This window comes from Actinomadura chibensis NBRC 106107, assembly GCF_001552135.1.
Lineage (GTDB): Bacteria > Actinomycetota > Actinomycetes > Streptosporangiales > Streptosporangiaceae > Spirillospora > Spirillospora chibensis.
This window is the reverse complement of record NZ_BCQP01000037.1, coordinates 1-113,948: the sequence shown is the minus strand read 5'-3', so window position 1 is coordinate 113,948 and position 113,948 is coordinate 1. Positions and strand designations below refer to the sequence as shown.

At 70.5% G+C, this 113,948-nt stretch carries 101 protein-coding genes, 2 tRNA genes, 1 other RNA gene and 1 pseudogene; 57 read left to right on the top strand and 48 right to left on the bottom strand.

The annotated features are described in order from the left end of the window. Positions 1-189: 189 nt before the first annotated feature. The 3 genes from ACH01S_RS21670 to ACH01S_RS21660 all read left to right on the top strand — a co-directional run bounded on the left by ACH01S_RS21670 (position 190) and on the right by ACH01S_RS21660 (position 3,827). On the top strand, positions 190-1,641 hold the full coding sequence (locus ACH01S_RS21670; RefSeq protein WP_067894103.1) for a helix-turn-helix domain-containing protein: 1,452 nt from the start codon (positions 190-192) through the stop codon (positions 1,639-1,641). A 141-nt stretch (positions 1,642-1,782) separates the two neighbouring features. Then, positions 1,783-2,475, top strand: coding sequence for a FadR/GntR family transcriptional regulator (locus ACH01S_RS21665; protein ID WP_067894100.1), 693 nt, complete (start codon positions 1,783-1,785; stop codon positions 2,473-2,475). Positions 2,476-2,618: 143 nt separating this feature from the next. Next, entirely contained in the window at positions 2,619-3,827 is a 1,209-nt protein-coding gene (locus ACH01S_RS21660) for a CynX/NimT family MFS transporter (RefSeq protein ID WP_255220313.1), read from the top strand. Positions 3,828-3,896: 69 nt separating this feature from the next. Here the strand turns inward: ACH01S_RS21660 and ACH01S_RS21655 are convergent, their stop codons facing one another. From ACH01S_RS21655 to ACH01S_RS21640, 4 genes are all read right to left on the bottom strand, one after another. Beyond that, on the bottom strand, positions 3,897-4,205 hold the full coding sequence (locus ACH01S_RS21655) for a type II toxin-antitoxin system VapB family antitoxin (RefSeq protein WP_067894095.1): 309 nt from the start codon (positions 4,203-4,205) through the stop codon (positions 3,897-3,899). A 239-nt stretch (positions 4,206-4,444) separates the two neighbouring features. After that, positions 4,445-5,623 carry a cytochrome P450 gene (locus ACH01S_RS21650; protein ID WP_169809327.1) on the bottom strand — a complete coding sequence of 393 codons (1,179 nt, stop codon included), beginning with the start codon at positions 5,621-5,623 and terminating at the stop codon, positions 4,445-4,447. Positions 5,624-5,829: 206 nt separating this feature from the next. Then, positions 5,830-5,914: transfer RNA gene (locus tag ACH01S_RS21645), tRNA-Ser, on the bottom strand. A 10-nt stretch (positions 5,915-5,924) separates the two neighbouring features. After that, positions 5,925-6,260 carry a DUF952 domain-containing protein gene (locus ACH01S_RS21640; RefSeq protein ID WP_067894092.1) on the bottom strand — a complete coding sequence of 112 codons (336 nt, stop codon included), beginning with the start codon at positions 6,258-6,260 and terminating at the stop codon, positions 5,925-5,927. Between the two features lie 59 nt (positions 6,261-6,319). Here ACH01S_RS21640 and ffs point away from each other — a divergent pair. The 6 genes from ffs to ACH01S_RS21610 all read left to right on the top strand — a co-directional run bounded on the left by ffs (position 6,320) and on the right by ACH01S_RS21610 (position 11,816). Beyond that, an RNA gene (ffs, locus tag ACH01S_RS21635) (signal recognition particle sRNA small type) lies at positions 6,320-6,415 on the top strand. A gap of 38 nt (positions 6,416-6,453) precedes the next feature. Further along, positions 6,454-8,979 carry a DNA polymerase III subunit gamma and tau gene (locus tag ACH01S_RS21630; RefSeq protein ID WP_067894089.1) on the top strand — a complete coding sequence of 842 codons (2,526 nt, stop codon included), beginning with the start codon at positions 6,454-6,456 and terminating at the stop codon, positions 8,977-8,979. Positions 8,980-9,242: 263 nt separating this feature from the next. After that, positions 9,243-9,782 carry a GNAT family N-acetyltransferase gene (locus ACH01S_RS21625; RefSeq protein ID WP_148344162.1) on the top strand — a complete coding sequence of 180 codons (540 nt, stop codon included), beginning with the start codon at positions 9,243-9,245 and terminating at the stop codon, positions 9,780-9,782. A 391-nt stretch (positions 9,783-10,173) separates the two neighbouring features. Next, positions 10,174-10,581 (top strand): YbaB/EbfC family nucleoid-associated protein, encoded by a 408-nt coding sequence (locus tag ACH01S_RS21620; RefSeq protein WP_067894083.1) that lies wholly within the window; start codon positions 10,174-10,176, stop codon positions 10,579-10,581. A 94-nt stretch (positions 10,582-10,675) separates the two neighbouring features. After that, on the top strand, positions 10,676-11,275 hold the full coding sequence (recR, locus tag ACH01S_RS21615) for a recombination mediator RecR (protein ID WP_067894080.1): 600 nt from the start codon (positions 10,676-10,678) through the stop codon (positions 11,273-11,275). After that, entirely contained in the window at positions 11,268-11,816 is a 549-nt protein-coding gene (locus ACH01S_RS21610) for a DUF5063 domain-containing protein (RefSeq protein WP_067894077.1), read from the top strand. The genes recR and ACH01S_RS21610 overlap by 8 nt, the downstream gene beginning before the upstream one ends. A 397-nt stretch (positions 11,817-12,213) precedes the next feature. Here ACH01S_RS21610 and ACH01S_RS21605 read toward each other — a convergent pair whose 3' ends face one another. Beyond that, positions 12,214-12,507 carry a hypothetical protein gene (locus tag ACH01S_RS21605; protein ID WP_148344161.1) on the bottom strand — a complete coding sequence of 98 codons (294 nt, stop codon included), beginning with the start codon at positions 12,505-12,507 and terminating at the stop codon, positions 12,214-12,216. Positions 12,508-12,834: 327 nt separating this feature from the next. On the opposite strand from ACH01S_RS21605, the gene ACH01S_RS21600 reads away from it, so the two are divergent. From ACH01S_RS21600 to ACH01S_RS21585, 4 genes are all read left to right on the top strand, one after another. Next, positions 12,835-13,686: an LLM class flavin-dependent oxidoreductase gene (locus ACH01S_RS21600; protein ID WP_067894071.1), complete on the top strand. Its 852-nt coding sequence runs from the start codon at positions 12,835-12,837 to the stop codon at positions 13,684-13,686. Positions 13,687-13,842: 156 nt separating this feature from the next. Then, complete coding sequence (locus tag ACH01S_RS21595) at positions 13,843-15,117, top strand: aspartate kinase (protein WP_067894068.1); 1,275 nt, start codon at positions 13,843-13,845, stop codon at positions 15,115-15,117. 150 nt (positions 15,118-15,267) lie between these two features. Further along, positions 15,268-16,332, top strand: coding sequence for an aspartate-semialdehyde dehydrogenase (locus ACH01S_RS21590; RefSeq protein WP_067894065.1), 1,065 nt, complete (start codon positions 15,268-15,270; stop codon positions 16,330-16,332). A gap of 82 nt (positions 16,333-16,414) precedes the next feature. Further along, complete coding sequence (locus tag ACH01S_RS21585) at positions 16,415-17,083, top strand: TetR/AcrR family transcriptional regulator (protein WP_148344160.1); 669 nt, start codon at positions 16,415-16,417, stop codon at positions 17,081-17,083. A gap of 41 nt (positions 17,084-17,124) precedes the next feature. Here ACH01S_RS21585 and ACH01S_RS21580 read toward each other — a convergent pair whose 3' ends face one another. Further along, complete coding sequence (locus ACH01S_RS21580) at positions 17,125-17,514, bottom strand: hypothetical protein (RefSeq protein ID WP_067894059.1); 390 nt, start codon at positions 17,512-17,514, stop codon at positions 17,125-17,127. 546 nt (positions 17,515-18,060) lie between these two features. After that, on the bottom strand, positions 18,061-19,869 hold the full coding sequence (locus ACH01S_RS21575; RefSeq protein WP_067894055.1) for a S9 family peptidase: 1,809 nt from the start codon (positions 19,867-19,869) through the stop codon (positions 18,061-18,063). Positions 19,870-20,020: 151 nt separating this feature from the next. Here ACH01S_RS21575 and ACH01S_RS21570 point away from each other — a divergent pair, with 151 nt between their 5' ends. Then, positions 20,021-20,242, top strand: coding sequence for a hypothetical protein (locus ACH01S_RS21570; protein WP_067894052.1), 222 nt, complete (start codon positions 20,021-20,023; stop codon positions 20,240-20,242). Between the two features lie 24 nt (positions 20,243-20,266). On the opposite strand, the gene ACH01S_RS43705 is transcribed toward ACH01S_RS21570, so the two are convergent. Both ACH01S_RS43705 and ACH01S_RS21565 read right to left on the bottom strand, forming a co-directional pair. Beyond that, the gene (locus ACH01S_RS43705; RefSeq protein ID WP_157406299.1) at positions 20,267-20,410 is read right to left on the bottom strand and encodes a hypothetical protein; all 144 of its coding nucleotides are present in this window, start codon (positions 20,408-20,410) and stop codon (positions 20,267-20,269) included. A 69-nt stretch (positions 20,411-20,479) separates the two neighbouring features. Next, positions 20,480-20,740: a hypothetical protein gene (locus ACH01S_RS21565; RefSeq protein ID WP_067894049.1), complete on the bottom strand. Its 261-nt coding sequence runs from the start codon at positions 20,738-20,740 to the stop codon at positions 20,480-20,482. 345 nt (positions 20,741-21,085) lie between these two features. On the opposite strand from ACH01S_RS21565, the gene ACH01S_RS21560 reads away from it, so the two are divergent. Further along, positions 21,086-22,063: a GlxA family transcriptional regulator gene (locus ACH01S_RS21560; RefSeq protein WP_067894046.1), complete on the top strand. Its 978-nt coding sequence runs from the start codon at positions 21,086-21,088 to the stop codon at positions 22,061-22,063. 52 nt (positions 22,064-22,115) lie between these two features. On the opposite strand, the gene ACH01S_RS21555 is transcribed toward ACH01S_RS21560, so the two are convergent. Together ACH01S_RS21555 and ACH01S_RS21550 are read right to left on the bottom strand one after the other, a co-directional pair. Beyond that, positions 22,116-23,774, bottom strand: coding sequence for a catalase (locus ACH01S_RS21555; RefSeq protein WP_067894044.1), 1,659 nt, complete (start codon positions 23,772-23,774; stop codon positions 22,116-22,118). A 93-nt stretch (positions 23,775-23,867) separates the two neighbouring features. Beyond that, positions 23,868-25,845, bottom strand: a pseudogene (locus ACH01S_RS21550) (AfsR/SARP family transcriptional regulator). Positions 25,846-25,879: 34 nt separating this feature from the next. Here ACH01S_RS21550 and ACH01S_RS21545 point away from each other — a divergent pair. Then, a complete protein-coding gene (locus tag ACH01S_RS21545) occupies positions 25,880-26,743 on the top strand; it encodes an alpha/beta fold hydrolase (protein WP_067894040.1) in 864 nt (287 codons plus the stop codon). Here the strand turns inward: ACH01S_RS21545 and ACH01S_RS42460 are convergent. From ACH01S_RS42460 to dndB, 5 genes are all read right to left on the bottom strand, one after another. Next, positions 26,740-27,639, bottom strand: coding sequence for an N-acetylmuramoyl-L-alanine amidase (locus tag ACH01S_RS42460; protein ID WP_083980963.1), 900 nt, complete (start codon positions 27,637-27,639; stop codon positions 26,740-26,742). The two genes, ACH01S_RS21545 and ACH01S_RS42460, sit on opposite strands and share 4 nt — an antisense overlap. 799 nt (positions 27,640-28,438) lie before the next feature. Beyond that, positions 28,439-28,816 (bottom strand): DNA sulfur modification protein DndE, encoded by a 378-nt coding sequence (dndE, locus tag ACH01S_RS21530; RefSeq protein ID WP_067894033.1) that lies wholly within the window; start codon positions 28,814-28,816, stop codon positions 28,439-28,441. Then, complete coding sequence (gene dndD / locus ACH01S_RS21525) at positions 28,806-30,800, bottom strand: DNA sulfur modification protein DndD (RefSeq protein WP_067894031.1); 1,995 nt, start codon at positions 30,798-30,800, stop codon at positions 28,806-28,808. Before dndD ends, dndE begins: the two co-directional genes overlap by 11 nt. After that, positions 30,787-32,310, bottom strand: coding sequence for a DNA phosphorothioation system sulfurtransferase DndC (gene dndC / locus ACH01S_RS21520; RefSeq protein ID WP_083980962.1), 1,524 nt, complete (start codon positions 32,308-32,310; stop codon positions 30,787-30,789). The genes dndD and dndC overlap by 14 nt, the downstream gene beginning before the upstream one ends. Further along, a complete protein-coding gene (dndB, locus tag ACH01S_RS42455) occupies positions 32,307-33,380 on the bottom strand; it encodes a DNA sulfur modification protein DndB (protein ID WP_246236492.1) in 1,074 nt (357 codons plus the stop codon). The genes dndC and dndB overlap by 4 nt, the downstream gene beginning before the upstream one ends. Positions 33,381-33,505: 125 nt before the next feature. Between dndB and dndA the strand changes: the two genes are divergently transcribed. Next, positions 33,506-34,669, top strand: coding sequence for a cysteine desulfurase DndA (dndA, locus tag ACH01S_RS21515; protein ID WP_306303256.1), 1,164 nt, complete (start codon positions 33,506-33,508; stop codon positions 34,667-34,669). Here the strand turns inward: dndA and ACH01S_RS21510 are convergent. From ACH01S_RS21510 to ACH01S_RS21480, 7 genes are all read right to left on the bottom strand, one after another. Beyond that, positions 34,657-36,108 carry a DNA phosphorothioation-associated putative methyltransferase gene (locus ACH01S_RS21510; protein ID WP_067894024.1) on the bottom strand — a complete coding sequence of 484 codons (1,452 nt, stop codon included), beginning with the start codon at positions 36,106-36,108 and terminating at the stop codon, positions 34,657-34,659. The two genes, dndA and ACH01S_RS21510, sit on opposite strands and share 13 nt — an antisense overlap. A 107-nt stretch (positions 36,109-36,215) precedes the next feature. Continuing rightward, a complete protein-coding gene (locus tag ACH01S_RS21505; RefSeq protein WP_067894019.1) occupies positions 36,216-36,701 on the bottom strand; it encodes a DNA phosphorothioation-associated protein 4 in 486 nt (161 codons plus the stop codon). Further along, entirely contained in the window at positions 36,701-38,767 is a 2,067-nt protein-coding gene (locus tag ACH01S_RS42450; protein WP_083980960.1) for an AAA family ATPase, read from the bottom strand. Before ACH01S_RS42450 ends, ACH01S_RS21505 begins: the two co-directional genes overlap by 1 nt. Before the next feature lie 3 nt (positions 38,768-38,770). Further along, positions 38,771-38,956 (bottom strand): hypothetical protein, encoded by a 186-nt coding sequence (locus ACH01S_RS21490; RefSeq protein WP_067894011.1) that lies wholly within the window; start codon positions 38,954-38,956, stop codon positions 38,771-38,773. A gap of 14 nt (positions 38,957-38,970) precedes the next feature. Next, positions 38,971-41,097 carry a DEAD/DEAH box helicase family protein gene (locus ACH01S_RS21485; protein ID WP_067894008.1) on the bottom strand — a complete coding sequence of 709 codons (2,127 nt, stop codon included), beginning with the start codon at positions 41,095-41,097 and terminating at the stop codon, positions 38,971-38,973. A gap of 1 nt (position 41,098) precedes the next feature. Continuing rightward, complete coding sequence (locus tag ACH01S_RS43700; protein ID WP_148344158.1) at positions 41,099-41,845, bottom strand: hypothetical protein; 747 nt, start codon at positions 41,843-41,845, stop codon at positions 41,099-41,101. A gap of 960 nt (positions 41,846-42,805) precedes the next feature. Continuing rightward, entirely contained in the window at positions 42,806-44,044 is a 1,239-nt protein-coding gene (locus tag ACH01S_RS21480) for a helix-turn-helix domain-containing protein (protein WP_083980959.1), read from the bottom strand. Between the two features lie 184 nt (positions 44,045-44,228). Between ACH01S_RS21480 and ACH01S_RS21475 the strand changes: the two genes are divergently transcribed. Beyond that, complete coding sequence (locus tag ACH01S_RS21475) at positions 44,229-44,525, top strand: hypothetical protein (protein ID WP_067894005.1); 297 nt, start codon at positions 44,229-44,231, stop codon at positions 44,523-44,525. A gap of 1,327 nt (positions 44,526-45,852) precedes the next feature. Here the strand turns inward: ACH01S_RS21475 and ACH01S_RS21470 are convergent. Next, the gene (locus ACH01S_RS21470; RefSeq protein WP_169809326.1) at positions 45,853-46,731 is read right to left on the bottom strand and encodes a GntR family transcriptional regulator; all 879 of its coding nucleotides are present in this window, start codon (positions 46,729-46,731) and stop codon (positions 45,853-45,855) included. Between the two features lie 115 nt (positions 46,732-46,846). Between ACH01S_RS21470 and ACH01S_RS21465 the strand changes: the two genes are divergently transcribed. From ACH01S_RS21465 to ACH01S_RS21455, 3 genes are read left to right on the top strand one after another with little or no spacing between them, the layout of a single operon-like run. Next, a complete protein-coding gene (locus ACH01S_RS21465) occupies positions 46,847-48,388 on the top strand; it encodes a replication initiator (RefSeq protein WP_246236491.1) in 1,542 nt (513 codons plus the stop codon). After that, on the top strand, positions 48,385-48,573 hold the full coding sequence (locus tag ACH01S_RS21460; RefSeq protein WP_246236490.1) for an excisionase family DNA-binding protein: 189 nt from the start codon (positions 48,385-48,387) through the stop codon (positions 48,571-48,573). The genes ACH01S_RS21465 and ACH01S_RS21460 overlap by 4 nt, the downstream gene beginning before the upstream one ends. Next, positions 48,573-49,841, top strand: a complete 1,269-nt coding sequence (locus tag ACH01S_RS21455; protein WP_067894000.1) for a tyrosine-type recombinase/integrase — start codon at positions 48,573-48,575, stop codon at positions 49,839-49,841. Before ACH01S_RS21460 ends, ACH01S_RS21455 begins: the two co-directional genes overlap by 1 nt. Here the strand turns inward: ACH01S_RS21455 and ACH01S_RS43695 are convergent, their stop codons facing one another. From ACH01S_RS43695 to ACH01S_RS21435, 4 genes are all read right to left on the bottom strand, one after another. Further along, positions 49,842-50,579: a hypothetical protein gene (locus tag ACH01S_RS43695; protein ID WP_148344156.1), complete on the bottom strand. Its 738-nt coding sequence runs from the start codon at positions 50,577-50,579 to the stop codon at positions 49,842-49,844. Between the two features lie 110 nt (positions 50,580-50,689). Then, a tRNA-Pro gene (locus ACH01S_RS21445) sits at positions 50,690-50,763 on the bottom strand. A gap of 75 nt (positions 50,764-50,838) precedes the next feature. Beyond that, entirely contained in the window at positions 50,839-51,447 is a 609-nt protein-coding gene (locus ACH01S_RS21440; RefSeq protein ID WP_067893995.1) for a class I SAM-dependent methyltransferase, read from the bottom strand. Then, positions 51,447-52,343: a metallophosphoesterase gene (locus ACH01S_RS21435; protein WP_067893992.1), complete on the bottom strand. Its 897-nt coding sequence runs from the start codon at positions 52,341-52,343 to the stop codon at positions 51,447-51,449. The genes ACH01S_RS21440 and ACH01S_RS21435 overlap by 1 nt, the downstream gene beginning before the upstream one ends. Positions 52,344-52,446: 103 nt before the next feature. Here ACH01S_RS21435 and ACH01S_RS21430 point away from each other — a divergent pair, with 103 nt between their 5' ends. Beyond that, on the top strand, positions 52,447-52,899 hold the full coding sequence (locus ACH01S_RS21430; RefSeq protein ID WP_067893989.1) for a GatB/YqeY domain-containing protein: 453 nt from the start codon (positions 52,447-52,449) through the stop codon (positions 52,897-52,899). 45 nt (positions 52,900-52,944) lie between these two features. Here ACH01S_RS21430 and ACH01S_RS21425 read toward each other — a convergent pair whose 3' ends face one another. Further along, complete coding sequence (locus tag ACH01S_RS21425) at positions 52,945-55,188, bottom strand: penicillin-binding protein (protein ID WP_083980957.1); 2,244 nt, start codon at positions 55,186-55,188, stop codon at positions 52,945-52,947. Between the two features lie 408 nt (positions 55,189-55,596). Here ACH01S_RS21425 and ACH01S_RS21420 point away from each other — a divergent pair, with 408 nt between their 5' ends. Further along, positions 55,597-55,908 carry a WhiB family transcriptional regulator gene (locus tag ACH01S_RS21420; protein ID WP_067893986.1) on the top strand — a complete coding sequence of 104 codons (312 nt, stop codon included), beginning with the start codon at positions 55,597-55,599 and terminating at the stop codon, positions 55,906-55,908. 394 nt (positions 55,909-56,302) lie between these two features. Here the strand turns inward: ACH01S_RS21420 and bagB are convergent, their stop codons facing one another. Then, positions 56,303-57,466 carry an ATPase BagB gene (gene bagB / locus ACH01S_RS21415; RefSeq protein WP_067893983.1) on the bottom strand — a complete coding sequence of 388 codons (1,164 nt, stop codon included), beginning with the start codon at positions 57,464-57,466 and terminating at the stop codon, positions 56,303-56,305. Positions 57,467-57,485: 19 nt separating this feature from the next. Beyond that, complete coding sequence (bagA, locus tag ACH01S_RS21410) at positions 57,486-58,481, bottom strand: ATPase BagA (RefSeq protein ID WP_083980974.1); 996 nt, start codon at positions 58,479-58,481, stop codon at positions 57,486-57,488. A 241-nt stretch (positions 58,482-58,722) separates the two neighbouring features. Here bagA and ACH01S_RS21405 point away from each other — a divergent pair, with 241 nt between their 5' ends. Further along, complete coding sequence (locus ACH01S_RS21405; RefSeq protein WP_083980956.1) at positions 58,723-59,763, top strand: slipin family protein; 1,041 nt, start codon at positions 58,723-58,725, stop codon at positions 59,761-59,763. A gap of 18 nt (positions 59,764-59,781) precedes the next feature. On the opposite strand, the gene ACH01S_RS21400 is transcribed toward ACH01S_RS21405, so the two are convergent. Then, complete coding sequence (locus ACH01S_RS21400; RefSeq protein ID WP_067893977.1) at positions 59,782-60,729, bottom strand: NADP-dependent oxidoreductase; 948 nt, start codon at positions 60,727-60,729, stop codon at positions 59,782-59,784. 140 nt (positions 60,730-60,869) lie between these two features. Between ACH01S_RS21400 and ACH01S_RS21395 the strand changes: the two genes are divergently transcribed. Genes ACH01S_RS21395 through ACH01S_RS21380 form a run of 5 tightly spaced genes read left to right on the top strand, consistent with a single transcriptional unit; the run spans position 60,870 to position 63,856 of the window. Beyond that, complete coding sequence (locus ACH01S_RS21395; RefSeq protein ID WP_246236557.1) at positions 60,870-61,268, top strand: winged helix-turn-helix transcriptional regulator; 399 nt, start codon at positions 60,870-60,872, stop codon at positions 61,266-61,268. A 35-nt stretch (positions 61,269-61,303) separates the two neighbouring features. Next, entirely contained in the window at positions 61,304-61,462 is a 159-nt protein-coding gene (sp36, locus tag ACH01S_RS43690; RefSeq protein ID WP_131897152.1) for a Sp36 family protein, read from the top strand. Positions 61,463-61,498: 36 nt separating this feature from the next. Continuing rightward, on the top strand, positions 61,499-61,960 hold the full coding sequence (locus tag ACH01S_RS21390; protein WP_067893971.1) for a RidA family protein: 462 nt from the start codon (positions 61,499-61,501) through the stop codon (positions 61,958-61,960). Between the two features lie 28 nt (positions 61,961-61,988). Then, positions 61,989-62,918, top strand: a complete 930-nt coding sequence (locus tag ACH01S_RS21385) for an NUDIX hydrolase (RefSeq protein WP_083980955.1) — start codon at positions 61,989-61,991, stop codon at positions 62,916-62,918. A 5-nt stretch (positions 62,919-62,923) separates the two neighbouring features. Next, positions 62,924-63,856: an MBL fold metallo-hydrolase gene (locus ACH01S_RS21380; RefSeq protein ID WP_218010344.1), complete on the top strand. Its 933-nt coding sequence runs from the start codon at positions 62,924-62,926 to the stop codon at positions 63,854-63,856. 98 nt (positions 63,857-63,954) lie between these two features. Here ACH01S_RS21380 and ACH01S_RS21375 read toward each other — a convergent pair whose 3' ends face one another. After that, a complete protein-coding gene (locus ACH01S_RS21375; protein ID WP_067483689.1) occupies positions 63,955-64,641 on the bottom strand; it encodes a Crp/Fnr family transcriptional regulator in 687 nt (228 codons plus the stop codon). A gap of 231 nt (positions 64,642-64,872) precedes the next feature. Between ACH01S_RS21375 and ACH01S_RS21370 the strand changes: the two genes are divergently transcribed. Continuing rightward, positions 64,873-65,499: a TetR/AcrR family transcriptional regulator gene (locus tag ACH01S_RS21370; RefSeq protein WP_067893968.1), complete on the top strand. Its 627-nt coding sequence runs from the start codon at positions 64,873-64,875 to the stop codon at positions 65,497-65,499. Positions 65,500-65,532: 33 nt separating this feature from the next. Here the strand turns inward: ACH01S_RS21370 and ACH01S_RS21365 are convergent, their stop codons facing one another. Both ACH01S_RS21365 and ACH01S_RS45430 read right to left on the bottom strand, forming a co-directional pair. After that, positions 65,533-66,108, bottom strand: a complete 576-nt coding sequence (locus ACH01S_RS21365; RefSeq protein WP_067893965.1) for a carboxymuconolactone decarboxylase family protein — start codon at positions 66,106-66,108, stop codon at positions 65,533-65,535. Next, positions 66,105-66,989 (bottom strand): SDR family NAD(P)-dependent oxidoreductase, encoded by an 885-nt coding sequence (locus tag ACH01S_RS45430; protein WP_067893962.1) that lies wholly within the window; start codon positions 66,987-66,989, stop codon positions 66,105-66,107. The genes ACH01S_RS21365 and ACH01S_RS45430 overlap by 4 nt, the downstream gene beginning before the upstream one ends. A 121-nt stretch (positions 66,990-67,110) precedes the next feature. Here ACH01S_RS45430 and nth point away from each other — a divergent pair, with 121 nt between their 5' ends. The 3 genes from nth to ACH01S_RS21345 all read left to right on the top strand — a co-directional run bounded on the left by nth (position 67,111) and on the right by ACH01S_RS21345 (position 69,929). Continuing rightward, a complete protein-coding gene (nth, locus tag ACH01S_RS45425; RefSeq protein ID WP_067893959.1) occupies positions 67,111-67,851 on the top strand; it encodes an endonuclease III in 741 nt (246 codons plus the stop codon). Between the two features lie 131 nt (positions 67,852-67,982). After that, on the top strand, positions 67,983-68,543 hold the full coding sequence (locus ACH01S_RS21350; RefSeq protein ID WP_246236489.1) for an NUDIX hydrolase: 561 nt from the start codon (positions 67,983-67,985) through the stop codon (positions 68,541-68,543). A 189-nt stretch (positions 68,544-68,732) separates the two neighbouring features. After that, the gene (locus tag ACH01S_RS21345) at positions 68,733-69,929 is read left to right on the top strand and encodes a MarP family serine protease (protein WP_083980953.1); all 1,197 of its coding nucleotides are present in this window, start codon (positions 68,733-68,735) and stop codon (positions 69,927-69,929) included. A 12-nt stretch (positions 69,930-69,941) separates the two neighbouring features. Here the strand turns inward: ACH01S_RS21345 and ACH01S_RS21340 are convergent, their stop codons facing one another. From ACH01S_RS21340 to acs, 5 genes are all read right to left on the bottom strand, one after another. Then, positions 69,942-70,394: a DUF309 domain-containing protein gene (locus ACH01S_RS21340; protein ID WP_067893955.1), complete on the bottom strand. Its 453-nt coding sequence runs from the start codon at positions 70,392-70,394 to the stop codon at positions 69,942-69,944. 34 nt (positions 70,395-70,428) lie between these two features. Then, positions 70,429-71,352, bottom strand: coding sequence for an alpha/beta fold hydrolase (locus ACH01S_RS21335; RefSeq protein WP_067893952.1), 924 nt, complete (start codon positions 71,350-71,352; stop codon positions 70,429-70,431). A gap of 8 nt (positions 71,353-71,360) precedes the next feature. Then, positions 71,361-71,795: a phage holin family protein gene (locus tag ACH01S_RS21330; RefSeq protein WP_067893949.1), complete on the bottom strand. Its 435-nt coding sequence runs from the start codon at positions 71,793-71,795 to the stop codon at positions 71,361-71,363. A gap of 4 nt (positions 71,796-71,799) precedes the next feature. Next, positions 71,800-73,047 (bottom strand): Na+/H+ antiporter NhaA, encoded by a 1,248-nt coding sequence (gene nhaA, locus ACH01S_RS21325; RefSeq protein ID WP_218010343.1) that lies wholly within the window; start codon positions 73,045-73,047, stop codon positions 71,800-71,802. Between the two features lie 225 nt (positions 73,048-73,272). Next, entirely contained in the window at positions 73,273-75,240 is a 1,968-nt protein-coding gene (acs, locus tag ACH01S_RS21320) for an acetate--CoA ligase (RefSeq protein WP_067893943.1), read from the bottom strand. 535 nt (positions 75,241-75,775) lie between these two features. On the opposite strand from acs, the gene ACH01S_RS21315 reads away from it, so the two are divergent. The 11 genes from ACH01S_RS21315 to ACH01S_RS21265 all read left to right on the top strand — a co-directional run bounded on the left by ACH01S_RS21315 (position 75,776) and on the right by ACH01S_RS21265 (position 86,859). Continuing rightward, entirely contained in the window at positions 75,776-76,567 is a 792-nt protein-coding gene (locus ACH01S_RS21315; RefSeq protein WP_067893940.1) for a Fic family protein, read from the top strand. Positions 76,568-76,620: 53 nt separating this feature from the next. Beyond that, complete coding sequence (locus tag ACH01S_RS21310; RefSeq protein WP_067893935.1) at positions 76,621-77,241, top strand: pentapeptide repeat-containing protein; 621 nt, start codon at positions 76,621-76,623, stop codon at positions 77,239-77,241. A 1,471-nt stretch (positions 77,242-78,712) separates the two neighbouring features. Next, positions 78,713-79,795, top strand: a complete 1,083-nt coding sequence (gene ssd, locus ACH01S_RS21305; protein WP_067893933.1) for a septum site-determining protein Ssd — start codon at positions 78,713-78,715, stop codon at positions 79,793-79,795. Positions 79,796-80,111: 316 nt separating this feature from the next. Next, complete coding sequence (locus ACH01S_RS21300; protein WP_067893929.1) at positions 80,112-81,257, top strand: TadA family conjugal transfer-associated ATPase; 1,146 nt, start codon at positions 80,112-80,114, stop codon at positions 81,255-81,257. Continuing rightward, on the top strand, positions 81,254-81,949 hold the full coding sequence (locus ACH01S_RS21295; protein WP_067893926.1) for a type II secretion system F family protein: 696 nt from the start codon (positions 81,254-81,256) through the stop codon (positions 81,947-81,949). The genes ACH01S_RS21300 and ACH01S_RS21295 overlap by 4 nt, the downstream gene beginning before the upstream one ends. An 895-nt stretch (positions 81,950-82,844) precedes the next feature. After that, the gene (locus ACH01S_RS21290) at positions 82,845-83,258 is read left to right on the top strand and encodes a type II secretion system F family protein (RefSeq protein WP_246236488.1); all 414 of its coding nucleotides are present in this window, start codon (positions 82,845-82,847) and stop codon (positions 83,256-83,258) included. A 150-nt stretch (positions 83,259-83,408) separates the two neighbouring features. After that, a complete protein-coding gene (locus ACH01S_RS21285) occupies positions 83,409-83,546 on the top strand; it encodes a DUF4244 domain-containing protein (RefSeq protein WP_222869203.1) in 138 nt (45 codons plus the stop codon). 11 nt (positions 83,547-83,557) lie between these two features. Then, complete coding sequence (locus ACH01S_RS21280) at positions 83,558-83,977, top strand: TadE family type IV pilus minor pilin (protein ID WP_067893920.1); 420 nt, start codon at positions 83,558-83,560, stop codon at positions 83,975-83,977. Continuing rightward, positions 83,974-84,390 carry an Rv3654c family TadE-like protein gene (locus tag ACH01S_RS21275; RefSeq protein WP_067894243.1) on the top strand — a complete coding sequence of 139 codons (417 nt, stop codon included), beginning with the start codon at positions 83,974-83,976 and terminating at the stop codon, positions 84,388-84,390. The genes ACH01S_RS21280 and ACH01S_RS21275 overlap by 4 nt, the downstream gene beginning before the upstream one ends. A 248-nt stretch (positions 84,391-84,638) precedes the next feature. Further along, a complete protein-coding gene (locus ACH01S_RS21270) occupies positions 84,639-85,928 on the top strand; it encodes a hypothetical protein (protein WP_067893917.1) in 1,290 nt (429 codons plus the stop codon). Positions 85,929-86,484: 556 nt separating this feature from the next. Then, positions 86,485-86,859, top strand: a complete 375-nt coding sequence (locus tag ACH01S_RS21265; protein WP_067893914.1) for a hypothetical protein — start codon at positions 86,485-86,487, stop codon at positions 86,857-86,859. Between the two features lie 976 nt (positions 86,860-87,835). Here ACH01S_RS21265 and ACH01S_RS21260 read toward each other — a convergent pair. After that, positions 87,836-90,154 carry a DEAD/DEAH box helicase gene (locus ACH01S_RS21260; protein ID WP_083980951.1) on the bottom strand — a complete coding sequence of 773 codons (2,319 nt, stop codon included), beginning with the start codon at positions 90,152-90,154 and terminating at the stop codon, positions 87,836-87,838. A gap of 249 nt (positions 90,155-90,403) precedes the next feature. Between ACH01S_RS21260 and ACH01S_RS21255 the strand changes: the two genes are divergently transcribed. The 4 genes from ACH01S_RS21255 (at position 90,404) to ACH01S_RS21240 (ending at position 96,149) form a co-directional block, all read left to right on the top strand. Next, a complete protein-coding gene (locus tag ACH01S_RS21255) occupies positions 90,404-90,757 on the top strand; it encodes an STAS domain-containing protein (protein WP_021597910.1) in 354 nt (117 codons plus the stop codon). A gap of 18 nt (positions 90,758-90,775) precedes the next feature. Continuing rightward, entirely contained in the window at positions 90,776-91,219 is a 444-nt protein-coding gene (locus ACH01S_RS21250) for an ATP-binding protein (RefSeq protein WP_067893912.1), read from the top strand. A gap of 1,291 nt (positions 91,220-92,510) precedes the next feature. Continuing rightward, positions 92,511-94,943, top strand: coding sequence for a sodium-translocating pyrophosphatase (locus ACH01S_RS21245; protein ID WP_067893909.1), 2,433 nt, complete (start codon positions 92,511-92,513; stop codon positions 94,941-94,943). A gap of 738 nt (positions 94,944-95,681) precedes the next feature. Next, positions 95,682-96,149 carry a SixA phosphatase family protein gene (locus ACH01S_RS21240; RefSeq protein WP_067894239.1) on the top strand — a complete coding sequence of 156 codons (468 nt, stop codon included), beginning with the start codon at positions 95,682-95,684 and terminating at the stop codon, positions 96,147-96,149. Positions 96,150-96,181: 32 nt separating this feature from the next. Here ACH01S_RS21240 and ACH01S_RS21235 read toward each other — a convergent pair whose 3' ends face one another. The 5 genes from ACH01S_RS21235 to ACH01S_RS21215 are packed head-to-tail and all read right to left on the bottom strand — an operon-like array spanning position 96,182 to position 102,857. Continuing rightward, positions 96,182-98,470: an FUSC family protein gene (locus ACH01S_RS21235; RefSeq protein ID WP_148344155.1), complete on the bottom strand. Its 2,289-nt coding sequence runs from the start codon at positions 98,468-98,470 to the stop codon at positions 96,182-96,184. A gap of 9 nt (positions 98,471-98,479) precedes the next feature. Then, a complete protein-coding gene (gene serB, locus ACH01S_RS21230; RefSeq protein WP_067893903.1) occupies positions 98,480-99,700 on the bottom strand; it encodes a phosphoserine phosphatase SerB in 1,221 nt (406 codons plus the stop codon). 57 nt (positions 99,701-99,757) lie between these two features. Beyond that, positions 99,758-100,786, bottom strand: coding sequence for an S-adenosylmethionine:tRNA ribosyltransferase-isomerase (locus ACH01S_RS21225; RefSeq protein WP_067893900.1), 1,029 nt, complete (start codon positions 100,784-100,786; stop codon positions 99,758-99,760). Further along, positions 100,783-102,144: an MFS transporter gene (locus ACH01S_RS21220; RefSeq protein ID WP_067893897.1), complete on the bottom strand. Its 1,362-nt coding sequence runs from the start codon at positions 102,142-102,144 to the stop codon at positions 100,783-100,785. Before ACH01S_RS21220 ends, ACH01S_RS21225 begins: the two co-directional genes overlap by 4 nt. After that, positions 102,141-102,857, bottom strand: coding sequence for an SDR family NAD(P)-dependent oxidoreductase (locus ACH01S_RS21215; RefSeq protein ID WP_067893894.1), 717 nt, complete (start codon positions 102,855-102,857; stop codon positions 102,141-102,143). Before ACH01S_RS21215 ends, ACH01S_RS21220 begins: the two co-directional genes overlap by 4 nt. Before the next feature lie 226 nt (positions 102,858-103,083). On the opposite strand from ACH01S_RS21215, the gene ACH01S_RS21210 reads away from it, so the two are divergent. From ACH01S_RS21210 to ACH01S_RS21190, 5 genes are all read left to right on the top strand, one after another. Next, on the top strand, positions 103,084-104,226 hold the full coding sequence (locus ACH01S_RS21210; RefSeq protein WP_067893891.1) for a GAF domain-containing sensor histidine kinase: 1,143 nt from the start codon (positions 103,084-103,086) through the stop codon (positions 104,224-104,226). Beyond that, positions 104,223-104,966, top strand: coding sequence for a response regulator (locus ACH01S_RS21205; RefSeq protein WP_083980950.1), 744 nt, complete (start codon positions 104,223-104,225; stop codon positions 104,964-104,966). The genes ACH01S_RS21210 and ACH01S_RS21205 overlap by 4 nt, the downstream gene beginning before the upstream one ends. Positions 104,967-105,002: 36 nt before the next feature. Further along, a complete protein-coding gene (locus ACH01S_RS21200) occupies positions 105,003-105,791 on the top strand; it encodes a PP2C family protein-serine/threonine phosphatase (protein WP_083980949.1) in 789 nt (262 codons plus the stop codon). A gap of 535 nt (positions 105,792-106,326) precedes the next feature. After that, a complete protein-coding gene (locus ACH01S_RS21195; protein ID WP_083980971.1) occupies positions 106,327-106,653 on the top strand; it encodes a DUF2752 domain-containing protein in 327 nt (108 codons plus the stop codon). 89 nt (positions 106,654-106,742) lie between these two features. Beyond that, positions 106,743-107,462, top strand: coding sequence for an RDD family protein (locus tag ACH01S_RS21190; protein ID WP_067893888.1), 720 nt, complete (start codon positions 106,743-106,745; stop codon positions 107,460-107,462). An 88-nt stretch (positions 107,463-107,550) separates the two neighbouring features. Here the strand turns inward: ACH01S_RS21190 and ACH01S_RS21185 are convergent, their stop codons facing one another. Then, a complete protein-coding gene (locus ACH01S_RS21185; protein ID WP_067893885.1) occupies positions 107,551-108,321 on the bottom strand; it encodes an Rv1486c family protein in 771 nt (256 codons plus the stop codon). A 218-nt stretch (positions 108,322-108,539) separates the two neighbouring features. Here ACH01S_RS21185 and ACH01S_RS21180 point away from each other — a divergent pair, with 218 nt between their 5' ends. The 4 genes from ACH01S_RS21180 to ACH01S_RS21165 all read left to right on the top strand — a co-directional run bounded on the left by ACH01S_RS21180 (position 108,540) and on the right by ACH01S_RS21165 (position 111,432). After that, positions 108,540-109,328 carry an ABC transporter ATP-binding protein gene (locus ACH01S_RS21180; protein ID WP_067893883.1) on the top strand — a complete coding sequence of 263 codons (789 nt, stop codon included), beginning with the start codon at positions 108,540-108,542 and terminating at the stop codon, positions 109,326-109,328. Between the two features lie 5 nt (positions 109,329-109,333). Beyond that, complete coding sequence (locus ACH01S_RS21175; protein WP_067893881.1) at positions 109,334-110,104, top strand: sulfite exporter TauE/SafE family protein; 771 nt, start codon at positions 109,334-109,336, stop codon at positions 110,102-110,104. An 89-nt stretch (positions 110,105-110,193) separates the two neighbouring features. Beyond that, the gene (locus tag ACH01S_RS21170) at positions 110,194-110,433 is read left to right on the top strand and encodes a DUF8836 family protein (protein WP_067893879.1); all 240 of its coding nucleotides are present in this window, start codon (positions 110,194-110,196) and stop codon (positions 110,431-110,433) included. Between the two features lie 564 nt (positions 110,434-110,997). Continuing rightward, positions 110,998-111,432, top strand: a complete 435-nt coding sequence (locus ACH01S_RS21165; protein ID WP_148344154.1) for a hypothetical protein — start codon at positions 110,998-111,000, stop codon at positions 111,430-111,432. A 452-nt stretch (positions 111,433-111,884) separates the two neighbouring features. Here ACH01S_RS21165 and ACH01S_RS21160 read toward each other — a convergent pair whose 3' ends face one another. Next, positions 111,885-113,819 carry a terpene synthase family protein gene (locus tag ACH01S_RS21160; RefSeq protein ID WP_255220306.1) on the bottom strand — a complete coding sequence of 645 codons (1,935 nt, stop codon included), beginning with the start codon at positions 113,817-113,819 and terminating at the stop codon, positions 111,885-111,887. Positions 113,820-113,948: the final 129 nt, after the last annotated feature.

The following is a 113,948-nucleotide window of genomic DNA, read 5'->3' as shown; positions in this document are numbered from 1 at the left end:
CGCGAGCGCGGGCGGTTCGTCCCGTCCGGCCCGGCGCGCCGGGCGGAGCGGCAGGCGCGCGGGGGCTCGCAGAACCCGCCGGGGAGTGCCGTTCTCCCGCCGCTTCATTACTCTCGATGTGCGATAACCCGCAATGTGCAATCATGTCGGCACCCCAGCCGCCTGTTTACTTCCGCTAAGTGAGTCCACATGCCGGGTCCAGGCAACGTCGGCGAACGTGTCCGCAACCTGCGGCTGACCAGACGCTTGTCGCAGGCACAGCTCGCCGGTCACGACCTTTCCGACAGCTACATCTCTTTGATCGAGTCGGGCAAGCGCACTCCGACGCCGACCGTGCTGCGCATGCTGGCCGAGCGCCTCGGCTGCACCCCGGAGTACCTCGCCGAGGGCGTCGAGCCGGAGCAGCGCGCCCACCTGGAGGTACGGGAGCGGCACGCGCACCTGGCACTGCTGCGCGGCGACCCGGCCACCGCCGAGTCGGGGTTCGACGAGGTGATCGCGCGCAGCGACGACCCCGACCTGACGTCCCGCGCCCGCTGGGGCCGCGCCCGCGCGCTGGAGGCGCTCGGCCGCACCGACCAGGCCATCGCGCTCTTCGAGGAGCTGCGCGAGCAGGCCGAACGCGATCCGGGACGGGCGAGCTGGCTGCCGCCGGTGATCGCGCTGGCGCGCTGCTACCACGCGGTCGGCGACCTCGGCCAGGCGATCGCGCTCGGCGAGCGCGCCATCGAGCGGCTGGGCCTGCTCAAACTGAGCGTGGGCGAGGAGTACACCGAGGCGGGACGGATTCTGCTGCTCGCCTATGTGGACCGCTCCGAGCCCGCGCGCGCGCACGAACTCGGCCGCCGCCTCCTGCACCCGCAGGACGTGCCGGACGAGCCGACCAGCGTCCACTACCAGCAGGCCAGCAAGCGCGCCCTCGACGAGGGGACGATCGGCGACGCCCTGTACCTCGCCGACCAGGCCCTCGCCGTGCGCAACGACGCGGCCCCGGCGCAGGCCCGCGCCCGGCTGTCCCTGGCCGCGGCGAAGGCGCTGCTCAGGGGCGTCACGCCGTTCTCCGCCCCGGCCCCGGCCGGGACGGTGCCGGACGGCGGCGCGAACGGGTTCGAGCGTCCGCGTCCGGAGGGCACGCGCGAGGCGGCCCAGGAAGCCCTCGCCCTCCTGGACCAGGCGACCGGCCTGGACGAGGCCGAGACCACCGAGAGCACCATCGCCAGAGCGCGCGCGCTCGTCCTCGTCGGTGAACTGGACGAGGCCATCCGCACCCTGGTGCAGTTCCTCGACACCGGGCTCGTGCTGGCCGCGCCCGAGGGCACGACGTCGATGGCGCCGGAGCCCACCGGCGACGTCGCCGCCCGGACGCAGAAGACCGTGCTGGCGCGGCTCGTCCTCGCGCGGGCGCGCGTCGCCCAGGGCGACCCGACGGCGGCGCGGCTCGTGCTGCACGCCGCGTCCGAGCAACTCGCCACGCTGCACCCGGGACGTCCGGCGGCGCACCTGTTCAGGGAGCTCGGGGAGCTGTTCGAGCTGGTCCAGGACGCGGAGAGCGCCGCGTCCTCCTACCGGCGGGCGCTGGAGGCGGCCGGGCTGCGGGCCGCGCGCCCGCAGGCCGCCAGCCGCGACCTCGGACGCGTCTGACGCGATCTGCGTGACTGGCCCGGTCTGGACGGGCCTGACCTTTTCGTCCCGTTAGGGGCGTTGTGGTGGGGGTGGAATAAAGTCGGGCCGATCGGCGTCCTATCATCCAGACGTAGGATGATTCGCTGACCGGAGGTAAAGGTGACCTTGCGCACGGCCCGCCGCTCCTCGCTCGTCGACCAGGTGATCGAGCAGCTCAGGGGCGAGATCACGGGCGGCGGCTGGCCGGTCGGCGCGAAGATCCCGCCCGAGCCCGCGCTCGCCGAGGCCCTCGGCGTCGGGCGCAACACCGTCCGGGAGGCGGTCCGCGCCCTGACCCACGCCGGGCTCCTGGAGAGCCGGCAGGGCGACGGCACGTACGTGCGGGCGACGAGCGAGCTGTCCGGGGCCGTCCGGCGGCGGCTGGAGACGGCCGAGCTCGTCGAGATCCTCGAAGTGCGGCGCGGGTTCGAGGTGGAGGCCGCGCGGCTCGCCGCCGCGCGCCGCACCGAGGCCGACATCGCCGCGATCGCGCTCGCCCTCGCCCGCCGGGACGCGGCCTGGGCGGCGGGCGACCACGACGCGTTCGTCGAGGCCGACCTCGCCTTCCACACCTCCGTCGTCGAGGCCACGCACAACCGCGTCCTGACCGACCTGTACCGCGACTTCAGCGCCGCGCTCCGCGCCAGCATCGGCGCGGCCGGGTCGCTGCTGGAGCACGCGGACGTCCCGCACGGCCCCATCGCCGCGGCCGTCGAGGCGGGCGACGCGGACGCCGCCACCCGGGCCGCGCACGCGTGTCTGGACCAGATCCTCGCCTCCGCCACCTCCGGCCGACCGACGACCACCTCCTGACCTCCCAGCCGTTGCCCGGCATGTGCCGTCCGGCGCCCGCGCCCAATCGTTTGGGCCCAGGTCCGGCGGCCCGCGCCCCGGGCGTTCGAAGCTTCACGACGAAGGACGAGATGAACTCCCCTGTGACGATCAGAGTCTCCCGCGTGACGGCCGTCTGGTCGCTCGTCGGGCTGGTGCTGCTGACGATCAACCTGCGCGCCGCCATCACCGGGATCGCCCCGGTGCTCGGCGAGCTGCGCGAGGCGTTCGGGCTGTCCGGCGCGGCGGTCGGCGTCCTCACCACGCTGCCGGTGCTGTGCCTCGGCGTGTTCGCGTCCGTCGCGCCGCTGGTCGCGCGGGTGTTCGGCACCGAGGTCGCGATCGCCGGGTCGCTTGTGATGATCACGGCCGGGATCGTGCTGCGGGTGGTGGAGTCGCCGCTGTCGCTGTTCGTTGGAACGGTCCTGGCGGGGGCCGGGATCGCGATGGGCAACGTCCTCATGCCCGCCGTGATCAAGCGCGTGTTCCCGTCCCGGGTCGGCTCGCTGACCGGGCTCGCGATGATGCTGATGGCCGCGAGCGGGGCCGTCGCCGCCGCGCTCGCCGTCCCGCTGGACGAGGCGGGCGGCTGGCGGCTGGCGCTCGCGATCTGGGCCGTGCCGTCCGCGATCGCGCTGCTCGTGTGGGGGCCGCTCGCGCTCCGCGGCCGGTCGTCGCGCGCCGCCGAGCCCCGGGCGACCGGCGCGGACCGCTCGCTGCTCCGCTCGCCCATCGCCTGGTTCGTCGCGGCCTTCATGGGCCTCGCGTCGCTGATGTTCTACGTGCTGATGTCGTGGCTGCCGGAGATCATGCAGGACGCCGGGTACGCTCCCGCGACGGCCGGGATGATGATGTCCACGATGATGATCGTCGGCATCCCGCTGGGCTTCGCCGTGCCGGTGTTCGCGGCGCGGCTGCGCGACCAGCGTCCGGTCGTCGTCGGGGTCGCGGCCGTCATGGTCGCGGGGCTCGTCGGGATGATGGCGGCGCCGTCCGCCGGATGGGTGTGGGTCGTCGTGCTCGGCCTCGGCACCGGCAGCGCGTTCCCGCTGGCCTACACGCTGCTGAGCCTGCGCTCGCCGAGCCCGTCGATCGCGGCCGGGCTGTCCGGGATGGCGCAGACCGGCGGGTATCTGCTCGCCGGGACGGGGCCGTTCGCGGTCGGCGTCCTGCACGGCGCGACGGGCGGGTGGAACGTCCCGCTGGTGCTGCTGCTGGCGCTCGTCGTGCCGGAGGCGGTGTTCGGGCTGCTCGCCGCGCGTCCCGGCCTCATCCGGCTGCGGGACGCCGAGCCCGCGCCGCGCGCCCTGCCCGCGCCGCAACCCGTCCGCTGACCGTCCAGCCCTTCAGGAGGGGGTCTTCGGGAGGGGGTCTTCGGGAGGGGGTCTTCGGGAGGCGGGCCTTCAGGAGAGGTCGACGGCGTCGAGGTCGAGCACCCGGGCGTGCAGGACGAGCCGCTGGTGCAGCGCGGCGCGCAGCGCCCGGTGCAGGCCGTCCTCCAGGTACAGCTCGCCCTTCCACTGGACGACGTGCGGGAACAGGTCGCCGTAGAAGGTCGAGTCCTTGGCGAGGAGGGACTGGAGGTCCATCTCCCGCTTGGTGCTGACGAGCTGGTCGAGGCGGACCTGGCGAGGCGGGATCTTGGCCCAGTCCCTGGACGACAGCCCATGGTCCGGATAGGGCCTTCCGTCACCCACCGCCTTGAAGATCACCCTCCGAGTCTACGGTGTCGGCATGACCCCGAGAAGGCGACTCAACAACATGAGTCACTCCGCTTGCCTCGTCTGGTAAGCCAGTTTCTCCCAGCTCACGGGCTTCGTAAGTAATTACCGGACCCTCGATGTGCAATTTACCTACGGGCCTCTGGGGCGGCGCTGTTGGGACGTCTGTCAATGGCGGCGGCGGCAGGGAGGCGGGCCATGGCCGTCGTCCGGACCGTCCCCACCGGCCGTCAGGTGGACCATTCCAGCGGCAGCGACTCAAGCCCCAGGACCTGTCCCGCGTGCTCCGTCACGTGCGCGTCGTCCAGGACGCGGTAGTCCGGAATGCGGGCGTGCCACTCGCGGAGGGCGATCTGGAGCTCCATCCGGGCGAGGTGGGCGCCGAGGCAGTGATGCGGGCCCGCGCCGAACGCGATGTGGCGGTTCGGATGCCGATCGAGGTCGACGACGTGGGCGTCCGGGAAGGCGCGCGGGTCGCGGGTCGCGGCGGCGAGCGGGAGCAGCACCATGTCGCCCGCCTTCATCGGGCAGCCGTGGACGTCGGTGTCGTGGGTGACCTTCCGTCCGATGATGACGATCGCGTGGGCGCGCAGCAGCTCCTCGACGGCGGACGGGACGACGCCGGGGTCGGTCGCGACGCGCGTCCGGTCGGCGTCGTGGCGGGCCAGGTGCCAGAACGCGTACGACAACGTGGCCGACACGGTGTCCAGACCGGCCAGGAACAGCAGGACGAACAGCGACAGCAGCTCCTCGTCCGTGACCGGACGGCCGCCGACGCGGAACGACAACGCGGCCGTGACGATGTCGCGCGGGCCGTCTTGGAGGCTGTCGCGGGGGACGTCGGGGGCGCCGCCGTGCGGGTCGCGGCGTCGTGCGGCGATCAGCTCGGCGAAGCAGGCCGCGACGTCCGCCATGGCCGCGCGCCGCGCCGCGCCGCCCTGGTGGGAGGGCGTGTGCAGGATGGCGTTCGCCCAGGTCAGGAATTCCGGGAGCCGCTCGGTCGGCAGCCCCATCAGCTCCAGGAAGATCGACGTCGGGAAGACGCGGGCGAAGTCGGCGACGAAGTCGCACGTCCCCCGGGCGGCCAGCCCGTCGACGAGGTCGGCGCAGCGGCGGACGGCGCCGTCCCGCATGGCCCGCGCCCGCGCCGGGGTGAACAGCGGGCGCAGCAGCCGCCGCCACACGGTGTGCTCGGGCGGGTCGAGCATCTCGGGAATCCACCGGTAGGCGGGATCGGGGTCCAGCGCGCTGATCGCCCGGTTCGAGAACAGGTCGGGGGACCGGCAGGCGTCCATGATCGCGTCATGCCGGGTGAGCAGCCAGAATCCCCGCGTGGAGCGGAACGCGGGCTCCCGCTCGCGCAACTCGTCGAGCAGCGCGTACACCGACCCGGCCGGACGGTTCGCCACACCAGGATCGAAGTCGACGACCGGGCAGCCAGGACCTGAGTACTCGGGGCCCGGTTGGTCGGGGCCCGGTTGGTCGGGGTCTGGGATCTCGGGACCGCTCAAGGCAGGCACCCCCAGGACGGGCGACGTCCTGAGGACGCCCGAAGGCCGGTGCCCTCAGGACATGCGAAGGCCGGTGCCCATCATAGGCACCGGCCCGGTAGCGGCGGAGGATGCGAGATTCGAACTCGCGAGGCGTTGCCACCAACACGCTTTCCAAGCGTGCGCCCTAGGCCACTAGGCGAATCCTCCACGGGAGAGCCTACCGGTTCCCGGGCAGTGACTTGGTCCCAATTACGGCGGACGGCGGGATCGGGCCGTAGACGTGCGGGAACACCTCGTCGCCCACCGGTTCGTAGCGGACGGGGGCGTCCAGCCGGGACACGTCGATCACCAGCAGGACGAGGTCGGAGCGGGGGACGGCGGTGTAGAAGCGTCCGAGGACGCCGTCCACCTGGGCCAGGTCGGAGGAGCAGTGGATGAAGCCCTCGTCGGCGAGCGTCCGGCCCAAGGTGGACATGGTGTACGGCGTGCCCGAGTCGACGGCGTTCTGCCAGTGGGTTCGCTCGGCGATGTGCAGGAGAGTCTGGACGGACATGCGCCGGAGACTACGCGGGAAGCGTGGCAATCCAGGGTGGGGGATGCCATAGACTCTGTGAAGACCCCTCGCACGGCGTCACCCTGTGAACCTCCCCAGGGCCGGAAGGCAGCAAGGATAAGCAGGCTCTGGCGGGTGTGCGGGGGGTCCTTTCGCTTGTGACGCTCTGCTTCCCGAGGAGGGCGGGCCCCCGATGAGTCTGGCTCTGTACCGCAAGTACCGGCCAGCGACGTTCGCGGAGCTGAAGGGGCAGGAACATGTCGCCGAGCCCCTCCAGCAGGCGCTGCGCAACGGCCGGATCAACCACGCCTACCTGTTCAGCGGTCCGCGCGGGTGCGGCAAGACGTCCAGCGCGCGGATCCTCGCACGGTCGCTGAACTGCGAGAAGGGGCCGACGCCCGATCCGTGCGGGGTGTGCGACTCGTGCGTCGCGCTCGGCCCGTCCGGGACCGGGCACATCGACGTGATCGAGATCGACGCCGCCTCGCACGGTGGCGTCGATGACGCTCGTGACCTGCGTGAGCGTGCGTTCTTCGCACCGGTGTCGGCGCGCTTCAAGGTGTACATCATCGACGAGGCGCACATGGTCACCCGGGAGGGCTTCAACGCGCTGCTGAAGCTCGTCGAGGAGCCGCCGCCGCACCTCAAGTTCGTGTTCGCGACCACCGAGCCGGAGAAGGTCATCGGGACGATCCGGTCGCGTACGCACCATTACCCGTTCCGGCTGATCCCGCCGGGCGTGCTGCAGGAGCTGGTCGAGGAGATCCTGCGGGCCGAGGACGTGCCTTACGAGACGTCCGCGCTGCCGTTGGCGGTGCGGGCGGGGGCCGGGTCGGCCCGGGACACGCTGTCGATTCTCGATCAGCTGCTGGCCGGGTCTGATGAGAAGGGCATCACGTACGCGCGGGCCGTCTCGCTGCTCGGATACACCGACTCGGCGCTGCTGGACGAGGTCATCGCCGCGTTCGCGGGGCGGGACGGGGCGGCCGTCTTCGCCGCCATCGACCGGGTGGTCGAGAGCGGGCAGGATCCGCGGCGGTTCACGGCCGATCTGCTGGAGCGGATCCGGGATCTGGTCATTCTTTCGAACGTTCCGGAGGCCGGGGGGACGGGGCTGCTGAACGTCCCGCCGGACGAGTTGGAGCAGATGCGGCGGCAGGCGTCGTCCATGGGGGCGGGGGAGCTGACGCGGGCCGCTGATCTGCTGCACACCGGGCTCACGGAGATGCGCGGGGCGACGTCGCCGCGGTTGCTGCTGGAGCTGATCTGCGCTCGCATCTTGCTTCCGGCCGCTTATGAGGACGAGGCTTCTCTGCTCGCTCGTCTGGATCGGCTGGAGCGTCAGGCCGCTCAAGGCGGGCAGGGCGGTTTTGCGGGTGGGGCGGCGGGTGGTGGACCGGCTCCGGCCTTCTCGTCCGTCCCCCAGGGCGGTTTCCCCCAGGGCGGCGGGCCGCCAGCGCGAGGAGCCGACGCTCCGGAGAGCGGGCCTCAACACGGAGGCGCGGCACCAGGTGGCGCGGCGCACGGAGGTGCGGCGCACGGAGGTGCGGCGCATGGAGGCTCGCAGCGGGGCGTAGGCCAGCAGGGAGGCGGGCCGCAGCAGGGAGGCGCGCAGCCGGGAGCCGCGGGAGGAGCCGACGCTTACCAGTCGCGCGAGGCCCAGGGACGCGAGGTTCAGGCCCGCGAGGCCCAGGGACGCGAGTCTCAAGGGCGTGAGGTTCAGGCACGCGAGGCCCAGGGACGCGAGTCTCAAGGGCGTGAGGTTCAGACGCGCGGGTCTCAAGCGCGTGACTCCCAAGGGCGTGACTCTCAAGGGCCTAACTCCCAAGGGCGCGAGTCTCAAGGGCCTAACTCCCAAGGGCGTGAGGCTCAAGGGCACGAGTCTGCGGCTGCCTGGGAAAATTCGAGTCCCCGGGAAGAACAGTCCCCGCCCTCCCAGGGGGGCGACCCCAATTCCAGTGTCAACCCCGCACAAGGGCCTTCGGAAGCAGAACGCGGTCCTGTGGATAACCGCCGTTCCCCTTCAGGCGGCGGCCCCTCGGGTGGTGGTTCTTCGGAAGGCTGGGCCAGCGCTCAGGGTGGCTCGGCCGCGCCCGCTGGGGCGCCCTCGTCCGCCTCCGGTGGGGGGGACTTCTCCACGGTTCAGCAGCTTTGGCCGGACGTCGTCGAGGCCGTCAAGCAGAAGAGCCGCGCAACCTGGATGGTCATCATGTCCGGGGTCCAGCCGGTGTCGCTGGACGGCAAGGTCCTCACCCTCGGTTTCGACGCCGAAGGACGCCGCCTCGGCTTCGTCAACGGAGGTCGCGACGCCGTCCTCCGCGAGGTCTTCAAGGAGCGGATGGGCGTCGACTGGCGGATCGAGACCGTCGTCGGCGGCGGTCCACCGGCGGCTCCCCCGCCGGGCAGGCCGGGCCCTAACACCGGGTTCGGTGGGGCGGCCACACCGAACCCGGCACCGCAGCCCCGGCCGCAGCCGACCGCTCAGGCCCACTCACAGTCCCGGCCACCGGTCCCGCGCGCCGAATCCGTGCCGGAACCGCCGCCCCCGCCGGACGAGCCTCCGCCGCCCCCGGAACCCATGGACGAGAGCGACGAGGTCGACCCGGAAGGCGACGCCGACGTCGACGGCACCGAGGCCGAGATGACCGGAATGGCCCTCATCCAGCGCGAACTGGGCGGCCAGATCATCCGCGAAATCGACAACTCGTCCCCGTCCTAGCGGGAGACCCCCGCACAGCGACCGCCACGCAGGCCGCCGACCGCGACGCGACCCGACGCGACCCGACGCGGCTCGACGCCACCCGACGCGGTACCCCGCGGCGCGACGAGGCGGTCCCGATCGTCCCGCCGCGGCCCGATACCGACCAGGCGGCGGACGGTGACCACGGCCGATGGCGTCGACGGCGCCACCGGCGTACACTCCACCCCCCTCCCCGACCGTGAACAGGCGGGATCATGTCCGAAGACGTCACGTTGACCGCCTTGGACCGGACAGCGGCCCTCGACGCCCTGGACGAGCTGTCCACCCTCTACGAGGAGATCTACTCCGAGCCTCCCTACAACTCGGCCCCCAAGTTCTCCGCGGACCGCTTCCTCGCCCGCACCCGCGAACAGATCCCGACCTCCGGCTTCGCCTCGGTCGTCGCCCGCCGCGGCGAACTCCTGCGCGGATTCACGTTCGGCTTCACGATGGCGCCGGGCGCCTGGTGGGCGAACGCGTCCGCGCCGCCCGACGACGTCCTCGCGGCCGACAAGTTCGCCGTCGTCGAGCTGGTCGTCGCCGTGGCCGAGCGCGGGCAGGGCCTCGGCCGCGGCCTCCTGGACGAGTTACTCCGCGGACGATCGGAGCGTTACGCCACCCTCCCCGCCGTCATCGGCACGGACGCCTACGCCATGTACGTGCGCTGGGGCTGGGAGAAGGCCGCGGAGTTCCGCGCGGAGCCGCCGTTCTCGGACGCCCTGGTGCGCCCGCTCGTCCCGAAGAACGACCCGGGCCCGCCCCGTGACCCCGCCGCAGGCTGAACGTCCAGAACCTCCGGCCGCCCGGCCCCCGCCGGTCCGGCTGCCCGGCCCCCGCTGGTCTGGCTGCCCGGCCCCCGCTGGTCTGGCTGCCCGGCCCCCGCCGGTCCTCGCCGGTCCGGCTGCCCGGTCTCCGCTGGTACGGCCGTCTGGTCTCCGCTGGTACGGATGGTGGTCTGCGGTGGTGGGCGATGGTTTCGGCGGACATCGTCGGGGGCGGAGCACATGCCCAGATCGGGGTGAGTCGGCGCACCGGTGGTGCTCTTACCGCTTGGCCCCGTGACCCCGTAGTCTCGGGGGACGGACGTCCGGTGGCTGGCGGAGCGCCAGGGAGAAGGCCCTCTCGGGGGGCCGGAAGAGGGAGTGCACCGTGGAACCCGGTGGTCAGTTGAACATGCAGGAACTGCTCCAGCAGGCGCAGGCCATGCAGGAGCAGCTCTTCAGCGCCCAGCGCGAGCTCGCGGAGGCCGAGGTGCGGGGGACCGCGGGCGGCGGCCTCGTCACCGCGACGGTCAACGGGCAGGGCGAGGTCACGGGCCTGTCGATCGACCCGAAGGCCATCGACCCCGACGACCCGGCCGACACGGCGGAGACGATCGCCGACCTCGTCCTCGCCGCGATCCGCGACGCGGGGCGCGAGGTGCAGGAGTTGCAGCAGGAGAAGATGGGCCCGCTGGCCCAGGGCCTCGGCGGAGGCGGCGGCATCCCCGGCCTCGGTGGCGGAGGCGGCGGAGGCGGGCTGCCCGGCGGCTTCCCAGGGCTCGGCGGCGGCTCGGGCTCAGGCTCGGGCTCGGGCTCCTAAGCGCGAACACCCAGAAAGCCCAGGAACTCCCAGAAGCCCGGAAAGCTCAGCGGAGCCAGAAGAGACCAGGAAAGTCTAGGAAAGGAGGGGTCCGTTGTACGAAGGGGTGGTTCAGAACCTCATCGACGAGCTGGGCAGGCTGCCCGGCGTCGGCCCCAAGAGCGCGCAGCGGATCGCCTTCCACCTCCTCGCCGCCGATCCGGCCGACGTCGAGCGGCTCGGCAAGGCGCTCAAAGAGGTCAAGGACAAGGTCCGCTTCTGCAAGACGTGCGGGAACGTCGCTGAAGAAGAGGAATGCCGGATCTGCCGGGACGCGCGCCGCGACCCCCACATCATCTGCGTCGTGGAGGAGTCCAAGGACGTCGTCGCGATCGAGAAGACCCGCGAGTTCCGCGGCCGTTACCACGTCCTCGGCGGAGCGATCAGCCCGATCGAGGGCGTCGGCCCCGACGACCTGCGCATCCGCGAACTGATGCAGCGCCTCGCCGACGGGACGGTGACCGAGCTGATCCTCGCCACCGACCCCAACCTGGAGGGCGAGGCGACCGCGACGTACCTGGCCCGGCTCGTGAAGCCGATGGGCCTCACCGTCACCCGTCTGGCCAGCGGCCTGCCGGTGGGTGGCGACCTGGAGTACGCCGACGAGGTGACGCTCGGCCGCGCATTCGAAGGACGGAGGCTGCTCGATGTCTGACACCAACAGCCAGAAGGACTGGAACGCCCTCGCCGAACGCGTGGCGCGCCACGTCGACAACTACCTGAACGGCCTGGAGGCGGTCGCGCGCGGCGACGGCGGCGTCCATACCGTCCCCCTGCTCCTTCTTGAGGTGTCGCAGGTCATCCTGGCGGGGGCGCAGCTCGGCGCCAGCGCCGACGTCATCCTCCCGGACAACTGGGAGCCCGAGGTCGGCCCCGACCCCGACCTCGACGCCATCCGGCAGGGCCTGTCCGAGCGCCTCGACGACCTGGACGAGTACGTCGAGGTGTTCGACCCGTACAAGGACACCGAGCCCACCTCCTACCGCCTGTCGGACGACCTGGTGGACGTCGCCAGCGACCTCGTCCACGGGCTGCGCCACTACCAGCAGGAACGTCCGCTCGAAGCGCTCTGGTGGTGGCAGTACTCGTACTTCAACCACTGGGGCAACCACGCCGGCGCCGCCCTCCGCGCCCTGCACGCCTTCGTGGCCAACGCCCGCCTGAACGTAGCCCCCGAAGCCGCAACCACCGCCTAGCTCCCCCAAGCTCCCGGACCAAGCTCCTACCAGCTCCAACCCAGCTCCGCCTGTCTCGACCTGGACACCGCTCGGCTCTGGTCCAGCTTCGCTTGGCCTGACTCGGGCATCGCCTGGCTCTGGTCCAGCTTCGCTTGGCCCAACTCGGGCACCGCCCAGCCCGGCCCGGCTCCGCCTAGCTCGACTCGGTTCCGCTTGGCGCGGCCCGGTTCCGCTTGGCGCGGCTGTTCCGCTTAGCGCGACTCGGCTCCGCCTGGCGCGACTCGGGCTCCGGCTTGGCTCTCGCCCAGCCCGGCTTGGCTCTCGCCGAGCTTTGCTTGGCTCGACCTGATCTGGTTAGGGCTTGCTGCCGCTCGCGCCTGCCTGAGCTTCCGCCCAGGTCGGGCCCCGGTCGGGGTTAGCTGGGGCAGGGGTCCGGGGCGCCGGGGGCGCCTAAGCTCCACGCGACCAGTTCGGCGGCCCGCTCGGCGTCCGCGCCGAACCGCTCCAGGCCCGCCGCGTACTGCTTGAGCTCGTCGTCCCAGGTGAGCGTGGCCGTCCGGGACCGGTACGAGACGCGCAGGACGGCGTCCTCGCCGGGCCGCGCCGTGGACATCTGCGGGGCCCTCCGCCGCAGCGCCGCGTACAGGGAGTCCAGCGGACCCCTCCGGACGCGCGGCAACTCGTCGAACGCGGCCATCGGCTCTCCCATCGCGATCCCGCCTCCCTCACCGCCGGTGGACGAGATGGACCACGGCGCCCCGCCGCCGCCCGGACGCTCCGCCTCGCTCTCAGGTGATCGGCCGGGAAGATCCGCGCCGACCCCGGGCCCGCGCACGTCCGGTAACCGAGACTATTCGGACGGTTCACGAAGACCCAGGATTTCTTCGGCTTCCGGAAGGATAGATATCCGGGACTCAACGCACAGATATCCGCCCGCCACGGCACACCACACCCGCCCCAGCGGCCCGGCCAGCGAGGTCGCGACCCGCGCTGATATTCGCTTGCCGCCCCGCGGGCCCGCGCGCAGCATGGGCCTGTGCGCTATTCGATCAACGTGCCGAACTTCGGCGACTTCGCGGACGTCCGGGCGCTGGCGCGGGTCGCGGCCGCGGCGGAGCAGGCGGGCTGGGACGCGCTGTTCGTCTGGGACCACGTCGTCCACGTCAAGAGCGAGCGCAAGTCCTTCGCCGACCCGTGGATGCTGCTGACGGCGGCGGCCCTCGCGACCAGCCGGATCAAGCTCGGCACCCTCGTCACCCCGGTGGCGCGGCGGCGGCCGCAGCAGCTCGCCCGGCAGGTCGCGACGCTGGACGTCCTCAGCGGCGGACGCGTGATCTTCGGCGCCGGGCTCGGCGGCCCGGTCTCCGACGAGTACGGCGCCTTCGGCGAGACGACCGACAAGACCGTCCTGGCCGAGCGGCTGGACGAGGGGCTCGACCTCCTCGCCCGCTACTGGACCGGCGAACCCGTCACCCACCACGGACCCCACTACCGGGTCGACGACGTGGCGCTGCTGCCCGCGACCGTGCAGCGCCCGCGCCCGCCCGTCTGGATCGCCGGGTTCTGGCCAAACCGCCGTCCGATGCGGCGCGCCGCGCGGTGGGACGGCGCCGTCCCCCTCTTCGGCCCCGGGTCGCACGGGTACGCCCCCTCGGCCGACGACGTCCGGGAACTGACCGGCTACGTCCGCCGCCATCGCGAGGACGACGGCCCGTTCGAGATAGTCGTCGGCGGCCTCAGCCCCGCCGACAACGCCCGCGACCTGATCGGCCCGCTGGCCGACGCGGGCGCCACCTGGTGGGACGAACGGCAATGGCTCGACAGCGACGACATCGACAAATACGCCCCCGTCATGCGCCGCATAGAACAGGGCCCGCCGACCCTCTGACTACACCCAGGCGAAGAGCACCGCCCCGCGCGGTAGGCAGACCGGGGGCTGAGGAAGCTGAAACGGGGTACGGAGTTACCTGTTTGTAATCCATCCGGCCAGGCTCTGTAGACTCGACGTCCGGTACGCCTGACCCCGAACCGAGGAGCGCCATCCGTGGCCCTAGTCGTGCAAAAGTACGGTGGCTCCTCCGTCGCCGACGCCGACGGCGTCAAGCGGGTCGCCCAGCGCATCGTCGCGACGAAGAAGGCGGGCAACGACGTCGTCGTCGTGGTGTCCGCGATGGGCGACACGACGGATGATCTCATCGACATGGCCAAGCAGGTCAGCCCGCTGCCGCCCGGCCGCGAGCTGGACATGCTGCTCACCGCCGGCGAGCGGATCTCGATGGCCCTGCTCGCCATGGCCATCGCGAACCTGGGCCACGAGGCCCGCTCGTTCACCGGCTCCCAGGCGGGCGTGATCACCGACGGCTCGCATGGCAAAGCCAAGATCATCGACGTGACGCCGGGCCGGATCCGCACCGCGCTGGACGAGGGCTCGATCTGCATCGTCGCCGGGTTCCAGGGCGTCTCGCAGGGGACCAAGGACATCACCACCCTCGGCCGCGGCGGCTCCGACACCACCGCGGTCGCGCTCGCCGCCGCGCTGGACGCCGACGTCTGCGAGATCTACTCCGACGTCGACGGGGTCTTCACCGCCGACCCGCGCATCGTGCCCGCCGCCCGCAAGATCCCGAAGATCTCCTACGAGGAGATGCTGGAGATGGCGGCGTCCGGCGCGAAGATCCTGCATCTGCGCTGCGTGGAGTACGCGCGCCGCTACAACATCCCGATCCACGTACGGTCCTCGTTCAGCCAGAAGGTGGGCACCTGGGTCGTCGACAGCAGCGAGATCGAAGGACACGACATGGAGCAGGCGATCATCTCCGGCGTCGCGCACGACCGCAGCGAGGCCAAGATCACGGTGGTCGGGGTGCCGGACAAGGTCGGCGAGGCCGCCACGATCTTCACCGTGCTGTCCGACGCCGAGATCAACATCGACATGATCGTGCAGAACGTGTCGGCGGCGTCCACCGGCCGCACGGACATCTCGTTCACGCTGCCCGCCACCGACGGGCAGAGCGCGCTGACCGCCCTGAACAAGGTCAAGGAGCGGATCGGCTTCGAGTCGCTCCGCTACGACGACCGGATCGGCAAGGTCTCCCTGATCGGCGCGGGCATGCGCTCCCACCCCGGCGTCACCGCCACCCTGTTCAGCGCCATCGCCGAGGCCGGCGTCAACATCGAGATGATCTCCACCTCGGAGATCCGCATCTCGGTCGTCGTCGCCCAGGACGACATCGACACCGCCGTGGCCGCCGCCCACCGCGCCTTCGACCTGGACGCCGAGCAGGTGGAGGCGGTCGTCTACGGCGGCACCGGCCGCTGACGCACCTCTCCACGCGGGCCGGGCCCCGCGTTCGCGCGTCATGTGCCGCGGTGCGCGTCACGTGACGCAGTGCGCGGGGCGCGGCGGTGGGAGCATCCCCTGCGGGAACCGGTCGCGGACGGCGGTAGTTCAGAGGATGTGAGTGCGACGATGGACTCGTCTTCCGGGCTGCCGACCCTCGCTGTCGTCGGCGCCACCGGGGCGGTCGGTGCCGTGATGCTCGACCTGCTGTCCGTTCGCCGCGACGTGTACGGGGAGATCAGACTCGTCGGCTCGGAACGGTCCGCCGGGCGGACGCTCCGGGTGCGCGGCGAGCGCGCCGCGGCCGTGGCGCTCGCGCCCGAGGTGTTCGACGGCGTCGACATCGCGGCGTTCGCGGTGCCCGCGCCGGTCGCCGCGGAATGGGCGCCGGTCGCGGCGGCGCGCGGCGCGGTGGCGGTGGACGGGTCCGGCGCGTTCCGGATGTGCGCGGACGTCCCCCTCGTCGTCCCCGAGCTGAACCCCGAGCGGGTCCGGGACCGTCCGCGCGGCATCGTCGCGGGCCCCGGCTGCACCACCCTGTCGATGATCGTCGCGCTGGGCGCGCTGCACCGCAGGTACGGGCTGCGGGAGCTGGTCGTCGCGTCCTACCAGGCGGCGTCGTCGGCCGGACGGGACGGCGTCGACACCCTGTACGCGCAGCTGGAGAAGGTCGGCGGCGACCGCGCCCTCGGCAACCGCGCGGGCGACATCCGCGGGGTGGTCGGCGAGCTCGGGCCGTTCCCGGCGCCGCTCGCGCTGAACGTCGTCCCGTGGGCGGGCACCCGCGAGGACGGCGGCTGGACGTCGGAGGAGGTCGCCGTCCGCGCCGAGACCCGCAAGGTCCTCGGGCTGCCGGGGCTGAAGGTGTCGGCGACCTGCGTCCGCGTGCCGGTGGTGACGGCGCATTCGGTGGCCGTCCACGCCGTGTTCGAGGAGCGGACCGACCAGCGGGAGGCGCAGGCGATCCTCGCGTGCTCGCCGGGCGTCGTGCTGTGCGACAGCCCGGAGACGCACGAGTTCCCGACGCCGTCCGACGTCGTCGGGACCGACCCGGCCTGGGCCGGACGCGTCCGCCGCTCGCTCGACGACCCGCACGCGCTCGACCTGTTCCTCTGCTGCGACAACCTGCGGAAGGGCGCGGCGCTGAACACCGCGCAGATCGCCGAGCTGATCGCCGCGGGCCGCACCGGCTGACCCCGTCCGGCTACCGCGCGTCACGGTGACGGCCGTGTTCCAGGCGGGCAGGACGTCGTGGCGGGGCCGTATGGTGGCATGCGTGACCGAGACGAAGGCCGTGAAGTCCGAGCAGACGCGGGCCGTGATCGTCGAAACGGCGCTGCGGCTGTTCAGGGAACGCGGGTACGAGGCGACGACGATGCGCGCGATCGCCAAGGAGGCGGGCGTCTCGGTCGGCAACGCCTACTACTACTTCGGGTCCAAGGAAGAGCTGATCCAGGCGTACTACGACGAGCTGCAGGACGAGCACGTCGCCGCCTGCCGGGCCGTCCTGGACTCCGAGACCGGGTTCGCGCCCCGGCTGCTCGGCGTCCTGAAGGCCCGCGTCGACACGATGGTCCCCTACCACGAGTTCGCGGGGAAGTTCTTCAAGTTCGCCGCCGAGCCGACCAGCCCGCTCAACCCGTTCAGCGCCGAGTCGGGTCCGGCCCGCGAGTCGGCCGTCGCGATCTACCGCGAGGTCGTCGAGGGCTCCGACCTGAAGATCGACAAGGAGTTCCGGGCCGAGCTGCCGGAGCTGCTGTGGATCTACTCGATGGGCATCGTCCTGTACTGGGTGCACGACAGCTCGCCCGGGTGCCGCAAGACGTACCTGCTGGTGGAGCGGACGGTCCCGCTGGTCAACCGCATGGTCGCCATGTCGCGTATGCCGGGCTTCAAGTCGGTGACGCGGGAACTGGTCGGCATCATCCGCGAGGTCCGCGCCTGAGCACACGACCGGCGTGACCGCGTGACCGTGTGGCCGCGGGCTCAGCGGAAGGTGATGTCCCAGTGGTCTTTCTCGCGGGCGAAGAGGGCGCCGTCCGGTGAGCGGTAGAGGCGTGCGCCGTCGCTCCGGACGCCCCGCGGCGCGTACTCCCCGACCGCCCGGTCGACGCACGCGCTCGGGGCGATGTCGATCTTGTAGCCGTTCGAGTGGCTGTACTGGCCGCCCGCGTGGCCGCGCTCCGTCCCGCCCGTCACGGTGACCTCGCAGCCGCTGGCCGCCGCGAAGCCGATCAGCCCCCTGATCGTGCCGAGCCGGACGCTCTCGAACGACGTGCAGTTCCGGACCGTCCGGTCGGAGCATCCGCCGGTCGACCGCCAGCCGATGCCGTTCGCGCGCAGCAGGCCCTCGGCGAGCCCCTGCCCGATCCGCACCGAATCCGGCAGCCTCCGGACGACGTCCCGCGGCGGAATTCCCCGCGTCCGCGCGTTCGGTGGCGGTCCGGAACCTCGCCTCCTCCCGGCGTCGGCTCCGCCGCCGCGCGCGTCCGCGCGGGGAGTGAGCGGTGTGAGCAGGGGGCGCCCGCTGATGCCGCGGGCGGCCGGGCCGGTTGGCGGTGATGCGATCCGGCGGGCGGGCGGTGGCGGGGACGCGATGGCGCGCGGGGTGGTGGCGGCCAGCATCGTCGCCGGGACGGACAGGGCTGTGACCAGGGCGGTCAGGCGGCGACACCGATCGGGTGCGCCGTCTCCGGCCGGGTTGGACGGTCGGCGCCGCCGGAGGCGGGGCGCGCGGCGGACGCGGGCATGGGTGCGCGTGCGGTGCGGCCGGTTCATGTGGTCCCCCCGATCGGTGATGTCCGGGGGGCGGGGCCGGTCCGCCGGGGACCGGCCGTGCGGTGCGGCCGCTCGGAGGGATGCCCGGCTCTTTGATCTTGTAAACCCCGGGGGACGGGGCGGGCGGCCCGTCCCCCGGGACGATCACGACATGCCTAGGTGTTTCCGGGCGAACCCGATCTCGGCCGCCATCTGGGTGATGCGCTCCTCGACGACGAGCGAGCCGTGCCCGGCGTCGTACCGGTACATCTCGTGCGGACGCCCGAGCTCGGCGAGCCGGGCGAGGTAGTTGTCGATCTGCCGGATGGGGCAGCGCGGGTCGTTCTCCCCGGCGAGGATCAGCACCGGCGCCCTGACCGCCTCCACGTAGGTGATCGGGGACGACTCCCGGTACCGGTCCGGGACCTCGGACGGCGAGCCGCCGAACAGGGACCGGTCGAACGCCTGGAGGCCCTCCATCTCGTCCTCGTAGGCGGCGACGTAGTCGGCGACGGGGACGGCGGCGACCGCGACGCTCCAGTCGTCCGGCTGGGTGCCGATGCCGAGCAGCGTGAGGAAACCGCCCCACGAGCCCCCGGTCAGGACGAGCCGCGCCGGATCGGCCAGCCCGCTGGACACGGCCCAGTCGCGGACGGCCTTGATGTCCTCCAGTTCTGTGAGTCCGACCCGTCCCTCGATGGCGTCGCGCCATTCCGACCCGTACCCGGTCGACCCCCGGTAGTTGACGCGGACGACCGCGAACCCGTGGTCGACCCAGGCGGCGGCGGACGGGACGAACGAATCGTCATCCTGGGCGGTCGGCCCACCGTGAATGTCGAAAACGGTGGGGTAGGGGGCTTCGCCCCCGGTGCCCCCGGCGCCCGCGTCGCTTTCGGGTTTGCTGACCAGGGCGTGGATGCGTCCGGCCGGGCCGTCCACCCAGACGTCCTCGACCGGGACGGACGGCGGCGCGGCCGGGCCCGGCGGCGTCAGCACCACCGCGCCGGTGGTGTCCCGGATGACCGGCGGTTCGGCGGCGGACGACCAGGAGAACTCGACCGTCCCGTCCGGCCGGACGTCCGCCCCGCCGATCACGCCGCGCGGCGTGTCCACCCTGGTCAGGGTGCCTTCCGACAGGTCGTAGCGGTACAGCTCGTCGCGCGCCTCGTGGTTGTGGGAGATCAGCAGCGCCGTCCCGTCCGGGTACCAGGAGGCGCCGAAGTCGCCGGGCAGGTCGAGGACGATCTCGCGTTCGGTCCCCGCGACCGGGTCCCAGATGAGGATCTCGTCCCGGCCCCGGCGCTCGTGGGTGACGAGGAGCCGCGCGTCCCCGTCGACCGGGGCGAAACCCGCGCCGTAGACGCCTTTGCCTGGGCCGTCCCAGAGGTCGGCGACCGTGGAGCCGTCTGGGCGTAGGACGCGCAAGGCCATGTGGCGGCTGTCGCCGTGTTCGCTGTGCCCTATGGCGATCAGCGATTCGTCCCGGGAGAGGCCCGCGACGTGGGCGTCCTCCGCGTGGTGGTAGAGCACCTGGGGCGATGCCGCTGGACGGCACAGATGGATGGTGTTCCCTGCGTCGGTCGTCCGTCCGATGACGGCGAGACCGGACCTTCCTAGGCTCAGCCCAGACGGATAGGACGGTTCCAGTTCCGGAACGGCCGGGACGCTCGCCGGCGGGACATTCCCGTCCGCTGGGACGAACGGGGCGCGCTTCCACACGCCGAACTCGTCGCCGTCGGTGTCCGCGAACCACCACACCCATTCGCCGGACGGGTCGATCGTGCCCGCCCACGTGCCGTTCGGACGGTCCGTCACCTGCCGCCGCGCGCCGGTGTCACGGTCCCAGGAGTAGATCTCCCAGGTCCCCGTGGCGTTCGACCGGTAGACGCTGCGGCTCGGGACGTCCCGCGCCCAGCGCGGCAGGGTGATCCGGGCGGCTCGGAAACGCGCCTTCCAGCGCTCGTCATCGACCATGCCACCAGTATCGCCGCCGTGATCACACGCGCGGCCGGAGCAGGTCACGCCCGGTGCGGCGGGCGGCGGGAACGCGGACTCGCCCGCGGCCGTCAGAGTCGGGTCGGCGACGTCCCGGCCGGGACGTCCCACGGCAGAGGAGAGACCCGAAATGCGCAAGACCCCGTCCGCCGCCCTCGCGATCACCGTCCTGGTCGCCGGGCTGGGACTGACCGCGTGCGGCGAGAAGCGGTGGTGCGAGCACGACGCCACCGACACGAAGGTCAGCGACCGGTACTGCAAGAACAACACGCCCGGCTACGAGTGGGAGTCGGGCGGCGGGCACGGCAAGAAGCCGAAGCACAAGAAGACGAAGACCAAGTCGCACCGCTGAGCCCACCGGGTCGCCGACCGGTCGCTAGGTGACGCGCCGGACGGTCCTGATCCTGCGTTGTCGGCGCCGCCGCTTTCCGTTCTCGGGCTGGGACGCCTCGGCGGCGAGCAGGTCGCGGAGGGTGCGCGGGACGATGTCCTGGGGACGGTCGGCGAAAGCTGAAGGCATCGGGTTCCTTCCTTCGGGATCGAGACGGATCGGTGTGTTGGTCAGGCCGGGATGCTCAGGCCGGGATGCTCAGGCCGCGGTGACCGGTGCGCGGTACGCCCGCGACACGGTGCTGAGCGCCCAGCGCATCCGCGCCAGGTAGGTCTCGGGGTGGTCGCCCGCCTCCTGCGCGACGGTGGCGACGCAGGTGGAGTAGGCGCCGAGCCGGTCGTCGATCGCCGCGCGGACCTGCTCGGCGGACGGGTGGTCGGACTCCTGCAGCCCGCAGCAGAACAGGATCTCGGCCAGGTCGGAGGTGGTGAGCGAGGTGAGGGTCGGCGTGTTCGACATCGTCTGCCTTCTTCCTGCGGAGGGGGCCTCGTCCCCCTGCTGCCGAATATGACTCTGCCGCTCCGGAAGAATCATCGCCATAGGGGAAAACCCCCATCCGGGGTGGAGTAATCCCCCCGGGAGACCCTTAGTCCGTACGGGAGGATCCCAGGGTCGGGGCGGCACGCCCGGATGTTCCGGCAGGCCGGAGCTGGTAAAGCCGCCTAAGACGGCCCTGGCCGCCATGATCGCCCCCTCGGTCCGGACGTCGTTCCGTCCTCCATTCGTCCGGTGACCCGAGGTTGGACGTCCCCGCTCCGCTCCGGCTGTCGGTGGCCAGATCGTGGCGTGTGTGAGAATCAAGCCATGCATCGTGTGGTCGTACTGGCGCTGGACGGCGTGTACCCGTTCGAGCTGAGCATCCCGGTCCGGTTGTTCGGGGCCGCCGTGTCGGCGGACGGCAGGCCGCTCTACGAGGTCCTGACCTGCAGCGTCGACGGCGGGCAGGTCAGGACGAACGCCGATTTCGCGCTCGCCGTCCGGCACGGGCCCGAACTCGTCCCGACCGCGGACACGCTGGTCATCCCGCCCTGCGCCTACGACCTCGACGGCCCCGCCCGCCTCCCCGAGCCGCTCGCGGCGACGCTCGGCGCGCTGCGTCCCGGCACCCGCATCGTGTCGATCTGCACGGCGTCCTACGTGCTGGCCGCCGCGGGCCTGCTCGACGGGCGCCCGGCCACCACGCACTGGCGCGACGCCGCCCGCTTCCAGCGCGAGTTCCCCAAGGTCAAGGTCGACCCGGACGTCCTGTTCGTGGACGACGGCGACGTCCTCACCGCCGCCGGCGTCGCCGCCGGGATCGACCTGTGCATGCACATCGTCCGGCGCGACCACGGCAGCGAGGTCGCGAACGGCGTGGCCCGGCGCTGCATCGTGCCGCCGTGGCGGGAGGGCGGACAGGCGCAGTTCATCGAACGTCCCGTCCCGGGGCCGGAGGCGGCGACGACGTCGGCGACCCGGGCGTGGGCGCTGGAGCAGCTGCACCGTCCGCTCGCGCTGAGCGAACTGGCGAAGCACGCGCGGATGAGCGTCCGGACGTTCTCCCGGCGGTTCCGCGACGAGGTCGGCATGACGCCCGGGCAGTGGCTGACGCAGCAGCGCGTCGAGCGCGCCCGCCGCCTGCTGGAGACGACCGACCTGCCGGTGGACCGCATCGCCGCCGAGGCCGGGTTCGGGACGGCGGCGTCGCTGCGGCAGCATCTCGTCGCGACGATCGGCGTCCCGCCGTCAACCTACCGCCAGACGTTCCGCACCGCCGCGCCCGCCACCGCCGCGACGCGGTGAGGCGGGTTCGCCCGCTGGCCGGCGGGAGCCGAGCGGCCCGGTCGGCGGGCGGCTAGAAGCTGTGCGCGGCCCTCTCGTTCGGGACGCAATGCGTCATCTTCAGCCCGGCGACGTCCCGGGAACCGTTCTTGCCGAGGTTGTCGAGGCGTCGCTGGTCCTCGTCCGTGAGGTCCTGGCCGGGGAGCGGTTTGAGGTGCGCGACGGCGTCCGGGCCGATTCCGAGCCCTTCCCCGACGCGCAGCCCGAGATCGTCCTCGACCAGCAGGAAATGCCAGACCATCCGTTCCTGGACGGGCCGCGCGCACTGCGAGATCAGCTCGACGAAATTGCGGACGAGGTCGTCCCGCTCCCAGTCCTCCATCAGCAGATACCGCTGCCCGGCCTGCAGGTAGTCGTTGGGCCGCGGAATGCGCTTGCGGGTCAGCCGCCCCCGGATCTCCGGCCCCTGCTCGTCATGCGTCGGGTACTGCCCTTCCCGCAGCCCGCCCGTAATGGACGGCTCGTAGTTCACATGCGGGTTCTCGCCGCCGTCGTCGACGAAGAACGCCATTTGCCCGTCCCGCTGGTTCGTCCGGACCCGCGTCCCCTTCGCCTGGTTGACGGGCAGTTGCAGATAGTTCGGGCCGACGCGGTGGCGCTGGGTGTCGCTGTAGGAGAACGTCCGCCCGACGAGCATCTTGTCGTCGGAGAAGTCGAGTCCGTCGACGAGGACGCCCGTCCCGAACGAGATCTGCTCGTTCTCGGCGAAGTTGTTGTCCACGTTCCGGTCGAGGACGAGCCGTCCCACCGGCAGCGCCGGGAACTCGTTCTCCGGCCAGACCTTGGTGTCGTCGAGCGGGTCGAAGTCCAGTTCGGGATGGTCGTTGTCGTCCATCATCTGGACGAGCAGCTCCCATTCCGGGAAGTCGCCGCGGTCGATGGCGTCGTGCAGGTCCCGCGTCGCGTGCCCGAGGTCGCGGGCCTGGACGGCCGCCGCGTCCTCCTCCGTCATGCTCCGCACGCCCTGCTTCGGCATCCAGTGGTATTTGACGAGCTTCGTCTCGCCCGCCTCGTTCACCCATTTGTAGGTGTTCACGCCGAAGCCCTGCATGTGCCGGTAGTCGGCCGGGATCCCGCGCGGGCTGAAAAGGTTGACGAGCATGTGCATCGACTCGGGCGTCTGCGACATGAAGTCGAAGATGCGCGCCGGTTCCTGCCGGAACGTCACCGGGTCGGGTTTGAGGGCGTGGATGACGTCCGGGAACTTGATGGCGTCGCGGATGAAGAAGACCGCGAGGTTGTTCCCGACGAGGTCCCAGTTGCCGTCCTCGGTGTAGAACTTGATGGCGAACCCGCGCGGGTCGCGGGCCGTCTCGGCCGAGTCGCGCCCGCCGATGACCGTGGAGAACCGCAGCGCGACCGGCGTCCGCGCGCCCCGCTCCTGGAACAGTTTCGCCCGCGTGTACGCGGCGACCGGCTCGTCGCCCCATTTCCCGTACGCCTCGAAGAATCCGTAGGCCGTCACGCCCCGCGCGTGGACGACCCGCTCCGGAATCCGCTCCCTGTCGAAATGGCTGATCTTCTCCAGGAACTGGTAGTTCTCCAGCGTCGCCGGGCCCCGCGCGCCGACCGTGCGCTGGTTCTGGTTGTCGTACACCGGGTGGCCCTGCCGGTTCGTCAGCACCGGACGCTCGTCCCCCGGCTCCGCCCCCATGCTCGAAACGTCCGTCACGACGGGCTCTCCTTTCACCGTTTCAGTGCGGCCCTACCCGAGAAACGGCAAGGCAACATCGGCGGGGGGCAAACACGCGGCGTCCCGGACGGCCTACCGGGCGAGGGCGGCGTCCAACTCGTCCAGGAAATGGGAGACCGGGCCGAGGGTGACCAGGCCGCTGCCCGCCCCCGCCAGTTCCCCGGCGGCGGGACGGAGCCGGTCGTGCGCGCGCCGCATCGCCGCGCGGTCGCCCAGCTCGACCGCGGCGCGGGCGGTGAGCGCCCAGAGCGCTTCGAGCAGCAGGTCGGCCGGGGGTTCGGGGGTTTCGCGCAGCGCCTCGGCGGCCGCGTCGCGCTCGCCCCGCGCCAGCAGGACCAGCGGCCGCGCCCACGGCTCGTACGGCCCCCAGTCGGCCGGGCCGGTCGGCGCGGGACGCCCGGCCCGCACCCGCGAGCAGAGCAGGGCGAGCGACGGCAGACCGTCCTGAAACCCGGGCATCCCGGACCCGTCCAGCCGATCGACGGCCTCCCGGTAGGCGGCCTCCACGTCCTCCCCTGACGCGTCCTCCCCGGACGCGGCCAGGCGCAACGCCCGAAACCAGGCCGTGAACACCCCCACCAGCGGACGTTCGTGCCGCTCGGCCAGGCGTTCCGCCGCCGCCGCGTGCCCGTCCGCCGCCGCGAAGTCGCCGAGCGCGCTCCGCGCCTGCATCCGGATGAGATGCCCGAGTACCTGGTGGTTCGCCAGCTCATGCCGTTCCGCCAGCGCGACCAGCTCGGCGCCGATCTCGTCCCGGCGCGGCGCGAGCCCCGCCCGCTCGAACGTCTGCATCCACACGCCGTTCAGCGCGAACGCCAGCAGGACGGGATCGTCCAGGCGGCGGGCGACGCGCTCCGCCTCGCGCGCCGCCTCGCGCGCGCCGCGAACCGGTGCCGCGCGACTCCAGCGCGACCGTCGCCAGCAGCCGGGCGCGCGTCGCGTCCGTCCCGCCGGACGGGAGGGCCGCGAGGGTGCGCTCGGCCGCCGCGACCAGCTCGGCGGCCTGGCGCGGATCGTCCGACCGCGTCCAGACGGCCGGGACGTCGTACGCGCCGATCACCCGCGCGGTCAGCTCCGCGTCGCCGAGCTCCTCCGCCGCCGCGACCGCCGCCAAGCGCCGCTCGCGCGCCGCCGCGAGCCCACCGGCGCCCGTCACGGCGAGGTCGCGCAGGATCCCGACCGTCGACTCCAGCCTGGCCCGCGCGCCAGACGCACCTGACCCGACCGTCCGGTCATAGACGGCCGCGGTGTCCGCCCAGACCCGAGCCGCCGCGTCCTGCCCCTGGAGATGGTCGGCCTGGCGAAGGACGTCTTCCTCCAGATTTCGCAACGCCTGCCCTGGGTCGATGCCCAGTTGCTCTACCAGCAGCCCCCGTGCCCTTCGGAGGACGCTGAGCGCGTCTGCCTGGCGTCCCGTCCTGTACAGGGCGAGGGCCAGGAGGCGCCAGGCGTCCTCGCGCCAGGGATGCTCGGCGGCGTGCGCGTCCAGGTCGGGGACCGCCTCGGCGGCGCGCCCGAGCGCCAGCATCGCCTCGGCCCGCCGCTCGACCGCGTGCAGCCGCAGCTCCGTCAGCCGCGCGCGCTCGGCCCGCGCCCAGCCCTCCTCGGCGAAGTCGGCGTAGGCGGGGCCGCGCCACCAGCCGAGCGCCTCGTCCAAGATCCCGAGCGCCTCCCCGGGCGGGCGGTCCGTCGCCGCCGCGCGCTCGAAGCGCCAGGCGTCCACGGTGTCCTCTCCGGCCCGCAGCGCATACCCGGGCCCCTCGGTGACCAGCGTCCTGGACGGCGCGCGCGGCGGCCGGTCCGGCTCCAGGGCCCTGCGGAGCGCCGCCACGAACGTCCGCACCGCGCCGACGGCGTCCGGCGGCGGCGCGACCCACAGGTCGTCGACCAGCCGGGACACCGGGACGACCCGCCCGCGCGCCACGATCAGCCGCGCCAGCACCGCCCGGTGCCGCGGGCCCTTCAGCGCGACCGCGCGGCCGTCGCCGTCCCACGCCGCGACGGGCCCCAGCACCCCGAACAGGACGTCCACCCAGGCAACGCTACTCATCCGATGCTCATTCACGGGGTGCAGCCTGGGGGACATGGAGAACATCACTGGATTCGACTACAAGCGCGTCCGCGTCGCGGACGATGTGTCCTTGAACGTCGCGGTCGGGGGTACCGGAAGCCCCATCGTGCTGTTGCACGGCTTCCCGCAGACCCACCTGATGTGGCGCCACGTCGCCACGGACCTGGCTGCCGACCACACCGTCATCTGCCCCGACCTCCGTGGCTACGGCGCGAGCGACAAGCCGCTTGACGGCTACGCCAAGCGCACCATGGCCGAGGACATAGTCGCCCTGGCCCGAGCCCTCGGCCACGACCGCTTCGCCCTGGCCGGACACGATCGCGGCGCCCTCGTCGCCTTCCGCGCCGGCCTCGACCACCCGTCGACGATCACGCACCTGGCCTGCCTGGACGTCCTCCCGACCCTGGACATGTGGGACGTCATGCACGGCGTCAGCGCGGCGGTCGGCTTCCACCTGTACCTGATGGCCCAGCCGCCGGGACTCCCCGAACAGCTGATCGCCGGAGCCCCGGACGCGTTCTTCGGCCATTTCCTCGACCTGTGGACGAACGACCCGGCCGCCATTCCCGCGGACGTCCGCGCCGCCTACCTGGCCGCCTCCCGCGCCGCGATCCCGTCGATCGTCGCCGACTACCGCGCGTCCGCCGGAATCGACGTCGAGCACGACCAGGCCGACCGTTCAGCGGGCAACACGCTGCGGATGCCGGTCGCCGTCCTCCAGCAGGACTGGGGCGCCGCCCTCGGCTACGACGCGGCGGCGGTATGGCGCGCCTGGGCCCCCGACCTGCGCCATTCCACCGTCAGCTGCGGCCATTTCATGGCGGAGGAGGCGCCGGCCGAGATCACCAAGGCCCTCCGCGACCTCCTGACCCGCTAGGTGGGCCAGACCAGGCACTTCGCGCTGCCGGACGCGACGCGGCCCGTCCCGGCGCCGAAATGGACGACCTGGAAACGCACCCGGTAGCCCTTGCCCACCATGTCGGCGGGCAGGCTGTAATGGACGAACGTCGCACCCTCACTGGCCACGTACTCGGCGATCGGCCCCGCGGACACGTCCCCGCCCGACTCGGCGTGCTCGATCGCGCGCGCCTGCAATTCCGTCCCCGGCGGGAGCCCCTCCACCCGGACATTGGCGGTCAGCGCGTAGCGGGCGGGGCCGATCACGAGGGACGGGCCGCCCTTGTCCCAATGGTGGTGCGCCGAGTCGCCGTACTCCTTGCCCCAATTTACGGTGACCCATTGCCCGGCGGGCAGCTCCTGCGACTGGTCCATTCCGACGGACACGTAGTCCGGCATGTCGTCCTCCTCGATGTCGTCGGCGGGCATACCGTCCCGCACCCAGGCGTACAACTGGTCGCCGGGGCAGTTCGTCGAATACACGTCGCGGTGCCCGAGCTTGCGGAGCGACCGCCCGGCCCGGCGCACGGCCTCGTCGTACACCGCCCGAATGGCCCGCTTCGCCGCCGGGGTGGCGTCCCCGTCCCGCCCGATCATGCACACGCCGATCCCGGACGTGTTGTGCCCGGGCGCGTGCGCCCCGACGACCAGCCACCCGCGCCCCTCATAGACCCGGCCGTCGACGCCGACGAGGAAGTTGTAGCCGATGTCGGCCCAGTTCCGGTCGTCCATGTGAAAGTCCTGAATGGACCGGACGGACTGCGTCGTCGGCCCCTCGGAGTAATGCACGACGAACTCGGAGCGTTCCGCCCAGGTCACCGTGCTGCGGGCCCGAGGAGCACGCGCTCCCCACTCCGCCCGGCTGATGATGTCCACGGTCGATCCTCCACCTAGCTCCCGGTTACGCCCGAAAAGCGTAGGCCCACCCGACCGGCGCCCGCCCCCACCCCCCGAATTCAAGCTCCAACCGCAGGCCGCAACCCACGTTTCCCACCAATCCCGCCCCTACACCTACCAGGGCGGCCCACCCTGCGTAGCCGCCCAAACCCACACGTAGACGATGAACCCCGCGGCCACCAGCCCCAGCAACAACTCCCAGTTGACCGGCGAACTCCCCCGCCGCCCCCGATGAACCATTCCCTGCCCCCTTTCCCCCGCCACCTTCCCCCTATAGCCGAACGCCCCCCACCTAACCCCCACCCCCACCACGTTCCGTTGAACGTGCTGGAAGCCCCTCAATGCACATGATCCAGCGGCTGCGTCCCGGAGGCAGCGGTTACGCCAATGACCGGTTCGTGTCAGGCCATGACATCGAAACCAGCTTCGCCCACGGCGACACCAGGTCACCAAGTGTCATAACCCGCACACTGAGGCGCATTCGCCGACAACGTTCCACTCGCAGAGTTTTCCGGCGCCGCTCGTGAGGTGGCTGCCGGACGAGCCCTGCGCTGGCCCACACTGGGGGTCAGCCAGCGATTCCTATCTCCTGGAGTGTGGCGAGGTTGATGCTCGCGTTGCGCCGGACAACCACCAACCCGCACTCGCCGACTGCGTTCAGCAATGGTCCCGACGGTTGTCTGGTGGTGAACCGACGGAGCGCGGGTGGGCCTGGTGACGCTCAACTCGCGCGTTGGCGGTTGCCGCGTGGCTTCTGGCTACCGCCGTGTGCGACGGCTCATTCGATGGCACTGGCCAGTAGGTCGCCGACGTTCCTTAGGCTTCGGCGGCCGGCGAGATGGCCGATGCCGCGATGTATGTGGATCGTGAGAGTGTGTGAGAGGGCTTCGTCGGTGGGCTCTTCGCCGTCGGCCAAGCAGCGTTGCTTAAGGAGAGCCATATAGACGTCCCCATAGGCGCCAGCGAATGTTTTCCAGGTCATCTCAACATTGGAGTCGGTAACGACCTCACGAACCAGCGGCGGTGTTGGGTCCTGAAGCGACAGGGCCAAGGCCCAGCGACAAAGGGTGTTCCAGTTCTTGATCCCGGTGATCCGCTTGAGCCTGACGAGCTGATCCTTGGCTGGTTGGGAGAGCCGGACGTTATCAAGCGACATGGGTTGACCCCGCCGCCCACCAGTAGCCTTCTTCAACCGTAGTAGTGAAGGTCTTGTCGTCGTGGACCAGTGTGTACATGCGCGCGATTGAAGGCCTCAGCCTTTTGAATAGGTACTCATCGATCTCTTCGTCGGTGGACAGGAGAAGGACCTGGTTACTTGCCTGAGGGAAGTAGCGCTCCACCAGGTGCTCTCGGTGTCGGCTGTCCAGGCGTCCAAGCGGAGTGTCGATCACGCTGGGGAGCTGATTTCCGGCGACACGGGCAAGGCCCCACAATAGGGAGACCGCCAAGAGTTGGCGTTCCCCGGCACTGAGCCGCGCGGGATCCAACTCTTCGTCATCCGGCCCTGCAAGCGTCATGGTGAACTTCTCGGTGTCGATCCGCAGATCACTAACCAGATGGCTCTTGCGCATGAGCTGCGTAAAGCTCTTGAGCACGGCAGCCTCAAGGCGATTGATATGCCGCTGAAGCAGGGCCTCCCCATACTTTTGCAAGGTCCCTCGTGCGCGGTTGGCATATTCGATCACCCGCGCTGCGTCCTCCGCCTTGGCGATCTTCTGCGCGCGGCCCTTGTAGGCGCGTTCGCGCTCATCCATGAGTTGCTGATGCTTGCGTTGCGTGGCTTCCAAGGACTTGGCGGCGTCCTCTAGCTGAGCCTTGGCCCGGGTAACGACGTCGCGGGCGGCGTCTCGTTCTTCAATGAGAGCGGCGATGAGTCTCTTGTCTGGCACTCCGGCTAGCTGGCGTTCAAGAGTGGCCAGACGTCCACGCAGCTTTTGGCTCTGCTTTATGAGATCTTGGGCACTCGCCGCTTCCCGCCGAAGGGTGTCTTCGAGGGTGAGGAGCTGAGAAATGCTACCGGACGGGTAGTTAATGACCTGTCGGGTGCTGGCGGTGCTTCCGGCGCGCTGCTCGCGGTCCACGGCGAGGAACTGTCGGGCCGCAGAGAGCGCCTCGGTTGGAACCAGCCTCTGGAGTTCGTCCAGGAGCTGCTCGTCCCTGGCCGCAAGTACGTCGATGACCTGTGCATTCTCCGCAGCCAGTCGCTCTTTCTCGACTTGGTCGCGAAGGTCCTTCAGCTGAGGTCCGAGGAGGAGAAGGGGAAGCGGACCGGCCGCGGTGGAATTGGCCAAGGTCTCGTTGATGCTCTTGAGCTGGGTTTCGACCTGCTTCTTCTCGGCTTCGATCTCGGCTCGGCGAGCGTAAAGTTCACCGCCCTCCTTCGAGAAGGCATCGTCGACCGCAAGGAACTTGGAGTCGGCAACCTCCAGCGCTGTCCGAGCGGAGGCCACAGTCTGGACACCATCGGCGATCTGGCGGTTGACCAGCTCTATTTCGCGTTCGAGGCGTTTGATCTGTTCCAACGCCTCTTGGTCCTCATTTGAGACCTTCTGGCGTCGCTGGAGCGCGAGCAGGTCGGTACGCAACTGCTCGATCGTGTTAATTCCCAGCAGCGAGTGCACGGCGGACTCGATGACGGACGCGGCCCGCTCCGGATCGGCCAACGACTCGATCTTTTCGCCGTCAAAGAAGAAGAGAGAGGCCGCCTCCAGAGGAAGGAGGTCCTCAATGTAGTCGGCCCATTGATCACTGACCGGCGGGTCGATCTCGCCATCGATCACGACGGCCAAGAATTCGCGAACGGTCTTGCCGTTGACCTCCCAGGAGCGGCGCACCTTGTACAGCCGCTCTTCCCCCTCCACAGTGGTTGTGAACTCCACAGTGACATGGGCGTGCTTGGGACTCGCCTGGCGATTGACGCTATCGCGTAGGTAGCTATCGTACGAGCGGTTGCCTCGTCCACTAGTGCGTGCCCGTGGACCATACAGCGCGAGCTGTATCGCATCCAGCAGAGTTGTCTTGCCGCACCCGTTGAGGCCGCCGATCAAGATGACCGGACGACCTGGCCTGGTAGCGAGGTTGAGGTGATGCTCCCCCTTGTACGCACCGAAATTGGACAGGGTGACATTAAGCAGAAGCATCAGTGGTCTCTTCGTCAAAGAGTGGGAGCTCGGGAGCCTTCTGAGCGTCGCGCAGACGCAACGCGTACTGCTCGGCGTCCTCCTTGCTCTCGTAGTAGCCGCGGCGAATCGTCTTCTCCAGAGCCTCGAACAGCCCAGAGCGCCGGGTCATCGTGCGAAACTTCCGCTCGACCGCAAGGAGCTCCCGCGCGGTCAGGAAGTGCAATTCGTCGTCCCCGCAGACCTCGCGGAGCAGCTCCATTTCGTCACCGGCGAGAGCGAGATGCTCGTCGAATGGCTTGCCGGGGAACTCCTCGCCGGTCTCCTCGAAGTAGATCTTGGGCAGAAGATCCTCGACCTCATGCTTCTCGAAGACCCAGATTCTGCGGATCTCGTGGAGCTCGCCCATGGTGATTAGCTCGATCTCGCGGACTCCGTCCGGGCCGTTCTTACGCACCCACGTCTGAGCGTTGAGCAGCTTACGCAGCCACTGCTCCCGCGACTCCTGGGTGTACGGACCGTGGACGATCTTGTCGTTGAACAGCTGGATGGTGCCGTTCATCTTCCGCCAGTCGCGTAGATGCTTGTCGTCTCGGCGACCTTCCGCGTTCCGCACGTCGAGGTCATTGCGGAGCTCGAGGAGCGGCTGCATCCACTCCTTCTCCTCGTCGTTCTGGATCATCGCGGCCATCGACTTGTCCTGATCGACGAGCGTGCAGGTCCAGCAACCGAACCGGCTGTCGCCGCAGGACGGTGTCGTGTTGTCGACGACCAGGGGGCACTCGCCGTCGCTCGACGCCCCCTGATACATGGTCAGCAGGTCCTTGTTGTTATGACCCCAAGGGTTGGACTGCTGCATGAGGAACGTCCACACCTCGTCGTTGGTCCAGTCCTCGATAGGACTGTAGACCAAGGAATTGGGCAGGTTGCCGTTAGGTGAGAGACGGTCGCGTACGCGGTGCTTCTCATGCCTGGTCATCGCCTTGGCGCGGGCCTGGCTCTCTGCCTTGCGAATACCCAGCACGAGAATGGTCTCGCCGTGGTCACGGACCACGCTTCGAATAAAGGTGTTCGATGGTCTGATCTTGAGCCGCTCGGTGCACCAACGGAACTTTGGACGCGGCGCGGGATAGCCCTTGCCGATCAGGCCGACCCAGAAGGTGTCCTTGACGTCCGGTGTGAGCCGGTGCGGAGTGATGGGAAGCCGCTCCTTCTCGGCTGCCTTTCCCATCGTCGTCAACGACTGTGTCACCCAGCTCGCGACAATGGGATTCTCCACCAACGTGTCAGTGGAGATAACGTGCACCGGTTTGGTCCGTTGTGCGACCGGCAGCCCCTCGAGAGCCAGCCAGACCAACTGCAGGACGGCAGTCGAGTCCTTGCCTCCGCTGTAACCCACGACCCATGGCACCGCATCCGCAACGTAAAGTTGACGGATTTCCTCGGTGAGTCCGCTAACAACCGCCGCGAGACCGCCGCGGTCCTTGAACGGGATGGCCCTGCGGCTCGGCATCCCCAATCCGATGCTCATCGCTCTCCTCGCAGGTAGGTCGCTTCCACGTTGGCTTCTTCTGGACCGAGCCGAAGCCCGAGCTGTGTCTTCAGATAATTTACTGTCAGTACGACATTTGAGTGTGCCTTCGACACGCGTCCACCGACGATCGCTCGCCCTTCCCATGCAGAGTTGAGGCGCGACCAGTCAACGTTTTTCAAAGGAGCCAGCCGAGGTCGCCATGATTTAGGATCGTCGGATTCGTGCAGCAAGGCGTTGCCCAGCCGGCCGATCGCATGCAGTGCGACCCCGTGACTGTGCAGATAGTGTTTGCGTACTTCAGCGGCGGTCATCTTGCGTTGCCGCACGAGACGCCATTCTGGAATCAGTTCGTCGACGGTACTCCAGAAGGCCATCGTCAGCTCGGCGGCGTCGTCTTGAGTGTCGATCTTTACACCCTTGATGAGCGAACTCGTAGCGTAGTACAAAGCGCTCAGGGTGAAGAGCTTTCGTGAACGTGCTGATAGCGTGCTGTTCTCCATCTCCACAAAATTGCGGAACACAGGAGACTTCAGTGCGAGCAGGCGCGCGAGCTTGGCACGTTCATCGCGATGGTCGTATAGAACGCCGATGGAGCGGGCCGGACGGACCGCATGCCGGTTGAGATCGGCGAACATCTGCTGGCAACGGGCGAGCCCCGCATCGTGGAAGAAGACGACAGCGATCGTCTCGTCGCCTAGATCTGGATTGTCACTCAGTGCGGCCTCGATGGCTGCACGTCGATGTTGGCCGTCGTTGATGAGGAACCGTGCTGCCATTGGGATGTGCAACTGCCCGATGCGCATCCCAGGGCCCTCGTTCGCGATCCCAACGAAACGCATATTTCCATCGACCGAAGCGGTGAGCGCGGAGAAGACATAATCAGACGGGTTGTCTACAATGTACGCCGCGAGCGCAGGGATGCGTGCCTTGTTGAGGATGCGCTGCGCTCTGACCTCGGGTGCCAGCTCGTCCTCGTCGAAGAGGAAGATCTTCGGGATGAGCCGCAGCGGACACATCGACACGTAGTATTCGCGTTGCGCCTGCACCCCACGGATCGCAGGGAACACGTACTCGAACCCTGCTGTTGGTCCGTCTGTGGAAGGCGAAGTCGCATGTGACCCCACCGGTGTCACGATACCGTACGTACGCCTTGGTTTTGACATACACACGTGATTAGTTGCGAGCACGAGGGGTGGAAACGGGCGTGACAGCGTACTTGGACTCAGCAGCCACCACACGAGTCGATCCGCGTGTCGCGGAGGTGGTGCTGCACTGGATGACCGAGGACTTCGGCAACGCCGGCAGCCGCACGCATGATTGGGGTACCCGAGCGAAGCGTGCCGTGCAGCAGGCACGGGAGCTGTTGGCGAATCAGCTCGGCGCCGGATCGTCCGAGCTGATCTTCACCTCGGGCGCTACGGAGAGCAACAACATCGCTCTCCTGGGGCTCGCTCCGTTTGGTGAACGTGAGGGTCGTCGGCACATCATCTCCTCGGCGATCGAGCACAAGGCCGTCATTGAGCCGCTGGAGCACCTTGCATCCAGGGGCTTCGAGGTTGACTTCATCTCTCCTGGCCCATCTGGACGGGTAGCTGTCGAGGCTGTTCAGGAGCGGCTGCGGGATGACACGTTGTTGGTATCCCTGATGCACGTGAACAACGAGACCGGGGTCGTCCAGCCTGTCGCTGAGCTCGCGGATCATCTACGGGACACGCCTACATACCTCCATGTGGATGCGGCACAGGGCTTCGGGAAGCTCAACGAGGATCTGAGGGCTCCGATCGACTTGGTGAGCGTCAGCGGCCATAAGGTCGGTGCCCCCAAGGGCATCGGACTCCTGCTGACCAGACGGCGGGGGAGAGATGCTGTGCCCCTTGCGCCGTTGATGTTCGGAGGCGGCCAGGAGCGAAAGCTCCGCCCAGGGACGCTGCCGGTGCCACTGATCGTGGGGCTGGCCAAGGCCGCGGACATCTTCGCCAAGGAACATCGCCAGTGGTGGTCTCGCGCGGCAGAGTTCCGCTCGCGCCTGGTCGAGGCGCTGGGCAAGACGCAGTTCCGACTCAACGGTGACCAGGACCACGTCGTTCCCCACATCCTGAATGTCTCGTTCGAGGGCGTCGATGCCGAGGCGCTGATCGTTCAGCTCAAGGAGTTGGTCGCGGTGTCGACCGGCTCTGCCTGCACGAGCGCGTCCTACACTCCTAGCCACGTGTTGCGTGGAATGGGACTGCCGGACGACGTCGCGGGGAACGGTCTGCGCCTGTCGTGGTTCCCTGATCAGACGGAGGGACTGGACGTAGACGGCCTGGTCCAGGAGATCGCGGAGTTTCAGACAGACACGTCTTACCTGTCCTGATCCAAGTTCCTGCGACGTATGAGGCGGTGGCCGCGGAGCTCGCGCTCACATCGATCGAGCTCCGCGGCCCATCCGTCCTCGGTGCCGATGAGATGCGGATTCTGGTACAGCCCCGCTCGCATCTCTGACTGGGTCAACCGACGGTACTTCGGCACGTCCGGATCGTCCGGTGCCAGGAATTCGTGTTTGCGATGCAGCAATGGGCGGTTCTTCGACTCCACATACGATGACCAGGTCGCATTCAGGCTCGTCAGGTCCACCGAGTAGGACGAGCGCAGTCGCGGATGCGGATCGGAGTCGAAATCCGGGTAGTCCAGCCAGCTCACGGCACGCCCCCGATGCCTGAGCTTGACCACAGACCAGACTTCGGGTCTGCCGGCCGCGATCGAGGCGCAGTGCTCGTAGAGCCGCAGAACCGTCGGCATCCGATCCACGGCTCGCCGATGCACATAAAGAGCCGTGGGGGTCAGCTTGCCGACGGTCGATGCCCGCATCGCGCCACGTACGTACGAGTCGTCCCGAAGTTTTAGCAGGAGTCGGTCGGCGCGCTGGCAGGCCTCCTTGTAGGAGGAGAAGAACGCGCGCACGTCCAGCTGTATTGAGAGGGGAAGGCTGCTGAACGGACCACGGCCATTGAACAGCTCCACCGCGAGAAAGAGAAGGGTCGACAGGGTCGACGCTTTCGACCCGGCTTCGAAACGCTCTGGGACTACCGACTTCTTCACGATCCTCTGCAGCTCGTTCGGTTGCAGGTGCGCCAATAGCCCTGCCATCTCGGCGGGCATCTCCTCCAGCCTGGGAAGTCTGCCACGCCGCTCGGTGTAGCCGACCACCGAGGCGATGGCGGATGCGGCGTCGTCTGAGACCGCCCATTCAGCATGCGGCACGATCTTGCCGGCGAGATAACGGAGACGTGCTTCGTCATTGCGGAAGGCGTAGACGATGCCCGGTGCCGCCGATACGCAGCGGACACCGCTCGTCTCCTCGACATAAGCTCGCAGCTCCGCGGGGCTGAACAGATGCTGGAAGGTATGTCGGCTGGTTAGGATGCCGTCCTCGTACTCGTTGCCGCGTACCTTCGACCGTTCCCACGTCAACCTGGTCGCGACCACCAGCAGTCGTTCTGCCAATTCCCAGGCGCGAGCCAACGCCTCGCGTCGCTCCATAGGATCCTCGATGACATTGAGGACATAGGTCAGCAACACGACCTCGGCAGGACGAGGATCCCGGTCCGGTGCGTAGAAGGGGTCCCAGCCTCTGGCATGGAAACCCATCTGCTCGAGCCCGCGTACATCGTCGCCGCGCCCAGAGCCGTAGTCCAGAACCGTGGTCGAAGAACTGATCTCGCCATCGATCACAGCCCGCCGAGCTGCGACTGACAGTGTTGAACGCGCGATCGCGGTGAGGCGCCGATCGCTGCCCCAGAGAGAATCGAGCATCCGCGTACTCCAGGTAGTACCGCTGGTGGACGAGGTCCACGTCTACCTTGTCTAGGGCACCGTTGTCCGGCAGACAGAACATCGGCGGGGCTGGTGGCGTCGCTAGGTCAGTCGAACTCCGGCGGGTCGAACTCGGAGTTCATGTTCGCGCCGAAAAGTCCCTGGATGCGTCGTTCCGCGCGAGTCGAGCCTCTCCTGCAAAGATCGAGGATCACGTCCATAGGGCGCGAGTGCGGTGCGTTGAGCTCACCCTGAATGATCGACAGGCCGCCGTTCGCGTATTCCTCGAAGACCCGTATCCGCTCGGGCAGTCTGTCGTCGGCCATGATCGTGGCGTCGTTGGGGTGAGCGAGCACTCCGATGGAGTCGATGACCGCGGCCACAGTCGCCGAACTGTTGAACAACCCGTACCGGATCGGTTCAGCTTGCTTCTCGAACGGGTCACGTCGCTGCCTGGACCATCCCAGCGCGGCCGCGAACAGTAGCACTTGCCATCGAGTCGGGAAAAGGCCGTCGTTCTTCTGCAGCAACCGCTCGATCAAGTCGTGGTGCTCCTGCGGAGGACGCACTCGAATGTCGGCGTTGAGGACCATCAGTCCCGTACCTCCGTGATCTGCGCACCGGTGCGGTCAGAGCCGACTACCTGGTAGGGATAGCTGCGTCCGTTCAGTACGAGCTCGGGCGTAGCGTCGATATCAGACTTGGTGGTGTGGGTTGTGATCACATACTGCTTCCCGACACGTGGGCGTAGCTGCGATTCAATGACCTCGCCCGCCTGGGCTTTGCTGGTGAGGATGATGACCTGTGAAGCCACCTGGGGGAGAAAGTCGGCGACGGCCCGCCGGTAGTCATCGTCAAGACTGCCGAACACGGCGTCCATCACCACCGGGAAGTCGCCGCTCACTCCCTTGATGAAGTTGCGGTTAGGGGTCTCGGAATCGCGGGCCTCGCCGATAAGGGAGCCGACGAAAGCCAGTGAGAGAAGCATGTTCTCGCCGGTCGACTTGGGAGCGGGCAACCTGTCGGCGGTCGAGGTGTCCCACAGCTCCAGCTCGAAGTCGGATGTGAGCTCGGGCTGGTAGCTCTTCAGAGAGACCAGGTTGTAGAGGTTCTGGATCCGGCTGTCGAGTCGGCGACGGACCCCATGGGAGAGGATGTCCAAGATCTTGCTTAGGGCAACCGCGGCCTGGTCCACAGCGCCGATGCGCGTCTGGATTCGACGGGTGGCCGCGTCCGTGGCGCTCAGTTTGTCGATGGAGGCGGTCAGATCAGCGCGCTTCTTCTCCAACCCTTTGATCTCGGCTTCCGCGGCTCCGACGTCCTTGTGCTTCTCGTCCCGTGCGTCTATGACCGATTGCAGCTTCTCCTCGGTCTGGACGACCTGCTCGGATGGCATTCGCTTCAGCTCGATGGAGATTTCGCTGATCCTGCTGTTGAGTCGGCGCTCTTGCTCTTCGAGATCAGCGATCTGCTCGTCATGTTCCTTCAGCGACTTGTGCATCTGTTCACGCTGTTCACCGATGCTCACCACGGTTCCCTTGAGCTGGTTCCAGGAACCTTCTACCTCTGCGACGCCGCCGCGGGGCCGCCACGTCTCCAGTGCAGCGCGATGTGAACTACCGGCCATGAGCCGCGTCCCGCAGATGCACGTCCCTCGTTCCAGCAGGTCGTCGATGAAGGTGGCCTTGAGGGGGGCAGGAAGGTCGCCTCGTTCGCGCAGTGCGTCGCAGACTTCAACGATGCGGTCGGGCAGTGTGGGAAGGAAACTTAGAAAGCCGCTGTTCGCAACGGTCTCTTCCCGCTCCTTCTCCCGTGCCTCGCGCGTCAGCGTGGTACGCCGTAGGTCCTCGTTGAGTCGATACCGCTGATGCTGAAGCTCTTTGGCGTCGGCGAGCTGGGTCATCAGAAGATTGAGCCGCTTCACCTCCTCGTCCAGGTGCTTGATCTCGCGGCGAGCGTTGTTCGCCCTCCGCTGCTGGTTCTGGAGTTCCTGATCCGTTCCGCTCAGTTCCTTGAGAAGATCCTGGAGCCTGTCCTGGGCCGCACCTTTGGCCTTGACGTTCCGCCGCAGCTTGTCAGCGACTCGGGGCAGATGGTTGACGGCGCGTTCCATCGCCTCCAATCCGAGCATGGTCTTCACGGCCTCTTGGACTTCGTCTTCACCGCCGCGCTTGACCAAGCCTTCGATGCGTTCGCCATTGACGAAGAAGAATCGGCTGAGCCGCTCGGGCAGGATATTGCTGATCTGTCCCCGTGCGTCTGGGAGGGACTCTAGCCTTCCATCAGTCTCTCGTCGCCAAAGGTGCAGTTCTGGCTTGGGGCGCGGTTGAGTGGAGCTGCGCTTTGTAGCCTTGACGACTCGTTTGGTGATGTATCGACGATCCGCATGCTCGAATTCAACGCTCACCGATGCGGTGAGTAGCGTCCCATTTGGGGCACTGTTCCACAGCGTTGAGTTGATGAGCTGGTCGGGACTTTCCAGGTCCGACCCCAGAATACCGTAGAGTGCCCAGGTGAAGGCATTGAGCAGCGTGGTCTTTCCGCCGCCGTTCGTACCATAGAGAACAGTAACGTTCTGGTCTTGGTCCTGAGCGAAGGTGATTTTCTGATTCCCCTGGAAGGGGCGAAAATTCTCCAGTTCTAGAGCGATGAGTCTCATTGGTCAGGAAAGTCCTTCCAAGCGCTTGGGCATCACGTTGAGGAACGTGGACTTTGCTGACCCTTCGGCCATGTGGAGTTGCTCCTGCTCTACACTAATCGCCATCTCGATGACCTCCCATACGGTGGATGGAAGTTCCTTTATGATCTCCTCGATCTGACGGATCTCCTGCTGATCGGTTTTGTCCATCGCCTTCGGTCTCCTCAGACGTCCATCAGTTCGTAATACTCGCGCAGTTCGCGCAGCTCGCTCAGCGCTTCCCCATAGTTCTCGGCGTACTGGGAGAACTCAACCACACGGGCCATCTCTCGCCGGAAGAGATTGCGCTCGATTCCGAAAAGCTCCGGATCCTGCGGCGGAACAGCGATGAAGTCGAGGACCTCGGCCTCCGACTTGCCTACGGCCGGCCGCAAGATACGTCCTCGGCGTTGGATGAACTGCCGGGGATTGCTACTGCTGGCGAGTATGTACGCGATCCGAGCATCGGGCAGGTCAACGCCTTCGTCCAAGCAGCGCATCGATACAAGAACCTCGAGGTCGCCGGAGCCGAAGGCGTCGAGCAGTGTGCGCCGCTCGCCCTTGGATTCCTGCGATGTGTACGTGTGTACTCGCATGCCCATCGTGTTACCGAGAAGTGATAGGGCCTGATCGACTTGGCGTGGCCCGCCCACGCCGCCATCTCCCCTGGGACGATCTCCTTCTGCACAGTAGACCAACTGGAACTGTTGGTCGCGTCGTTTGGATACCTCTCCAAGCAGCGCGTCCATCTTCCCGGCCGCGTGTCCCAAGACCTTGGCCCGCTTACTCAAAAGCTGGCCGATTGCGGATTCGAGTGAGGAGCCGAACTTGCTCCTCTTCTCCTGACCGAACAATGCACCGATGCGCATCGTGAGGTAAGTGTAGAACTCTGCCTCCTCGTCGCTGAGTGGTACGAGCACCGGTCGGTAGCGGTAACGGGTGAGCGCGCCGAGCTTGATCGCCTCCTTGATCCCAAGCTTGATTAGCGTCTCGCCGAAGTACTCATGGAGGCCTTCCGTGCCGACCGGGTCGAACCATCGTTCTGGTGTGGCCGACAGCGCCAGCCGCCAACGGGCGTGTTCGGGGAGCGCCATCAGATTGTGTTCCGCCCCCAGATGGTGCGCTTCGTCTGCAATGATCAGAAGCGAATCGCCGGCAGAAGACAGCAGTTGCTGGAAAGCGGGTGAAACGAATGTCTTGTTGGTAACGACGAAGGTGATTGACCGTCCAGGTTTCATTCCTGCGATGGCATTGCGTGCGGGCCCGAGCCAGTTCTGCACCGAGTCTCGGCACTTTACCGGTACCACACCGAACCGGATGAGTTCCTCTGCCCACTGCTCCACGAGGTCCAGCAACGGGACGACGATGACCGTAACCAGTGAACCGTCACGGGCCCGGAGCTGTCGTCCGAGCTGGTCGAGCGCAGCTAGCGCAGTGATGGTCTTTCCGGTTCCCGTGGCCATCTCAAGCATGCCGCAGGCTCCGGATGCAAGCCATTTCCTGACGGCATCCTTTTGATAGTCGCGCAGTTTGACTTCTTCAGGAATGGTGGCCCATCCTGCTGCTGACCTGTTTCTCTTCACTGGCGAGTCGATTGTATCCGACTCGGATCGACGTGTAGTGCGACGTGCCAGATCTTGAAGATTTCTCTGTGCTGCCTCAGGAAAATCAAGGATCGTTATCCGGGCGTTCTTCCCCGACCAAAGATCTGAGAAGTGTTTGCTGATGCGGCGAACGCGGCTCGTTTCCGCAGGTTCCCAAGATTTGAAAACCTCGATTGACTCGAAGTTATCCAAATAGGCTGCCGAGGTTTCGTTCATTGAGCCGTTAAAGGCGACTTCATTGCCCTTTTGGTCGGCAATCACGCCAAGCTTCTCATGATATATTCCGATGCCGTTATTTCGATGATCTAGGAAGGCGATCTTGATTTCCAGTCTGCTGCTGGCGATCAGGCTTCCTAGGTATCCTAGCCGTTTGATGGTCGCATCGCTGGCAAAGGTGGCTACTCTGTCAGGCTCTAGTTCTCGCGCTATGGCGCGTGCGATGACGGCTTCACGTACTTCGTAGCCGAGACTGATCTCCTGAATGTCTTCAGGTGAGAGATTTGGGCTCGCAATGATGCGAATCTTGCCGCCATTCTTGATGAGCTGATCAATGCCTCGCGCGGTAAGTGTCAGAGAGCCAGCCGTAAAGTATCCAACAGCTCGGTCATAGCGATTCGCCTTGGACAGTGCGGGCAGATAGAACTCCGTGACGACATCAGAACAGTCGCTTCGATAGAAATCATTGAGGTCAGCCTCGATGAGGCTCATATCACTCGTCCCCTTTTCCGTCTCCTTGGATCAGGCGGAGGAAGGATCGGAGCTTGTTGTTTGATTCGTCTTGCATCACCGGAAGGCGGGGTTGTCGGATTGTCGACGTGTTCGGGGTTTCTTGTTCGACATCTGGGATGACGACGGGTGCGTGCGAGAACTGGCAACCGCCGTCGATGTAGCGACTCACCAGTTCGGCGAGAGGGTCGTCGCCTCGATGGGCTAGATGGCGCAGTACGCCCGCCCAAGTTGTCTTGTCGGACAGGAGAAGCAAATTTTTGATGGCAGAGAGTAGCTCTTGATCACTTTCCGGGGTCTGGAGGAAGTGCGCGCCAGTGGAGTAGATGATCGCTTGGCTCAATGATGCAGCGTGTCCACGCACCACCCGAATGCTTAGGGCAGGGCGTTCGTGGTCGTCGTCCCATGGACGGCTCAGCCAAACGTGATCTCCGGTACGGGGTTCAGTGGTTCGATACCTCAACGCCTCGCGGAGCCCACAGATGTAGGGCTCTTGGGAGGTGACCAGGATCAGCTCGTGTTCGTCGCCGCCTACTTCGGTGACGGCGACCACGTCCTTACCGGTCTGTCCACCCAGCAGGCTGAGGGCTGCCGCGGTCATCGGAATCCCAGCTGTATCCGCGTTAGATGGCTCGTTCGGATACAGGACGTGTACCCAGTACCGGTTGTCGAAGCAGAACACATCTGGTATCTCACAGGCGTGTATCGGACCAGCGGTCGCTTCGGTCAAAGAACTCTCCCCCGCTCCGCATGAAGGCTCACTGAATAGAAGGCCTGGCCCGACTTGGCGAGCCAGGCCGGGTCACGACACCCCGCGAGCCCCAGGTGAGAGGAGTCGTTCGCTAAGTACTGTGGAAGTAAGCAGCTAGGGCGGCACGCATATCGCTGTTCCTCCGCTTCCGTGCCGGCAGGGACGCGCAACCGCCATGTCTCGTGCGCGTGAGCTCTGGGGTGTCGTTGCTTGAGAGGAGTGTACTGCGGAGAAGCGGGGCTTAGTGGGATACGGGCGTTTTGTGTGACCGAACTCGGTCGGCCTGCTGCGAGGCATCGCTGTATTTCATACAGAGAATCCATGCTTGGTCACAGGTGGGGGGATTCCTTGGGAATGTGGCTGACCTTTTAGGGTGATTCAGGTGTGGCCGGATGGCTGGGGCTAGTGGTCGAGTTCGACCCGTTCTGACATTATGTGGCCGGTATGCAGTCAGGTGTGCTATTCGTCGGTGTTGTAGGAGCGAGCCGAGTCCCCGCTGAGTGACGAGCTGCGGTGCAACCGAGGCCCCTGCCGGAGGTAGCGGAGGAATTACCACGTCACGACGAGCGGCCCGTGGGCCCATCCTGGCGACTGAGGTCGATTGTCACGATGAGCGCCGAGGTGATCGAAGCCGTACTCGGGGCCGCCAGGACAGCGTGAGTCCAGTGACGGTGGACCCCGGTCGGCTCCTCAAGTCTTCAAGAATGAAGAAGGGCCTCGGAGTGATCTCCGAGACCCTGTCTCACCTGGTACTTGGCTGTCGGGGTGGCGGGATTTGAACCCACGACCTCTTCGTCCCGAACTATCGGCTTGCCCAGGTCAGAGGGCTGTCGATGCTGGTGGGGCATGAGGCGACGACTGATCATGTCGGCGGTTGTGAGGGTGCGTTGCTGTACTTCTGTGCTGTACAGCAGAAGCACGAACGGCCTGGTAGAGCCGTCATGCCGCGTACGTGTCGAGCACCTCGCGTACCTCGGGGATGTCTCGGTATGGCTCTAGCTTCGTGAGGACGATGCGCCCTCGCTGGGCTGTCCGGTCGCTCGCGAAGTCGGATGAGAGGTCGAGCATCCGCCGCGCCGTCTTGGCGGCCTCTTCCGGCTCGTTCGCGTCCACCAGGGCGACGGCGAGCCACGATAGGTACAGCGCCAGCTCACGAGTGTGCGTCGAGTCGTACCGGCTGAGCACCTCTTGCAGCAGTGGGACGGCGCGTAACGGTTTCCGAAGTTCGGTGTAGACGCGGGCGTCCATCACGTCGAGTTCTTCGGGAGAGACCCAGTAAGCCCAGTCCGGGGACTCTTGCGAGTCCTCGTCGGCCATGGCTTCGTGGGCCTCGGTGAGAGCGCGCATCGCTGGTTGGGCTTCGCCTGCCTTGGTGTGTGCCCATGCGACTCGGTCAAGGTAGAGAGCCCTGGCTTTGGCCGGTGCGTCCGGGCCTGCCTCTTCTAGCGCCGCATGGGCGAGGCTCAGCCCGTCGTCTTCGTGGCCGGTGTTGGAGAGCTGGTAAGCGAGGCTTCCGGCAAGGTTGCCCACCAGAGCGAGGTCTCCAGCCTCCCGCGCGGCCGAGACTCCGAGTTGGTAGGCGCGTGCGGCCTGGTCGTGTTCGCCTGCGTCGCTGGCGATCCATCCGGCGATCTGGGCTATCTCCCCGATGCTGCTGAGAAGGGAGCGGCCAGTCTTTTCGGAATGAGTCGTCTCCCGGTAGAGCCGGACGGCTCCGTCCAACTCCCTGAGAGCCGGGACGAGTAGATCGCCACCGGCCATCACGTCGTCTGCAAGTCGCAGCCTGTGCGCTCGGTCGGCAAGGGCGGCCGCTGTGGAGTCTCCAACTCGGCGGCCTCGGCTGCTCGCCAGAGGGCCAAGCTCAACGTTGCGATCAGGCAGGAAGTAGGCGAGTGCCTCGGCCGGGCTGCGCGGCCCGGCGCTGATGTCCTGGCCTCGCGCATGGGCGGCTCCGCGTTCAAGAGCGTCAAGTGGAACGCCCAGGGCCGTCGCAAGAGCGGCTAGCCAGACATCCGGAACGCGCTCGCCCCTTTCCCACCGGCTGACCTCGTGCCGAGTCACAGAGGCGGTCCCGGATATCCGGCACAACGTCTCCGCGAGCTGCCTCTGACTCTTGCGCGCGTCCCGGCGCAACTGTGCGAGGTACGCGCCGAACCGCTTCCGCTTTGCGTCGCCCACGCTGGCCCCTCCCTTCCCTCAGTCTGGCCCCTCTCTGGCTCCCTGGCCGGTGCCTCCGAGAGATCCAGCGAGAAAGACAGGCTCAGAGCCATGGAACGGGCGGCACCCATCGCCGGTCAACCCGGTTCGGCGGCGGCGCTCGGTGCTGCTCCTGTCCATCCCCGCACTCGATGGAGGACGGCTTATGGCAACGGAAATCTCGCAGGTGACGGAGGCGCGACGGCTGCGCGTCTGGGCGTTGGCGCAGGCGCTCAAGTCGCACGGGTACGCGGTGGAGGTGGCCGAGTCTGACCCGCTGCTCGCGGTCCCGGCTTCCTCCGGGTCGCCGGTAATGGTGCGGTGTGATCAGCGGATGGCCTGTGGCGGTGAGTTGTGGTTCGCGTTCCCGGGCGGTGGTGCGATCGCTCCGGCCGCTGACGAGCACTTGCCCGATGTGGTGGTGGCGGTCAAGGGCAAGCTCGCCGCGCAGGCTGATGGGTGAGCACTCCGCCTCGGGTGCGGTCACCTGGTACGGGCGCGCTACCGGGGCATGGTGGGCGCTGGTGCCGTTGTCGAGTGGGGGGGGCGGCTGGTGGAAGCGGCCAATCCGCGTGAGCTGCGTGAGGCGCTAGAGAATCCGGCGGCCTGGCCGTGGCCTCGGCCCAAGTTCCTGGCTCGCCCGTCCGGTCCGTGATGGCGTGAGGGCCGCGGCTTCCCTTGCGCGCTGACAGGGTCGGGGCCGGTCGATGGCCGCAAGGCCACCCCGTAGGGGCGACCGCAGAGAGTCAGCCGACGCCGTTGCGGCAATTCCGTCTCAAGCGTCGTCGGACGTTGAAGCCGCTGCCCGGCTCCTGCGCGGCCTGTCCCGTGTGGGGGCCTGCCTGGGGTTGCGCGGTGCGGTACGTGCGGACCGTCCACGGCGGGGCGGGGCGGTGGTCGGGGCCGCGCCGCGAACGGCCCCTAGGCCGCACGCGCAAGGCGCGGCGGCCGTCCACGGCCCCGCCGCGCGGTGGGCGGGCCCAGCCACGCACCCGGCCCCCACACACCCGGTGAGATCTGGGCCGTGAGTGTGGGATGTGCCGCGCGTTGAAGCTGGACGGTTCCGGACTTGCGCGGGGGCGGGGGCCGCTAGCCTGACCGGCGAACGGGCTGGCTCCTTGCCTGCCCGCAATGGCCCGACGGCGGCCCCCGCGAGGGGTCCCCGCGCAAGTACGGAACCGGCCAGCGGCACTAGCCGGTGACCTCGCGGAGGGGTGCTGCTGGGGTAAGCTGGGGCCAGTCTCCTGACTCGCGTAGTGGAATTAGGAGACGGCAGCCCCTCATTTATTTGGACGTGTGGCGCCAATCATCCATTTGGGTGCTTGGCGTCTTTTGCGTTATGAGGGAAATATATTTAAGCAAGGAGGTGAAAGCATAATGAGCACTATCGCCATGGAAGTGGGACGGACGGTGCGACTCGCTATCAACACGTGGGGTCGCACCGTCCGTCTCATGGCCCTGCTCGTGTTGGCCGCACTTGCAGGAGCCGCGTTCCTCGCGGTGTACCGCTCACCGTTGATCGCCTGGTAGCAGGACCTGCGAAGAGTGTGGGCTTGTACAGAGCACCACTCTGTACAAGCCTACACACGCGCGAGCAACTACCCCTGGCGGGCTCAAGGACGATGCGGCCATATGACACGGGGCGCGGTCCGATCTCCCGCAGCCGGTCTCGGGCAAGGTGATCTGACCACCTCAGGTCTTTAGGGGAGGCTCAAGCGGAGGATCCGGTGCCGAGCCAGCCGTGCGGCCCGTCAGGGCCGCCTTGAATCAGTGAAGAAAGTATGAGCCCGTTAGATCAGCAGGGCTATGGCTTCGTCGGCTAGTTCCTCGGGGTTGAACAGTTCGTTCGGGTCGTCGGCGAGTTCTGCACCGTGTCCGATCTCGAAGTGGCTGGCTGGTGCTTTGACCTGTGTGGATTCCAACAGGCGGCCGTGTCGGTCGATCTGGGTGCGCGTCACCAACACGATGGCGTCGGCGTAGCTCATGCCAAGCCGGGTGCGTTCGTCTTCGTAGGCCAGTCGGGCGGTGGTCAGGGTGATCCATCGCACTGGGCCCCGGTTGCGCTGGAGGCTGTCGTAGAAGAACTTGGGGCGTTTGCGGTACTGGTGGAACCGCTTTTGATCGTCCCAGTCGGGAACCAGTTCGGCGTCGGCGTAGGAGTCGATCTCGACTCGGCCGCCGAACGGGAAGCGCCACAGGCTGTGGCGGTGTATCACGGACTGTCCGGGCCGGACGCCGCACAAGGGCGCGGTGTTGCGCGTGGCGTTGATTCGTTCGCCGTGGAACGGCTCTTCGGGCATGTCCTTCTTGGCGAGTTCCCAGCCGAATGCGCGGATCTCGGGATGGTAGGCGGGTGAGGCCAGGTCGGCGCGGTTCTGGTTGCTGATGAGGATGAGCCGCCGCTCCGGTGTGGGCCGTACGAACGATCCTCGGCCGCGCATGACGTAGGCGAGGCCCTCGGACACGAGTGTCTCGATGGCCTTGCGGACGGTCGGGCGTGACACATCCCAGCGGCGGACCAGCTCCGGTTCGCTGGGCAGTGCTCCGCCTGGGGGATAGCGGCCGTCCAAGATGCCTGTGCGCAGGTCAGCGGCAATAGTGCGCCAGCGTGCGTCCTTGTCCGCGTCCGTGCTGCCACCTGGTCCGGCGCTGTCGTCGTCTGCCTGCATGGCCCGTCCCTTCGAGAAAAGTCGCTCGACTACTTGTACTACAGGTTGCAATTCAGCGTCCATGTCGGGCAACCTGTAGTACAAGTAGTGATCCCTGGGCGAGGAGTGGGTCTGCGTGACCGAGGAGCACAGCGCTTCGGAGGACGAGACGACCGACAACGAAGGGAAGGGGATGTCGGGTGAGGTGCCGCCCTGGCTGCGGGCGGTGGCCGAGGTGGCGTCGGCACCGGGATACGAGCGGTGGACACACCAGGTAGCGGCAACGGGCGGGTGCAGCGCACCGGTTCGCCTGGTGGGCGAATCACAAGTGATCGACCAGAGCACGGGCGAGGTCGTGCACGTCTACCGGACGGCGGACGAGCCGACCGGACACCTTCTGGTGGCGTGCGGGAATCGGCGGGCGTCGGTGTGCCCGGCCTGCTCGGAGGTCTACCGGCGGGACGTGTTCCACGTCATCCGCTCCGGCCTGTCGGGCGGCAAGGGCATCGGTGAGCACGTCAGCACGCGCCCGCGCGTGTTCGCCACCCTGACCGCGCCCTCGTTCGGCGCGGTGCACGCCCGGCGGGAACGCGGCGGTGAGCCGGTGGCCTGCCGTCCCCGCCGGGTTAAGGGGAGGTGCGTGCACGGTGCGGCCGAACACTGCGGGCTGCGGCACGACCAGGACGACATCCTGAACGGTCAGCCCATCTGCGCAGAGTGCTACGACTACGTCGGCGCGGTGCTGTGGCAGGCGCACGCGGGCAAGCTGTGGCACTACTTCACGCTGGAACTACGGCGAGAGCTGGCACGACTGGCGGGCCTGTCCCGTCGCCGGTTCAACCAGCTCGTGCGGCCCTCGTTCGCCAAGGTCGCCGAGTATCAGCGGCGCGGCCTGGTGCACTTCCACGCAGTGATCCGCCTGGACGGCGCGGCCGGTCACCAGGAGCCCCCGCCCGACTGGGCGACTGCGGAACTGCTGACCGAGGCGATCCCGACGGCGGCGCGCCGGGTGGTCGTGATGTCCCCCGATCCAGAGACGGGTCACCGTGCGCTCGGCTGGGGCGACCAGATCGACGTCCGACCCATCGACGTCCACGGCGACGGGCAGGGGCTCAGCGATCAGGCCGTGGCGGGCTACATCGCTAAGTACGCCACCAAGGGCGCGGAAGCGTCCGGCACCATCGACCGGCGTCTGACCTGCGGCCGGTGCAAGGGTGCGGGCGGCATCGACGGAACGCACGGCCGGTCAGTCTGCAAGCGCTGCGCCGGGCTAGGAACCAGCGGCGGACTCGACCTGGACCGGCTCCCCGTCACCGCGCACGCCCGGCGCATGATCCGGACCTGCTGGGACCTGGGCGCGCTCCCGGACATGCAAGACCTGCGGCTGCGGCCCTGGGCGCACATGCTCGGCTTCCGGGGCCACTTCGCGACCAAGTCCCGGCACTACTCGATCACCCTCGGCACGCTGCGGCAGGACCGTGCCGACCATCGCGCCGCCGAGTCCCGCGAGCGGCACGGGCTCCCGGCACCGGACAGCACGCTCGTCCTGGCGCACTGGCGATTCGCCGGACAGGGCTACACCGACGCAGAGCAGATCCTCGCCGACCACATCGGCCAACGGGCGCAGACCGCGCGCCGCATCGCCGCCGAGCGTGCAGAGGAGGAGGGCTGCGCGTGATCCCGGCGTCTGGCGACTACCTCACCATCGACGAGACGGCCGTCCTCCTCAAGATCAGCCGCTGGAAGCTCTACGACCTGCTCCGTAACGGCGACCTGGCCTCGTTCCGCATCGGCCGCCGTCGACTCATCCCCCGCACCGCGATCAACGACCTGGTCCACCGACTGATGGAAGAGGCTGCCTGATGACCGGCTCCCCTGACCAAGCCCGCAAGGCGAGCACGCGCAAGGCTCGGGGGCGTGGCCGCGCGAACGGGGAAGGCTCGATCTTCCCCTACCGAAACGGCTACGCCGCCTACGTCTGGGTCACCACCCCGGACTGCAAGCGCACCCGCAAATGGGCCTACGGCAAGACACGCGACGAGACCCACGAGAAGTGGCTCAAGCTGCACGATGCGGCGCGCAAGGGCCCGGTCGCGACCAAGTCCCCGACCCTCGGCGACTACCTCGCGGACTGGTTGCGGGAGGTGGTGGTCCCGCCGAACTTCGCGCCGCTGACCTGCTCGACGTACGAGACCCTGACCCGGCTCTACATCGTGCCGGGCCTCGGTAAGAAGCGGCTCGACAAGCTCACCGTCCGGGACGTCCGGGCCTGGCTGAATGAGCTCCGTGAGACCTGCCAGTGCTGCGCTCAAGGCAAGGACGCCCGGCGGGACGAGAAGCGGCGGCGGTGCTGCGCTAAGGGGCAGTGCTGCAAGCAGTACGCATCAGAGCGGACGATCCGGGACGCTTGGACGGTCCTCCGTAGCGCGCTGACGAACGCGGTCACGGAAGAACTGATCCCGAAGAACGTGGCGGGCCTGGTCCGCGTGGCCAAGCCTCGTGTCCGCAAGAACAAGCCGTGGTCTGTGGATGAGGCACGCCGGTTTCTCGAATCCGCGCGGAACGACGGCGACCCCATGTACGCCGCGTACGTGCTGATCCTCATCCTCGGCCTGCGCAAGGGCGAGGTTCTCGGACTGCCGTGGGACGCTGTCGACCTCGATGCGGGGGAGATCGACGTGGCGTGGCAACTCCAGCGCGTTCGTCGTGAGCTTCTACACAGGGAGACCAAGACCGAAGCTTCGGACGCGACCCTTCCGCTCCCCGGAATCTGCGCGACTGCGCTGGTGCTGCGACAGAAGCGCCAGGAGCAGAGCAAGGAGGCGGTCGGCGATGACTGGACGGAAACGGGCCTGGTCTTCACCACCCGCTACGGCACTCCGATCGATCCCCGGAACTTCAACCGGAGCTTTGACGAGCGCTGCGCCAAGGCCGGTGTCCGGCGGATCAAGGTGCACGACACCCGGCACACCTGTGCCACCCTGCTCGCCGCGCTGGACGTCCATCCCCGGGTGGCGATGCGCATCCTGCGGCACGCGCAGATCGACGTGACGATGGAGGTCTACACCGAGGTCTCCGACGCCAAGACCCTCAAGGCACTCAAGCGACTCGGGCGGCAATTCGACGTGTAGTTAATCAGCGGAGTTGGGCTTCGGAGCAGCAGCGTCGGGAGGGCGGATCAGATCCTCTGCCCCCTTGCACCACTGTACGAGTTCCTGGTGCTGCTGCTTCGGGTTCTTGAGGCAGAGTGAGATAAGGTCCTCGGCGAACTTGAGTGCAGTCTGGGCGTTTTCAACACTGAACATCACGAAGCGCGGTTCCATAGCGAGTCCGATGGGATGCCGGGCTGGCTCAACGAACCTGGCTGGTTGATGCACGGCCTGGTCCCGGAAGCGAAAAATTTGATCAAGTCCGTTCCGGGCCCTCTTCTGCTGGTCAGGCTTGAGGACGAATGCTCTCTTGAGAGTCTCGCAGATGCTGGCTGGGCGCGATGACGACTTCACCTTGGTCCCGGATGCATGCTCCACGACGGAGGCATAGAAGCCGTCCAGGGCAAAGGCGACTGCCGATAGGGCGATCATTGACGCGCGGAACTCTTGTTCGAGCGCAGCGCTAAAAGAGGGCTCGTCCTCAGAAGGGATTGCGACCAGCGTCTTTCGTGCCGAGGTGGCCTCCGCAGAAGCGTCTCGTCCGGCTGCCAACCAGTGGTGCCATGCGTCCGTGCGCACCTCTACTTGGACGCTGCTGTCCAAGCGCCCATCTTCTGTGAGGGAGAGCTGAAGGTTTCGGATACGCAGCGCTCCGCCGTTCGGAAAGTACAGCCCTCGGTGATCTGCTTCGGAGATGGGGGCGTCGTCAGTCTCAGGCATGTCGTACGACTCCGCAGTCTGCGGTTCGGTGGGCCGGGGTTGCTGTATTTCGCTGCTGTATGGAGATCAAAAAGCCCCCTTCCAAGATCGGAAGGGGGCTTTGACCTGGGTCGGGGTGGCGGGATTTGAACCCACGACCTCTTCGTCCCGAACGAAGCGCGCTGCCAAGCTGCGCTACACCCCGGTGGTGGCTGCCCGGGAGTCGTACGTTCTCCCGGCGCCTAGTACACCTTAGCGGATGGCCGGGGGTGGTGCGTCCCTAATTAGCTGGGCGGTGGGCGGTGAAGCCGGCCACGGCGCCGTTGGGGGTCAGGTGGACGTCGGTCAGGCTGGCGGACGTCAGCCAGGTGCGGAGGTCGGCGAGGGTGCCGGACGGGCCGAAGTAGCCCCGGCGGCGCAGGAGGGCGTAGAGGGCGTCTGTGCGGCGGCTCGTGCCGAGGATGAGGGTGGTGCCGCCGAGGGTGCCGCCGGGGCGGAGGACGCGGGTCAGCTCAAGCACAGCGGCGGCGGGGTCGGGGAGGCAGTGCAGGCCGTTGTAGGTGACGCAGGCGTCGAAGGTGCCGGACGGGAAGGGGAGGGCGTAGATGTCGGCCTGGACGAGGGTGGACGTCCTGCGGCGGGCGCGGTCGAGCATCGTGCGGGAGAGGTCGGCGGCGACGTGGCGCGGGTTGTCGCGGACGGCCACGCCGCCGCCGCAGGGGATGTCGAGGGTGAGGGCCGAAGGGTCCTGGGCGGCGATCGCCCGGTGGAGGTGGCGGATGTCGTAGTTCCAGAGGAGGCGTGCGCCGAGGCGGGCCAGGACGGGGTTCTGGACGACGCGGTCGTAGCCCGTGGCGGAGCGGCGGCCGGTCTTCCAGTGGAAGGGCATCAGCGGGGGACGAGGGTGAGCAGCGACGCCTCGGGCGGGCAGCAGAAGCGGAAGGGCGCGGTCGGGGACGTCCCGAGGCCGGCGGAGACGTGCAGCCAGGAGCCGCGGTGCCGGTGCAGGCCCTTCACGCGGGGGCGGTCGATGCCGCAGTTGGTGGCGAGGGCGCCGTAGAAGGGGACGCAGACCTGTCCGCCGTGGGTGTGCCCGGCGAGGAGGAGGTCGTAGCCGTCGGCGGTGAAGCGGTCGAGGTTGCGGGGCTCGGGGGCGTGCATGACGCCGAGGTGGACGTCCGCCTGCGGGTCGACCGGGCCGGCGATCTTGTCGTAGCGGTCGCGGTCGATGTGGGAGTCGTCGATGCCGCCGAACTCGACGTCCAGCTCGCCGACCTTGAGGCGGCCGATGCGGTTGTTCAGGTCGAGCCAGCCCGCGGCCTGGAGGGACGACCCGAGCTCGCGGTAGGGGAGGTCGGGTTCGCGGCGCCTGCGCGAGTAGTCGGACTTGCTCGTCCGCCAGATGTAGCGGAGGGGGTTCTTGAAGCGCGGCGAGTAGAGGTCGTTCGAGCCGTAGACGAAGACGCCGGGACGGTCGAGGAGGGGCCCGAGGGCGTCCAGGAAGGGGCCGATGGCGTCGCGGTGCGAGAGGGTGTCGCCGGTGTTGACGACGAGGTCGGGCTCAAGCGCGTTCAGGGAGCGGACCCAGTGGATGAGGCGGGACCGTCCGGGCGTGAGGTGCGCGTCGGAGATGTGCAGGATCTTCACCGGCGGGCGGCCGGGCGGCAGCACCGGAACGTCCACCCGGCGGAGGCGGAACCAGTTCCGCTCGATCACCGAGGCGTACCCGAAGGTCGCGGCGCCCGCGCCCAGCAGGGCGAGGGGGACGGCGTGAAACTTTCGCACACCTCCATGCTTCCAGAGATGTGCACCTCTCGGTAATCCCGATGAGGCTTCCGGTGCGGCCGGATGTGGGGGGACGCCGCCCCGTACGGGCATCATGTGGTGCATGACCTTGAAGGAGAAGCTGGAGACCGACCTCTCGGCGGCGATGAAGGCGCGGGACGAGGTGCGCGTCCGCACCCTGCGCAGCGCGCTGACCGCGGTGAAGAACGAGGAGGTCGCCGGCAAGCGGGCGCGCGAGCTGTCCGACGAGGACGTGGTCCGGGTGCTGACCCGGGAGGCGAAGAAGCGCCGCGAGGCCGCGGCCGCGTTCGCCGACGCGGGACGCGACGCGCAGGCCAGGGCGGAGCGGGACGAGGGCGGTGTCCTGGAGGACTACCTGCCCGCGCAGCTCACCGACGAGGAGCTGACCGCGCTGGTGGCGGACGCGATCGCCGCGACGGGCGCGGCCGGACCGCGGGCGATGGGCCAGGTCATGAAGGCCGTGAACCCGAAGGTCGCCGGGCGCGCCGAGGGCGGCCGCGTCGCCGCGGAGGTGAAGCGGCAGCTCACCGCGTGAACGAGGGAGGGCCCGGCGCGCGTGCGCCGGGCCCTCCCGCTGTCGTCAGTTGCCGCCCCACGGGGGCCAGCCGTCGCCGCCGGGGCCGTCGCCGCCCTTCTTCTTCCCGTTGCTCACGTACAGGATGACCGTGGTCCCGGGCGGGACCTCGGTGCCCGCGGCCGGGGACGTCGACACGACCGTCCCCTTCGGCTGGTCGGACGGGACGGACCCGGACGCCACCTTGACCCGCAGGTCGGCGCCCTGGAGCTTGGCCGTGGCCGCCGCGATGGTCAGCCCCTTCACCTGCGGGACGTCGGTCGTGTCGCCGAAGTCGCGGGACGGCGTCTGGAAGCCGGGCGCGGGCAGCCCGGCGAGCGCGCCGCGCATGCTCTGCTGCCAGATGCCGCCGGGGATGTCCGCGCCGTAGACGCCGTACACCTTGTACTGCCAGGGGCCGCGGTAGTCCCAGTAGGCGGTGGCGGCGGCGAGGTTCGGGGTGAACCCGGCGAACACGGCGCAGGTGAACTCCTCGCAGGTGCCGGTCTTGCCCGCGGCGGGGCGTCCGATGCCGCGCCCGGCGGCCGTCCCCTTGGTGAGGACGCCCTGCAGGATCGAGTTCACCTTGTCGGCGACGGCGGTGTCGACGGCCTGGTGGCAGTCCTGCTTGGGCAGCTTGAGGTGCTTGCCCGTCGGGTCGACGACCTCCGTCACCGAGACGGGCGCGCAGTACTTGCCGCGCGCCGCGAACCCGGCGTAGGCGGCGGCGAGGTGCACCATGTCGATGTCGTTGACGCCGAGGACCTGGGACGCGATCGGCAGCAGCGGGTTGCCGTTGCCCTGCTTCATCCCGAACTTCTCGGCCATCTTCACCGCGTTGCAGACGCCGACGCGCTTCTCCAGGTGCGCGTAGAACGTGTTGACCGAGTGCCAGGTGCCGGTCTTGAGGTTGAAGTTGCCCTGCTCGCTGTCGCCGGCGTTGGACAGCGTCCACGTCCCGCCGCCGATCATCGCGCCCTTGACGGACTTGCCCTGGTACATCCCGGTGTAGCGGCATGCCTGGAAGCCGCCGACCGTCGTCGTCTGCGGCGAGTTGATCGTCGTGCTGACCGGGATGCCCTGGTTGAGCGCGGCGGCGAGCGTGAAGACCTTGAACGTCGAGCCCGCCGACACGCCGTTGCCGCCGCCGTGCGCGGAGTCGGCCGCGAGGTTGATGGTCGTCCGGCCCTTGCCGGGGCCGAACCGCTTGCTGAGCCCGATCGCCTTCACCCTGCCGGTGCCCGGCTCGACCATCGCCTCGGCGGCGACGCGGTTGCCGTTCGGCGGGACGGTGCCGCGCAGCGTCCGGTCGACGGCCTGCTGCTGCCTCATGTCGAGCGTGGTGCGGATCGTGTAGCCGCCGCGGTTGAGGTCGTTGACGATCCTCTGCTGCTGCTTCGGCTTGAGCTCCCAGTACTTGCCGTCCGACAGGATGTTGAGCATGTCGTACTTCACGTACTCGCAGAAGTACGGCACCTTGCTGGACTCGCAGCCGCCGACCGGGTCGGTGCGGTTGAGCTGGATCGGCTTCGCGGCCTCCGCGTCGGCCTGCGGCTTGCTGATGTGGCCGAGCTGCGCCATCCGGAACAGGACGGTGTCGCGCCGCTTGCGCGCGTCCTTCGGGTTGCGGATGGGGTCGTAGGCCGTCGGGTTCTGCGTGATGCCCGCGAGCAGGGCCGCCTGCCCCAGGGTGAGCTGGGACGCGGGGACGCTGAAGTACCGCTTGGCGGCCGCCTGCACGCCGTACGCGCCCGCGCCGAAGTAGGCGATGTTCAGGTAGCCCTCAAGGATCTGGTCCTTGGTGTAGCGCTGCTCCAGGTCGAGCGCGTAGCGCAGTTCGCGGAGCTTGCGGCCGACCGTGGTCGCGGTCGCGTCGCGGTACTCCTCCGGCGTCCGGGCCGCGTCGACGAGCAGGTTCTTGACGTACTGCTGCGTGAGCGTGGACCCGCCCTGCGTCTGCTCGGACTCGACGTTGGACGCCAGCGCGCGGATCGTGCCCTTCAGGTCGAGGGCGCCGTGCTCGTAGAAGCGCGAGTCCTCGATGTCGATCATCGCGGTGCGCATGATGGGCGCGACCTGGTCGAGCCGGACGGACTCGCGGTACTTGTCGAAGAACGTGGCGATCTGCTTGCCGCCCGCGTCGTACATCACCGTCTTCTCGGACGGCGGCGTCGTCTTGAGGCGGCTGTCCATGTCCTCGAAGTTGTTCGCGGCGTCGCGGGCCGTCAGGCCGGCGCTGCCGACGCTGGGCAGCGCGATGAAAGCGACCAAGACACCCGCGACGACCCCCGCCCCGAGCAACCTCAACAGCGTGGACGCAGCCTTGACCCGATCAGTGTTCGCAACCCGCACGGGGTCTAGAGTACGCGGGACGAGCTGTGCATTCGGGACAGGTCTCCCGAGGTCGAACGTACCGCCTTCAGGTTGGCCGGGACGTACGTCCGTTATGCCCTCATGATGACAACCCGCGCCGTGTCTGGCGCGTCAACTACAGGTAACTAGTCCGTTCCGGCGGTATGGCCCTGGTGGGCTATATCGAGAATGGGCCCATCGGGGGCTGTTGAATCGTCCCTCGCTTCCGTAAGTTCTTCCCCACGGCTTTCGTTTGGCGGCCTGACGTCCGCGCCCGTCCGGCCAAGGAGCGCAAATCGACACAGACCCTAGGGGAGTGGGGCCAAGATGTGGATCACGGATTGGACCGCCCGCGCCGCCTGCCGTAACGCGGATCCGGACGCCCTGTTCGTGCAGGGTGCGGCGCAGAACCGGGCCAAGATGATCTGCCGCGGTTGTCCGGTGCGCACGGAGTGCCTCGCCGACGCCCTCGACAACCGGATCGAATTCGGTGTCTGGGGCGGGATGACCGAGCGGGAGCGGCGCGCGCTGTTGCGTCGGCGGCCGGACGTGCGATCGTGGCGCGATCTGCTGGAGACCGCCAAGGAGGAGTACGAGCGGTCGGTCGAGGTCGAGGAGCAAGAACTCGTCGCCAGTTGAGGCCGCGGCTCGTCCAATAAAGCGTGGCATCGGGCCCGCACCGTTTTGGTGCGGGCCCACAGCCGCGTCCGCCCGGTGACTCATTACCGGGGTGGCGCGGGTCACCGTCCCGCCGACGATTTCCGGCGGCCGGACGGGGGTCGGTGAAGAACCCTCGCTTTGGCTGGCCGACTTGTCGGGTTTGTGCATTTCGGTGATCGAACCCGCGCCAGTCCGTCGCGACCGCGCCGAGCCCTTGTTCCAGTGGCCGCGCCCTTGTTCCAGTGAGTGAAATGGGCTCGGCGACGCCTTATCCAGGCACGCGTCCAGCTTCCGCGTCAGGCTGCGGGTCGGCCGACGCGGAGGTCAGGCGATGCGTGGGTCAGGCGATGCGTGGGCCAGGCGACACGTGGGGTCAGGCGACGGCGGAGGGTGGGGTGGCGGGGGCGGCGGCCAGGTCCTCGCCGACCCAGCGCAGGCCCTCCAGGTCGTGGACGTCCTCCGCCTGCGCCGGGACGGCCGTCACGGGCACCGTCGGGTGCGTGGACGCGAAGTGGTCGCGGAGCCGCTCCTCGCGGGCGGCGAGCTGCATGCGGTCGGTGTGCATGCGGAGCAGCGCGGCGGTCAGCCGGTGCTCCCCGCGCTCCTCCAGCGTCTCGGCCGCGGCCTGGCTGCGGGCCGCCGACAGCACGTCCGCCGCCGACTCGTGCACCCGGTTCACGACGAGCCCGGCGAGCGGCATGCGCTCCTCCGCGAGCCGTTCGACGAAGTAGGACGCCTCGCGCAGCGCGTCCGGCTCGGGCGCGGCGACGACGAGGAACGCCGTGCCGGGGGTCTGCAGGAGCTGGAACGTCTTCTCCGCCCGCTCCCGGAACCCGCCGAACATCGTGTCGAACGCGGCGACGAACGTCTGCACGTCCCGCAGGAGCTGGACGCCGAGCACCTTGTTGATCACGCCGGTGAACATGCCGAACCCGGCGCTGATCACCTTCACGCCGAACCGGCCGCCGGTCTTGGCCGGGGCCGCGAGGATCTTCATGAAGCGGCCGTCGAGGAAGCGGCCCATGCGCTCGGGGGCGTCCAGGAAGTCGAGGGCGTTCCGGGACGGCGGGGTGTCCACGACGATCAGGTCCCAGGCGCCGGAGCGGTGCAGCTGGCCGAGCTTCTCCATCGCCATGTACTCCTGCGTCCCCGACAGGCTGGACGACAGCGACTGGTAGAAGGGGTTCGCCAGGATCTGCTTCGCGCGGTCGGGGTCGGCGTGCGCCTCGACGATCTCGTCGAACGTCCGCTTCATGTCGAGCATCATGGCGTGCAGCTCGCCGTCGCCCTCGACCTCGATCTTGCGCGGGTTGTTGTCCAGCTCGGACAGGCCCATCGACTGGGCGAGGCGGCGGGCCGGGTCCACGGTGAGGACGACCACGTCCCGGCCCCGCTCGGCGGCGCGCAGGCCGAGCGCGGCGGCCGTCGTCGTCTTGCCGACGCCGCCGGACCCGCAGCACACGATGATCTTCGTGCGGGGGTCGTCGAGCAGCGCGTCCACGTCGAGCGCGGGCGGGGTCTTGCCGGTCGGGCTCATCCGTTCACCTCTGCCGGTGTCATGCGGCGCCCTGGGCGCGGAGGGCGGCGGCCAGGTCGTAGAGGCCCGCGAGGTCCATGCCGTCCGAGAGCAGGGGGAGCGTGTAGCGGGGGCGGTCGATCGACTCCAGGCGCTCCTTCTCGCGGCGCTGGAGGGCGGTGCGGCGGGCGTGGTCGGCGGCCTCGGCGGCGAGGACGGCGGCGATCGACTCCGCGTCGTGCTCCAGCCCGGCGGCCTTCACGCCGCGGACGATCTCGTCCAGGTCGAGGGCCCCGGCGGCAGCGGCGGCGAGGTCGTCCTCGGTGAGGACGGGCGGGTGCTCCATGTTCACGATGACGCCGCCGATGGGGAGGCCGACCTCGGTGAGGTCGCGGATCCCGTCCATGGTCTCCTGGACGGGCATCTCCTCCAGCAGCGTGACGAAGTGGACCGCCGTCTCGGGGCTGCGCAGCACCTTCATGACGGTGTCGGCGTGGTTGCGGACGGGCCCCATCTTCGCCAGCCCGGACACCTCGTCGTTCACGTTGAGGAACTTCGTGATCCGGCCGGTGGGCGGGGCGTCCATGACGACGGCGTCGTAGATGAACGAGCCGTCCCGCCTCTTGCGGCGCACGGACTCGCTGGTCTTGCCGGTGAGGATGACGTCGCGCAGGCCGGGCGCGATGGTGGTGACGAAGTCGACGATGCCGAGCTTGGTCATCGCCTTCCCGGCGCGCTTCAGGTTGTAGAACATCTCGAGGTACTCGATGAGCGCCTCTTCGGTGTCGACCGCGAGCGCGTAGACGTCGCCGCCGTCCGGGGCGACCGCGACGCGGCGCTCGCCGTAGGGCAGCGGCGGGCAGTCGAAGAGCTGCGCGATGCCCTGCCGCCCCTCGACCTCGACGAGCAGGACCTTGCGTCCTCCGGCGGCCAGGGCGAGCGCCAGCGCGGCCGCGACGGTGGTCTTGCCCGTCCCGCCCTTCCCCGTGACCACATGGAGGCGTACGCCGTCCCAGTCGGTGTCTCTCGCGCTCACCCGATCGACCATATCGTCCACCCGACGGACACTTCAGACCGCGCCCGCCCCTCTGCAAGTGATCCCTGACACGGTTCGTTCAAGATCGTTCGCTTGGACGTTGTACTTCGGCTTGCCCGCGCGGTTAGCTGGAAAACGTGAACCGCCCTGCGGGAGGTTCCGACTGGATTCCACGGGTCCAGGCAGAGTCGGGGCGGGGGACGCTCCCCGGCCCGCCGTCCACGCGAGAAAGGTGCCCGTGATGGAAGCGGTGGCTCTAGTCATATTGCTGGTCGTCGTCGTCGGAGCGCTGATCGTCCTGACGTCGTCGATCCGCGTCGTGCAGCAGTTCGAGCACGGCATCGTGTTCCGGTTCGGCCAGGTGCAGCGGGGCGGCGAGCTGCGCCGGGGCGCGGTCCGCATGCCCGGCATCACGGCGATCGTCCCGATCGTCGAGCGGATGCAGAAGGTCAGCCGGCAGACGGTCACGATGGGCGTCCCGGGCCAGGACGGCATCACCCAGGACAACGTGAGCGTCCGCGTCGACGCCGTCGTGTACTTCCGGGTGATCGACCCGGTGAAGGCGATCGTGAACGTCCAGAACTACGGGTACGCGGTGTCCCAGGTGGCGCAGACGTCGCTGCGGTCGGTCATCGGCCAGGCCGACATGCAGGAGCTGCTCGGCGAGCGCGAGAAGATCAACGCCCGGCTCCGGACGATCATCGACGAGATCACCGAGGGGCCGTGGGGCATCCTGATCGAGCGCGTCGAGATCAAGGACGTGTCGCTGCCGGAGGGCATGAAGCGGTCCATGGCCCGGCAGGCGGAGGCGGAGCGGGAGCGCCGCGCGCGGATCATCACCGCGGACGGCGAGTTCCAGGCGTCCAAGCGGCTCGCCGCGGCGGCGGAGATCATGTCGCAGGACCCGGCGGCCCTGCAGCTCCGCCTGCTCCAGACGGTCGTCGAGGTGTCAGCGGAGAAGAACAGCACGCTGGTCATGCCGCTGCCGGTCGAGATCCTGCGGTTCTTCGACAAGGTCGCGGGCGGTTCGCCCGCGAGCGGCTCCGGCGGCGGCGAGGGCGCCCCGGACCTCGGGGAGCGGCTCGCCAAGGCCGAGCAGGAGCTGGCCCGCGCCGCCGAGGCGCCCTCGACGCTGGAGTCGGCCGAGGACGTCCCGCCGGTCATCGGGCTGGACGAGCCGAAGCCGCACCACGACTCCGGCGCGCCGCGCGGCATCACCGGAGGCGGCGGCGGAAACGGCGGCGACGGCGGCGGCGAACCGCAGGGGCCGTCCCAGACCTGACGGCCCCCGCGCCCGGGTTCAGGGGACGAGGACCAGACGGCCGCGCAGGCCGCCCGCCGCCAGCCGCTCGTGCGCCTTGACGGCCTCGGTGAGGGGGAGTTCGTCGGCCACGCGGAGGGTGAGGTGACCGGCGTCCGCCAGGTCGGCGAGCTGGGCGAGACCGCCGGCGTCGGCCCTTATCCACACGTTGTGGACGGTGATCCCGCGCAGCGGCGGAGGGGTGGCCGGGCCCCCGATGACGGCGGCGAACGCCCCGCCGTTTCGGACGGCGTCCAGCGCGCGGACGGACAGCGGGGCCGCGTCGAGCGCCCCGTCCACGCCGCCGGGGACGAGCGCCCGGACCGCGTCGCCGAGATGCGCTCCACGCGGCACGAACTCCGCCGCGCCGAGCCCGCGGACGAGCGCCTCGTCCGCCGCCGACGCCGTCGCGACGACCCGCACCCCGCGCCGCGCGGCGAGCTCGACCGCGTAGCCGCCGACCGCCCCCGCGGCGCCGGTGACCAGGAGCGTCCCGCCAGGCGGGACGCCGAGCCGGGCGAGGGCCTGGAGCGCGGTCAGGCCGTTCAGCGGGATCGTCGCCGCCTCCGCCGCCGACGCCGACCGGGGCGCGTGGGCGACGGCGGCCGCGTCCAGGACGACCGCCTCCGCGTACGTGCCGACCGGCACGTCGAGCCGGTCCCGGACGCCGATGACCCGGTCGCCCGCGGCGAACCCGGTCACTCCCCCGCCGACCGCGTCGACGGTTCCGGCGACGTCCCAGCCGATGCCGGTGGCCGCCCGCTCGCCGACGGGAGGCATGAGGCCCGCGTCGGCCAGCGCGCCCGAGCGGGTGGCGGCGTCCACGGGGTTGACGGCGGCGGCCGCCACCCGGATCCGGACCTGGCCCGGTCCGGGGACGGGCTCGGGGACGTCGGCGACCTCCAGCGCCGCCGGGCCGCCGGGCGTCCTGACGATGATCGCGCGCATGCCGAAACTCCTAGCTGCAAAGGGATGTGGGGATGTCGCGGGGAGAGCCCCCGCATCGCCCACTGTCGCCGGAAGATCGGCGGCCCGGAAGGAGTTACCTCGGAGTGCGTTCGGCACCCGGAGGTGAGCCCGTGACGACGATGACGGCGGCGCAGCGGCGCGAGCGGGAGAAGGCGGCGTTCGACGCCTACATGGAGGCGTGCCCGACGCACCAGCTCGTGGGGATCCTCGGCAACAAGTGGAGCACGATGGTCCTCGGCCGCCTGGCGGGCGGCGCCCGCCGGTACGCCGAGCTCGCCCGGACGATGCCGGGCGTCAGCGCGAAGATGCTCACGCAGACGCTCCGCTCCCTGGAGCGGGACGGCCTCGTCTCCCGCGCGGTCACGCCGTCCGTCCCGGTGCAGGTCGAGTACACGCTCACGCCGCTCGGCGAGCGGATCATCCCGCTCGTCACCGCGATGCACGAGTGGGCCGACCGCAACATCGACGAGATCAACGCGTCCCGCGCGCGCTACGACGCGGCGACCGCCGCCCCCTAGGGCCGCGCGGGGGGCGCCTGCCATAAGCTCGCCGCATGACCAAGTGGGAGTACGCGACCGTGCCGCTGCTGGTGCACGCGACCAAGCAGATTCTCGACAACTGGGGACAGGACGGCTGGGAGCTCGTGACCGTCCTGCCGGGCCCGAACCCGGAGAACCTCGTGGCCTACTTCAAGCGCGAGGTCCAGTCGTAACTTCAGGTCGTTGAGCGGCACCGAGGAGGAGTGGTCATGAGCACGCCAGAGGAGCGCCTGCGGGAGCTCGGGATCGAGCTGCCGGACGTCGTCCCGCCGGTCGCGTCGTACGTCCCCACGGCGCGGACGGGCTCGCTCGTCTACACGTCCGGGCAGGTCCCGGTGGTGAAGGGCGAGGTGGGCGTCACCGGGAAGGTCGGCGCCGAGGTGGACGCCGACGAGGCCGCCCGGCAGGCCCGGATCTGCGCGCTGAACGCGATCGCGGCGCTGAAGGCGGAGGTCGGCGAGCTGTCCCGGGTGCGGCGGATCGTCAAGGTCGTCGGGTTCGTCGCCAGCGCGCCGGACTTCTCCGGCCAGCCCCAGGTCGTCAACGGGGCGAGCGACCTGCTGGTCGAGGTGTTCGGGGACGCGGGCAGGCACGCGCGCAGCGCGGTCGGCGTGGCCGCCCTGCCGCTGAACGTGCCCGTCGAGGTCGAGCTGATCGCGGAGGTCGACTGAGCCGCCCGGCCGGGCCGAGCTTGACGGAATGGCGTTCGGTATGTCCGAATGGGCGCGCGATGAGAACCACGAGCCCGCCGGGACGACGGTGACCGGCCTCAAGCTTCCGGCGTCGTTCCGCGCGCGTTTCGAGGACCTGCGGTCCGGCCGCGCCGAGCCCGCTCCGGCGCGGCACGCGGCGACGGTCGTCGTGCTGCGCGACCACGAGCGGCACGGGCTGCAGGCGTTCATGATGCGCCGCGTCCGGTCGATGGTGTTCGCGCCCGGCGCGTACGTGTTCCCGGGCGGCGCGGTCGACCCGCGCGACGGGGACGCGGCGCTCGCCTGGTCGGGCCCGCCGCCCGCCGAGTGGGGGACGGCGTTCGGCGCGGACGAGACGCTGGCCCGCGAACTGGTCTGCGCGGCGGTCCGGGAGACGTTCGAGGAGACGCTCGTCCTGCTCGCCGGGCCGACCGCCGGCACGGTCGTGGACGACACCCGCGGCGACGCGTGGGAGGCCGACCGGCGCGCCCTGCTGGACCGCTCCCTCTCGTTCGGCGAGTTCCTCGACCGGCGCGGGCTCGTCCTGCGCGCGGACCTGCTCCGCCCGTGGGCGCACTGGGTCACGCCCAAGATCGAGCCGAAGCGCTACGACACCCGGTTCTTCGTGGCCGCGATGCCGGACGGCCAGCGCGCGCGGGACGTCAGCACCGAGGCCGACCGGGTGGCGTGGGTGCGCCCGGCGGAGGCGGCCGAGCGCGGCGCGTCCGGGGAGTGGCCGATGCTGCCGCCGACGATCACGACGCTCGCCGAGCTGGCGGCGTTCGGCACGGTCGCTGACGTGCTGGCGGTGCGGCGGGAGATCGCCCCGGTGGAGCCGACGGCGAAGATCATCGACGGCGACGTCTACCTCGTCCTCCCCGAGGACCCGCCCGACGCGCCGTCCGACGAGCCGTCCGAAGACGCCGCCCGGGGGTAGCCGCGATGGGGGCCCGCCGGACTCCGCTGAGCCAGGCCGTGATGTGGCGGCTCGCGGGGACGTCCGTCCTGCGCCGCCTGGACCGGCTGGGCTGGAACCCGGTCGATCACCCCGACCGCGCCTCGGGCAGGATGGGGGATATGACGGAGATCGACGGGATGGGCACCGAACGCGCCACTTGCGTGCTCGCTCAGAACCCGTCCGCCATGACCCTGGACGGCACCAACACCTGGATCATCGCCGAGCCCGGATCCGACGCGGCCGTCGTCGTCGACCCCGGGCCGAAGGACGGCAAGCACCTCAAGCGCGTCCTGCGGACCGTCGAGGAGCAGGGGCGGCGGGTGGGGCTCGTCCTGCTGACGCACGGCCACCCCGACCACTCGGCGGGCGCCGGGAAGTTCGCGGAGCTGGCGGGCGGCTCCGGCAAGGGCGGCTCCGTCAAGGTGCGGGCGCTCGACCCGAGGCACCGGCTCGGCGACGAGGGCCTCGGCGAGGGCGACGTGATCACCACCGGCGGCCTTGAGCTGCGGGTCATGGAGACGCCCGGCCACAGCGACGACTCGCTGACGTTCTGGCTCCCGGCGGACGGCGCCGTGCTGACCGGCGACACGGTCCTCGGGTACGGGACGACCGTCCTGGAAGGGAAGCTGGGCGACTACCTCAGCTCGCTCGACCGGCTCCGGAAGTTCTCCGCGAGCGTCGAGGCGGCGACGATCCTGCCCGGTCACGGTCCCAGGCTGGACGATCCGATCGCCGTCCTGGACCACTACATCGACCACCGCCGCGAGCGGCTCGCCCAGGTCGAGGCGGCCGTGGCGGCGGGCGCGCGGACCGCCCGCGAGGTCGTGGAACGCGTGTACGCGGACGTCGACAAGGCCCTGTGGCCGGCCGCCGAGTGGTCCGTGCAGTCCCAGCTCGACTATCTGAACGAGCGGTGAGCGGGGCGGCCCGCACCACGCCGTGCGGGCCTGTCGGTCAAGGGGTCCTGGTCAAAAGGTCTTCGTCAAGGGGTCGGAGCGTCGGGTCCGGCGGAGGATCACTTGGAGCGCTTGCGGAGGCGCTCGATGTCGAGGATGACGACGGCCCGCGCCTCGATCCGCAGCCAGTTCCGCTGGGCGAAGTCGGCGAGCGCCTTGTTGACCGTCTCCCGGGACGCGCCGACGAGCTGCGCCAGCTCCTCCTGGGTGAGGTCGTGGTGGACGTGCAGCCCCGCCTCCGACGGCTGGCCGAACCGCTCGGCGAGGTCGAGCAGCGCCTTCGCGACGCGCCCGGGGACGTCGGTGAACACGAGGTCGGCCATCACGTCGTTGGTCTTGCGCAACCGCTGCGCCAGCGCCCGCAGCAACTGGACGGCGACCTCGGGGTGCCCGGTCAGCCAGGGCCGCAGGTCGTCGTGGCCGAGCCCGGCGAGGCGGCACTCGGTCACCGCGATGGCGCTCGCGGTGCGCGGCCGCGGGTCGAACAGCGACAGCTCGCCGAACATCTCGCTGGGGCCGAGGACGCTCAGCAGGTTCTCCCGGCCGTCCGGCGCCGTCCGGGTGAGCTTGATCTTGCCTTCGAGGACGACGTACAGCCGGTCGCCGGTCTCGCCCTCGTTGAAGAGCGTCTGCCCGCGGGCGAGGCGCACCTCGGTCACGTTGGCGCGCAGCGCCTTGGCGCCCTGCTCGTCGAGGGCCTCGAAGAGCGGGGCTCTGCTCAGAACGTCCACGTCGCGATCGGTCACGCTTCTCCTCCTCGAACACCCGACATGCCTAGTGTGACGTACGTCCCACCGCGTAAGTGAAGGCAGGGTCACGGCGCGCCGACAACGCGGGACCGGTGCGAACGTCCCGGCCAGGGCCGCCGTGGTCCCGTTCGCCCAGTGTACGGACCATCGGGTGAATGCCGTCACACCGGTCTCTTCACCCGTTACCGGACGATCAGCCGGGTCCGCGGGGTGCCATAGGCTGATCGGATGTCCGAGCCCGCGCCGCGGCGGCTTCCGAGGGGACGGCACGCGCTGTCCCGGTCGGAGGTGGAGCGGGTGCACCGCGACCGCCTCTGCGCGGCGATGGCGGCGGCGATGGCCGAGAAGGGCTTCGTGGGGACGTCCGTCGAGGACGTGCTGAAGCGGGCCCGGGTGTCCAGGCAGAGCTTCTACGGGGTGTTCTCGTCCAAGCTCGACTGCTTCATGGCGGCGTTCGACAGGGCCGCTGAGCTGCTCAGACGCCGTCTCGCTGACGCGGCCGGGGGCGGCGGAGACCCGATGGCGCGGTTCGAGCGGGCGTTCGGCGCCTACCTGGAGGCCCTCGCGTCGGAGCCGGGATACGCGCGGCTGTTCCTGGTCGAGGTGTACGCGGCGGGGCCGGCGGCGGTCCGGCGGCGGTCGGAGATCCAGCACGGCCTGGCGGAGGACCTCGCGGCGCTGATGGGGGTGACCGGCGAGGCGTCCCGGTTCGCCTGCGAGATCGTCACGTCGGCGGTCGGCGCGATGGTGACGCCCGCGGTCGCGGCGGGCGACATGGACGCGGTGCGGGCGGTCGGGCCGCCGGTCGTCGAGCACGTCCGGCTGCTGCTTCGCTCGGGCGTCCTGGACGTCTAGCGCGTGTGGTGATCCTCACTCTGAATTCCCTGGTCAGCGCCCTCTTACTCGCCCTGGCCGGTCCGGCCGGTCCGGCTGCACGCGCAGCGCCGTGATCACCGTGGCGAGCATCTCGTAGTGCCCGGCGAGCACGGCCAGCTCGACGCACTCGTCCTCGGACAGGTGGGCGCGGAGCCGTGCCCAGGTGCCGTCGGCCAGGTCGCGGTCGGCGTGGAGTTCATCGACGGCGGCGAGGACCGCCTGCTCGCGCGGGGTCCAGCCGGCGGCGCGCGGGCCTTCCCTGAGGCGCTCGACGTCCCGTTCGCGGACGCCCGCGCGGCGCCCGAGGCGGACGTGGTGGTCGAACTCGTAGCGGCATCCGCGCAGGTGGGCGACGCGCAGGATCACCAGCTCGGTCTCCCGGCGGGGCAGCGCGCCGCCGGGCATGAGGCGTCCGGCGAACCAGAGCCAGCCGCGGAACAGGCCCCGGCGGCGGGCGAGGGTGCGGAACAGGTTGGGCGGGTTCGTCCCGGCGGCCCGTCCGGCGACCCGGCAGACCAGCCAGTTCACCGTCCCGACCTCGCGGAGGCCGCCGGGGGCCACCCGCGGGACGCCGGGCGCCGCCGTCACAGGTGAGACTCCGGTTGCGGCGTGGTCAGCTCGACCTGCTCCGCGCGGGCGATCTCCAGGATTCGGCGCAGATCGCGCTGGACGGCGCGGTCGACGACCGGCTGCGCGACCATCCGGAACGGCAGCACCGCGCCGACCCACCACGGCGCGACGACGCGCTTGGCGCGCCGGGCGATGCCGCGTTCCAGCGCGTCGATGCCGACGTCCAGGGGCGTGACCGCCGAGACGAGCCCGCTGAGGCGCCGGGCCCCGGTCAGCGCGGACGCGGCCTCCGTCCCGAACCCGCGCCGCGTCATGTCCGTGTCGAGCTCGGCGAAGTAGGCGACGCCCGCCCTGGCCCCGTAGGGGCGCAGCTCGGCCCGCAGCGTGTTGCCCAGCGCCTCCACCGCCGCCTTGGACGCGCTGTAGGCCCCGAGCAGCGGAGCGTGGACGGCGGCGGCCAGCGACGCCACGGCCAGCGCGTATCCCCGTTCGTGGGCGATGTGCGGCCCGGCCGCGCGCAGCGTGTTGTGGACGCCGAGCACGTTCACCCGGAGGCTCTGCTCCAGCACGGACGGGTCGCCCCCGACGACCGGCATCTGCGCCGCCACGCCCGCGTTCGCGACGACGACGTCCAGGCCGCCGCCCAGCGCCGCGGCCGCCGACCCGGCGACCTCGGCGACGCCGTCCCGGTCGGTGACGTCGCACGTCCACCACGGGGCGGACCCGCAGCGCGCCGCGACCGACGCCAGCAGCTCCGGCTCCAGGCCGGTGAGCGCCACGCGGGCGCCGCGCCCGTGCAGCCGGACGGCGAGGGCCGCGCCGATACCGCGCGCCGCGCCCGTGATCAGCACGCGGCGGCCCGCCAGCGTCGCCGTCCAGCGGGACGAGTCCAGGATCATGCGCGCGACCCTAACACAAACAAACACCATCGTCTTTTTAAGCGTCGGCCGCCGCCGTGCCGGGACGCGGACCGGCGAGCGCGGCCGTCGGCGGGCGGGGCGAGGCTTTAGGCTGGCCGTCATGGTGACGGAGGCGTCCAAGAAGGCGCGGGCGGGGAAGTGGAAGAACGAGTCCCGGCTCGCGCTCGTGCGGCGGGCCCGCCGGATCGACCGGATCCTCGCCGAGACCTATCCCGACGCGCACTGCGAGCTGAACTTCGCGACCCCGTTCCAGCTCCTCGTCGCGACCGTGCTGTCCGCGCAGACGACCGACATGCGGGTGAACCTGACCACCCCCGCGCTGTTCGCCAAGTACCCGACCCCGGAGGACCTCGCCGCCGCCGACCCCGAGGACGTCGAGGCGATCCTGAAGCCCACCGGGTTCTTCCGCGCCAAGACGAAGTCGGTCATGGGGCTGTCCGTCGCGCTGCGCGACCGGTTCGGCGGTGAGGTCCCAGGGAAACTGGAAGACCTCGTCACCCTCCCCGGGGTCGGGCGTAAGACGGCCAACGTCGTGCTGGGGAACGCGTTCGACGTCCCCGGAATCACCGTCGACACCCACTTCGGCCGCCTCGCCCGCCGTTTCGGATGGACGACCGAGGACGACCCCGTGAAGGTCGAACAGGAGATCGGCGAACTCATCCCGCGCAAAGACTGGACGATGCTCTCCCACAGGCTGATCTGGCACGGACGCCGGATCTGCCATGCGCGCCGTCCCGCCTGTGGGGCGTGCCCGGTCGCGCGGCTCTGCCCGTCCTTCGGCGAGGGCCCGACCGACGAGGAGACGGCGCGGAAGCTCGTCAAGCCGGGGCCCTTCTCATGACCCGCGTACGCGGCGGAGGGAAGGAACGAGAGCGTTCCAGAGTTGGGACGGACGTGACCCACACCGCCCCCAGTCCTCCCCAGTGGCTCGAACGGTTCCGAGCCGAAGGCCCCCGGGTGCCGGTGCCGCCGATGTTCCGGCCCGTCGACGGCGCCCGCGCCGCCGCCGTCCTGATCCTCTTCGGCGAGGGCCCGGACGGCCCCGACGTGCTGCTCACCGAGCGCGCCGCGACCCTCAACAAGCACGCCGGGCAGCCCGCGTTCCCCGGCGGCCGGATCGACCCCGAGGACGACGGCCCGGTCGCGGCGGCGCTGCGCGAGGCGTGGGAGGAGGCGGGCGTCGAACCGTCCGGCGTGGACGTCCTGTGCACGCTGCCGGAGCTGTACCTGCGGCACAGCGAGCACCGCGTCACGCCCGTCGCCGGATGGTGGCGGGAGCCGTCGGAGATCGCGCCCGGGCATCCGGGGGAGGTCGCGATGGTCGCGCGCGTCCCGATCGGGGAGCTGGTCGATCCGGCGAACCGGCTGATGGTCCGGCACCCGTCCGGGCTCCGGCTCGGGCCCGCGTTCCGCGTCCGCGACATGCTCGTGTGGGGGTTCACGGCGGCGCTGCTGACCACGGTGCTGGACGCGGGCGGCTGGAACCGCCCCTGGGACCAGGACCGCGTCGAAGACCTGCCGCCGGAGCGCTGACGCGGGCGAACCTCCCTCAAAACCCGCCCCCGGCCGACCGGGGGCGGTGCCTTCGCAGGTCAGCCCGCCATTGTCCGCGAGGACGGCCGCGCGGGGGCCCGCGCGTCATCCTCGACGGCTACCCATCGCACCCGAATCTGGTACAGAGAGGGGACGTTAAGCGGGCGCGCGGCACTATACGGTGAAGCGGTGCTGCACGACCACGTTCTCGACCTGATCCTCCTCGTGCTCGTCGTGCTGTTCGGGGTCTCGGGCTACCGGCAGGGCTTCATCGTGAGCCTGCTCAGCTTCGTCGGCTTCGTCGGCGGCGGCGTCGCGGGGGTGCTGATCGCGCCGCCGATCGCCGAGGCCGTGGTGGACGGCGCCGCGCAGCAGGCCCTCCTCGCCATCGTGATCGCGTTCCTCACCGCCACCCTCGGCCAACTCGTCGCCTCCTCCCTCGGCGCGGTGCTGCGCAACCGGGTGACCGGCATGAACGCCCGCAACGCCGACGCGGTCGGCGGCACCTTCGTCAGCGCGATGTCGCTGCTGGTCGTCGCCTGGTTCTTCGGGAACCTGGTCGCGAACTCCGAGTTCCAGCCCGTCCGCACGCAGGTCAAGGGCTCCTCGATCATCGGCGGCATCAACGACGTGATGCCGCCGCAGGCGCAGACGTGGTTCACCTCGTTCCAGGGGTTCGTGAAGAGCAGCGAGTTTCCGCAGGTCTTCAACGGGCTCGGCGGCGAGTCGGTGGTGCAGGTCCCGCCGCCGGACGAGTCCGTGCTGAACACCCGGGGGCTGCGCGCCGCCAAGGCCAGCATCGTCAAGATCGTCAGCACCGCGCCGGAGTGCCAGCGGCACATCGAGGGCACCGGGTTCATGTTCGCGCCGGACCGCATCATGACGAACGCGCACGTCGTCGCCGGGGTGCGCGGGGCGTCGATGGTCACGTCCGCGAAGGGGCGGACCGCGCGGGGACGGGTCGTCCTCTACGACCCGAAGCGCGACGTCGCCGTGCTGTACGCGCCCGGCCTGGACGTGCCGCCGCTGAAGTTCGCCGGGGAGGCCCGCGTCCGGGACAGCGCGATCATCGCCGGGTTCCCGCGCAACCAGCCGTTCACCCCCGAGGCCGCCCGGATCCGCGCCCGGCAGACGGCCCGCGGCCCGGACATCTACCACTCCGGCCAGGTCAGCCGCGAGATCTACGCCATCCGCGGCAAGGTCGAGCCGGGCAACTCGGGCGGGCCGCTGCTGTCCACCGACGGCCGCGTCTACGGGGTCATCTTCGCCGCCGCGCTCGACTCGCCGTCCACCGGCTACGCGCTGACGGCGGCGGAGGTCGCCCCGGACATGCGCGCGGGCATGAACGCGACGACGGCCGTGTCGACGCAGAAGTGCTCCGACTGAGACGAGACTGGGCTAGGGCTTGGTCAGGCGGAGTTCGACGGGGCCGTCGTGGGGGTTCGCGGCAAGTTCGCGGGCGTGCCGCACGATTTCCTGGACGTCGATGCCGTGCGGCGGAGCGTCCTCGTAGGGGACGAGCCGTTCCGCCGCCCTGGTGAGGAGCGCTTCGGCGCCTCGGGCGTTCCCACGGCGCAGATGGGTCAGCCCCACGGCGACCTGGGCGAGACCCCTCCACAGCTCCCGTTCGCCCTCCGGGGACGCCTTCCAGACCGCTTCCAGCACTTCGTGCGCGTGGAACGGACGGTCGGCGTCCAAGAGGGCTTGGGCTTCGGCCAAGGCTTCCTCTGGGGGGAGGTCGATGTCGTCCGGCATGGTCGGTATCCCGGTCGCGCCGTGTGGAAGCGGACGGCCGTAGGCGTCGCGCGGCCGTGCGTTGCGTGGGCGTCCAGACTCGTCCCGGTCCCGCATGCCTCCACGGTACGCCCGGGATTCCCGCCCGCGATCAGCGCTCCGGCTCCGGGTCGGTGAGCCAGCCGAGGAGTTGCGCGTCGAACACGTCCGGACGTTCCTGGTGCGGGAAATGCCCCGCCCCGTCGATCAGCTTCCAGCGGTAGGGGGCGCTCACGTAGCGGCCCGAGCCCTGCGCGCTGCCGGGGAGGGTGCAGGTGTCGAGCGCGCCGTGCAACTGGAGCGTCGGCACCCTGATGGGCGCCCGCATGCGGTGCGCGTAGCGGATGCCGTCCGGACGGGCCTGCGACCTGATCAGCCAGCGGTGGTATTCGAGCGCGCTGTGCGCCGCCCCCGGGATCTGCACCGCCCGGCGGACGAGCCGCTCCGTCCGCTCGTCCGGCCAGCCCGGCGCCGACCATTCGTGCAGGAGCCTCCCGGCGAGCGCGGCGTCGTCGCGGACGAGCCGCCGCTCCGGCCACATCGGCACCTGGAACCCGAACGTGTGCCGCGCCGCCCAGCCCTGCCCGCGCGGGTCGCCCGCGACGGCCTGCCGCAGCCGCAGCGGGTGCGGCGCGCTCACGACCGCGAGCCGCTGGACGACCTTCGGGTGGTAGACGGCCATCGTCCAGGCGAGCAGCCCGCCCCAGTCGTGCCCGGCGACGATCGCGTTGGCCTCGCCGAGCGCCCGGACGAGCCCGGCCGCGTCCCCGGCGAGGGTGATCAGGTCGTAGCCGCGCGGCGGCTTGTCGCTGCCGCCGTAGCCGCGCAGGTCGACGGCGGCGGCGCGGTAGCCCGCCGCGGGCAGCGACACGAGCTGGTTGTGCCACGACCACCAGAACTCGGGGAAGCCGTGCAGCAGCAGCACGAGCGGGCCCTCCCCGGCCTCGGCGACGTGGAACCGCGTCCCGCCCGCGCTGACCTGGCGGTGGGTCCACGGTCCGTCCACCTCGACGAGGGACGCGTCGTGCCCGGACATGCCGCCGGTCAGCCCGTCAGCTCGGGGGCGCCCGGCTCGCCGCGGTGGCGGAGCGCGGACAGGTCGTCCTTCAGCGTCCGCCGGGTCCGCTTCGCCCCGTCGATCTTGCGGATCCGGCGGTAGCCGATGAAGATCAGCAGGGCGGCGAGCAGCAGGTACGCGCCGGCCACGATGAGGAACGCGGCCCAGTGCCAGATGCCGAGCGCGACCAGCCCGTACGCGAGGGAGATCGACAGCAGGATGACGATCAGCCCGCCGATCAGCGCGGCGATCGTGAACATCACGCCGCCGAGCGCCGCCTTCTTGGCGTCGGCCTTGAGCTCCAGCTTGGCCAGGTCCATCTCCGCCCTGACGAGGTTGGAGATGTTGCTGGACGCCAGCGCGACCAGCTCGCCGATGGACCGGTCGTCCCCGGCGCCCTCGCCCGGCAGTTGCTCGGACATATCGCTAACTCTCCTTCAGTCCGGACGCGCGCAGACGCGTCCTTCTCCGGAAGACGACGGCGGCGGCCGCCGAGGCGAGAACGCTCGCGATCAGGACCGCAGTCGTCACTCTCTCGAATTGTGACGGGTCGGTATAGGCCAAACCGCCGATCAGCAGCGAAACGGTGAAACCCACCCCGGCCAGCAGCGCGACGCCCGCGATCTCCTGCCAGTGCAGATCCTCCCCCAGGGTCGCGAGGCCCATCCGGACGGCCGTCCAGGCGCCGCCGAGGACCCCCACGAACTTACCGATCACCAGCCCGGCGATCACGCCGAGGGCCACCCGATCGCCGAGCACGCCCCCGAGCTGGGACGCGCCGAGCCCGACGCCCGCCGACAGGAACGCGAAGACCGGCACCGCCACGCCCGCGGAGAACGGCCGCAGGGCGTGGTCGGCGCGTTCGGCGTTGGTCGGACGCTCGTCCGGGGTCTCCTTGGAACTGGTGAGCATTCCCAGCGCGACCCCTGCGACGGTCGCGTGGATGCCGCTTCGCTGGAGGAAGTACCAGGCGAGAACCGCGATCGGTACATAAATCCAGGGCGACCTCACGTCCTTGTACTGGAGCCACCCGTAAACGGCTATCAGCCCCACCGCCAGGATGAGCGGCAGCCAGGTGAGCCCGGTCGTGTAGAAGAGCGCGATGATGGTGATGGCGATGAGGTCGTCCACCACGGCGAGGGTCAGCAGGAACGCGCGCAGCGGGGCCGGGCACGAGGTGAACGTCACGGCGAGGACGGCCAGGGCGAACGCGATGTCCGTCGCCGTCGGCACCGCCCAGCCGCGCGCCGCGCCCGGCTCGCCCGCGCTCACCGCGAGGAAGATCAGCGCCGGGACCGCGACCCCGGCGGCGGCCGCGATCACGGGCAGCGCCGCGTCCCTCGGGTCGCGCAACTCGCCGTGCGTCAGCTCCTCGCGCAGTTCCAGACCGGCGATGAAGAAGAACACCGCGAGCAGGCCGCTGGACGCCCAGTGCTGGACGTCCATGTGCCCGAGGCCGAGCCAGGCTGGGCTGATCTCGTATTTCTGGAGGTCTTTGTAGGCGTCCGCCCAGGGCGTGTTGGCCCATACGAGGGCGGCCACCGCCGCGAGCAGCATGATGATCCCGCCGATGGTCTCGGTGCGCAGGGCCGAGGCGACCTGCGTCCCGTACCGGACGGTCGGACGGAAGGGCCACGTCGCGGCGACGCGGCGCCGCACAGGTGGGCGCGCCATGCAGACAAACCCCCGGAAGGCCGTGGACGGCCTGGTCGAAGCCCGCCCGCCGCGGAGAGCGGGCGGTCGCTTGCCGACCAGACTTCCCGGCGCACCTCCTCCGACCTTACCCAACGCGCGGGAACGGCGCGGCCCGCGCCCGGCGGGGTGCGCCGGGCGCGGGCCGATGTGTGTCCGCCTCTGGGAGCCGTGGCTGGGGGCCAGGGCCGGGGGCGGGGCGGGGTGTCAGTCCTCGGGCTTGGCGCTCGGGAGCTTCTCCGAGATCAGGTCCATCACCGTGCTGTCGGCCAGCGTGGTGACGTCGCCGATGCTGCGGTTCTCCGCCACGTCCCGCAGCAGCCGCCGCATGATCTTGCCGGAGCGGGTCTTCGGCAGCTCCGGGACGATCATGATCTGCCGGGGCTTGGCGATCGGGCCGAGCGTCTTCGAGACGTGGTCGCGCAGTTCGCGCAGGAACTCCTCGCCCTCGACGTCGCCACCCGCGTCCCCGCGCGGGATCACGAACGCGACGATCGCCTGCCCGGTCACCGGGTCGGTCGCGCCGACGACCGCCGACTCGGCGACCTTCGGGTGCGCGACCAGCGCCGACTCGACCTCCGTCGTGGAGATGTTGTGGCCGGACACGAGCATGACGTCGTCCACGCGGCCGAGGAGCCACATGTCGCCGTCCTCGTCCCGCTTGGCGCCGTCGCCCGCGAAGTACAGGCCCTCGAAGCGCGACCAGTACGTCTTGACGTACCGCTCGTCGTCGCCCCAGATCGTGCGGAGCATGCTCGGCCACGGCTCCCTGACCACCATGAACCCGCCGCCGCCGTTCGGGACGGACCGGCCCTGGTCGTCCACGACGTCCGCCGCGATGCCCGGCAGCGGGCGCATCGCCGCGCCCGGTTTCCCGGCCGTCACGCCCGGCAGCGGGCTGATCATGATCGCGCCGGTCTCGGTCTGCCACCAGGTGTCGACCACGGGGGTCCGGTCGCCGCCGATGTGCTTGCGGTACCAGACGTAGGCCTCCGGGTTGATCGGCTCGCCGACCGACCCGAGCACGCGCAGGGACGACAGGTCGTACTGGGCGGGGATGTCGTCGCCCCACTTCATGAACGTCCGGATCGCGGTGGGCGCGGTGTAGAAGATGCTCACCTTGTACTTCTGGATGACGTCCCACCAGCGCCCCTTGTTGGGGGTGTCGGGGGTGCCCTCGTAGATGACGCTGGTCGCGCCGTTGGCGAGCGGCCCGTACACGATGTAGGAGTGGCCCGTCACCCAGCCGATGTCGGCGGAGCACCAGTAGACGTCCGTCTCGGGCTTCAGGTCGAACACGGCCCAGTGCGTGTACGCGCACTGGGTCAGGTAGCCGCCGGTGGTGTGCAGGATGCCCTTCGGCTTACCCGTCGTCCCGGACGTGTACAGGATGTACAGCGGGTGCTCGGAGTCCATGGGCTCGGCGGTGTGCTGGTCGCTCTGCCTGTCGACGACGTCGTGCCACCACAGGTCGCGTTCGTTCTCGGCGACCTGCTCCCCAGTGCGGCGTACGACGAGGACGTGCTCGATGGTCGGGGTCTGCGCGACGGCCTCGTCCACGATGCTCTTGAGGTCGGACGGCTTGCCGCGCCGGAACCCGCCGTCCGAGGTGATGACGAGCTTGGCCTGCGCGTCGTCGATGCGGGTGCGCAGGGCCTCCGCGGAGAAGCCGCCGAACACGACCGAGTGGGTCGCGCCGATGCGCGCGCACGCCAGCATCGAGATCGGCAGTTCCGGAATCATCGGCAGGTAGATCGCCACCCGGTCGCCCTTGCGGACACCCAGTTCCAGCAGCGCGTTCGCAGCCTTGTTCACCTCGTGCTGGAGGTCGGAGTAGGTGAGCGTACGGGAGTCGCCCGGCTCACCCTCCCAATGGAACGCGACCTTGTCCCCGCGTCCTGCCTCGACGTGCCGGTCGACGCAGTTGTAGGCGACGTTCAGCTCCCCGCCCACGAACCATTTGGCGAACGGCGGATTGCTCCAGTCCAGGACGTCGTCCCACCGCTTGGACCAGGAGAGCCGATCCGCCTGCTCCGCCCAGAAGGCGAGACTGTCCGCGGCCGCCTGCTCGTACGCCTCGGCCTTGACGTTGGCCGACTCGGCGATCTGCGCGGGCGGGGGGAAGCGGCGCGTCTCCTGCAGAAGGTTCGACAGTGTCTCTTGGCTCTGGCTCAACGCTCACTCCTTGCTAGCTGAAGCGTGGGGTCGCCCGGTATCCCCACTCCACCAGGAACGTCCCGGTCACCACAAGGCCGTGGCCTGGGGGTGTCGTGGATGACGAACGCGGACCGGCGCTCACGGCTCGGGATGGTGTTGTGTGATGTTCCCGACACGGCGGATCGTGGTGCCCCGCCGCGGGGGGACCGCTTCCGTTCTACGTGCCCGGAGGGTCTCGCGTCTATGCGAACGGTGCCTCCGGTTAGCGCGGCGCGGGAGATGCGTCCGGGCACGTGGGGACCTGTCCGCATGGCGCGCGGGCGCTGCGGGGTGGCGTGGGGGCCGTCCGGGGTGCTGTGGGGCGGCGTCTGGGATGGCGCGGGGGCCGTTCGGGATGGCGTGGGGCGCTGTGCAGATGGTGTGGGGCCGCGTCTGGGATGGTGTGGGGCGCTGTGCGGACGGCGTGTGGCGGCGTCCGGGGTGGTGTGGGGTGTCGTGCGGGTGGCGTGGGGTGCTGTCCGGGTCGAGGGGGCGTAGCGCATAAGGTCGGGCCGTGACCGATCCCCTTGCCGATGTGGCGAACCTGCCCGGAGTGCCCGGCGCCGTGGACGAGGCACGCTCCGCGGTGGACCGGCTGCTCGGCCACCGCGTCCTGCGGCGGCGCAGCGCGGAGGTGTCGACGGAGTCGGCTCTGCGCGGGGCCCGGGCCTCGGCCGTCCTCGAAGGGGCCGCCGTCACTCTGGACGAGCTGCGCACCACGGAGAACCCCGCCGATCCCGTCGTCCAGGGTTCTTTGCGTGTCTCCGCCGAGTTGGGGACGCTGACGGAGACCTGGCGCAGGGCTCCCCGGCAGGCTCTCGCGCGGATGCACGTCCTCGCTGCGGCGGACGCGGTCGACGCCGCCTCCCTAGGACGTCCGCGCCTGGACGACGGTCCTGTGAAGGACGAGCTGGGCCTTGGCGAGCCGCCGTCGCCGTCCGAGGTGGCGGCACGCCTGGACGCCCTCAGCGGGCTCCTCACCGGCACGACGAAAGCGCCCGCGCTGGTGGTCGCGGCCATCGTGCACGGCGAGCTGCTGACGCTGCGTCCGTTCGGATGGGGGGACGGGCTCGTCGCCCGTGCCGCCCAGCGCCTCACCCTTGTCGCTCGTGGACTCGACCCCAAATCACTGGTCGCGCCAGAGGTCGGGCACCTGGAACTCGCCGACGGCTACGCCGAAGCCCTCCGCGCCTACGCCGGGGGTACCTCGGAGGGCGTCGCGCAGTGGATCGCGCACTGCTCCGCGGCCGTGGCCGCCGCCGCTCGCGACTCGCAGGCGATCTGCGAAGCCTTCATGCGCGGCTGAGCCCTGTCGGGGCCTGTCGGGGTTTTGTCGGTGGCGTGGGCCATGCTGGGGGAATGGCCGATCGCATGCACGGACGTCCCGCCGCGCCCACGGAGACGACCATCTCGTCCGCAGACTGGGATTCGCGTGATCTGACGGGCGAGAACCACGAAGCCGTCCTGTTCGTGGACGTCGACATGACCGAGGCCCATGGCGTCGGCGCGGTCTTCACCGACTGCACGTTCCGCGGGGCGCGGTTCAACGCGTCCACCCACACCGATGCCGCGTTCGTGAACTGTACGTTCGTCGCCTGCGGCTTCTTCGACGCGACCTTCAGCGGATGCAAGCTGCTTGGCAGCATGTTCGACCGCTGTACGTTCGACCTCTTGAAGGTCAAGGGCGGCGATTGGTCGTTCACCGGCCTGCCGGGCGCCGACCTGCGCCGGGCCTCGTTCACGGATCTGCGCATGCGCGAGGCGGATCTCACGGGCGCGCGCTGCGACGGGGCCGAGATCCGCTCCGTCGACCTGTCGGGTGCGTCACTTCACAAGGCCGACTTTTCGGGCTGCGATCTACGCGGAAGCGACATCTCGTCGATGGATCCGCGCACCGTGGAACTGCGGCGCGCCGTGATCGATCCGTTTCAGGCGGTCGTCCTCGCGTCCGCTCTGGGACTGGACGTGCGCGACCGGTAACCGATCTTTCGTCCGGAGCAAAGCCGCCTGTCAAGCCGAAGGTGGATCCGCCGCGCGAAAACCCGGGGGCGTTCGGTGCGGCACAAAGCGAACGGCGCCCCACTCCGGGACGCCGCCGCCAGCCACGTCACACCGGGTTACCAAGCGTGCACCTCGTATCCGTCGGATCGGGTCAAGCCCGTCTCGACGCGCCTCCCGCGGCTGGTCGCGCGTGGGTGCCCGGCTGCCGTGCTCGGACACGTGGTCCGTATGACCTTCCTACGCCTTATTTGCCCAGTTGACAAGGCCCTGTCCGGAAAGCGGGCCTGGTCGGCGAGTGCCGCGGCGCAGGGGGCGCGGGTGTCCAATGTGGCCAACGCGGGATGGATTACGCCATTCCGGACTAACCGGAACCCGGGCAATGGTCACAAAAATGATCACGCACCGTGATCGTTTCCTTTTGCGCGGACCGATCCCGGTGCCCGGGGTAGGAAAGATCTTTAGTTCTCCTGTACGCTCGCATGCCCGTGCCGATGCACGTACTGTGCATGGGATCGCGGCGTCCTGTCGGGTAGCGGGACGGCAACTTGCGGCACCGATCCAGTACGTGTTGAGGGGATCGTCCCAACCAGGTGAGAAAAATCGTCACCTGCTAGGCGAGTTTGCGACTCGACGGAACTCTCAACGATCGGGCAGCATATGTTGTATCTGCTTAGACTGGAGTCAGTGAGTTTGCCTCTGCTATAGAGCGAACTTGCGTCGGCTTAGCCGAACTCCCCGAGTCTTTCTTGGGAAAGCGGCCCGGCTCTACCCCCCCGGAGCCGGACCGCATGGCGACCCCCGCTCTCCCCCCCGGCGGGGGTCGCCCATTCGTGGGACGCGGGGCGGCGGCGCAAACCTCTCCGGCGCCACCGCCCCGCCGTCTCCCACCCACCCCCCGCGAATTCCCCCGCAGCCCCCCGGGCAGCCACCACCGTCTCCCCATAGCCGTCGCGACCACACATCGCCACTGACCTCCCGCGGCCGTCCGCACCGGTGGCCCGCGCGCGAGTCGTCCGCAGCGGTGGTCCGCGTGGGTCGTCCGTGCTGGTTGTCCGCGCGGGTGGTCCGCGCGGGTTGTCCGCGGGGGTTGTCCGTGCCGGTAGTGCGCGCCGGTGGTCTGTGCCGGTCGCGTCCGCACCGGTCGTCCGCACCGGTCGTGCGTGCCGGTGGTCCGCGCGGGTGGTCCGCGCGGGTCGTGGGCACCGGGGGTCCACGCCGGTCGTACGCGCCGGTCGCGCGTGCCGGTGGTCCGCGCCGATCAGTCGAGCTGGTCGGTTGCCCGGGGTCGGTCGGTTGCCTGGGGCCGGTCGGGTCGTTCAGGGCCGGTCGGGTCGTTCGGGGGCGGTCGGTCGTGGGGTGCGGCGAAGTTATCCACAGTTCGCGCGACGTCTTCATCGCCGCCGTTGCGCGCCGCAAGGTGGATGTCTCCGAACGTCGAAGGAGCATCCCGATGAATCTCGCGGCACTGATCGTCACGGGCGACCCTGTCCTGGCCGACGGCCTGCTCCGCCTCGCGGCCGCTGCCGACGCCCACGCCGAGGTCGCCTGCGGCGCCGACGAGGCCAGAGCCGCCTGGACGTGGCCCGCCCTCGTCCTGGTCGGCGCCGACGTCGCGGCCGACGCGGCGTCCGCCGGTTTCCCGCGCCGCCCCGGTGTCGTCCTGGTCACCCCCGGCGCCGCCACGTCCGAGACGTACCGGCTGGCCGTCGAGGTGGGCGCGCAGGACGTCGCCGCCCTCCCCGACCACGAGGACTGGCTGGTCGACGCCTTCGCCGCCGCGGGTGAACCCGAGGGCGGCTGGGCCACCACGCTCTGCGTCACCGGCTCGCGCGGCGGCGCGGGGGCCAGCGTCCTCGCCGCCGCGCTCGGCCTCACCGCCGCGGGCCAGGGCCTGCGCACCCTGCTCGTGGACGCCGATCCGCTCGGCGGCGGCGTCGACCTCATGCTCGGGCTGGAGGAGCGCGAGGGCGTCCGCTGGCACGACCTCGCCGAGCGGCGCGGCCGCCTCAACACCGCGACCCTCCGCGAGACGCTGCCGTCGTCCGGCGACCTCTCCGTGCTGTCGTGGCGGCGGGGCGCGCCCGTCCCGGTCTCCGGCGAGTCGGCCCGTTCCCTGCTGGACTCGGCCGTCCGCGGCTTCGACCTGGTCGTCGTGGACGTCCCCCGCTACCCGGACGACGTCGGCCGCGCCGCCCTGCGCTCCGCCGACCTCACGTTCGTGCTGGTCCCGGCCGAGGTCCGCGCGACGGTCGCCGCCGACGGCCTCGCCGCGTCCCTCCGCCGCGACACGGGTGAGCTGCGGCTCGTCGTCCAAGGCCCGGCCCCGGGCGGCCTCACGGCCGACGCGGTCGCGCACGCGCTCGACATCCCGTCCGCGGGCTCCTACGAACGCGACCGCCGCCTCCCGGCCGCCATCGACGAGGGCGCCCTCGAACGGGCCTGCCGCCGCGGCCCCCTCGCCGAGTTCTGCGCACGCACCCTCGCCGACCTGGCCCTCCAGCCCTACGCCTACCGAGAAGAAGCCGCCGCATGACCACGACAACCCGCCCACCCCACCCCCCTCCCTCGCGACCGCCCTCCAACTCGACAAATCGCAGCAAGGCGAAGACCCTCGGCCGTTGGAACACGTCACCCAGAGGCCGAACAGCACGACCCCAACGAATCCCCCCGCCCTCGGGTTCTGTGGGTGATCGCCCCTCGGCAAGGGCGGAGCAACGTGACGGCGACGATGCAAATTTGGCGGCGCTCGCCCCTCGGCGGGGGCGGAGCAACGTGACGGCGACGAAGCGAAACCGGCAGCGTCCGCCCTTCACGGGCCTTCGGGCCGCGCTCCAGAGAGGCGGGGACGGGTGAGCAGTCTGTCCAACGCTGTCCGGGGCCGTCTCGCCGACCTCGGTGGCGAGCCGACCACCGGCCTGGTCGCCGCCGCGCTTCGTGCCGAGGAGCGGCTCCTCGGCGACCGCGAGGTGCTCGCGCTGGCCGACGAGTTACGCGCCGAATTCGTGGGCGCCGGTCCGCTCGAACCGCTGCTGCGCTCCCCGGACGTCACCGACGTCCTGGTGAACGGGCCCGACGAGGTCTGGATCGACGCGGGCTCCGGGCTCGTCCGCACCGCCCTCCGGTTCCCGGACGAGGCGTCCGTCCGCCGCCTGGCCCAGCGCCTCACCGCCGCCGCAGGACGCCGCCTCGACGACGCGTCCCCCTATGCCGACGCCCGCCTCCCGGGCGGGGTACGGCTGCACGCCGTCCTCCCGCCGATCGCCGCGACCGGTACGTGCATTTCCCTCCGCCTGCCGCGCCGCCGCGCCTTCACCCTGGACGAGCTGATCGCGGCCCGCACCGTCCCGCCCGAAGGGGCGGACCTGCTCGCCGCGCTGATCGAGTCCCGAGCCGCCTTCTTGATCACAGGAGGTACCGGAACTGGGAAGACGACGCTTCTGAGCTCTCTCCTCTCGCGGGTGGACGCCTCCGAACGACTGGTCCTGGTCGAAGACTCGGCGGAGCTGAGACCGTCCCATCCCCATGTGGTCCGCCTGGAGGCGCGCCCGCCCAACATGGAGGGCGCGGGCGGCGTGACCTTGAACGACCTCGTCCGCCAGGCTCTGCGCATGCGCCCCGACCGCCTGGTGGTGGGCGAGGTCCGAGGCTCGGAAGTCGTCGTCCTCCTCCAGGCGCTGAACACGGGCCATGAGGGTGGCTGCGGGACCCTCCATGCGAACAAGGCGGCGGACGTTCCGGCCCGCCTGGAAGCGCTGGCCTGCGCGGCGGGGCTCTCGCGGGAGGCGGTGCACAGCCAGTTGTCCGCCGCCTTGGACGTCGTGGTCCACCTGGTCAGGGAACCGGCTGGTGGCCACCGCCGCGTGGCGGAGGTTTGCCTTCTGAGCCGAGCGCCCGACGGACTGGTGGGCGTCGTCCCGGCGGTGTCGTTCACGCCGTCCGGCGAATTGGTCTCGGGCCCCGGCGCCGAGCTCTTGTCCGCGCGGCTCGCGTCATGAACACCACGCTGGTGTCGCTCTGCGCGGCCGTCGCGGTCTGGATGCTGCTGACCCCGTCCCCGGCCGCCATCCGCCTAGGCCGCCTCGTCCCGCCCCGGACCGCCAAGCCGTTCAAGTCCGCCAAGACCAGGGTCGATGCGCTTCGGGCCCGCAGGACGCTCCCTCAGCGCCGACGCACGTCCGTCATCGAACTCTGCGACGCGATGGCCGCCGAACTGGCCGCCGGCCGCACACCCGACGAGGCGTTCGCGGCGGCCACCGCCGTCCTCGACCCGGACGTCTCGAAAGAACTCCTGAACGTCCCCCATCCGCCCTTCGAGCACTTGGCGGAACTGGCGAACCGCCCAGGAGCCGAGGGCCTACGCCTCTTGGCGGCCTGCTGGCGAGTGGGCGCTGAACGCGGCGGGGCACTGGCCACCGTCCTGGACGGCCTGGCCACCGCCCTCCGCGACAAGGAGGCCCAGCGCCAGGATGTCGCCGTCCAACTGGCGGCCCCACGCGCGACCGCCCGCCTCCTGGCGGCCCTCCCCCTCTTGGGCCTGGTGATGGCCGCCGCCTTCGGCGCGCGCCCGCTGTCCTTCCTCTGCGGGACGCTCCCCGGCCTCGCCTGCCTGGTCACAGGCATCGCCCTCAACCTGACCGGCCTCTACTGGACGCGCCACCTGGCCGAATCGGCAGAGTCCCCGCACTGACCGCCCTCACGAGACGAGGTGAAGAGATGACGACATTGATGGCCATCCTCTGCGCGGCGGCCTCCGCCTACTTCCTGGCCCGCCGCGCCAACCCCGCCAATCAACGCCTCACGAACCAGCTCCGCAGACCAGCCCCGCCCCGCGCCCCCAGCACCTCGCACCACCCACGGAGCGGACCGTCTCCCTCCCCGAGGAGTCAGGATCGCGAAAACGCATGGCTGGCTCCCCTCGAACACACAACGCCACCTGACCAAGGAAGCGCACCCACCCGATCCCCCTGGCGCCCTGCCCAGCGCCACGGCAGACCAGCCCACCGCCCCAATCCCTCCTCACCTGAGCCTGGGACGAGCGAGCAACAGATCACCCGGCGGCGGGGTGAGCAGGCGTGATCTGGTGGCCCGACCAAGGCCGCGGGAGTGGCCGGTCGCGCAGGAGTCCGAGCCTTACGACATGGCTTCACGGCCCCGTGGGGCGCCGAAGCGGCAACCGTGCCGACGCACCCACGGATAGGCGGCGGAACGAACCCGGCCCGCGCACCGGCGGGCTTCATAGCCGTGGCCGAGCGACTCGCCCCCCTCAGTCGGCGACACGGCGGCGGCCCGCGTCGAGACCGGCGACCGAACCCGGCGAGACCGGACATCGTCCCGGACCGCCGGGCGAAGGGAGGCATCGCGCGGACGACAGGCGGTCAGACGCAACGCGACGGCGCGACATCCTTCTGCGGCGCGCCGCTGCGGGAGCGGTAGGAGCGTTCTGCCTGCTGACCTTCGGCGGAACGCCCGGCGCGGTCATCGGAGTCCTGGCCGCGATCACCGTCTGGCTCTCGTTCAACCGCCTGGGAAACGCCGAGCAGAAGCGCAGGAGGGCGCGTCTCGTCGCCGATCTGCCCGTCGCGGTGGACCTCCTCGCCGCGTGCCTGCGCGGCGGCGCCCCATGGCACGAGGCGGTCGCGGCGGTCGCGGACGCGGTGGACGGTCCGCTCGGCGACGAGCTGCGAACCGTCTCCGTCCAGATCCACCTGGGAGCTGACCCGGCCGAGGCGTGGCTGGCCCTCGCGAAGGAACCGCCGCTCGCGCCGCTCGCCCGAGCGGCGGTCCGGGCGTCGTCCACCGGTGCGGCGCTCGCGCCGACGCTGAGCCGTCTCGCGCAGGACCAGCGGCGTGCGGCGCGCGCGGCGGCGGCCGCCAGGGCCCGGGCGGCGGGCATCCATTCCCTCGCGCCGCTGGGTCTGTGCTTCCTGCCCGCCTTCGTCCTGCTCAGCGTCGTCCCGGCCGTCGCCGGGATCGCCCTCACGATCCTCGTGCCATGACGAGACCCGAGTTATCCACAGGCGAGCGTTCTCCCGTCGCATTGAGCGTCGGCCCAGCAGCCTGGAAGAGAACGACGAACGGAAGGAGCCCTCATGCGGGCCAGATGGACGGCGGTGCGGCGATGGTGCGGGACGTGCAAGGACCGAGGGATGACCACCGCCGAGTACGCGGTCGGCACGCTCGCGGCCACGGGGCTCGCGGCCGCGCTGTTCAAGGTCGTGACCAGCACCAAGGTGAGGGGGCTGCTCTTACACGTCGTCGAGAGGGCCCTGCGGCTCGCCGGCTGAGGGACCGTGGGATGGTCACGGCGGAGATTGCCGTAGCCCTCCCCAGCCTGGTCCTGATCACGGCGATCGCGCTGTGGGGCCTGGTGCTCGCCTCCGTCCAGCTCACCTGCACGGACGCCGCGCGAACCGGCGCACGGGCCGCGGCGAGAGGCGAGTCCCTGGACGCGGTGCGCGAACTGGTGGTGAAGGCCGTCCCGGAAGGAGCGACCGTGCGCGTTACCCGCGATCAGGCCACTGTCCGGGTGGACGTCTCCGCGTCCGTCAAGCCGCCCGCGGCCGCTGGGCTGGCGACCTTGACCGTCCACGCCCACGCCGTCGCCGCCACAGAACCGGGCCCCGGACCCGACCCGAACGAGAGCCCATCGCCGACGACCCCAGGCGACCCCGCCCGTCCGACCCCGCAGCACAAGGGAGGAGGCCAGGCGTGGTGAGACGTGGTGGTGCCTGGCGGGTCGCCCTTGGGTCGGATCGAGGATCCGGGACGGTCTGGGTGCTCGCGTTCGCGGCCGTCATCTGGGTCGGCGGGGTGGCGGCGATCGCGGTGGGCGGGGTGCGCGGCGTCCGGCACCGTGCGGACGCGGCGGCCGACCTGGCCGCACTGGCCGGGGCGGCCCGGGCGGTGGAGGGCGCGGGCGTCGCGTGCGACAGGGCGAAGAGCATCGCCGCCGAGTACCGGACGCGGTTGACGCGGTGCCGGGTGAGAGGAGAAATCGTGGAGGTCTGGGTGACAGCGGACATGCGGGTGCCCATGGGGATCGGGGAGTTGAGCGTCGTATCGCGTGCGAGGGCTGGTCCTCCAGGGGCGGAACGGCGTAGCCTGGCGCGACGAAGCTCGTTGCACTGAGTGTCAATAGGGCGGAAGGGGTGCGGAGGATGAGAACGCCCGCATCTTTGTCATCGTCCTGTGACTCTTGCTACTCGGCAGTACGTTACGCTGCCGTAAGCACGTGGTTATCACTCGGCATGCTGTGTCCCGCGAGGTCCTCGGCGGGATGAGACGAGCAGGACGCTGTCGAAGGGATTGAGGCCGTGACCGTCATTCGCAGGATCGGTGCAGTAGCACTCGCCGCACCCCTTGCGATGAGCCTCCCCATGATCGCCCTGCCCGCCCGGGCGGCCGCCTCGACGAGCGTCATCACCCCGGCGAGCGGCACGGTCATCACCAGCGGGTCGGAGCTGACCGCCAAGGCGCACTTCGACTTCGCGCTCACGATGCAGTTGTGGGTGGAAGGCCCCGGGATCGGCAGCAGGGTCCTGCAAGAGAAGGGCCTTGTCGGCGACCTGTCCGGGACGTTCCCGATCAGCCGCAACGGCACCTACAGGGTCTACCTGAAGGGCAAGCAGACCAGCCACATCTACGACTCCAACACGTTCACCGTGCGCATAGCACCGGCCGCACCCACCGGGGTGTCCGCGCAGGTGTCCGGCAGCAAACTCGTCGTGCGCTGGAACCGCGGCCTTGAGGACGACCTCACCGGTTACGCGCTCTCCGGCTCCGGGGTGGCGTCCACGTCCGGTTCGATCGGCTCGCTCTGCAAGGGGACGAGCTGCTCCGCCAGCCTCTCGGTGACCAGGTCGAGCGGCCCGGTCTCCGTCGGCGTCCGCGCGCGGCGCTCCACCGGGACGGGCGGCTCGCTGTACTCCGGCGCCGCCAGCGCGAGCGCACTGGTCGGCGGCGGGTCCGCGGGCCTGCCCGGCGGCAGCGCGCCGACCCTGCCCTCGGGCTCTGGGGCGCCGGGCACCGGAACCCCGCTGACGCCCTTCAACGGCGACTCGCCGGTGACCCTGCCGTCCGTCCGGCCCAACGGGGCGACGCCCGGCCTCGCCTACCCCGCGCCGCAGATTGCCACCGAATCGCCGAGGGCGCAGAACGTCGCAGCCACCGACCGCCTGCAGTGGGGCAAGAGCGTGGGCATCGCGCTGGTCCTGCTGATCGCCGCCGCCCACCTCGGAACCTGGACGCGGCGCCTGCGCGTCGCCCAGGCCGGGACGAGCAGCAAGGGCACCGCCGCCCGGCTCGCGCGCAGCGGAACCGGCCGCAAGCGCGTCCGGCGGGCACGCGAGCAGATCGCCCGCGCCGAAGCCCGCGCCAAAGCGGCCCCCGTCATGCCCCTCATCGACAAGCCCGACGAGCCCGACAAGGCGGACGCGGCGGAGAAGCCCGACGGGGCTGAGAAGCTCGACAAGCCAGGGAAGCGCGGTAAGGAAGCAAGCTCTCCGCCCTCCGGTACTGCGACGCTCGTCGACGCGGCACCGGCCGGTAAGGCGGCGGGCGCCGTCCGCCGTCCCGCGACACTGAGCAAGCGCTCCGGTGGCGTGACCGTCCGCCTAGCCAAGTCCGGCCCCAGCCCGAGACCCAAACGAGCCCACCGCCGCAAGTAGCCCACACCGAACCGCACCGTCCAGCACAGGCAACAGCACTCCAAACTCCCCAGCCCGTCACGCCCAAGACGGCACCGTCCAGGTCACTCGGGCGGACGGTTCTCCTGACCTGCTGGCTGGCGTATGGCCGGGCTCGCTGTGTCATCTAGATGTAGCTGCGTCCGACGTATTGGGTGCTTCCTGCTCGACTCCTTCGCGCTCAAGCCAGGGCCGTTGGCTCCGGTTTCGCCTGTGGGAGGGACGCGTGCACCACTCCAATTGGGTGCGCCGACTTCGTCGTGGGCCGCCCTCCCGTCTGTCTTGTCGATGGGCGGGGCGGGGGCGTGGGTTTGTTGTTGCAGGCCAGGGATTCTGTCTGCGGGTCTGCGGGTGTTTCCGGGGTGTGGTGGGCGATCCGGTGCTGGACGGGGAGGGCTGGCGAGGGGTTTGGGCGGGGGTCTAGGCTGCCTTGCCAGTCGGATCGCCCGGTTGGTCCGGCGTTGCGCGTCCTTCGTCCGAGGCTTCGGCCCCGTCCTGTCCCGGGAAGTGTGGGCCCGTTGGAGAGGAGACCTTCCGCATGATCTTCTTGGGACTGTTCGTCCTGTTCGCCGCCGTCGCGGCCGGTGTCGTGGTGGTGCTGGACAACACGGGCCAAGCCCACGTGACCGTGTTCGGGGACGAGGTTCCGGGGATCACCGAGCAGTGGCACGTCTTCATGGCGGGAGCGGTCGTCGCGATCGTGTTCATGGCGGGCCTGATGGTCGTGGCGCTCGGGTTCAGGCGGTCCATGGGCATGCGGCGGGAGTTGCGGGATCTGCGGGACGAGCACGCCGAGTCCCTGCAGACGCTGGAGATGGAGCGGCGACGGCTGCAGCAGGCGCTGGCCCAAGCGCGGCGCGGCCGTGACGACCAGCCCGCCACCGTCCCGGCGCAACGGGTCGCGCCCAGCTAGGAGAGCCACGAGCCTCGGCCAGTAGGACGCCACGCTCAGAGACGGCCGTCCGGCAGCGGGCCGTCGCGCCCCAGCTAGGCGCATGCCGCAAGCAGGACGGCGCCGACCGGCCAGGGCGCGTCTGGGATCGGGACGTCGCGGCCGTCTAAGGACGTCCGCCTCTGGGCGTCGCAGCTGACCAGGGGAATCCAGCGGCGAGACGGCGTGCCGACCGAGACGCACGGCGGCCGGGACGGCGCGCTAGCTAGGTAGCGTGCGGCAGGGGAAGGTGCTCTGCTCCAGCTGGGGCCTACGCAACGGGACGGCGTACTCAGCTTGGGCCGTCCGATAGCGGGAGGACTGTCTGGCCGGGGCTGCGCAGTGGGACGGCGTGCTCAGCTTGGCCATCCGTTAGTGGGACGGCGTGTCTGGCCGGGCCTGCCTGGTAGGACGGCGCGGCTAGCTAGGAGCGTGCGACGGGGGATGGTGCGTCTAGCTAGGGGTCTGCGGGTGGGACGGCGCGGTTAGCTGGCAGCGGGCGATAGGGGGATGGTGTCTGGCCAGGGCCTGTGCAGCGGGACGGTGCGCGCTCGGCTTGGGGCCGTCCGGTGGGGGACGGTGCCTCTTGCGAGGGATATGCAGCCGGGCGGGGCGCTGAGCTTGGGGCGGCCCGTAGGGGCGGTGTGTCTGGCCAGGGCATGCGCGGTGAGATGGCGCGCGCTCGGCTTGGGGCCGTCCGATGGGGGGACGGTTTCTCTGGCTAGGGATGTGCAGTCGGGCGGGGCGCAGAGCTTGGGGTGTCCCGTAGGGGGTGGTGTGTCTGGTTAGGGCGTGCGCGGTGAGATGGCGCGCTCGGCTTGGGGCCGTCCGGTAGGGCCCCGGTGCCTCTGGCTAGGGGTGTGGAGTGGGACGGGGGGCTTTGCTTGGAGCGGCCCGTAGAGGGACGGTGTGGCTGGTTGGGGTGCGGGGGCGGCTCGGCTGAGGGTCTTGGTTGTGGTTAGTTCGGGGCGTCTGACAGTAGGACGGCGAGGAGGGTCAGGGCGCCTTGTTTGTCCAGCGGGTCGTTGCCGTTTCCGCACTTCGGCGACTGGATGCAGGACGGGCAGCCCGACTCGCACTCGCAGGACGCGATCGCGTCGCGGGTCGCGCGTAGCCAGGATGCCGCGTCCGCGTAGCCGCGTTCGGCGAAACCGGCTCCGCCCTCGTGCCCGTCGTACACGAAGACGGTGAGGAGCCCGGTGTCGGGGTGGACGGCCGTGGACACGCCGCCGATGTCCCACCGGTCGCACGTCGCGAACAGGGGGAGCAGCCCGATGGACGCGTGCTCGGCGGCGTGGGCGGCGCCGGCCAGGTCGAGGTCGTCGTCCGGCTCCAGGCCGGAGATCTGGGCGTCGGAGAGTGTCCACCAGACGGCGCGGGTGCGGAGGGTGCGGGCCGGGAGGTCCAGGGGCTTTTCGCCGAGCATCTCGCCCGTTTGCAGGTGGCGCATCTGGTAGGCGACGACCTGGCGGGCGACTTCGACCGTGCCGTAGTAGAGCGTGGCCTCGCCCCAGGACGTGGTGCGCAACCGTTCCACGATGGTGATGTCGGTGACGTCGCGGGCTGTGGTCGAGTAGTCCGGGTCGGCTGATTCGACCAGGGCGACGGAGTCGTCCAAGTCCAGGGTCTGGACGATGAACGAGTTGCCTTGGTGGATGTAGACCGCGCCTTCATGGACGGTCGTGTGCGCCGACGCTTCGTCGACCGTGCCCAGCAGGCGTCCGGTGCCCATCTCGACGACCTGGATCGGCGCGCCGCCCGCGCCCCGGATGTCGGCCAGGTCGGCGGCCCGCTCGCGGCGCGTCCAGTACCAGCCGGCGGGGCGGCGGCGCAGGAACCCGCGCCGGACGAGGTCGGGCAGCAGGTCCTCGGTGGCCGGGCCGAAGAGCGGAAGGTCGTCCTCGGTGAGCGGCATCTCGGACGCGGCAGAGCAAAGGTGAGGTTCCAGGACGTACGGGTTGTCGGGGTCGAGGACGGTGGCCTCGACCGGCGTCCCGAAGATCGCCTCCGGATGGTGGACGAGGAACGTGTCGAGCGGGTCGTCGCGGGCGAGCAGCACGGAGAGGGACGCCTGTCCGGAACGTCCGGCGCGTCCGGCCTGCTGCCAGAGCGACGCGCGCGTGCCGGGCCAGCCGCAGACGAGGACGGCGTCGAGCCCGGAGACGTCCACGCCCAGTTCGAGGGCGTTCGTGGTCGCCAGTCCGACGATCGAGCGGTCGCGCAGCGCGGCCTCCAACTCGCGTCGCTCCTCAGGGAGGTAACCGGCGCGATAGGCGGCGACCTGTTCCGCCAGAGCGGGGACGACTTCGTGCAGCGCGCGCTTGGCCCCGAGTGCCACCGACTCTGCCCCGCGCCTAGAGCGGACGAACGCGAGCGTCTGAACGCCCTCTACGACGAGGTCGGCCAGAAGGTCACCGGCCTCCGCTGTGGCGGTGCGTCGCACAGGGGCACCATGTTCCCCGCGCAGCTCGGTGAGGGGTGGCTCCCAGAGCGCGAACGTCGCGGGGCCACGTGGTGAGGCATCGTCGTCCACCGCGACGACGTCCAGCCCAGTGAGACGGGACGCGGCGGTAGCGGGCTCTGAGGTCGTGGCAGACGCGAGTACAAAGGTCGGGTTCGCGTGGTACCGGGCGCAGATGCGGCGCAACCTGCGCAGGACGTGCGCGACATGCGATCCGAACACACCGCGATAGCCGTGCGCCTCGTCGACGACCACATAACGGAGTCGGCGTAGGAAAGACGACCAGCGTGAGTGGCTCGGCAGGATCGAGCGGTGGAGCATGTCCGGGTTGGTCAGGACGTAGTTGGCGTGCTGCCTGACCCACGTCCGTTCGTCCTGGGGCGTGTCACCGTCGTAGGTCGCGGCGCGCAGGCGCGTGAGGCGCAGGGAGCGGAGCGCGCGGAGCTGGTCCGCCGCCAGGGCCTTGGTCGGGGAGAGGTAGAGAAGCGTTCCCTCGTGGCGAGGATTCTCCTCCCCCGCATAGATCGCCGCGATGCCGGGCAGCAGGTAGGCGAGCGATTTCCCGGACGCGGTGCCTGTGGCGATGATCACAGAGCGTCCCGCATGGGCGTGTTCGGCCGCGGTCGCCTGGTGTTCCCAGGGGGCCTCGATGCCGGCCGCCGCCAGCCGTTCCAGCAGGAGCGGCGGCGCCCAGGCGGGCCACTCCGCGCGACGGCCCTGACGTGCGGGAACGCGCTCGACATGAGTGATGCGCTCGCGTCTGGTCGGGTCGGCCAGCAGGCGGTCGAGAGGGGTTGAAGATCTTTGGGCGCCCATGAGGTTTTCAGTTTGCCAGCCGGGGCAAAACAACGGGAACGCCCCGGCGCCGGAGGGCCCGTTCCCCCTGCCCTGACCCCTGGAGCAGCAGGTCAGACGGGACGGCGCGAACTTTCGCCCGTGTGGACGAATACCCACGTGGACGGTGCCGGAGCGTGGTTGAATCACGGCGAAGTCTCGCCGTCCGGCCCCCTCCCGGAGGCTCGGAAGGCGAGATCAGATTGTGCTGCACGGCGCGCTGGAGGATCTGTGGACCTGAAGGTGAACGACTACACCACCGACGATGGCCTCACCGTCATCAACGTGGAAGGCGAGATCGACGTCTACACGGCGCCGAAGCTACGCGAGAAGCTCATCGACCTGGTCAACAAGGGCAAGTTCCACCTGCTCGTGGACATGGAGAAGGTGGAGTTCCTGGACTCGACCGGTCTCGGCGTCCTCGTCGGCGGGTTGAAGCGGGTGCGCGCCCACGACGGGTCGCTGGAGCTGGTGTGCACCCAGGAGCGCATCCTCAAGATCTTCCGGATCACCGGGTTGACCAAGGTCTTCGGCATCCACGACTCGATCGCCGAAGCCGAGGAGAAGCGCAAGGGCGCCAAGTAGGGGCGGCCTGTAGCTGAGATGGCGACCGTTGAACTGTCCTTCAGTGCGCTGCCCGTCCACGTCCGGACCGCCCGGCTGATCGTGACCGCCGTCGCCCGCCGCAGCGGCGTGGCCGAGCCCCTGCTGGACGAGGTCAGGCTCGCGGTCGGCGAGGCGTGCTCGCGCGCCGTGGAAGCGCACCGCAGGCACTGCCCGGACGAGCCCGTCCGCCTGGAGTTGAGCGGCGCCGACCGCCGCTTCGAGGTGACCGTCAGCGACACCGTCCCCGGGGACGACGCGGCGGGGGGCCTGCCGACGGCCCCGGACGCGGACGAGTTCGATTTCGGCCTCGGCGGCGAGGGCACCGCCGAACTGGGACTGGCCGTCATCGCCGGCCTGGCGGACGACGTCGAGATCGCCGCCACGCCCAAGGGGGTCCAGATACGGATGAGCTGGCCGGCCGAGGCCGAGGCGACCATCTGACGCGCGCTCACCGCACCACCCGAAGGCCCCGCTCCGGCGGGGCCTTCACTCGTCCCGGGGCCTCGCTCCTCCTACCTCGGAGCAGCGCCTTCACCGTCCCCCCACACCACCTGCCGCGCCCGCCCATGCCAATGGCCCCCGGCCCGCCAAACACCACGCAGCCTGCCGGGGCTGCGCCGTCTGGCCGGGATGCACCGCCTCCCGGGGTGCGCCGCCTCCCAGGGCCGCGCTGCCCGGCGGCGCACCGCCTGCGCAACATCCGCCTGCCCGCAGGGAGCCCGTCGTCCGCCCTAGGCCTGCTCCGCCGCAAGCCAACCGCGTCCCGCACGCTTTGCTCCTGCCGCGAGCTGACTGTCTGCACGCGCTGCTCTGCCGCGAGCCGATCGTCCGCCGTGTGCTGCTCCGGCCGCGAGCTGACCGCCCGCCGCACGCGGCTCCCGCTACGAGCTGCCTGTCTGTCGTGTGCTGTTCTGGCGGCAAGCCGACCGCGTGCCGCGCGCTGACTGTCTGCAGCGCTGCTCTGCCGCGAGCCGATCGTCCGCCGTGTGCTGCTCCTGCCGCGAGCTGACTGTCTGTCGTGTGTTGCTCCGGCGGCGAGTCGATCGTCTGCCGCACGCGGCTCCCACTACGAGCTGACTGCTGCCGCGTGCTGCTCCGCCGCGAGCCCACTCGGCTGCCGCGCGCTTGCTCCTGCCGCGAGCTGACCGTCCGTCGCACACTGCTCTGCTGCGAGTTGATCGTCCGCCCCATGCTCGCTCCCGCGGCGAGGCGTCCCCTCTCCGCCGTCTGTCCGTGCCCGTGTCCGGGTGCCTGATGACCGCCCGGTAGCGGTCGTTTCGGCGTGTCGGACGGGCGTCCGGGACGAGGCCGATGAGCCTGGTGGGGCCTCAGGTGTGAGATTCTCGTGTGGTTGATCTAGGTTTCGTCGATTTGGGTCTAGACATATTTCGTGTTAAAGCCTAGCTTTAATGGAGACGCCAGCGACCCCGCTGATGCGCCCGCTGCCGCTTGAGCGCGGCAGGGTGGCTGCGGGGTAATAACGGCCCAACCCCCGTTGACCTGGGAAGATGCCGCATGAGTCGGCTTTGAGGTCAAATTCCGGCGTATCGTTCATTGCATTTCGGCGACATCCTCCTCAAGGGCCCTGCGGCCTTAACATTCGAGTGCCGCCTGCGTAGACTCCCGGGACCCGCGCTGCCGTGCGAGGCGTTCGAAATCATGACTCGCGGGGTACGCGGTAAAGATCGTCTTTTTGCGATCGAGATCGCAACACCCCTGTCGAGGAGGACGGATGTCTGGGCTTTCCCTGTCAAGCCCGGCCAGCGCAGAAGTAGATCTCGGCGGCGGCGACCTGTCATTGGTCGTCGTCGTCGCTGTGATCGCACTGCTGGCACTGGCCGTCGCCGCGGGTCTCGTGCGCGATGTCCTGGCCGCGGGCCAGGGCACCGACAAGATGCAGGAGATCGCGCGAGCCGTTCAGGTAGGCGCGAGCGCCTATCTGAAACGCCAGTTCCGCACGGTCGCGGTCTTCGTGGTGCTGATCCCGCTCGTCCTGCTCCTGCTCCCCGCCGACTCGACCGGTGAGCGGATCGGACGGTCGGTCTTCTTCGTCATCGGCGCGATCTTCTCGGCGGTCACCGGGTTCACCGGCATGTGGCTGGCGGTTCGGGGGAACGTCCGGGTCGCCGCGGCGGCCCGCGAGGAAGGCGGCGAGCGGACCGCGATGCGCATCGCGTTCCGCACCGGCGGCGTGGCGGGCATGTTCACCGTGGGCCTCGGGCTGTTCGGCGCGGCGATCGTCGTCCTCGCCTACCAGGGCGACGCGCCGAAGGTGCTGGAGGGCTTCGGCTTCGGCGCCGCGCTGCTCGCCATGTTCATGCGAGTCGGCGGCGGAATCTTCACGAAGGCCGCCGACGTCGGCGCCGACCTGGTCGGCAAGGTCGAGCAGGGCATCCCGGAGGACGACCCGCGCAACGCCGCGACGATCGCCGACAACGTGGGCGACAATGTCGGCGACTGCGCCGGGATGGCCGCCGACCTGTTCGAGTCGTACGCGGTCACGCTGGTCGCGGCGCTGATCCTCGGCACCGCGGCGTTCGGCACCCAGGGGCTCGTGTTCCCGCTGGTCGTCCCCATGATCGGCGTCATCACCGCGGTGATCGGCATCTTCGCCGTGGCACCCCGGGCGGGCGACCGCTCCGGGATGACGGCGATCAACCGGGGCTTCTTCATCTCGGCGATCATCTCCGCGGTGCTGGTGGCGATCGCCGCGTTCGCCTACCTGCCCTCGTCGTTCGCCGACCTGAAGGGCGTCACCGACAAGGAGATCAGCGGCCTCGACCACGACCCGCGCCTCGTCGCGCTCGGCGCCGTGATCATCGGCATCGTGCTGGCGAGCGCGATCCAGCTGCTCACCGGCTACTTCACCGAGACGAACCGCAAGCCGGTCAAGGAGGTCACCGACAGCGCCCGGACGGGCCCGGCGACCGTCATCCTGTCCGGTATCTCGCTCGGCCTGGAGTCGGCCGTCTACACCGCGCTGGTGATCGGCGCGGCCGTGTACGGCGCGTTCCTGCTCGGCTTCGGCAACACCACCGTCGCGCTGTTCGCGGTGGCGATGGCGGGCACCGGGCTGCTGACCACGGTCGGCGTCATCGTCTCGATGGACACCTTCGGCCCCGTCTCCGACAACGCCCAGGGCATCGCCGAGATGTCCGGGGACGTCCAGGGCGAGGCCGCGAAGGTGCTGGAGCGGCTGGACGCGGTCGGCAACACCACCAAGGCGATCACCAAGGGCATCGCGATCGCGACGGCGGTGCTCGCCGCGACCGCGCTGTTCGGCTCGTTCCGGACGACGGTGATCTCCGCGATCAACGACGCGTCCGGGGACGCGAAGAAGGCGCTCGGCGACTTCGCCGCGTTCAACATCTCGATCGACAGCCCGAACGTCCTGATCGGGCTGATCATCGGCGCGGCCGTCGTGTTCCTGTTCTCCGGCCTCGCGATCATGGCGGTCGGCCGCGCGGCCGGACGCGTCGTGGTCGAGGTGCGCGACCAGTTCCGCACCAAGCCCGGGATCATGGACTACACCGAGAAGCCCGACTACGACCGGGTCGTCTCCATCTGCACGGCGGACGCGCAGCGCGAGCTCGCGACCCCCGGACTGCTGGCGATCATGACTCCGATCGCGGTCGGCTTCGCGCTCGGGTACGCGCCGCTCGGCGCCTACCTCGGCGGCGCGATCGCGGCCGGGGTGCTGATGGCGGTGTTCCTCGCCAACTCCGGCGGCGCCTGGGACAACGCGAAGAAGCTCGTCGAGGAGGGCCACCTCGGCGGCAAGGGCTCCGAGGCGCACGAGGCGACGGTGATCGGCGACACGGTCGGCGACCCGTTCAAGGACACCGCGGGCCCCGCCATCAACCCGCTGATCAAGGTGATGAACCTGGTCGCGCTGCTGATCGCGGACGCCGTCGTCCGGTACGCGGACAACACGGCCCTGCGCGCCGGGGTGACCGTCCTCGCCGTCGCGGTCGTGGTGGCCGCGATCGTCGTGTCCAAGCGGCGCGCCGACCCGATCGCCGAGCCCGCGGGCGGCGGCGGCGCTCCGCCCGCCGCGGCGGCGAGCGGCGAGGCGAAGGGCGGCGCGATCGAGGAGGCCCCGGTGGGCGCCGAGGACACCAAGGCCGAGGCGGGCAACGAGGAGGAGCCGGCGAACAAGGGCTGACAACCCATCAGTCAGGGAAGGGCCGGTGGCAGGTGCCACCGGCCCTTCGCACGTCCAGGCGGCGTCGGCGGAGTTATCCACAACCTGTGGTTCGTCTTCCCTGGGCGTGGGAGGGGTGTTGACATGGGGGGTAAGCGGCCCGCCCCCGGGCGGGAGGGGCCTGCTTTTCGACATGGCGGGGGGCGGACGTACGCTTATCGAGGAACGCGGCGCTTCTACGACGCGGATTCTCCACGCGGAGCAGCACAGGGCCTCGCGGAGAACGCGGAGTCTTCCCGGAAGAACACGCACGGAGCCCCGGAAACGCGGGGGTCTCCCCGGGAGCAACACGGAGCCTCGCAGGGAGCGCAGCGTCCGATCAAGAAATCTGGAAGCCGATGACCGACAACCGGTGACCGGCAGTGAGAAGCAAGGAAGTTGGAGGCGTTGTGGCTGGCGACGGCGGCAAGTCGACCATCTCGGGGCCCAAGGGCTTCGCGATCATGATGGGCGGGATGCTCGGCATCATGCTCGTCCTCTGGGTCATCGCCGCGCTCGTCGCACCGTAACCGCCGAACCGCCGCTAACGGCCGAACCACCGCTAACGGCCGAACCGCCGTTATCCGCCTAACCGCCGCACCGTCCCGTACCCGCCTGCTCGCCTGCCCGTCGTCGCCGTGACCGCGGAGTCCGCCCGGCGCCCGCAGTCGACGCAGTCCGTGTAGTGCGTGGACGGCCCCGCTGAGTAGGGTGACGATCATGCCGACGCTCATTGTGCTCCGCCACGCGAAGGCCGTCGCGGGCTTCGGGACACCGGACATCGACCGCGTCCTGAACGATCGCGGCCGCGCGGCCGCCACGGCGACCGGTGACTGGCTGCGCGCGAACGACCTCGTCCCCGACGCGGTGCTGTGCTCCCCGGCCGCGCGGACGCGGGAGACGCTCGCGCTCCTGCGGGTCGAGGCCGAGGTGAGCTTCGAGTCCGGGATCTACGACAACGACCCGGAGGGCCTGCTCGCCCTCGTCAACCGCGTCGCGGACGACGCGGAACGCGCCCTGCTCGTCGGGCACAACCCGTCCGTGCACCAGCTCGTCCACGATCTGACCGGCGAGTCCCCGGACGCGTTCCCGACCTGCGCGCTCGCCGTGATCGACCTCCCCGCCACATGGGCGGAGGCCCGCCCCGGCGTCGGCACGCTCCGCGCCGTCCGCACCCCGAAGGACTAACCCCCCACGCCTACGCCCACCCCAACACAACCTCAGCGGCGTAGCAGCAGAGAAGTCCCCCGATCACGCTCCTGGAGCCGATCGACCGCGTCCAGCGAAGACTCGATGACCGTCGCGGTGTCGCGGCGCAGCGCCCCGATCGTGTGCCGGGTCCCGGACACCTGCAGCAACGCGTGCTGGACGGGCGTCATGTCCTCCCCGCCGCCCCCCGACGCGATCTCCGCGCGCCGCCGCCGGGTCAGCGTCGACAGGTGGGAGTCGAGGTCGGCGAGCTCCTCGCTCAGCTCCTCCACCGGCGACGGCTCCCCGGGATCACGGTCCTCGGGCTCCTCCACCAGGTCGGCGGTCTCCTCCAACTGGTCGGCGAGGCGGTCGAGGATCTCGGGCATCGGCCCGGTGTCCACGGCCTCCTCCCGGGACAGCCGGGCGACGGCGATCAGATGGTCGCGGGTGCGGTGCGCGGCGTCGACGGCTGTCTCCAGCATCGCGATCAGCTCCTCGTCCAGGACGCGCTCCTGCCCCAGCCGCGTCCCCGCCTCGGCGACGGCCTCCGCCGCCCGCTCCGCGCCGACGATCCGGTCGTGCGGCAGCCGGACGCGCTCCCCGGACAGGACGTCCGCCGTCGTCCGGACGAGCTCCGCGTGCGTGTCGAGCAGCCGCTCCAGCCGGACCGGCAGCCGCTCCAGGTACCCGGCGGGCCACAGCAGCCGGACGGCGAGGTACGACATCAGCGTCCCGGCGAAGGTCAGCACGATCCGCTCCCCGGCCGTGGCCCACCCCGCCGGGGTGGAGAAGTCGAGCAGCATCATCGCGAGCGGCGTCCCGAACAGCGCCCAGTAGGCGAAGCTGACCGACCGCATCGCGAACCCGGCGAGCGCGAAGCCGAACACGATCAGCGCGGTGGTGGGCTGGTCGGCGGCGAGCGTCAGGATGAGCGCCGCGACGACGGCCCCGGCCGCGGTGCCGCCGACGCGCTGCACGAGGCGTTCGACGGTCTCGCCGTAGGTGGCGCGCAGGCTCAGCATCGCGGTGACGGTCATCCAGTGGCCGTGCGACAGGTGCAGCGCGGCGGCGATGGCCATCGCCGCGACGGCCGTCACGAACACCCGGGCCACCTGCCGGAACATCGGGGAGCGCGTCCGCACGGCGCGGCGCGCCTGGGTCCAGACGGGCATCGGGTCGAGGGTCTGCGGCAGCCGCGGCGGGCCGACCCCGAACCGCAGCCCGCCCGCGACGATCCGCCGGGTGGACGCGATCTCGCCCGCGATCCGGACGACCGACCGGTTCACCTGCCCGATCAGCGACACCGCGATGAGGTCCTCGTCCCCGGCGAGCCCGGCGCGCCTGATGTGCTCGGCGGCACGGCCGAGCCGCCGCACGGCCGCGGACTCCTCCCCGCCGAGCGGCGCCTCGCCCGCCGTGCCGACCGCCCCGGCGAGCAGCCGCAGCCGCGCCGCGAGCGCCCAGATCGCCGTCTGCGTCTCCAGTTCCCAGTCGCGGTCCGGCGGGTAGTTCTTCGCCGCCTCGATGACGGCCTGGAGCGTCACCGTCTCGTGCAGGACGCGGCCGAGCGCGTCGATCAGCCGTTCCGGACGCGTCGGGTCGCCGCGCCCGCGTCCCGTCCGGTACAGCGCGTACGTGGCGCGGGCCGAGGTCAGCGCCTCGGACGCGGTCCGCCGCTTGGCCTCCCAGTCGGGGATGCGGGTCACGTCCAGCAGGTCGGGGTTCGTCAGCTCGACGGCGTCGAGCGGGGCGGCGTCGGCGGCGACGACGTCCTGCGCGACCGCGTCCAGCGCCTCGGCGACGGCGTCGGCGGCCTCGCTGAGCGCGGCGCGCAGCGGGCGCAGCCGCCGCGCGGGCCACGGCGCGAGCAGCAGCCCGGCGGTGAGCAGCCCGCCGATCAGCTCCAGCAGCCCGATCCCGATCACGTCCGCGGACGGTGGCCGGACCGCGCTGAGCAGCACCGCGAGCCCCGCCGTCGACCCGATCCGCGGGACGGCGACGCCGAGCGCGATCAGCGGCGGGACGGCCGCGACCGCGAGCCAGGTGTGCCCGCTCAGCAGCCCGCCCGCCGTCGACCCGAGCGCGACCACGAGCACGCCGACCGCGAGGTCCCTGGCCCGCGCCCCGTACGGGCCTTCCGGCGTCCGCAGCGCGACCAGGTACGCGCCGAGCGCGATCATCGACCCCTGCGGGCCGTGCCCGGTGACCGCCCCGGCGAACAGCGGGACGGCCATGGCGAGCGCGGCGGCCAGCCCGTAGAACGGCGCCGCCGACCCCCCGCCGGCGAGGGCGTACGCCTCCCGCACCCGCTTGATCACAAAGGGGGTCTACCCAGGAGCGGAGGTACCGCCCTGGGAGTCGAGGGCGTCCGCGGCCTCCACTTCCTCGCGGGAGATGCCGAGGAGGAAGAGGATCGTGTCCAGGTAGGGGACGTTGACCGCGGTGTCGGCCGCCTCCCGGACGACCGGTTTGGCGTTGTAGGCGATGCCGAGGCCCGCCGCCTGGAGCATGTCGAGGTCGTTGGCGCCGTCGCCGATCGCGACGGTCTGGCTGATCGGGATGCCCGCCTCGCGGGCGAAGCGTTCGAGCGCGGCGGCCTTGCCCGCCCGGTCGATGACCGGGCCGGTGACGCGGCCGGTGAGCTTGCCGTCGACGATCTCCAGGGTGTTCGCGGCCGAGTAGTCGATCCCGAGGTCCTCGACGATGGCGTCGGTGACCTGGGTGAAGCCGCCGGAGACGACCGCGAACTTGTAGTCGAGCCGCTTCAGCGTCCGGACGAGCGTCCGGGCCCCGGCGGCGAGCCTGACCTCGCCGCGGACCGCGTCGACGGCGGCGGCGTCCAGCCCGGCGAGGAGCGCGACGCGTTCGCGCAGCGACCCCTCGAAGTCGAGTTCGCCGCGCATCGCGGCCTCGGTGACCTTGGCGACCTCGTTGAGGCACCCGGCGTGCCGGGCGAGCAGCTCGATGACCTCGCCCTGGATGAGGGTGGAGTCGACGTCCATGACGATCAGCCGCTTGGCGCGCCGGTGCAGGCCGCTCTGCTGGACGGCGACGTCCACCTGCTGCCCGGCGGCCTCGGCGGTGAGGGCGGCGCGCAGGGCGTCCGGGTCGGCGCCGGAGACGTCCAGCTCGATGCAGGTGACGGGGTAGTGCGCGAGGCGCTCGATCCGGTCGATGTTGGCGCCGTGCGCGGAGATCAGCCCGGCGATCCCGGCCATGGCGGCGGGCCGCAGCGGCGCGCCGAGGACGGTCACGTGCAGCCGCCCGCGCCGCTTCGGCATCCGCGTGCTGCGCCCGGTGGACAGCTCGACCTCCATGTCGAGGTCGTTCGCGACGCGCTCGGCCGTGTTCCACACGCGGCCGATGTCGGCGCCCTCGGTGTAGGAGAGCAGGACGCCGAGGACGAGCCGTCCGCGGATGACGACCTGCTCCACGTCGGCGACGGTGAGCGGGAACTCGGCGAGGGTCCTGAAGAGGCGCGACGTCACTCCGGGGCGGTCGCGTCCGGTGAGTGTGATGAGCAGCGTGCGCTGCGCTGACACGTCCATGACTGCTTTCCACGGTACCGGCCGTGGATCACTGGTCTTCCGGCAGGGGCGCCCCCGTCACCTCGCGACGATCAGGTTCGCGTCGCCGAATTCGTGCCAGAGATAGCCTTCCGATAGCGCGGCGGCGTAGGTCGCGGCGAGAAGATCTTGGCCAGCAATGGCCGTGAGCATCAGCAGATGCGACGACCTCGGCTCGTGCAGACCGGTGAGGAGGCCGTCCACGGCGCGGACGCCGCCCTCGGCCGTCACGACATGTTCCGTCCACCCTTTGGCGGCTCGAACGTTCCCTGAGCCGTCGACGGAAGTTTCCAGGGCGCGGACGGCGGTGGTGCCGACCGCGATCACCCGTCCGCCCCGCTTCCGGACATGTCCGACCAGCGCGGCCGTCGGTTCCGGCACCTCGTAGCGCTCCGCGTACGGCGGCTCCCCTGCCTCCGGGGACGCGACCCCGGTGTGCAGCGTGATCGGCGCGATGTGGACGCCGCCCGACACCAGCCGCGTCACCAGCTCGGGGGTGAACGGGCGGGCGGCGCTCGGCATCTCCGCCCCGCCGGACGACCGGTCGTAGGCGAAAGCCGTCTGGTAGGCGGCGGTGGGCCAGTCGCGCCGCACGTACCCGTACCGGATCGGCACCCCGTACCGCCGCAGGTAGGGGACGACGTCCGTGCTCAGCCGCGCCTCCCACAGCCGCCGCGTGCGCCGTCCGACCAGGGTGAGGGTCGCGCCGCCGGGCAGCGGGATCCACTCGCCGGGGCAGCCGCCCGAATAGGGCTTGCTGGCCTTCCCGGTGAGGCGCCGCAGTTCAACCAGCCACAGCCGGTCGTCGTCCTCCGCCGGGGGGACGGGAGTCGAGAAGTGGACGCCGATCCGGTCCAGCCGGACGGCGGCGGGCAGCGTCGCGGACGTGTTGACCACGAGCAGGTCGCCCGGGTCGAGCAGCGCGGGCAGGTCGCGGAACCCGTGGTGGGAGACCTCGCCCGTGGCGCGGCGGGAGACGAGGAGGCGGACGCCGTCCCGGCTCCGTCCGCGCGCTTCGGGCGGCTCGTGCGCCTCCAGCGCGGGCGGCAGGGTGAACTCGACGGTCATTCCCGCACCTCCAGCCGGAGGGCGGCGAACACGCCGAGCAGCGCGATCACGGCGAACAGCGTCCCGGCGACGGCGAGGCCCGTGCCGAGCCGCGCGGTCCCGAACCCGGCGACCAGCGCGCCCGCCGCGCCCACCACGAGGGACGAGCCGAGCGTGTCCCCGATCTGCAGCGCGGACGAGTTGACCCCCTGCTCCTCCTCCGGGGACAGGTCGAGCAGCAGGACCGACAGGCTCCCGATCGAGAAGCCCATCCCCGCCCCGCCGATGATCCACGCGGGCGCGGCGAGCCAGCCGGAGAGCTGGAGCGTGACGGCGGCGGCGACGATCCCGGCGGTGACGAGCACGGCGCCGAGCAGCGCGTAGAACTCGCGGGGCCGTTGCGAGCGGCCCTGGATCTGGGACGCCGCCGACCAGCCGAGCGCGCCGACCGTCAGCACGATCCCGGCCTGCGCCGCGCTGAAGCCGTGCAGCCGGGTCAGGGCGAGGGGGATGAAGACGTCCATGCCGAAGAACGAGCCGGACAGCAGCCCCCGGACGAGGACGACGCTCGGCAGCCCGCGGCGGAGCCGGAGCGTCCCGGCGGGCAGCAGCTTGGGCAGCCCGAACGCCAGCCCCGCGAGCCCTGCGGCGGCGGCGATCGCGAGCGTCCAGCCGGGGCGGTCGAGGCCGTAGAGCAGGACGCCCGCGCCCGCCGCGACCGACACGGCGGCCGCGTACCGGCCCCGGCCGGGGGCCGGGGCGGCGTCCACCGTCCTGATCCCGCGCAGCGCCGGGACGAGCAGCACGGTCGGCGGGACGACCAGCGGCACCAGCCCGAGGAACACCCACCGCCACCCCAGGTGCTCGGCGACGACGCCGCCGACCCCGGGCCCGACCAGCGACGGCAGCACCCACGCCGCCGACAGCGCCGCGAACACGCGGGAGCGCAGCTCCTCCGGGTACACGCGGGCGATCACGACGTACAGCGCGACGAGCGAGACGCCCGTCCCGAGTCCCTGCACGGCGCGCCCGGCGACGAACAGCCACATGGACGGCGCCGCGCCCGCGACGACCAGCCCGGCGACGAACGTCGCGAGCCCGGCGAGCAGCGGCTTCACGGGCCCGGACCGATCGATCCAGCCGCCCGCGAGGACCGTCGACAGCAGGCTCATGATCAGCGTGGCGCTGAAGCCCCACGCGTAGAGGGACAGGCCGTTCAGGTCGTCCGCGACGACCGGCATGACGGTCCCGACCGCCATGCTCTCGAAGGCCAGCAACGTGACGACCAGGACGATCCCGAACGTCGCGCCCCGGTATCCGGCGCGCAGCACGCCGCCGGCCGGGACCGTCTTCCGCTCATGCTCCAGCACGGTGGTCATCTTGCACCGGCCAGGTCAGCGGCCCGGTACCGGCCGCTCGGAAGGCGGTCGGCGACGAGGCGGAGCAGCGCGGCGGCGGCCTCTTCGGGCGGGGGCGCGGCGTCCGCGTCCTCCCCGGCGGCGCGGAGCATCGCGGTGTTCATCTCGCCCGGGTCGGCCCACCAGACGGCGACGTCCGGCTCCTCGGCGGCGAGGACGTGCGAGAGCTGCTCCAGCGCGGCCTTGGACGCCCCGTAGCCGCCCCACGTCGCGTAGTCCTCGACGGCCGCGTCCGAGGTGATGTTGAGGATCGCGCCGCGCCGCCCCCGCAGGCGCGGCAGGGCGTCCTGGATCAGCGCCAGCGGGGCGAGGACGTTCGTGGCGAACGTGTCCGCGAGGTCCGCGACGGGCAGGTCGGCGAGCCGGGGCAGCGGCGTCGGGCCGAGCGTGCTCGCGTTGTTGACGAGCAGGTCGAGCCCGTCGCCCGCCGCCCGGACGAGGTCGGCGCGGTGCGCCGGGTCGGTGACGTCCCCGGGGACGGCGGCGACGCTCCCCGGGAAGTCGCCGTCGATCTCCCCGAGGGCGGCCTTCAGCGCGTCGGCGTCGCGCGCGTCGGCGACGACGCGCCAGCCGTCGCGGGCGAGCAGCCGGGCGAGCGCCAGGCCGAGCCCGCGGGACGCCCCGGTGATCAGAGCCGTTTTCGCGAAGGCGGTGTCGAAGAGGGCGGTGTCCATGCCCCCGACGCTAGGAAGCGGAGGCCACCGCGGCATCGGCCGACGGGCCCCGGTGGCGGTGGTCAGATGGTCCTAGGACCCGCGTCCCGGGACGCGGCGGCGGCGAGCGGACGGCCCCGTCCGCGCGCGTCCTCCCCGGGGCTGATTCGAGAAGGCCCCTACAGAGAGTACGGTCTTCACATGCGGGCGCCGGAAGGGCGCGCGGCCAGCGGAGACGAGAGGCCGGATGGAGACGGGCGACGGCTGCGGCGGTGAGCAGGGCGCGACCCTGCACGCCGTGAGCTCGGCCGTGCTCGCGGTCACCCGCCACCTGTCCGTGCACGAGGTGCTCCAGGTGATCGTCCGGGCGGCGGCGCAGCTGCTCGACGCCCGCTACGCCGCGCTCGGCGTGCCCGACGACGAGGGCTCGTTCGCCGAGTTCGTCGTCGAGGGCGTCTCCGACGAGGAGTGGGAGCGGATCGGGCCGCTGCCCCGCCAGCACGGCATGCTCGCCGCGATGCTGAAGGGCGACACGCCGAAGCGGCTCGCCGACATCCGCCGCGAGCCGGAGTTCGAGGGGTGGCCGGTCGCGCATCCCGTCCTGAAGGACTTCATCGGCGTGCCGATCCGCGACGGGGAGGACGTCCTCGGCATCGTCTTCCTCGCCAACAAGCGGACCCCCGGCGGTTTCACCAAGGACGACGAGGACGTCCTCACCCTGTTCGCCGCGCACGCCGCGATCGCAGTGACGAACGCCCGCCTGTACGAGCACAACCGCGAGCTGACCGTCGTCGCCGAGCGCAACCGGATGGCGCGCGAGCTGCACGACGCGGTCGCGCAGAAGCTGTTCTCGCTGCGGCTGACCGCGCGCACCGCGTCCGCGCTGGCCGAACGCGACCCGGCGCGGACCGTCCGGGAACTGGAGCAGGTCGAGCGGCTCGCCGCCGAGGCGCTCGCCGAGCTGCGCGCCGTGATCTTCGAGCTGCGCCCGGCGGACCTCGCCGACGGGCTGGTGTCCTCGCTGCGCAAGCACGTCGAGGTGCTCGACCGGGCGCACGAGGCCGAGGTGCGGATCGCCGCGGACGAGGCCGTCGTCCTGCCGGAGGAGCACGAGGCCGTCGCGTTCCGCATCACGCAGGAGGCCCTCTACAACGCGCTCCGGCACGCCAAGGCCCGGACGGTCGAGGTCCGCCTCGGCACCGCGGACGGGCAGGCCGTGCTGGAGGTCGCCGACGACGGCACGGGCTTCGACCCGGCCGACACGGCCGAGCCGCAGAACGGGCTCGGCCTCGCGTCCATGCGCGACCGGGCGTACTCGATCGGCGGCGACCTCACCATCGACGCCGCGCCCGGACGCGGCACGACCGTCCGGCTGGAGGTGCCGCTGTGACCGCCGACGACCTCCCGGGCCCGCGGGGGAAGGCGCCGATCAGGGTGCTCATCGCCGACGACCATCCCGTCGTCCGGCAGGGGCTGCGCACGTTCCTCGGCATCCAGGACGACATCGACGTCGTCGGGGAGGCAGCGGACGGCACGTCGGCCGTGACACTGGCCGAATCCCTGGAGCCCGATATCGTGCTCATGGACCTCAAGATGCCCGGCGCCGACGGCCTGACCGCGCTGACGGAGCTGCGGGCTCGTGGGGTGGCGGCACGGGTCCTCGTCCTGACCAGCGTCACCGAGCGCGGGCACGTGCTCCCGGCGGTGCGGGCGGGCGCCGCCGGGTACCTGTACAAGGACGTCGACCCGCAGGCTCTCGTCCAGGCGATCCGGGCCGTGCACGACGGGCACGTCCTGTTCGCGCCCGACGCGGCCGAGGCGATGGTGCGGTCCGGGACGGCCGGCGGCCCCGGCCAGGGTGACGACCGCGGCCTCGCCGCGCTGACCGAACGGGAACGGGAGGTGCTCGTGCACATCGCGCGCGGCAGGTCCAACCGGGAGATCGCACGCGCGCTCGTGGTGTCCGAGAAGACGGTCAAGACGCACGTCAGTAATCTGCTCATGAAACTGGGAGTCCAGGATCGGACGCAGGCGGCCCTGTACGCCGTCCGGCACGGCGTCGGCTCGTCCGGCGACGACGGCGCGGCCGGGATCGTCGGGGAAACCGGTAGGGCCGACGTCCGCGACTGATACAACTCCTCTGACAGGATCGTCATCGAAATTGGTATGAACGTAGCAATCAGATACGCGGCCGGAAGCGACATCGGCTGCAACCGAGAGAACAACGAGGACTCGGGATACGCCGGCGCGCGGCTGATCGCGGTCGCCGACGGCATGGGCGGCTACGCGGGCGGCGAGGTGGCGAGTTCGACGGTCATCGGATCCCTGCGCTCGCTCGACGCCGACGCCCGCGAGGGCGACGACCTCGTCGACATGCTGGGCCGCGCCGTCGCCGAGGCCAACGAGAAGCTGCGCATCGTCCGGGAGGAACGTCCCGACCTGAGCAGGATGGGCACGACGCTGACCGCCATGCTGTGGTCCGGCGAGTCCGTCGCGCTCGCGCACGTCGGCGACTCGCGCGGCTACCTGCTGCGCGACGGCGAGCTGTTCCAGATGACGCAGGACCACACGATGGACGAGCTGCTCAAGGCGGAGGCCGAACAGGCCGGCCAGCAGGCCGACCCCGCCGAGACGTCCCGGCTGTCGCACGTCCTGTACCGGGTGCTGGACGGCCGCGAGGACCGCGAGCCCGACCTGCGGCTGCGCGAGGCCCGCCTCGGCGACCGCTACCTGCTCTGCTCGGACGGCCTGTCCGGTCCCGTCGACGCCCAGCGCATCTACGAGATCCTGTCCGCCGAGGCCGACCCGCGGCGCGCCGTCGACCGGCTGATCGCGCAGGCCCGCGACAACGGCGGGCCGGACAACATCACCGCCGTCATCGCCGACGTCGTCGAGGCCGAGCACGCCCGCGGCGCGGAGCCCCCCGTCGTGGTCGGCGCCGCCGCCCAAGCCTGACCGCCCGAGCCCGACCGCCCGAACCCGAGTCCGACCGCCCGAGCCCGACCGGCTGAGCCCGATCGCCCGAACCGCTCACGCCCGACCGGCCGACCGTCCGGACCCCCCTTCACGCGTCCCGCGCGCATGCCCTTTCGCGCCTCTCGCGCGGGCGCCCTCCGTGACTTCCGCGCGTCCCGCCCCGCGCGCGATCCCGTGTTCCGTTCCGCGGCCGCGGCGTCGATTTCGTGACAATCATCGGGCGAAAGAGTGCCCATGTAGCTGGCGATTTGTCCTACTCTTGCCCCTGAGGCGGTGTCGGTGCGCACGGGGTAACGGTCCGATCGCGGATCGTTGTCCGGACTTGACCCGCCTTGGGGTGGACCCGGTATACGGGTCACTCAGCTTTATTTCTTTCGAGGCGGAGGATCCGTTGGGGGGAGCGCCCGGGGCGGCGGCCACCGGTGCACCGGAAGGTGCGCTCGGGGGGATCGTCAGCCGGACCCTCACCGCGGCGCGGCACGGACCCCTGGGTGTGGTGCTGCGCGTCGCGGCGATGGCGGCCGCGGCCGTCGGCGCCGCGTGGATCCACCGGCTCGACGACCCCGGCGTGCTCTGTCCCCTTCGGGCGCTCACCGGAGTCCCATGTCCCGTATGCGGGGGCACTACCGTGTTCATCGAGTTCGGCGGGGGCCGTCCGGCCCAGGCGGCGCTCGCGAACCCGATGGTCCTCCTCGGCGCGGTCGCGGTCGCGGTCGCGCCCCTCGGGCTGGGACGACGGTGGTGGGCACTCCAGCCGAAGACCCGTGCCTGGATGCTCGGCACCGCCCTCGTGGGGTCGGAGCTGTGGCAGCTCGCCCGGTTCGGCGTTCTGCGGGTTTGAGCCGGAGGGTGGTCCTCCGACAGACTTGCGGAGCCCTCCGGGTCCGGCGGGCGTCACATAACCACAGGGTCAATCAATAAGGAGCAAGTGTGGGTAACCCCTACGACCCGTACGGTCAGCAGCCGGGCTACGGGCAGCAACAGCCCGGGTACGGCCAGCAGCCCCCGGCCCAGCCCGGTTACGGCCAGCAGCCGGGGCAGCCCGGCTACGGGCAGCAGCCCCCGGCGCAGCCCGGCTACGGACAGCCCCCGGCCCAGCCGGGGTACGGCCAGCCCGCGGCCCAGCCCGGCTACGGCCAGCAGCCGCCGCCCGCCCAGCCCGGCTACGGCGCGCCGCCCCCGGCCGCGCCCGGCTACCAGGAGGTGCACCACCACCACTACGGCAGCGCGGGGCAGCTCGCCGAGTGGGGGTCGCGCGCCGGCGGCTACATCATCGACTACCTCATCTTCATGGCGCCGTTCTGGGTGCTGTACTTCATCGGCGGCCTGCTCGCCAGCTCCGGCGGCGGCGCGGCCGTGATCGGCATCCTGTTCTACCTGATCGGCTTCGCCCTGCTCATCGGCGCCGGCCTGTGGATCTGCTACCAGGAGGGCACCACCGGCCAGTCCGTCGGGAAGCGGCAGATGGGCATCCGGCTCGTCAGCGCGCAGACCGGGCAGCCGATCGGGTTCGGCATGGCGATCGCCCGCAAGTTCGCGCACATCGCCGACAGCTTCCTCTGCTACATCGGCTTCCTCTGGCCGCTGTGGGACGAGCGCAAGCAGACGTTCGCCGACAAGATCTGCAACACCCTCGTGGTCCGCGCCTGACCGTACGGCTCACGGCGGAACGGGGCGTCCCCTTCGGGGGCGCCCCGTTCCCGTGTCCACGGGTCCCTGCGGCTGCGGGTTCCCGCGGCTACGGGACGGGGTCGAACGCGCTGTTGCACGCCGCCACGAGCGCCCGGCGGACGGCCCGGTCGAGCAGCCGCAGCGCCTCGCCGCGGCGCCGCATCTGGTCGGCGCCGAGCCCGCGGTCGTCCATCCGGCGGGCGAGGTCGACGACGAGGGACAGCCGCCCGGCGAGCGCGGCCACGCGGTGCGCGCGGGGCGGGTAGCCGGGGGCGAGCGGATGGTCGCCGCGGTCCGGGTCGCGCAGCGCGGCGAGCGCGTCGGCGATCTCGGGCGGGACGCCCGCGAAGTCGTCCACGGTGAGGAGCGCCTCGGTCGCGTCCCGCATGGCGAGGGCGAGCTGCCGGTCGGCGTCGGCGAGCGGCGGGACGTCGGGCTCGGCCGGGGCCGCGTCGCAGGCCGTCCAGCGGATCCCGACGTAGGACGATCCGCGCAGGTCGTCGGCCGGGACGAGGCCGACCGCCCGGTCGCCGAACACGGCGACGACGGCCGCGCCCGCGTCGATCGCGGCGCGGTTGAACGCGGGCGGGCCGGTCAGCCCGAGCGGGTCGCCCGGCTCGGGCAGGGCCAGCCGCAGCGCGGCCATCCCGGCGACGCGCAGGTCGCCGAGCGCGCCGCGGAGCGGCGTCTCGGCCGCGTGTCCGTTCGCGGAGGCGCCGCGCAGGATCTGCGGGCCAGCGGTCTTCTCGACCGCGTCGACCGCCTCGTCCAGGCCGACGTGTCCGGTCAGCCAGGCATTGCCCCAGGCGGCCAGCGCGGTCGCAGCGTCCTTGCTCATTGCCGTCCCCAACACTCCCTGATGGGCATGCGATCCACCATAAGCGCTCCGATCGTCCGCGCCGCGGCTCGCGCCGAACCTCTCGCGCCGGAGCGGGGCGCGCGGAGGCGTCGCCGGGCGGCGGTTTCCCGGTGGGGAGCCGGGGGTCCGCGGCCGTCCCGCATCGCATAAGTTCTCTTCTGAGGATCAGGGACCACCGGAGGGGACGAAGGCGCGCGATGACCGGCGAGGTGCTTCAACTCCGCGGAGTCGGGGTCAGGCGCGGCGGGGCGAACCTGCTGCGCGACGTGACGTGGACGGTGAACGAGGGCGACCGCTGGGTCATCGTCGGGCCGAACGGGGCGGGCAAGACGACCCTGCTCCAGATCGCCGCCGCCATGATGCATCCGACCGAGGGCTCCGTCCGGATCCTGGAGGAGGAGCTCGGCCGGACGGACGTGTTCGAGCTGCGCCCCCGCATCGGCCTCGCCAGCTCGTCGCTCGCGGAGAAGGTGCCGTCCGGGGAGACGGTCATCGACCTGGTGCTGACCGCCTCGTACGCGATCCTCGGACGCTGGCAGGAGGAGTACGACTCGACCGACGTCGGCCGCGCCGTCGCGCTGCTCGACGCGCTCGGCTGCGCCGACCTGATCCGCCGGACGTTCAGCACGCTCTCCGAGGGGGAGCGCAAGCGCGTCCAGATCGCCCGCGCGCTCATGCCCGACCCCGAGCTGCTGCTGCTGGACGAGCCCGCCGCGGGCCTCGACCTCGGCGGCCGCGAGGACCTCGTCGCCCGGCTCGCCGCCCTCGCCGACGACCCGACCGCGCCGACGATGGCGATGGTCACCCACCACGTGGAGGAGGTCCCGGAGGGCTTCACCCACGCGCTGCTGCTGCGCGGCGGCCAGATCGTCGCGCAGGGCAAGGTGGACGAGGTGTTCACCGCCGAGCACCTGTCGGGCACGTTCGGCCTCCCGCTCGCGGTGGACCGGCAGAACGGGCGCTGGTACGCGAGGTCCGTCCGCTGAGCTCGGTGGACGCGCTGGACGCGGCGGTCGTCTTCGCGGCCGGGATCGCCGCGGGCGGCATCAACACCATCGTCGGCTCCGGCTCGCTGATCACGTTCCCGACCATGGTGGCGCTCGGCTACCCGCCCGTGGTCGCGAACGTGTCGAACACGATCGGGCTGGTGCCGGGCAGCGCGACCGGCGCCTACGGCTACCGGGAGGAGCTGAAGGGGCAGCGCGGGCGGCTGCTGCGGCTGGCCGGCGCGTCCCTGCTCGGCGCGGTGATCGGCGGGCTGCTGCTGCTCGGCCTCCCGGCCGGGGCGTTCGACGTCATCGTGATCGCGCTGATCGTGATCGCGCTGGTGCTGGTGGTGGCGCAGCCCCGGCTGCAGCGGTGGATGCTGCGGCGGCGCGAGGGCGAGCACCGCCCGCACGGCGGCGCGGCGCTGTGGGTCGGCGTGCTGCTCTCGGGCGTGTACGGCGGCTACTTCGGGGCCGCGCAGGGGATCATCCTCATCGCCCTGCTCGGCATCATGCTGGACGACGACCTCCAGCGGCTGAACGCGGCGAAGAACGTCCTCGCGGCCATCGTGAACGGGACGGCCGGGCTCCTGTTCACGCTCATGTGGCTGTTCTCGGACACGCGCGTCAACTGGTGGGCGGTGCTGATGATCGCGTCCGGCGCGACGGTCGGCGGGTTCCTCGGCGCCCGGGTCGGACGGCGCATCCCGCCGCTCGTGCTGCGCGGCGTGATCGTGGTGGTCGGCCTCGTCGCCATCGTGAATCTCCTGCTGTGACCAGCGGTTTCGGCGCCGCGCCCAGGGTTCGCGGGCGGACGTTCCGGGTATAAGTCGAATATACGTTCGACTATCGGAGGTTCGCGCCGATGAAGGGCGACAGGGTCGAGATCGTGATCGACGCCGGCGGCGAGGGAACGCGGACGTACGAGGTGGTGGCGAGCCGCGCCGGCCGCCGCGTGGAGATCGCGACCCGCCGCGGGGTCGTCGAGGTCAGCGAGGTGACCCGCACCGGCACGGCGGTCCGCACGGCCCGCTTCATGGCCAGCCGAGTACTGGCCCTGGTCGAATACCCGCTCGCCGACCAGCCCCCGGACGCATCCGACTAACCCCCCCGCCTGCACAGCGTGGGTTTGGCTGGCGGCGCGTTTCCGGCTCGGGGCGCGTTTCCGGCTGGGCAGCGCGTTTCCGACTGGACGGCGCGCGTCCGGCTGGGGGTGCGGGTGCGGCTGGTGGCGCGTCCGGCTGGCGGCGTGGGTTCGGCCGGGGGCACGTCCGGCTGGGGGCACGCGTCCGACTGGACGGCGCGGGTTCGGCTGGGGGTGCGGGTTCGGCTGGCGGCGCGTCCGGCTGGGGGCGCGTCCGACTCCACGGCGCGGGTTCGGCTGGCGGCGTGGGTTCGGTTGGCGGTGCGCGTCCGGCTGGGTGGCGGGTTCGCCTCGCCTGGCGGGTTCGGGTCGGCTGGGCGACGGGTTCGGTCGACTGGGTGGGGGTTCGGCTCGACTGTGGGGCGCGGGTTCGGGTGACTGGCGGGCCAGGGGATGGTGGCGTCGCGGCGGGGGCGAAAGGTCGTAGTGATCGAGTAATATCGAACATGTATTCGAACGATGGGGTCGGCTCGGAGAGCGTTCTCCGGGACGGCCGCGGACCTTCGACGTAAGGCGGAGATGCCGATGACAGCCTCGCCCGACGTCCTTTCGACCTCCCTCGACGTGATCAGAAGCGCCCAGGCGCGGCGGCGTCCCGTCCTCATGCTCACCGGCGGCGCGGACGGGCGCCCCCGGGTGTGCGTCCCCGACTGGGGCGAGCTGCGCGTCCTCGACGGCCTGCGGCTGCGCGTGGCGGTCTGGCCGGACGACCCGACCGCCGTCCAGTTGGACCGCGGCGCGCCCGTCCTGCTGGTCGTCGCCGATACGCCGGACGTCCACCTGATCCACGCGACCCCCCGCCGCCTGGCCGACGCCGCCATGGTGTGGGCCCACTACGACCTGACCATCACCTCGGCGCAGATAGCCGAAAGAGGCACCGCGCCTTACGCCGAGTCCGCCCTACCCAACGAGGAGGTCCTCGTAGGCACCGTTCTCCGAAGACGCCCCTCATTCAGCTGACACCCAGCCACCTGCCCGGCCCCACCGCCCCCGCGCCGGAGACGCCCGGAACGAGGTACCGAAGCCGGTGTGAGGGCAGTGCTCAGGCCGTTCAGTGGTCCAGGCCCGGGATGTGGAGCGGCACGCTCGTAGCCAGGCGGCCGGTCGTCAGGCGGCTCGTTGTCGGGCGGCCCTCGTTCCGCCGCGTGTGGAGGGCGTCTACCTCCACAATCCCGGGCGGAGGGTTCGTGCTGGTCGTTGACTCAGGCTGCTGGTTGTCGGGCGGTTGGTCGTTGGGCGGTTCGTCGTCAGGTGGTTGGTCGTCGGCGGCTGGTCGTCAGGTGGTTGGTCGTTGAACGGCTGGTAGTCGGGCGGCTGGTTGTCGGGCGGCTGGTTGTCGGGCCGTTCGTAGTCAGGTGGTTCGGTAGTCGGGCGGTTCGTCGTCGGGTGGTTCGTCGTTGGGTGGTTGGGTGTCAGGCGGCTGGTTGGCGGGCGGGGCGGGGAGCGGGCGGGTGGGGGGTGGGTGAGGGGTGTGGTGGGTGGTTGTGGTGTGTGGGGTTTGGGGTGGGGGGTGGGCGTTCGGTCAGGGGGGTCAAGGAGGAGTGGGGGGCGGGGTCGGTGATGGTCAGGGTGTTGCGGAAGGCGCGGGGGGCCTGGACGGGCGTCGGATGGGGCGTGGACGTGCCCAGGGCCGGATGCGGTGCCGTCCGGGTGGAGAAGCGGTCGCCCGCGTGGTGCCAGTGGTGGATGGCGGCGAGCCAGGCCCGCAGGGCGTCCACGTAGCGGTCGAGGGTCCGGCACGCGTCCGCGTCCAGGCCGAGCTTGGCGGTGAGGGCGGGCAGCCGCTCGGTTGCGATCTGGTCGAAGCGGCGCAGCCGGACGCCCGCCAGGTGGTTGAGGGTGCGGAGGGACTCGGCGCGGGTCTGGCCGAGGAGGCGTTCTAGCGGGAGGGTCGCGGTGCTCAGGCAGCGTTCGACCTCGACCTCCTTGCGGACGGAGAACACGTCGTTGAGCAGGTGCATGGCGTCCATGGCGGCGTTGTCCAGGGCGCGGAGTTGGCGGCTGGCGGACAGGGCCGGGTGCAGCCGGACGTCCGCGGACGCCCTGACGAAGGTGAGGTTGAGGGTGTGCGCGAAAGAGCGCCGCCGCCAGTCGAAGTAGTCCAGCGGCTCTGGCACGCGGCGCTGGTACAGGTTGAACAGCTCCCACAGGTGGCCGGAGCAGTACTCGCCGAGGCCGTCGACGCGGCGCGGGAACAGTTCGGCGCTGCGCGGCCACAGGTCGGCCAGGCACCGCTCCAGGACGTTGCGCGGCCGGGGCACAGGGGCGTCGCGGTCGGCGGGCATGAACGCCGGGAACCGGGCGAACAGGGTCTCGGCGGCGGCGAGGTCGGCCGGGCCCAGCGGACGGCCGCGTTTGAACAGCTCGACCACCAGGTCGTCCATGTAGAGGGCGAAGATCAGCCATTGGCTGACCAGCTCCAACCGGGGCGGCGCCGCCTCCGGAAACGCGTTGGAGGAGATGTAGCCCAGGTTCTCGGCCATGAACTGCCGCTCCGTCCAGGCTCCGGAGCCGGGGACGCCGTTCGGGCGCAGCAGGCCCATGCGCCGCGCCCAGTCGGTCGACTTGAGCCCGCACACCTCGTGGTGCGGGTTGCGCTGGATCCGGTACGGCATCGCGAGGGGGCGCCCGGCGAAATGTCCGGTGCGCGCGGTGGACGGACGGCGGGTCCTCCGGCGCGTCCAGTCCACGCCCGGCGGCTCCGGGGCGCCGTACCGGGACGTCTCGCGGTGCCAGCGCAGGTCGCCCGCGATGTGGTCGCGCAGCGCCCGCACGTAGGCGCCGACCGAGGCGAGTTCGGCGCGCGTCATGCCCTCCCCCGCGGCGAGCCGGGGAAGCTCGTCGCGGACGGTGTCCTCAAGCTGGGTCATCCGCCCAGTGAGCAGGTCCCCGACGAGGTCGGCCGCCTGCTGCCGGGTGTACCCGAGCCACTCCGCCAGGACGGGGACGACGTTGAACGACGACCCCCTCCGCATGTCGCGGGCGTAGCGGAACAGGTCGTCGCGCAGGCCGACGACGTCGGCGAAGCACGCCTCGATCACGCGGAGCGGCCGCGTCCCGGCGAGCCGCTCGGGGACCTCGGCGCGGACGGAGCGCTCGACCAGCCGCGCCGTCCAGAGCATGCCGCCGCGCTCGCGCCGCAGGCCGAGGTACTCCATCGGGTCGAGGACGGCGCGCTCGGGGAAGTCCAGCAGTTCGGCCGAGGCCCCGACCGCGCCGTGGAAGGCGTCCGCGAACCGGCGCCGCCAGCCCGGCGACGTCCCCGGCACGGTCCGCGCCCACAGATCCGCAAGCCCCCGCTCAACCGCACCGTCCGGCTCAACGGTCCCCCCATCCAAGCCGGGCACCCCGCCCGGGTCGGACGCTCCGTCCGGGGCGGACGCTCCGCCTGGGCCGGGTGCCCCGCCTGGGCCGGGTGCCCCGCCTGGGCCGGGTGCCCCGCCTGGGCCGGGTGCCCCGCCTGGGCCGGGTGCCCC

Coding starts and splice junctions, on each gene's coding strand:
- ACH01S_RS21310 (WP_067893935.1), top strand. CDS start 76,621: ATGGCCGATCGCATGCACGGACGTCCCGCCGCGCCCACGGAGACGACC.
- ACH01S_RS21250 (WP_067893912.1), top strand. CDS start 90,776: ATGGCGACCGTTGAACTGTCCTTCAGTGCGCTGCCCGTCCACGTCCGG.
- dndE (WP_067894033.1), bottom strand. CDS start 28,816: ATGTCGCTTGATAACGTCCGGCTCTCCCAACCAGCCAAGGATCAGCTC.
- ACH01S_RS21370 (WP_067893968.1), top strand. CDS start 64,873: ATGTCCGAGCCCGCGCCGCGGCGGCTTCCGAGGGGACGGCACGCGCTG.
- ACH01S_RS21195 (WP_083980971.1), top strand. CDS start 106,327: ATGGCGGCCGCGGCCGTCGGCGCCGCGTGGATCCACCGGCTCGACGAC.
- bagB (WP_067893983.1), bottom strand. CDS start 57,466: ATGAGCCCGACCGGCAAGACCCCGCCCGCGCTCGACGTGGACGCGCTG.
- ACH01S_RS43705 (WP_157406299.1), bottom strand. CDS start 20,410: ATGCCTTCAGCTTTCGCCGACCGTCCCCAGGACATCGTCCCGCGCACC.
- ACH01S_RS21285 (WP_222869203.1), top strand. CDS start 83,409: ATGACCACCGCCGAGTACGCGGTCGGCACGCTCGCGGCCACGGGGCTC.
- ACH01S_RS21280 (WP_067893920.1), top strand. CDS start 83,558: ATGGTCACGGCGGAGATTGCCGTAGCCCTCCCCAGCCTGGTCCTGATC.
- ACH01S_RS42450 (WP_083980960.1), bottom strand. CDS start 38,767: ATGAGACTCATCGCTCTAGAACTGGAGAATTTTCGCCCCTTCCAGGGG.
- ACH01S_RS21405 (WP_083980956.1), top strand. CDS start 58,723: ATGGAAGCGGTGGCTCTAGTCATATTGCTGGTCGTCGTCGTCGGAGCG.
- nhaA (WP_218010343.1), bottom strand. CDS start 73,047: ATGGCGCGCCCACCTGTGCGGCGCCGCGTCGCCGCGACGTGGCCCTTC.
- ACH01S_RS21560 (WP_067894046.1), top strand. CDS start 21,086: ATGCATCGTGTGGTCGTACTGGCGCTGGACGGCGTGTACCCGTTCGAG.
- ACH01S_RS21170 (WP_067893879.1), top strand. CDS start 110,194: ATGAAGGGCGACAGGGTCGAGATCGTGATCGACGCCGGCGGCGAGGGA.
- ACH01S_RS21335 (WP_067893952.1), bottom strand. CDS start 71,352: ATGTCCGGGCACGACGCGTCCCTCGTCGAGGTGGACGGACCGTGGACC.
- ACH01S_RS21505 (WP_067894019.1), bottom strand. CDS start 36,701: ATGGTCCTCAACGCCGACATTCGAGTGCGTCCTCCGCAGGAGCACCAC.
- ACH01S_RS21210 (WP_067893891.1), top strand. CDS start 103,084: ATGGAGACGGGCGACGGCTGCGGCGGTGAGCAGGGCGCGACCCTGCAC.
- ACH01S_RS21380 (WP_218010344.1), top strand. CDS start 62,924: ATGGGGGCCCGCCGGACTCCGCTGAGCCAGGCCGTGATGTGGCGGCTC.
- ACH01S_RS21475 (WP_067894005.1), top strand. CDS start 44,229: ATGGCAACGGAAATCTCGCAGGTGACGGAGGCGCGACGGCTGCGCGTC.
- ACH01S_RS21390 (WP_067893971.1), top strand. CDS start 61,499: ATGAGCACGCCAGAGGAGCGCCTGCGGGAGCTCGGGATCGAGCTGCCG.
- ACH01S_RS21605 (WP_148344161.1), bottom strand. CDS start 12,507: ATGGGAGAGCCGATGGCCGCGTTCGACGAGTTGCCGCGCGTCCGGAGG.
- ACH01S_RS21575 (WP_067894055.1), bottom strand. CDS start 19,869: ATGGTCGATGACGAGCGCTGGAAGGCGCGTTTCCGAGCCGCCCGGATC.
- ACH01S_RS21430 (WP_067893989.1), top strand. CDS start 52,447: ATGACCTTGAAGGAGAAGCTGGAGACCGACCTCTCGGCGGCGATGAAG.
- ACH01S_RS21350 (WP_246236489.1), top strand. CDS start 67,983: ATGTTCCGGCCCGTCGACGGCGCCCGCGCCGCCGCCGTCCTGATCCTC.
- ACH01S_RS21265 (WP_067893914.1), top strand. CDS start 86,485: ATGATCTTCTTGGGACTGTTCGTCCTGTTCGCCGCCGTCGCGGCCGGT.
- ACH01S_RS21590 (WP_067894065.1), top strand. CDS start 15,268: ATGGACTCGTCTTCCGGGCTGCCGACCCTCGCTGTCGTCGGCGCCACC.
- ACH01S_RS43695 (WP_148344156.1), bottom strand. CDS start 50,579: ATGCCTGAGACTGACGACGCCCCCATCTCCGAAGCAGATCACCGAGGG.
- ACH01S_RS21630 (WP_067894089.1), top strand. CDS start 6,454: ATGAGTCTGGCTCTGTACCGCAAGTACCGGCCAGCGACGTTCGCGGAG.
- ACH01S_RS21570 (WP_067894052.1), top strand. CDS start 20,021: ATGCGCAAGACCCCGTCCGCCGCCCTCGCGATCACCGTCCTGGTCGCC.
- ACH01S_RS21640 (WP_067894092.1), bottom strand. CDS start 6,260: ATGTCCGTCCAGACTCTCCTGCACATCGCCGAGCGAACCCACTGGCAG.
- ACH01S_RS21490 (WP_067894011.1), bottom strand. CDS start 38,956: ATGGACAAAACCGATCAGCAGGAGATCCGTCAGATCGAGGAGATCATA.
- nth (WP_067893959.1), top strand. CDS start 67,111: ATGGTGACGGAGGCGTCCAAGAAGGCGCGGGCGGGGAAGTGGAAGAAC.
- serB (WP_067893903.1), bottom strand. CDS start 99,700: ATGGACGTGTCAGCGCAGCGCACGCTGCTCATCACACTCACCGGACGC.
- ACH01S_RS21385 (WP_083980955.1), top strand. CDS start 61,989: ATGGCGTTCGGTATGTCCGAATGGGCGCGCGATGAGAACCACGAGCCC.
- ACH01S_RS21420 (WP_067893986.1), top strand. CDS start 55,597: ATGTGGATCACGGATTGGACCGCCCGCGCCGCCTGCCGTAACGCGGAT.
- ACH01S_RS21610 (WP_067894077.1), top strand. CDS start 11,268: ATGTCTGACACCAACAGCCAGAAGGACTGGAACGCCCTCGCCGAACGC.
- ACH01S_RS21220 (WP_067893897.1), bottom strand. CDS start 102,144: ATGACCACCGTGCTGGAGCATGAGCGGAAGACGGTCCCGGCCGGCGGC.
- ACH01S_RS21470 (WP_169809326.1), bottom strand. CDS start 46,731: ATGCAGGCAGACGACGACAGCGCCGGACCAGGTGGCAGCACGGACGCG.
- ACH01S_RS21565 (WP_067894049.1), bottom strand. CDS start 20,740: ATGTCGAACACGCCGACCCTCACCTCGCTCACCACCTCCGACCTGGCC.
- ACH01S_RS21485 (WP_067894008.1), bottom strand. CDS start 41,097: ATGAGCCTCATCGAGGCTGACCTCAATGATTTCTATCGAAGCGACTGT.
- dndC (WP_083980962.1), bottom strand. CDS start 32,310: ATGAGCATCGGATTGGGGATGCCGAGCCGCAGGGCCATCCCGTTCAAG.
- ssd (WP_067893933.1), top strand. CDS start 78,713: ATGAATCTCGCGGCACTGATCGTCACGGGCGACCCTGTCCTGGCCGAC.
- ACH01S_RS21440 (WP_067893995.1), bottom strand. CDS start 51,447: ATGCCCTTCCACTGGAAGACCGGCCGCCGCTCCGCCACGGGCTACGAC.
- ACH01S_RS21260 (WP_083980951.1), bottom strand. CDS start 90,154: ATGGGCGCCCAAAGATCTTCAACCCCTCTCGACCGCCTGCTGGCCGAC.
- ACH01S_RS21225 (WP_067893900.1), bottom strand. CDS start 100,786: ATGACCGTCGAGTTCACCCTGCCGCCCGCGCTGGAGGCGCACGAGCCG.
- ACH01S_RS45430 (WP_067893962.1), bottom strand. CDS start 66,989: ATGATCCTGGACTCGTCCCGCTGGACGGCGACGCTGGCGGGCCGCCGC.
- ACH01S_RS21330 (WP_067893949.1), bottom strand. CDS start 71,795: ATGTCCGAGCAACTGCCGGGCGAGGGCGCCGGGGACGACCGGTCCATC.
- ACH01S_RS21670 (WP_067894103.1), top strand. CDS start 190: ATGCCGGGTCCAGGCAACGTCGGCGAACGTGTCCGCAACCTGCGGCTG.
- ACH01S_RS21185 (WP_067893885.1), bottom strand. CDS start 108,321: ATGAGCAAGGACGCTGCGACCGCGCTGGCCGCCTGGGGCAATGCCTGG.
- ACH01S_RS21400 (WP_067893977.1), bottom strand. CDS start 60,729: ATGCGCGCGATCATCGTCAGGACGCCCGGCGGCCCGGCGGCGCTGGAG.
- ACH01S_RS21510 (WP_067894024.1), bottom strand. CDS start 36,108: ATGCTCGATTCTCTCTGGGGCAGCGATCGGCGCCTCACCGCGATCGCG.
- ACH01S_RS21395 (WP_246236557.1), top strand. CDS start 60,870: ATGACGGCGGCGCAGCGGCGCGAGCGGGAGAAGGCGGCGTTCGACGCC.
- ACH01S_RS21245 (WP_067893909.1), top strand. CDS start 92,511: ATGTCTGGGCTTTCCCTGTCAAGCCCGGCCAGCGCAGAAGTAGATCTC.
- ACH01S_RS21200 (WP_083980949.1), top strand. CDS start 105,003: ATGAACGTAGCAATCAGATACGCGGCCGGAAGCGACATCGGCTGCAAC.
- ACH01S_RS21545 (WP_067894040.1), top strand. CDS start 25,880: ATGGAGAACATCACTGGATTCGACTACAAGCGCGTCCGCGTCGCGGAC.
- ACH01S_RS21240 (WP_067894239.1), top strand. CDS start 95,682: ATGCCGACGCTCATTGTGCTCCGCCACGCGAAGGCCGTCGCGGGCTTC.
- sp36 (WP_131897152.1), top strand. CDS start 61,304: ATGACCAAGTGGGAGTACGCGACCGTGCCGCTGCTGGTGCACGCGACC.
- dndD (WP_067894031.1), bottom strand. CDS start 30,800: ATGCTTCTGCTTAATGTCACCCTGTCCAATTTCGGTGCGTACAAGGGG.
- ACH01S_RS21165 (WP_148344154.1), top strand. CDS start 110,998: ATGACAGCCTCGCCCGACGTCCTTTCGACCTCCCTCGACGTGATCAGA.
- ACH01S_RS21295 (WP_067893926.1), top strand. CDS start 81,254: ATGAACACCACGCTGGTGTCGCTCTGCGCGGCCGTCGCGGTCTGGATG.
- ACH01S_RS21215 (WP_067893894.1), bottom strand. CDS start 102,857: ATGGACACCGCCCTCTTCGACACCGCCTTCGCGAAAACGGCTCTGATC.
- ACH01S_RS21455 (WP_067894000.1), top strand. CDS start 48,573: ATGACCGGCTCCCCTGACCAAGCCCGCAAGGCGAGCACGCGCAAGGCT.
- ACH01S_RS21340 (WP_067893955.1), bottom strand. CDS start 70,394: ATGCGGGACCGGGACGAGTCTGGACGCCCACGCAACGCACGGCCGCGC.
- ACH01S_RS21620 (WP_067894083.1), top strand. CDS start 10,174: ATGCAGGAACTGCTCCAGCAGGCGCAGGCCATGCAGGAGCAGCTCTTC.
- ACH01S_RS21180 (WP_067893883.1), top strand. CDS start 108,540: ATGACCGGCGAGGTGCTTCAACTCCGCGGAGTCGGGGTCAGGCGCGGC.
- ACH01S_RS21270 (WP_067893917.1), top strand. CDS start 84,639: ATGATCGCCCTGCCCGCCCGGGCGGCCGCCTCGACGAGCGTCATCACC.